The organism is Paraburkholderia graminis, assembly GCF_003330785.1.
In the GTDB taxonomy this organism is placed as follows: Bacteria; Pseudomonadota; Gammaproteobacteria; order Burkholderiales; family Burkholderiaceae; genus Paraburkholderia; species Paraburkholderia graminis.
The window spans coordinates 1,423,282-1,535,897 of the sequence record NZ_CP024935.1 but is presented as its reverse complement, the minus strand read 5'-3'; the positions used below and the strand labels follow the sequence as shown (position 1 = coordinate 1,535,897).

Here is a 112,616-nt window from a genome sequence, read left to right as displayed (position 1 = left end):
AGTAGCGAAAGCCCGCAACCTCGTCGGCCAGCGTCACGCTATTGCCCAGTTGATCCATCAGCAGGCGTTCGAATTCAAAGCAGAGATCCTCGCGCTCGGCCCGGATATGGAAGAAGAGATCGCCGGGCGTGGCCGGTGCCGTGTGCGTTGGACCCTCGATCGGCGTGAAGGGGCGCAGCTCCTTCGGGCGCTTGCCTGTCTGAAAACGGTCCCACAGCGCCGACCCCAAGGCCGTGATGCACGACAGCCGGCCGTTGAGATCGCGAAAGCCGACCGTCTTGATCAGATCGTCGAGACCGTCCAGGACGCCGGCGACGACCTGTAGCGCGTCGCGACCCTCGGCGACCGTCAAGGTGAGAAACACCGCCGCACGCGACAGTGGCGCATCGATGCTTTGCGAATCGATTGGGACTCGGTCCCAACTGCTGTCAGTCATTTGCATCTCCCAGATATCCGTTAGCGGGCAGTCGCGGCATGATCAAGGGGCGCCACTACGAGCACAAGATGAACCCTGGTTCGCCCGCCGACTTCCCTGAAGGATACACAGCGCCCCGCAATACCTGTGAGAGTGTAGGTCTTCATAAATGCCGCTAGCCATGTCGACACGACTGCTAGCGGCTAGGCGCGCGAGAAACTCGACTCCGGGTGGGCCGCGATAAAAACAGGCAGGTCGGTGGTCGGCGGTCTCGCGGGAACCTCGAAGAACATTTCGCAGACCCACCCGCGATGATACGAAGCGTGGTTCACGAGATGCATGAACATCGCGCCGCGCGACATCGTCGAACGCTCGCCCGAGATGAACGCGAACGTCAACTCTTCAGCCAGCGACGCATCGCTTTGTGCATCGGCCCAACGTTCGAACCATGCGTTCACGTCCTGTTGCGCGCGACGCAAGTCGTTCAGCTCGGCGTGCAGCACCACGCTGCGCGTCGTGAAGCCGTGCTCCTTGCGTTCGAGATGCGCCTTCCAGATCAGATCGACCACATAGTTATGATTCAGCGTGCCGATCATCGTTTTGAACAACGTCTGCCGCGTCTTGACGACTTCCTCCGGCGCGAGGGCACCGGTGGCGTCGAAAAGCACCGTGTCGGCCCAGCTCTTATAGCGGGAAAGAATGCGGGCGGTTTGCGTATTGATCATGACTCGTTTCCTCGATTATTCACTTGCGTCGTTTAACACGTCGAGCGCCGCGCGGCACGCGCCGGCCAACTGCTCGCGCATCAGGTCCTGCACGTTCGGCGAGCGGTTCACAATGGCGTCGCGAATCTTGACCGCCTGCCTGAACGACGCGAGCATGCGGCCGCCGCGCGCCATCGCAATGCGTCGCAAGCGCCGCACAGGTCCGATCAAAGCTGCGTGACTGTCCTGTAGCGTGCGGTTGTCGGCGATCGTCATCACGAGTGTGTAGAAGCGATCCAGCGCATCGACGTAACTCGCCGGATCGTCGGCATCGACGCTCGCTTGCATTGCTTCGATCACGTCGTCGAATTGCGCGGTGCCGAGCGCCGTGATGCGCTCCGACGCGAGTTGCACGGCAAGACATTCGAGCGCCGCGCGCACCGTGTAAATCTCCTCGACATCACGCAGCGTCACCGCGCGCACGTACGCGCCGACGCGCGGCAGGACCGTCACCAGTCCCTCGCGTTCCAGTTGCGCGAACGCCTCGCGCATCGGCGTGCGGCTTACGTTCAACTGCTTCGCAACCTGCACTTCCGAAAGGCGGCTGCCCGGCGCGAGCACGCCCTCGACGATCGCCTCGCGCAACGCGGGCACCACCACACCCTCGCTCAATGAGTCGCTCGATGCATGCACCGTGCGCAGGCGCGAGTGATATTTGATCGCGATCTTGTCTAGCGAATGCGCGCCTGCATGAGGCTCTTTCGCGCGCTTGCGCGCGGCGGCGCCGGCAGTCTTGACCACTGTTTTGCTGGAAGGCATTGACACCTCGTCATCATGTGAATACGCTGTATACAGATTATACAACAGGAGACGTTATGGATCGCAGTCCATTGCCGCAGCCGGTTTTGATCGAGCGAGCGGGCGACGTGCTGAGCTTTACGCTGAATCGCCCGGACGCGGGTAACGAGATTTCCGGCCCGATGTTCGACGCGATGACGGCGACGTTGCGCAGCGAAGCCGCCGAGCCGACCGCGCGCGTGCTGCGCATCCGTGCGAGCGGCGACGTTTTCTGCACGGGACGCGAGCGCGCCGCGCGCGATGCGGTGTCGATCCGTTCGGAAGTCGCGCGGCTGATCGAGCTGAAGCGGCTCGTGCGCGGCACGTCGATGATTGCGATCGCGGAAGTGCAGGGCGACGCGCACGGCTTCGGCTTCGGACTGGCGATTCTGTGCGACTTCACGCTGGTCTCGTCGCGCGCGACGCTCGCGTTTCCCGAGATGCGCAAGGGTTTGCCGCCTGCCGCGATCATGGCGTACGCGGGCCGCTACGCTTTGCCGAAGGCGCTGTTTCCGATGGTCCTGTTCGGCGACGCGTTGACGCCCGCGGCCGCGTTGCAGGCGGGGTTGATCACGAAGGTCTGCGAGCCAGCAATGCTGCGCAGCGACGCGGACGCGCTCACCGAGCGCATTCTCGCGCTCGACGATGCGGGCGTGCGCCAGTGCAAGGCATTCTTTTTGGCGGCGGAGGAATGCACGACCGAACAGAACTTCCGCAGCGCGACCGACATGCTGACCGTCGCGAGCCTGCGGCTGATGCAGGGGCGCTGAGCGCAGGTTCTTTCATCGAAGTTCATAGACGGCGAGCGCGAACTTTATCGCGGGACGGCTCGTGTTTGCGCAGAACGCCAGCGGCAAGCACCTTGCCTGGGACAGCGGTGCATGGGACGGGAGTAAGTGCTGAAGCACTAACTCCCGTCGACAGGAGACAGACAGACATGAACGTTAACGCAGGCCCGCGGCTCGACCGTTTGCCGATGTCGGGATTTCATCGGCGCATCATGTGGCTGATCGGCATCGGCATGTTCTTCGACGGCTTCGACATCTACGTCGCGTCGACGGTGCTCGGCGCCACGCTGAAAACCGGGTTCTCGACAATCGGCCAGAACGCGATTTTCGTGTCGCTGACTTTTCTCGGCATGATGCTCGGTTCGCTCGGCACCGGCTTTCTCGGCGACCGCTTCGGCCGCCGCTTCACGTATCAGGCGAATCTCGCGGTGTTCGGACTCGCCTCGCTCGGCGCAGCGCTCGCACCGAACATGAGCGTGCTGATTGCGTGCCGCTTCGTGATGGGCTTGGGCCTCGGCGCGGAAAACGTCGTCGGCTATTCGACATTGACCGAATTCGTGCCGCCGCAAAAGCGCGGCAAGCTGCAAGGACTGATGGCTGTGTTCGTCGTGTCCGGGTTGCCGGTCGCGGGGCTCATCGGCCTCGCGCTGATTCCGGCGTTCGGCTGGCGCGCGATGTTTGTTCTGGGCGGCTTCGGCGCGCTGGGCGTCTGGTATGCGCGCAAGTCGCTGCCCGAGTCGCCGCGCTGGCTCGACTCGGTCGGCCGTCACGCGGAGGCGGACGCGATCCTGCGACGCATCGAAGACGAAGTCGCGCACACGCACGGCGGCCAACCGCTGCCGCCGCCTGCCGTTGCGAAAACGCCGAGCCAGGCTGCGGCTGCGCTGTCGTTCGGCTCGCTGTTCAGCGGCGCGATGCTGCAACGGATGATCGTCGGCTGCGTGACGCTCGTCGTCATCAATACGCTGCTGTACGGCTTCGTTACCTGGCTGCCGACGTTCTTCGTGCATCAGGGTTTCAGCATCGCGAAGTCATTCGGCTTCGCGCTCGTCATGTCGCTCGGCGCGCCAATCGGCTCTGCAATCGGCGCATTGACGGCGGACTCGTGGGGCCGCAAGCCGACCATCATCGGCGCGTCGCTCGCGGCGATCGTGTTCGGCGCGATCTATCCGTTCGTCTCGAATCCGCTGCTGCTGCCCCTCGTCGGCCTGTTGCTGACCATTCCGATCTACGTGCTGGTCGCGCTGCTGTTCGCCATCTACATACCCGAACTCTTTCCGACCGAAGTCCGGCTGCGCGCATCGGGCATCTGCAACACGCTGGGCCGCGGCGCGACGATCGTGACGCCGTTTATCGTCATCGCGCTGTACGCGCGGCACGGCATTGTCGGCGTACTCGCACTGATGATCGGCCTGCTCGCGATTCAGATCGTCGTCGTCGCGTGGCTCGGCGTCGAGCCGACCGGCCAGCGTCTCGAAGACCTGCAACCCGCCGACTCACAGACACCCGATGCGCTGCGCACCGATGCGCATGCATCGCCTCTGAAGTGAACCACCTGGAATCGATCTCTATGGACACAGTGAACCAGACCCATCTCGATGCACAGCTTTTCATCGACGGCGCATGGACGGACGCCGACACCGGCCGCACGCTCGATATCGTCAATCCCGCGACCGGTGAAGTGATTGGCGCGCTCGCGGCCGCGTCGGAACAGGATGTGGACCGCGCGGTGCACGCGGGCCATCGCGCGTTCGAAAGCGGCGCGTGGCGCGACATGCCGATCCAGCAACGCGCGCGCGTGCTGAATCGTTTCGCCGATCTGTTCGAAGCGGACCTCGAACAGTTTTATCGGCTCGAAACGTTGAACAACGGCCGGCCGATCTCGGAGACACGCGCGCAGATTTCGCGTCTGCCGCAGTTCTACCGCTATTTCGCGGCGCTCGCGCTGACGCGCCGCAGCGACGTGATTCCGGTGGAAGGGCCGTACCTGTGCTACACGCAGCGCGTGCCGCTCGGCGTCGTCGCGTTGATGACGTCGTTCAATCATCCGCTGATGATTCTGTCGAAGAGTCTTGCGCCCGCGCTCGCGACCGGCAATAGCGTCGTCATCAAGGCGTCCGAGCAGACGCCGCTGACCACCGTGCGCCTCGTGCGTCTACTGGATGAAGCAGGCGTGCCGAAGGGCGTCGTGAACGTCGTGAACGGCGAAGGGCGCGAAGCGGGCGCGGCGCTTGCGCGGCATCCGCTGATCCGCAAGGTCGTTTTCACGGGCGGCACTGAAGTCGGCCGCTCGATTGGCGAAGCCGCGGCGCGCAGCTTCGCGTTGACGACGCTCGAACTCGGCGGCAAGGGCGCCGTGATCCTGTTCGACGATTTCGACATGGAGCGCGCGGTGAACGGCGCGGCGTTCGCGGCCTTCATCGGCGCGGGACAAACCTGCGTGTGCGGCGCGCGGATTCTGGTGCACAAGTCGATCCATGCGGAGTTTCTCGAACGCTTCCGCGCGAAAGCGGCGGCCATTCGCGTGGGCGATCCCGCCGATGTGAAGACGCAACTCGGGCCGGTGATTTCCGAGCGCTCGCGTCAGCGCATTCTGGCGATGCTGGAGCGTGCGAAGGCAGCGGGCGCGAAGGTGCTGACGGGCGGCGGCGTGCCGTCCAGCCTGAAGCAGGGCTTTTTTATCGAGCCGACTGTGCTGTATGACGTCGATCCGCGTTCGGAGATCGGTCAGGACGAGGTGTTCGGGCCGGTCACCGTCGTGATGCCGTTCGACGACGAGGCGGACGCGATCCGCATCGCCAACGACACCCAGTTCGGTCTCGCCGCTTCCGTGTGGACCCAGGACGTCGCGCGGGCGCATCGCGTGGCGAGCAAGCTCGAATTCGGCATGGTGTGGGTCAACGATCACCACCGGCTCGATCCGGCGTCGCCGTGGGGCGGTTTCAAGAACAGCGGCGTGGGGCGCGAGACGGGTGTCGAATCGTTCGATCAGTTCAGCGAGCCGCGCGCGGTGACGATCAATACGAGCGGCAAAACCATCGACTGGTATGCGGACGATGGCGAACCTAAGCGTCTTAACTGATTCTTCTGGAGTGACGCAAGGGGACTGACTTCGCTCACGGCTGTCGGGTTGGTCGGAGTGAGCTGCGTTTGGACATGCGTGGCATGAGGAAATGGATTGGCTTTGCCGCGCACGAAGGCGCGGCAAAGCAGCAACTTGCAATGGTGCGGCGCTAAGCGGAAAGATCCAACAGCGACCAGAGGCGCGACGCGAATCCGTGCAGGACGGCGGCGCTGCGTCCAACGCCGTTCATGATCGTTCAATCACCACTTCGAGGTATTCGCTCGGCAGCACGAGCGTCGCGTCGCCGGACCGGTTGCGGCTTTTTATCAATGTCATCAGATCGCCGAGAAGCGCCGCTTGCCGTTCGCCCTCGAGTGCGCCAAATGCCTTGTTCACCGGCCCATAAAACGTGCGGAAAACTTCCACGAAATGTTCGGGCGAGCGGTAACGGAACGTGAAGTGGCGGCTGTTTGCGACGATCTTCCGGGTTTTTCCTTCGAACAGTGTTTCCAGCCGCGCCTTCGTTCCCCACAGCGCCGGTGACGCCACGCCCGCAGGTGGCGGAATGTGCATGGCAATTGTCTTGAACACCTGGCCGATGAAGCTATCCGGCGTCCAGTTCGCGAGGCCGATGCGGCCGCCCGGCTTGCACACACGAGCCAGTTCAGCCGCTGCCTTCGCCTGGTCCGGAGTGAACATCACACCGAACGTCGACATCACGATATCAAACGAGGCGTCCGCGTAGGGCAGCGCTTCCGCGTCCGCTTCCTGAAACTCGACGGATAGACCTTCTGCTTGTGCGCGGGCGCGGCCGGCGTCCAGCAGTGAGGCGACGTAATCCGTGGAGGTGACATCGCACCAGCGGCGCGCGGCAGCCAACGTTGCATTGCCGTTGCCTGCTGCAACGTCGAGCACGCGCGAGCCGGCGCGCAGGTCAAGCGCTTCGCATAGAGCTTCTCCGACGATCTGCAGCGTCGTGCCGACGACAGCATAATTGCCGGTCGACCACGCGGCCTGTTGACGGATCTTGACGGCAGCGAAATCTGCGACGGGTAAAAAAGAAGAATCGACTGCGGACATAAACGACTCCTGAGAACCGGGGCAGCGATGAGTCAATACTCAGAGTTGCTGCCATTCAGATGACGCCGCGAACTTGCACTGTGAAAAAGCCCGCGCGACGATCGGGCGAATCAAACCAGAACCGCGAGATGCAATGGCTATTCGGCAACGCTGATGCCCGAGCCGCCCATTTCCCCCGGCAGATCTTTCTGCTTGGGCAGACCGTCTTTCATTCGAAGGCGCGACTCCGGGTAATGAACGTGCACACCGGGTTCATAGGGGAAGTCGGCGATGACTGCGGCGTAGACGTCGATCAGTTCGAGCCCGGGATGTTCGGTAAACAGATGGCCGCCGCATGACTTGCACCACTTGCGGTAGCTATGGGCTGTCTTGTTGTAAGTGCCAATATCATCGGCGCCGCGAGTAACGTGCAGCGCCTCGGGCTTCCACAGCGTGAACGCATTGACGGGCGCTCCCGACCAGCTTCGGCACGACTCACAATGGCAATAGCCCATACCCGCAGGCTCCCCGCTTACCGTGAATTGCACGGTGCCGCAAAAGCATTGACCGCGATAAGTCTCTGCGTTACTCATGTCGTTCTCCTGATGGTGGAAGGCGGCGCTCTACCGTTCGTTGTTGCGGATTCGCGTGAGTGCTAGTATCGGGACGCAAGCCATATCGGTGAATGACCGGTCGTCCAGATATTTTGCGCAGGACGCCGAAACTGATGGACGACGTCATGGATGCTCTTTCCGACGTACTTCGCCTCGTGCATCTGAGCGGAGCGGTGTATCTAAGCGCCGACTTCACTGCACCGTGGTGTGTTTTCGGCGAGGCGACGCGGGAGTTGTGCGTATCGTTTTTGCCGCGCGCAGAGCGCATCGTCTCCTATCACCTCATCACGGAAGGAAGCTGTCGCGCACGGCTCGTCGACGACCCGTCGTCCGCTATCTGCGTCGATGCCGGAGAACTTCTCGTCGTGCCGCAGGGCGAAGCGCATCTAATGGGCAGTTCGGTCGAACTCGAACCGGCGCCCTCTCACCAGATGCTGTCGCAGTATCTGGAAACCGCGCCGGGCGACGTCATCAGGTTGAGCTACGGCGGGGGCGGCGCGAAAACGCGGCTCATTTGCGGCTTCCTCGCCTGCGACGATACGCTGACCAATCCGGTGCTATCGGCATTGCCTCGTATGTTCAAGATCGACATGCGCAACGACGCGAGATCCGCGTGGCTGGAGTCGTCGTTGAAACTCGCGGCTCTCGAAGCAGCCGAATTGCGCGTAGGCAGTGCGATCGTACTCGGACGTTTGTCCGAACTGCTTTTCGTGGAGGCGGTACGGCGTTGTGTCGATTCGCTGCCTGCGGACCGCAAAGGATGGCTGGCCGGCGTCAGCGATCGTTTCGTGGGACGATCGCTCGCGTTAATGCACGCGCAACCGGCGCATGGTTGGACAGTCGATGAACTTGCCCGCAAAGCGGGCCTCTCCCGTTCGGCGCTGGCACAGCGCTTTACTCAATTGCTCGGCCAGCCACCGATGCAATATCTGGCGCGCTGGCGTCTGCAAATTGCGGCACAGGCGTTACGTGACGGAGCGCAGTCACTTACGGCTATTGCGGAGAGGGTGGGCTATGAGTCGGAGGCGGCGTTCAATCGCGCATTCAAGCGGGAATTCGGCTTGCCGCCCGCCAGTTGGCGACGCAGCCACTTGACGACGGACGGCCACGACTCGTTGTCCGACGCGCCCAACGCGCGTTTTCTCTCAGGCGAATGTTCGACCGAGGTCGGCTGCAAGACGGGTGTCAGTGGAATCTCGCCGCTATAAGCCGGTTACTGGCCACGCGGTTCATCATGCAGATCGGCAAGCTGTTCGCCGCCGTCAGAACTTATGCGTCATTCCGACGATAGCACCGCGCGCATAAGCGCCGGGCTCAACCGCGATGCCCGAATACTGCGTGCCGTCGAGCGTGTATTGCGCCTGATGGCGGTTCTGGATCAGCCCCGCAGCGGTGTACAGGATCGTCGACTTCGACAGATAGTATTCGTAGATCAGACCGACCTGCTGCGCGTTGTTGCCCTGGCCCGTGCGGTCGTGCGCATAACCGTACATCACTGAAAAGCGGTTGAACGGATTGAATAGATAGGTACCCGAAGCTTCGTAGATGTCGCGCTTCTCGCTGTGATCGCTCTGACGCTCCGTTTGATACGCCAGATAGAAGCGCGCGGCGCCGAGCCGATAAGACGCGGCCGCGCGGAAGATTTTTTGCACGGACGTTCCCGTCGCATTCGCCGACGACTCATAGCCGGCCCCCACATGAATCGGCCCGTGCACATAGCGCGCGACCACGTTATAGAAACGCAGCCCGTTGGACGGGCTCGTTGTCTGATCGCGCAGCGAGACCATGCCCTGGACCGTCAGCCCGCGGAAGTCCGGCAGAAAGTACGCGATTGCGTTGCTCGCGCGCACGGACGCGTCGGTAAAGTTGTTGATCGGCGATGCGAAGCTTTTGACCGCGGTCGGGTCTACTTCGCCGTTCAGGAACAGATATTCGGGTTTCTTCTGGCGCCCAAAGCGCAATTCGCCGAAACGCCCCGATACGCCGATCCACGCAAGCCGGTTGAACGACGCGGTCGGGTCGGTCGCCGCACCGGTCACGCCTGAAAAGCCCTGCTCGAGCTGGAAGTTGACGTGCACGCCGCCGCCAATGTCTTCGTGACCCATCAGCCCATACACGGTCGCGAAGAGTCCGCTCGATACCGCGCGTACCGCGCCTCCCGCACCGCCGTTCTGATATTCGATGCCGTTATCGACAACGCCATAAAGCGTCACCGACGACTGCGCATAAGCGCCGTTAAATGCACATGCCGATGCAACGGCCAATAGCGAATAGGCCAGCTTCTTCATTCTGTCTCCGGGACTGTTTCTTTTGGTGTGCCGCGAAAAGCGAGAACGCAGAATAGGGGATCGCCGCGCGTACGTCCCTGCACAAAATCCAGATTCACCGGCACTTTTCAAATGCCGATCGACGCTCACGCGCTGACAAAAAAAGTGCCATTGAAAGTGACTTTTGTGTAGGGACGCGAGCCTCTTCCTCAAATATGCTGGGTCCGTCGAAACGATGCGCCCGGCGCCGGTGTGTTCCGCCGGTGCCGGCGGCGAATACTCCCAAGGAGAGGAAGTTGACAAGGAAAGTCCCGCTCAAGATTGCAATTGCTGAGCACCCGCACACCTCGGCCATCCGTGACGGTTCCATTCCCATTGAAGGCGTGGACGCGGAATTCATCACGGTCAAGCCGCAGATCGGCGCGTTTCGCCGGATGGTCCGCGATGTCGAGTTCGATGTCTGCGAACTTGCGCCGACCACTTACATCATCGCCCGCGCTTATGGCGCGCCTTTTGTCGCGCTTCCGGTGTTCGTCGTGCGGCGCTTTCACCACGGCGGGCTGCTCGTGCGCCCGGACGCAGGCATCAAGACGCCTAAGGACCTCGAAGGCAAGAAGGTCGGCGTGCGCGCCTATTCGGTGACGACCGGCGTGTGGACGCGCCAGGTGCTGATCGACGAATTCGGGCTCGATTCGTCGAAAGTGACCTGGGTTGTCGACGACGAAGAGCACGTAACGCAACTGAAGTTGCCGCCGAACGTGATTCACGCGCCGGCCAACAGTTCGCTATCCGAAATGATGGAGAAGGGCGAACTGGCGGCGGGCTTTGCGGCTGCCGCGGGCATCGGCCGCACCGGCGCGCCGACGGGCGGCTGGCAGGAAGTCGAGGCCGACTATCCCGACCTGCTGCCGAACGCGGCCGAGCTCGAAACGGAGTACTACGCGCGCACCGGCGTCTATCCGATGCACGGCACGATCGTCGTCAAGGATTCGGTGCTGGCCGAGCACCCGTGGATCGCGCGCTCGCTATTCGATGCCTTCGCGCAGGCGAAGCAGGAATGGCTCGCGCGGCTCGATGCCGGCGAAGCCACGAGCGCGAGCGACAGGAAATACATCGAGTTGCGCAAGATCGTCGGACATGACCCGCTGCCTTACGGTCTCGCCGAAAACCTCAAGACGATTCAGGCGCTCGAAGCGACGGCGTTCAGGCAGGGCCTCACGCCGCGGCGCATGTCCATCGACGAGCTGTTCGTCGATCCGCTCGCACGCTGAGCGCACGCAAGTTAGAGAGAAAACATGATTATCGATTGCCACGGTCACTTCACGACCGTACCCGCATCATTTCGCAACTGGCGCGCAAAGCAGGTCGAATTCGCGAACGATCCCGCTAACGCGCCGTCGCGCGCCGACGCCTATGTCACCGACGACCAGATTCGCGAGGCCATCGGCAACGGGCAACTGAAACTGCAGCGCGAGCGCGGCAGCGACCTCACGCTGTTCTCGCCGATTGCCGGTCTGATGAGCCACCACCTGGGCAACGAGCGGACGAGCCTCGAATGGGCCGAAGTGTCGAACGAACTCGTGTATCGCGTGACGGAACTGTATCCCGACAATTTCGCGCCGGCGTGCCAGTTGCCGCAGTCGCCGGGCGCGGCGCCGGCCAACTCGGTTCCCGAGTTGCGCCGCTGCGTCGAGCAACTGGGCTTTGTTGGCTGCAATCTGAATCCCGATCCGAGCGGCGGCTACTGGACCGGCAAACCGATGAGCGACCGCGAATGGTATCCGCTCTATGAAGCGCTGGTCGATCTCGACGTGCCCGCGATGATCCACGTCGCCGCATCGTGCAATCCGTGTTTTCACGGCACGGGCGCGCATTACCTGAACGCGGATACGTCTGTCTTCATGCAACTGCTTCAGTCGGATCTGTTCAAGGACTTCCCGACGCTGCGCCTCGTGATTCCGCACGGCGGCGGCGCGGTGCCCTACCACTGGGGACGTTATCGCGGCATGTCGCTGGAAATGCGCGAGCGTCCGCTGGAAGGGCTGCTCGAGAACATCTTCTTCGATTCGTGCGTGTATCACCAGCCGGGCGTCGAATTGCTGACCAAGGTCGTGCCGGCCGACAACGTGCTGTTCGGCTCCGAAATGATTGGCGCGGTGCGCGGCAAGGACCCGTCCACCGGCCAGTACTTCGACGACACGAAGCGCTATATCGACGCCTGCCCGGCGCTCTCGGACGAAGACCGCTACAAGATCTTCGAAGGCAATGCGCGGCGCGTCTATCCGCGTCTCGACGCGCGCCTGAAGGCTCGCGGCAAGTGATGCCGGCGCGAGCCGCTGCAACTCAACACATCGCGCACCTGAGCATGCACATAAGCATGCACATAGACAGGCACACAGAAAAGCACAGAGACACTCATGACATTTTCAATCGTTGATATTCACCCGCACATCATTTCCGACGACGAAAGCCGCTACCCGCCGGCGCCGTTGTTCGGCAAGCGCTCGGACTGGTCGAAAGAGCGGCCCACGACGGTCGAGACGCTGATCGCGGCAATGGACGAAGCCGGCCTCGCGAGAGCCGCTGTGGTTCATTCGTCGACGACGTATGGCTTCGACAACAGCTACGTGGTGGACGGCTGCGCGAAATACGCGGAGCGTCTCGTGGCCGTCGGTTCCGTGGACGTATTGCAGGCCGATGCGCCGCAAGTCATTCGCGGCTGGGCAGAGCGCGGCCTCGCGGGCCTGCGCCTCTTCACGGGCGGCAGCACGAAGGAGTTCGACCCGAGCGAACTCGACGACCCGCGCTCGTTTCCCGCGTGGGAACTGTGCGGCGAACTCGGGCTGCCGATGTGCATCCAGACCGGGCCGATCGGTTTGCCGCAAGTCACGGCGCTCGCGCGGCGCTTTCCGAACGTGCGGATCGTGCTCGACCATCTGGCGCGTCCCGAAGTCGCCGACGGTGCGCCGTATGCAAAAGCGCAGAGCCTCTTCGATCTGGCGGAGCTGCCGAACATCTACCTGAAGCTCACGCCGCGCATTTTCGGCGATGTGAAAAAGGACCAGGCGAGCGCCGAAACTTTTTTCCCGCGTGTCGTCGACGCATTCGGCGCGCAGCGGCTCGCGTGGGGTTCGAACTATCCGACCTCGCCGGGCACGCTCGCCGACATTCTCGCGACCGCGCAAGCCGGCCTCGCCTGCCTGAGCGAAGCGGATCGCGCGTGGATCTTCGGCGACACCGCACGGCGGCTGTATCCCGCCTTGGCCTGAGCAAGCCTCACACAAACCAACGAGAAAACAGAAGATGGAGACAAGCAGATCTGAACGACAGGCAGGCGTGAGCCGGTGGGCCGTGCTCGCACTCCTTGCGCTCGGCGTGTTGATTTCGTTCGTCGACCGCACCAGCATTTCGTCGACGCTCGCCGACGCGAACTTCATCCGGCACTTCGCGCTCACCAATGTGGATCGCGGCTGGATCAACGCGGCGTTCTTCTGGTCGTACGGTGCGTTCCAGATTCCGATGGGCTGGGTCGCCGACCGCTACGGCGTGAAGTGGCCGTATGCGATCAGCTTCGCGTTGTGGTGCGTCGCCACCGCGATGATGGGCGCGGTCACGGCGCTCGCGAGCCTCGTCGTGATGCGTCTTGTCATCGGGATGGCCGAGGCGATTGTGATTCCGGCGAGCTACCGCTGGATTCGCAACAACTTCGACGAGAGCCAGAACGGTCTCGCGGTCGGGCTGCTGGCGATGGGCAACAAGTTCGGCCCGGCATTGGGCGCGCCGGTCGGCGCATGGTTCATCGTCCACTATTCGTGGCAGGTGATGTTCGTCGCCACGGGCCTCGTCGGGCTTATCTGGCTCGCGCCCTGGCTGCTGCTCGCGCGCAACGATCTGCCGGACAAGGCGCAACTCGCGGCGGCGAACCGGCGCGCGCGCATGGTGAGTCTCGGCAGCATCGTGTCGAGCCCGGTGGTGTGGGGCGGTTTGATCACCAACTTCTGCTACGGCTATTTCACGTTTTACTGCATGACGTGGATGCCCGCGTATCTGGTCGAGCAACGTCACCTGTCGCTGTCCAAGTCGGGGCTTTTCACTTTCTTCAGCTTTGCCGGCATCGCGATCGTCGCGGCGCTCGCGGGATGGGCGGCGGACCGGATCATCGCAAGAGGGCACAACGCGATTCTCGTGCGCAAGGTGTTCACCATCACCGGCTTTGTCGGCGGGTGCACGGTGCTGCTCGGCGCGTATGCGCAGACGCTCGACATGGCGCTCTTCTGGAATGTGCTGTCGCTCTCGCTGCTTGGCCTCGTGACGGCGAACAACCTGGTGCTGTCGCGGCTCTCCCTGATTCCGAAGCAGGCGATCGGACTCGTCACGGGCGTACAGCAGGTCGCGACGAGTCTCGCGGGCGGCGTGACGGCGAGCCTGTCCGGATGGCTGCTGCATGTGAGCGGAAGCTATGACCTGCCGATGATGGTGATCCTCGTCTTCCTCGCGATTGGAGCGCTCGCCACGGCGATTCTTTATCGCCCCGAATGGGCGCCGAAGGTCACGGAAATGCAGCCTGCGCTGCGCGAGGCGTAGCACGCACGCCGGCGCCGTCGAGACCAATGTTGAAACACTAATTCACTGAGAAACCTTACATGGCGAAGATTGTATTCGGGATGGCAGTGCCGCATAGCGGCATGCTGGGTCAGGCACCGGAGGACTGGCTAAAGAACGGTGAGCGCGACCGTAGCAATCCGGAGCTGTGGTATCGCAATCGGACCTGGACTTACGCGGAGCTGGAAGCGCATCGCGAAGCGGCGTTCGAGAAGTTCCTGACGCTCGAGGAGCGCACCGCGCGCGCCGCGCGCTGCCGCGCCGCGCTCGACGTCATGGCCGCCGCGTATCGCGACGCGAACATCGACGTCGCGATCATTCTCGGCAAGGACCAGAAAGAGATCTTTACGCACTGCTCGCCGTCCATCGCCATCTACAGCGGCGAGCAAGTGCATAGCGGCCCGCCGCAGCGCTCCGTTTATGCACCGGACCACCACGTTACGCACCAGTGTCATCCAAAGCTGGCGAGTTATCTGATCGGACACTTCCAGCGCGAAGGCTTCGATCTCACCGATCTGTTCGCGTGGCCCGACAACGTGTGGATGAAGCCATTGCCGGCGTATCCGGTCGTGCCGCATGCGTACAGCTTCGTCTATCACCAGATCATGGGCGACGAACCGCCGCCGCATGTGCCGATCATCATGAACTGCTTTTATCCGCCGACGCAGCCGTCCATGTCGCGCTGCATCGAGTTCGGAGCGGTACTGCGCGATGCGATCGACGCGTGGCCGGAGGATGTGCGAGTCGGCATCTTTGCATCCGGCGGTCTCTCGCATTTCGTCAACGACGAGGAATTCGACCGCCGCATCATGAAGATGCTCGCCGACTACGACTACGAAGGTCTCGCCGCGGTGGACAACCGTTCGTATCAGTCGGGCACTTCCGAAATCAAGCTTTACGTGAGCGTGATGAAGGCCGTGCAGGAAACGCGCGCCAGCATGACGCTCGTCGACTATGTGCCGTGCTGGCGTACGCCGGCCGGCACCGGCGAAGGCATGGGCTTCATGTACTGGAAGGCCGACGAATGAGCCGCGCCCAACTCAAGTTCATGCATCCACGCCTGCCCCTTTTCATCCTGAGATAAAGACCATGAGCGACCCGCGACTCAACAGCATCATCCGCGCATTCGAATCCGGCAAGCCCGCTTTTGCCGCGTTCTCGAAGCTCGACAAGCAGACCGCCATCGAGATGAGCGATGCGCCGTACGACGGTATCGTCTTCGAAATGGAGCACAACCCATACGACGTGACCGCGCTCGGCGACGCGTTGCAGTACATGCTCAGCCGCAAGCAGATCGCCGAGTCGGGCTCGGTAGCGCCGCGTGTGACGCCGATCGCGCGCATTCCCGCCAACGGCGCCGAAATGAATCAGGCGTTCGCGAAGCAGGTGCTCGACCGCGGCGCTTACGGCGTGATCTGGCCGCATGTGGCGACAGTCGAGCAGGCATACAACGCAGTCGCGTCGTGCCGGTATGCGCGGCCTAAAAGCGCGCCCTTGTATGAGCCGAAGGGCGTGCGCGGCGACGGCCCGGCCAACGCGGCGCGTTACTGGGGTTTGAGCATGGCCGACTACTACCGCAAGGCCGACGTGTGGCCGCTCGCGCCGCAAGGAGAAATTCTCGTCGGGCTGATGTGCGAGAGCACCGAGGCGATCGAAAACCTCGACGACATTCTGTCGAACGTGCCGGGCATCGGCTTCATTCTGATCGGCGAGGGCGACCTGAGCCAGGAGCTCGGTTATCCCCGCGACTATGAGCACCCGGTGGTCGTCGACGCAATGCGCAAGATTGTAGAAACGTGCCGCAAGCACAACGTGGTGGTCGGCAATCCGCACGTGAACGCGAAGAACCACAAACGCCTGCTCGAAGAGGGATATCGCTTTCTGATGTCGGCGCCGTTGCGCAGCTATGGCGTGGTGGGCATGGCGCGCGAGATGGCGGGGTATTGAACCGGATTCATTCAAGCACAGGAAAGAAGCGCAATGACAACGACGTTTACCGAGCGGTCCGCGGACGTGCCCACCTTACGCACGAATCTGGCCACTTATCCGGTCACGAAGGCGATGAAGGAAGGACGCGTCGCCTCGGACCTCGTCAAGCTCGACTACTGCGGACCCACGCCGGCGCACAACGGCTTCAAGGCGATGGTGCGCGAGAACGCGTTCGACGCCGGCGAACTCGCGATCGTCACGTTCCTGCAGGCCAAGGCTTACGGAAAGCCCTACGTGTTGTTGCCGACGCCGATTTCGGGGCGCTTCCAGCATCACTGCGCGGGCTACAACATCGAGTTCGGCCAGCTCGATCCGAAGGACATAGAAGGCAGGAAAGTCGGCGTTCGCACTTATACGCAGACAACGGCGCTGTGGATTCGCGGCATTTTGCGCCACGAATATGGCGTCGATCTCGACAAGGTCACGTGGATGACGCTCGGCGACGGCCATCTCGCCGAGTACCGCGATCCGAATAACTGCGAACGTTTGCCCGCCGGTTCGTCGATCCCGCAGATGATGCTGGACGGCGAACTCGCCGCCGCGCTGCTCGGCGAGGACATGCCCAAAGACCAACGCGTACGCACGCTGGTGCCTAACGCGCAGGCCGCGGCCAAAGACTGGTTCGCGCGCGAAGGCGTGGTGCCTATCAACCACATGTTCGTCGTGCACGAGGACATTTCGAAGAAGCGTCCGGACATTGTGCGCGAACTGTACCGGATGATCGTGGAGAGCCGCACGCAGACCGAAGGCGGTGTGCCCGCCGTGTTTCCGCCTATTGGACTCGAGGAGAACCGCAAGGGCATTCAGTTGGCAATCGACTGGGCGCTCGATCAGAAGATCATTCCGCATCGGCTTTCGGTGGATGAACTGTTCGACGACGTGACCGGCAGCCTCGGCTGAATCGTGCCCGGAAAGCAGGAGCGAACGGAGGTATCGAGGAAATAAAACCGCTTGATCATAAAACTCATGGAGGCATTCGCTGTGTATCTCACTTCGTCCTTAAAGAAGCTTCTCGCGTGCATCGCCATCGGGGCTGTCTCGGTTTCCGCTTCGGTTTCGCTTGCCGTTGCGGGCACCGCGGGCACGGCGCCGAAAGGAACCTTGTTCCTCAACCGGGTCGGCCCCGTCAGTTCAGAGTTGTACATATCGAATGCCGACGGTACTGGCGAACGCAAGCTGATTCCGAGTACTGGCTTCGACTATCACGCGTCCTTTTCGAAAGACGGCCAGTGGCTTGTGTTCACGTCCGAGCGCGACGGCGCTGGTCAATCGAATCTGTATCGCGTGAAAGTGGACGGCACCGGTCTCGAGCGGCTAACCGATCACATTGCCGTCGACGATGCGGCCGTCTTCTCGCCGACGGACCCGAACGTGATCGCGTTCGTCTCGTCGCGCCGCGGCAACGACGGCTTCGGCACGACCAACGTGTGGACGCTGAACCTATCGACGGGCGCATTGAACAACGTGACGGGCTCGCTCGGTTTCGATCCGACGCGCCCGCATGGTTACTTCAGGCCGTCATGGTCGCCGGACGGCAAATGGCTCGCGTTGTCTTCGGATACCGGCTCCGATTGGCGCGGCCACAATCTGCCGACGGGCTGGGAGCGCACGCAGGAAAGCAGCATCTATATTGTCCGGCCAGACGGTTCCGGCTGGAAGAAAATTGCCGGCGTTTCCGGCTATGACGAGGGTTCGCCGTCGTGGTCGCCAGATGGCAAGCGCGTGGTGTTCTATGAAACGCCGGTGGAATCGACATGGGGCGCGCACCGTCCCGAGTCGATCAACTCGGTGAGCTCGCAACTGGTGTCTGTGGATATAACGAGCCTTTCACGAACGACGCTCACCTCCACGGCGGGCTTCAAGGTCTTTCCGCAATATCTGAATGCGGCCACCGTCGCGTATCACGTCAAGGGCGGCTCGACCGAAGGGCTTTATACAACGGCAGGTACTTTCCACTCGACAGCCAATACGGGTATCCGCTCGCCGCGTTATTCGCCCGACGGCACGAAGCTGGTCTACGAAAAAGTCGCGTTTAGTCCCGCACGCGCCAATGGCACGCCGCTCTTCAGTTTCGACCCCGCATGGAAGTACACGTATCTGGATGTATTCCCGCAATTGTCGAGGGATCGCGCGAAGCTCGTTTATACGGAGAAGGCAATTAATTCGTCGATTGCCGTTGCGAATCCCAATCTGTCCGGTTACACGCGCATTTACGATCCGGCCACGAGCGGCCTCGACCCCGCTGCCATCGCGCAGGGTCTCGCCGGCGCATTTCAACCGGCCTGGTCGCCCGATCGGCAGTGGGTCGCTTTCGGCGTGGGCAACTGGTTTTTCACGCGCAGTACCGGCCCCGCGCAGATCATGCGTATCAAGGCCGACGGCAGCATGAACGGCCAGGCTGAAGCATTGACAGACGGCTCCATCAATTCGGGCTTTCCGAGCTACTCGCCGGACGGCAAGAAACTCGTGTACCGCGTGTGGAGCGACGCGGTTCAGGGGCTGCGCATTCTCGACCTGGCCACGCGCAGCACGACTGTGTTGACGAGCGGCGCCGACAATCTGCCGGGCTGGTCGCCGGACGGCAGCAGGATCGTGTTCACGCGCAAGCAGATCGACGCCACGAATCCAAACCGGTTCAACTACGACGTGTTCACGATCCGACCGGACGGCACGGGCCTCACACGGCTCACGACCGACGGCTCGAATCAGGGGCACGCCGTATGGACGTGGGACGGCCGCATCGCATATAGCTCGGGAACGTACGGCTTTCGCGACGAACTCGCGCTCTACGACAACAGCTTCCAGCCCGACGGCCAGAACTGGGTGATGAATGCGGACGGCAGCAATCAGCGGCCGATCACGGATACGCTGTGGGAAGAAGCGATGCCGCTATACATTCCGACGCTGTGAGCATGGAGACGAATCAGTTGACGCACAGACGCGCGGGCGCTGAAAACCCCTGGGGCATCCTCGTGCTTCTCGCGCTAGGTCTGCTGATTTCTTTTGTCGATCGCACGAGCCTTTCCGCTGCGCTCGCGGACAAAAGCTTTGTCCGGCATTTTGCGCTGACGAGCATCGAGCGCGGCTGGCTCAATTCCGCCGTCTTCTGGTCTTATGGCCTGTTTCAGATGCCGATGGGCTGGCTCGTCGATCGCTATGGCGTGAAGTGGCCGTATTCCGTGTGCTTCCTGCTGTGGTGTCTGGCAGCCGCGGCCACCGGCATGGTGACGACATTGTCGGCGCTGATCGTGATGCGTCTGCTTATCGGCGTTGCGGAAGCGGTGGTGGTGCCGGCCACCTATCGCTATCTCGCGAACAACTTCGCGGAAACGCAGAAAGGCACTGCATTAGGCATCTTTTCGATTGGCGGCAAGATGGGGCCCGCACTCGGTGCGCCTATCGCGGCGTGGATGATCGTCGGGTATTCGTGGCAACTGATGTTCATTGCAACAGGACTCGTCGGACTCGTCTGGTTGCTGCCCTGGCTGCTGATGGTGCGAAACGATTACCCGTCGCGCGATGAACTTGCGGCGGCCATGCATCGGGCCGCTTCGGTGCCGCTCCGTAATCTGCTGGCGAGCCCTGTCGTATGGGGCGGGCTCGTCAACAATTTCTGCTACAGCTACTTCGCGTTCTACTGCATGACATGGATGCCTGCCTATCTGGTGGAACAGCGCGGGCTTTCGCTGGAGAAGTCGGGCGTTTATACGTTTTTTAGCTTTGCGGGGATCGCGGTCGTGGCGGCGCTCGCGGGGTTCGCCGCAGACCGCATGATCGCGCGCGGACACGACGCCGTGTTCGTGCGCAAATGTTTTATCGTGGCGGGTTTTATCGGCGGCACGACGGTTCTGCTCGGCGCCTATGCGCGTACCGCGGACATGGCGCTCTTCTGGAACGTAGCTTCGCTGTCGCTGCTGGGGCTCGTCACAGCGAACAATCTCGCGCTGTGCAAACTGACGTTGATTCCAACTCAGGCCGTCGGCTTGAACACCGGGCTACAGCAGGTCGCGACCAGCCTGGCGGGAGGTGTATCGGCGAGTCTTTCGGGCTGGCTTCTGCACGTTGGCGGAAGCTACGAACTGCCGATGATGGCGATTTTTATCTTCCTGTTAATGGGCGCGGCGAGCACCGTCATTCTGCTTCGCCGCGAATGGGCGCCAAAAATCAACGAGGTCGACGAGGCGCTTTCGCTCGAGCCAGTACTACCCAAAAAATGCCAGTGAAACTGACTTTTGTGTAGGGACGCGCCACCGCTCATTCAATACGCTTGATAGCGCACAGCGACCGTAGCGACCGTAGCGACCGTAGCGGCCGTAGCGACCCTGGCGGCCGGGATCAGGCTCGCACAAACAAACTATAAACAGGAGACGAAATGAAAAAGACCATCATGGGTTTATCCGTGATTGCATCGGCATGCGCTTTCAATTCTGCATACGCGCAGTCGTCGGTCACGCTGTACGGGGTTATCGACAACGGCATCGAATACCGGAATTCCGCTGCGGGAACGGTTCTTCGCGCGGTGTCCGGCGGACTGTTCGCAAGCCGGTACGGCTTGAAGGGCAGTGAAGACATAGGTGGCGGTCTGCACGTCAATTTCCAGTTGGAGCAGGGCTTCTCCGGCGTGACAGGCGCGGCTTCAAATTCGGCCGCCGCTTTTAACCGGCAGGCGTGGGTCGGTCTATCCGGCGCATTCGGCGAGACGCGCTTTGGCCTGCAAAACACGCCTCAGTACATCTTTATCAACCCCGAGCTCGACCCTGTGGCGGTCATGAGCATTGGCTCGCCAATGAATAACTTCAACAGCCTGACCTTGCGCGTGAACAACGCGATTTCTTATTTCACGCCGACGGTGTACGGCCTGAGCGCGCAGTTCATGGTGGCAATGCGCGATTCCACCACGAAGCCGACGAACGGATTCCAGTTCTATAACGCGGCGCTTCGCTACGAGAACGGGCCTTTTCGCATCGCCGCAGGTTACGAACAGGCGGCGAACGCCGCGGGAACGTCCACACTCAAACTGTTCAACGCGGGGGCGTCTGTCGCTGTAGGGGCCGCGCGGTTCTATCTGGCGTACCACACCGAACACCAGACCGATAACAGTATCAAACGCGATGTGTATGAGGCATCCGGTTCTTATGCATTCAGTCCGGCCGCGCAGTTTTCAGTCATGTATGGCTATGCGCATGACCGGACCGGGCAGGGCAATAATGCGCAGCAGGTCGGTCTGACGTACGCCTATTCACTGTCGAAACGCACGACGCTGTACGGCTCCGCAGGCTTCATCCAGAACCGCAATCAGGCGCGCTTCACGCTCAACGGCACCGGTTATACGGGCCTTGCCGTCGCGCCGGGCGCCGACACGCGCGGCGCGATTATCGGCATGGTGCATCGATTCTGATCGCCGCCGCGCTGCGCGTTCGGGTAAATAGCAGGGCGCGTGCTGTTCGAAGATATGCAAAAATCTACGGCGCTCTCGTGGGTTTTTTCCGCTGTTAGCGCTGCTGCAAACTCGCGCATGCGCACCGCAATTCGTGCCGCGTCCATCTTCTCACGCACTTCGCGGTTCCACTCGCCATACGCCACGAGCAGCATGCGGTTATCCGCATCGCGCTGCCCGATGGCTCGCGAAACCGGAATGCTGATAGTGGGCGCGTGAATCCGTAGCGGCCAAGGAGACTTTATGACAAACAGTGCGTCGGCAAAGTATCAAACGCGGTCCGGTTCCAAGGCGAAGCTGACAACTGTTCCGAAGGTTCGTCTGTACGTTGAGCGCCCTGAAGAACGGGACTGGTTCGTGCACGTTGGACATGTCACCGAACGAGGCCGCTGGCGAACCGAGCCTCACGCACATCCGGCCTACGGGCAAGTGATATTCGTGCGCAATGGGCGCGGCGTGATGAATCTGGAAGGCAGCAGCGTGCCGTTCGAAGGGCCGTGCGCATTGCTGTTGCCGACCGAGTGCGTGCATGGTCTCGACTATGAAGTCGATGCCGACCGCTGGGTCGTCACGATCGAGGTCGCCTATCTGGCGCAGGTGAACGCCAGGCTTCACGAATTCATCGCACTGTGGGCTGCGCCGCGCGTGATTCCGCTTGCCCATTCCGCAGAAGCGGGAATGGAGTTCTGCAGCTTGATCCACAGCCTGAAGGAAGAAGTGGAATCGGATGCGACCGGCCATGTGGTCGGCACCGAAGCGCTGCTCACCATGCTTTTGCTCAAGCTGGTTCGCGAGGCGCGCCTCGATGCGGCGCACGAAAGCTCGACTCGCAACGACATTCGGCTCGTCGAACGTTTTCGCAAGCTGATCGATGAACACTTCCGCGAGAATCTGCCGCTGCAGGACTATGCATCGATGATGGCGGTGTCTCTCGTGCAACTGCGTGCAGCGTGCGCGTCGGCGACTGAGCAAAGCCCGACCAAGATGATCCACGCCCGCATCATTACGGAGGCGAAACGCAATCTGATCTTCGGCGACATGTCGGTGGAGCAGATTGCTTTTGGCCTCGGTTTCGCCGATGCCGCGTATTTCACGCGCTTCTTTCGCAGGGAAGTCGGTCAGGCACCCAGCCAGTTTCGCGTGGCCGCGCGGCAGCAGCCTCATCGCAAGGCTTCGTCACAGTAAGCGCCTGGACAACGCAGCGCGTGCAGCGAAAAATGCCGGCGAATCGTGCTTTTATGCAGGGACGTACCGCGGTGAATCGAATAGTCTGGAAACATCTCTAGTTCACTCAGGTCTCCAGATTCGTCGCCCATGACCCAGCCTTTAACGAGAATCAGGCGTACCCAATACGTTAAAACCGGCGCGTTCGCTGTACTGATGTCGCTCGCGGCGGCATTGAGTGCGTGCAGCAGTGCGGGCACATCGTCGCAAGACGCGCGCACGGAACTCGTGTACATCGGCACGCAGGACCGCCAGATTCACGCCATGCGCTTCGATACGTCCACGGGCCGCCTCACGACGATCGGCAAGGTTGCCGAGGGGCCGCGCTCCACATGGGTCGCCGCGCATCCGGCTTTGCCGGTGCTCTACGCGGTCGACGACGACAACACGAAAGAAGGGCGCGTGATCGCCTACGCGGTGAATCGCTCGAACGGCGCGCTCGCCAGAATCAACGAGGTTGCGACGAGAGGCAGCGGCACCACGAACCTGTACCTGGACATCCCGTCGATGACGTTGCTCGCTGCGAACTACGGCGGCGGTTCGGTATCGAGCATCGCGGTCAATGACGATGGAAGCCTGGGCGCGGTCGTCAGCACGGTTAAGGAGACCGGTTCGGGCCCGAACCGCAGGCAGGCAAGCGCGCATGCGCATAGCGCGGCAGTCGATCCCTCGGGGCGGTATGCACTTGTTCCCGACCTCGGCGCCGATCGCGTGTTCGTTTACGGCTTTGACCGCGCGGCGCACGCGCTCGTGGCCGACGACGCCACTCCTCCGCGATCGTTCGCTGCGCCGCCGGGCAGCGGGCCGCGTCATATCGCATTCGGCGCGAACGGTCAGTTTGTCTATGTGATCAGCGAATTGTCCGCGCAGGTGCTGGTGTTTCGTTGGGACGCACCGCAAGGGCGCTTGACGTTGCGGCAGTCGTTGCCGGTCAGCGGCGAAAACTTCAAGGGCACGCCGAGCGGAGCGGAAATCGCGGTCAGCGGCGACGGACGCTTCGTGTACGCCGAAAATCGCGCGGAGAATCTGCTCGCGGTCTATCGCGTCGATGCGGCCTCCGGCGAACTGTCGCTGGTTCAGCGCATTTCGTCGGGCGGTGAGAAGCCGTGGGCATTCGCGATCGATTCGTCCGGAAAGTGGATGCTGGTCGCGAATCAGCGCAGCGGCACAGTGAACGTGCTCGCTATCGACAATGCTTCTGGCATGCTGTCGCAGACCGGGCAATCGGCGAGCGTGCCGTCTCCTGTGAGCATAGCGTTTGTAACGCGGTGAACGGTACGACGCACTCGCGCAGTACGGCTAACTATTCCGGCTAACTACTCCGCGTCCATGAACTCAGACGATCTCGCCCTGTTCGCGCGCGTCGCGAAAACCGGCAGCATCTCGCGCACCGCGATGGAGCTGGGCGCGAATCAGTCGACCGTCAGCCGGCGTATCGGCATGCTCGAAGCGGAGCTCGGCGTGCGGCTCTTTCGCCGTAGCGGCCGCGGAGTCGGGCTCACCGCGCGTGGTGAACAACTCCTCGGTTACGCGCTCGCGATGGAAAAGACGCTCGACGAAGCTCGCGTCGCGATGCAGGACAGCGCCGCGCGCGGGCCGGCCACGCTCGCCGTTGCCGCGCAGCCCACCATCGCGCGCATGATGTTCGGCAGTCTCGGCCATCGTCTGAAGGCGCGCTATCCGGCCACGCGAGTGCGTTTCGTCGAAGGACTCGCGACTCATCTTCTCGGCTTGCTGAACGACGGCGAGATCGATCTCGCGATCATGTACGTGCCCGAGCATCCGGGCACAAGCCAGTTCGATGCGCTGCTGTCGGAGCAGGTGTGCCTCGTGACGCCCGCCGCATCGCCGGTGCCCGACGGGCCGTTTGCGGTCAGCGGGCTCGCCGGCGTTCCGTTGATTCTGCCGAGCACGCATCACGGACTGCGCGTGCTCGTGGAATCGCTTGCGGCGCGGCACGGCTTTGCGCCTATGATCGCCCTCGAATGCGATGGCTCGATATCCATCACGAAGCGCCTCGTGATCGAACGATGCGGCGCGACTGCGCTGCCCGCAGCCGCCGTCGTCGACGAAGTGGCATCGGGCACGGTGAAATGTTTTCCGTTGACGGACCCCGTCGTGCAGCGGGAAGTCGCCATCGCGTGGCCGCAAAACCGCGTGATGCCGGAAGGCGTATGGAACGTCGCGCAGATGATCCGCGATCTTGCCGCGGATCTCGTCAGCGACGGCACGTGGCCGAATACGACGTTGCACGCGGCCACGCTCATGCACTCAGACGGCTAACCGGCGTGATCTGCCGCGGATCGGTGCGCAGTTCGATCAGCGCCGCGACGCCGGCCTGTTGCGCGCGCTCGAACGCAGCGGGGAAATCCTCGGTACGTTCGACGCGCTCCGCGTGTGCGCCGAACGCTTTGGCTAGCGCGACGAAATCCGGATTCGCGAGCTGGGTCGCCGAGACGCGGCCCGGATACTCGCGTTCCTGGTGCATGCGAATCGTGCCGAGCATCCCGTTGTTGACGACGATGACGATAAGCGGCGCGCCGAACTGTACGGCGGTGGCGAGCTCCTGCGGGTACATCATGAAACAGCCGTCGCCGGCGAAGCAGACCACGCTGCGTTGCGGATCGCGCAGCTTGGCGGCAATGGCGGCGGGAAAGCCGTAGCCCATTGCGCCGTTCGTGGGAGCGAGCTCGGTCGCGGGCATCCTGTAGCGGTAGTAGCGGTGCACCCAGACCGTGTAGTTGCCCGCGCCGTTCGAAATGACGGCGTCGTCGGGCAGCACTTCGTTCAGGTGGCCGACCACATGCGCGAGATCCACACCCGCAATTTCCGGCGATGGCGCGGGCGGCGTCGAATGAGCCACGTAGTCGGCGCGCGCGTCCTTCGTCCATTGCGCCCACGCATGCGAGCTGACCGGCGCGACGCTATCCAGCGCGAGCGCGAACTCGCGCAGGCCGGCGTTGATCGGCAAGCGCGCCTGGTAGACGCGGCCGAGTTCCTCCGGATCGGGATGCACATGAATCATCATCTGCGCGGGCGTCGGGCTTTCGAACAACGTATAGCCCGACGACGTCGTCTCCGCGAGCCGCGAGCCGACCACGATCAACAGGTCGGCGGTGCGCGCGCGTTCGGCGAGCTTCGGCGATACGCCGAGGCCGAGCTGGCCGACATAGTGCGGATCGCGATTATCGAAGAGGTCCTGGCGGCGGAACGAGGCGGCGACGGGTAGATCGTTCGATACGACGAAGCGTCCGAACGCGGCGGTTGCGTCGGCATCCCAACCGGTGCCGCCGACGATCGCGAGCGGCCGCGACGCGCGTTCGAGTAGCGCGCGCAGTTCACTCAGCGCGTGCGCCGTGGGCGCCGCCTCGACGACACGTGCCGCGGGGGCATCGGCTACGGTTGCCGATCCGAACAGCACGTCTTCGGGCAGCGCGATCACCACTGGACCGCGGCGCCCCGACATCGCGATGCTGAATGCCTTCGCGAGAATCTCGGGAATGCGTTCGGTGCTGTCGATTTCCGTGACCCACTTGGCAATCCCGCCGAACATCTGGCGGTAGTCGACTTCCTGGAATGCGCCGCGGCCCATGAAGTCCCGTTCCACCTGGCCGATGAACAGGATCATCGGCGTGGAGTCTTCACTGGCCGTGTGCACGCCGTTGCTCGCGTGCGTGGCGCCGGGGCCGCGCGTGACGAAGCAGATGCCGGGGCGGCCGGTGATCTTGCCGTATGCATCGGCCATGTTCGACGCTGCGCCTTCATGGCGCGTCGTGATCACGCGGATGCCATGCGCGTCGTGCAGCGCGTCGAGCACCGGCAGATAGCTTTCGCCGGGAACGCAATAGACGGTATCGACGCCGTTGCGCGCGAGCGCATCGACGAGAATGCGTCCGCCATTGCGCGGTTGTGCAACGGCATTTGCATTTGCATTGTCAGACATGGATTGGGGTTCCTCGTTGCCGGTTCGCGGGACAAACGCGGCTTCAATGTGAGCGTTGCGTCACGGCATTATGCGGTTGCCGTTTGCGCTGCACATTGCGAGGGATGCATAGCAGTTATGAGTTTGGCGGCTGGTGAGTGCCTGGCCGATTAAGACTCCAGCGGCACGTCTTCAACCAGCCCGGCTTTTACAGCGCGAATCCTGCGATCGACGAAATAGCCGCCGCCTTCCGTGTAGTGCAGATAGAGACGTCCGCATAACTTGCATTCCCATACCGCGCAGCGGTTGTATGGAAAGTAGCGTGGTGCAATAGGCGCATCGACGGACCAGTAGGTCGTCTTGCCGGGGAGATACTCGCTGAAGGTCGGCTCTATATAGTCTTCAGTAGAAAGCGTACCGATTTCCCCGAACTGCGTTTCATCGAGTGACAGCGGTTGCGATTGCCAGCCGTCGAGCGGCGTCTTCATGCACGGGCAGGGCGCGCTTGCGCGTGCTTCCGCGGCGCGCGCGAGTTCAAGAAGCGTTGCAGCGTTCAGATATTGCGCCATGAGGCTCACATTCAGGTGTTCATCATCCTGTCGCGTTGCGGGGCCACCCACGAGCGGTCGAAATTGCCTTCCGCAATCGACTTCAAGGCGGCCGTTTCTTTCGCATGTTGCCGGCGCGCGCCTTCGATAACGGCGTCGACATCGGCGGGCGCGATTGCGAGCAGGCCGTCTTCATCGCCGACAATGATATCGCCTGGACGGACCACCATGCCGCCTACCGTGACAGGCACATTGATTTCGCCAGGGCCGTTCTTGTACGGACCACGATGCGTGACGCCGCGCGCATACACCGGAAAATCGCGCTGACGCAACGCGCCGACATCGCGGATTGCGCCGTCGATCACGAGTCCTTCGACGCCGAGGCTTTGCGCGAAGCTCGCCATGATCTCGCCCATCAGCGCCTGCGTAAGGTCGCCCGCGCCGTCGATCACCAGCACGTCGCCGGGCCGGCAAAAATCGAACGCGCGATGAATCGCGAGGTTATCGCCGGGCCGCGTATGCACGGTCACCGCCGTGCCCGCGAGAGGCTTCGGCCGATGATACGGCCGCAGTCCGATCATGCCGCTCGCTCGCGCCATGTTGTCGCTGAGCAGCGAGACCGCGAGCTCGCGCAATGCGTCGAGCGTCGCGGGCCGAGCCTGCGGTGCGGACTCAAATTCCCGCCATCCTATTGGGTTCATGCAATCGCTCCTTGCGCCGCGAATTGTCGATCGAGTTGACGCGAAAGCCGCGGGTACACCGCTCGCGCATTGTCTTCGTAGATACGTTGCCGGTCCGCGTCGCTGAGCCAACCGATTGCATCGATGTAGCGGCGCGTATCGTCGTAATAGTGGCCGGTTTCCGGATCAATGCCTTGCACCGCGCCTATCGTTTCCGACGCGAACAGAATGTTCTCTACCGGAATGACTTTCGCGAGCAATTCCGCGCCCGGCTGGTGATACACGCACGTATCGAAGAACACGTTGTTCAGCAGATAGTCGCGCAGCAGCGGACGCTTCATGTCCTGCGCGAGACCGCGGTAACGTCCCCAGTGATAGGGCACTGCTCCGCCGCCGTGCGGAATGACGAAGCGCAAGGTGGGAAAGTCGGCGAACAGATCGCCGGTGAGCAACTGCATGAACACGGACGTGTCGCCGTTGATGTAATGCGCGCCCGTCGCGTGTAAATTCGGATTGCACGATGACGACACGTGGATCATCGCGGGCACGTCCAGTTCCACCATCGCTTCATAAAGCGGATACCACGAACGATCCGTGAGCGGCAGTCCGGACCAGTGTCCGCCGGATGGATCGGGATTCAGATTGCAGCCGATAAAGCCGAGTTCTTCGACACAGCGCCGCAATTCGTCGATACAGTTCGCGGGCGGCACGCCCGGCGCTTGCGGCAACTGGCATACGCCGACGAAATTGCGCGGAAACAGCGAACACACGCGATGCACGAGGTCGTTGCATTCGCGCGACCAGTGCGCGTTCGCTTCGGCGGTGGCCAGATGGTGACCCATGCCTGCGGCGCGTGGCGAAAAAATCGTGAGGTCCGTTCCGCGCTCGCGTTGAATGCGCAGTTGGCCCGTTTCGATGCTTTCGCGGATTTCGTCGTCGCTAATGTTGGGGCGTGCCGGTGGCATGTGACCGTCCTTTAGCGCGGCGATCTGCTGTATGCGCCATGCTTCATGCTGCGGCGGCGAGGTCGTGTAATGCCCGTGACAATCGATGATCATGTCTGCAAGTACCTTCGTTCTGGTTGTCGCAAGGGTTATTCGTCAAGCACGCGGCGCGGCATCGCCGGCGGTGAGCGAGGCGGTTTCGTCGTCCGATGCCGTGACTCGCATCACGAGCGCGATGATCGTCGATACAAGAAGGAACGCGGCAATGGTCAGCAGCGCAAGCTTGAAGTTGCCGGTCGCGCTGCGCACGAGTCCGATGCTCCACGGCCCTACGAGCCCGCCGAATTGCGCGATGGTGTTGATGAGCGCGATCGTCGCGGCGCCCGCGGCTCCCGTTCTGAACGATGACGCCAGGCTCCAGAACAGCGGATTGCCCGCGTAGATGAACAGGCCCGTGATGCACAACAGCACATAGGCGATGACGGGGTTAGGCGCATACGCGCTGCCGGCAATGGCAAGTGCACTCATGCCATAGACGAAAGCGAGGTGTTTCTTGCGATCGCCGGTACGATCGGAACTGCGGCTAATCAGGAAAGTCCCGAGTACGCCGAGCAACGGCGGCGCGGCGGACAGAAAACCGACTTCGAGATTAGTTAGATATCCAAGGCTTTTGACGATCTGCGGCAGCCACAGGAACAATCCATAAATGCCGACCAGCGCGCAGCCGAACAGGCATGCAAGACTCCACACGCGGATGTCGGCCGCCACGCGCAGCAGCGGAAAATGCGTGTTGCCTCCCAAGGCCTCGCGCTCGGCGGCGAGCGTCGATTCGAGCCAGCGTTTTTCATCGGCGGAAAGCCAGGCGGCGTCGGCGGGGCGCTCGGTCATGATGCGCAGTGTGAGAAGGCCGAGCAGCATCGCCGGCACGCCTTCCAGAATGAACATCCACTGCCAGCCGTGCAGGCCGAGAACGCCGTCCGCGTAAGTCATCAGCGCGGTGGAAATGGGACCGCCCAGCACCGCCGAAAAAGAACCGGCAATGATGTAGCCGCCCACGGCGCGCGCCCGGTAACGTACAGGAAACCATTTCGTCAGATAGACCGCGACGCCCGGCAGGAAGCCCGCTTCCATCACGCCGAGCAGAAAACGCAGCACGTAGAAGCTCGTGTCGTTGAAGACGAACGCGGTGACCGCGGCCACAGCGCCCCATGTCAGAAGAATGCGCGCGATCCAGCGGCGTGCGCCGACGCGATGTAACAGCAGGTTGCTCGGCACTTCGAGCAGCATGTAGCCGACAAAGAAAATGCTGCCTGCAAATCCGAACACAGCGGGGCTGAAGCCGAGCTGCTTGTTCATATCCAGCGCGGCGAATCCGATGTTGATCCGGTCCAGATAGTTGAAAAACATCATGGCGAAAAGCAGGGGCATCAGGCGCCCATAGACCTTTCGCATGGTGGCGGCTTCGTCGATCGGATTCATCCTGTCTCCTACCTTGCGGCGACGGCGAAGTTGCCGTCCCTGCGTTCTTGTCATGTGTGGAATCAATGATAAGAACGCGGCGGTGATGAGTCCAAGACGGGTTGCTTATGCTTCTATAGGTTTTTGCTTATAGTGCTGCGTCCGCAATTGGCGGCGGCAGACAGGCGAGGAATGCACGCAAATGGGGTGAAGCGTCGTCTGTACGAAAAGTTGCGGCGAGCGTCGAGCGATGCGTTGAACCGGGCCCGGTCAGATGGCGATACACGACGTCGCTGCGGCCGAGCCGCGCGACGGATTCGCCGATGAAGGTGACGCCGAGTCCGGCCGCCACGAGCGCGATTGCAGTCTGGATTTCATACGCCTGATGAGCGACGAGCGGCGTCAGACCGGCGTCCCGATACAACGATAGAACCGAGCGCTTGAACTGCGCATTCTGATGCTTCGGATAAAGGATCAACGGCGTATCCGCGAGATCGGCGATTTTGACTTTCTTCTGCGCGGCGAGCGGATGACCGGGCTCCAGTGCGACCATGACCCGTTCGCGCAGCAGCGGATATGACGTGCAACCGTCGATGGCCAGCGGCTGCCGGCCGATGCCGATATGAATGCGCATGTCGCGCAACGCATCGGTCTGTTCTTCGGTGAGCATCTCGAAGAGCTTCAATTCCACTTGCGGATACGCGTGATGAAATGCCTTGAGCGCGGGCGGCAAGATGCTGTACATCGCCGAGCGCGTGAAGCCGACGCTGAGCCAGCCGCGCCGGCCCACGCCGATTTCCTGCGTCGCGAGGCCGGCCTGCTCCAATGCGCCGAGTATCTGGCGAGCCTCTGTGCAAAGATAGTGGCCGGCTTCCGTGAGCGCGAGCGGACGCCTCGCGCGATCGACAAGCTGCGTGCCGAGCCGGTCTTCGAGTGAACGGATCTGCTGGCTGAGCGCGGGCTGCGCGATATGCAAGCGCTCCGCGGCGCGGCTGAAATTGAGCTCCTCTGCAAGAATCACGAAGCACTGTAGAGCCCTAAGGTTCATGGCGATGGTGTCTGTCGTCGGTATGCGCAGCATAACCTACACCGTCGTAGGCGCCGCAGTTGGCAGAAAACGCCGTCTGGTTGGCTGTGTTCCAGGCATCGATCGAATTGAAAGTTGCTTGCCGCACTCCGATACTTTGGGTGCGGGCTTTCCTTCTCAACGTAGCTATCTCAAGCCGCCCGGAATGCGCGGCAACTACGCACACATTGGAGCAACGAACATGACGACGATTGCAGGAATCAAGATTCCCGACAGCGCAATGGCACGCGCAGCCACTCAACTGGTTCGCGATACAGAGTCGGACCTGCTTTTCCATCACTCCACTCGCGTATTTCTTTTCGGCGCCCTCGCCGGCGAGCGCAAGCGGTTGAAGTATGACCCCGAGCTTCTGTATATAGGCGCAATGTTCCATGACATGGGTCTTAGCGAACAGTTTCGCGGATCGCAGAACCGCTTCGAGGTCGACAGCGCAAATGCGGCGCGCAGCTTCCTTCAGGGGCATGGCATTCCCGAAGGCGAGGTCGACCTCGTGTGGGACGCGATCGCGCTGCATACCACGCCGGGTATTCCGCCGTTCAAGAAGCCAGTGGTTCAACTGGTAACGGCAGGCGTCGAGATGGACGTGCTGGGCTTCGCGTATGACGAGTTCACCGAGGAACAGCGCAAGGTGGTGGTGGCGGCTCACCCTCGCGGGGAGAACTTCAAGGAGCAGATTATTGACGCCTTTAACGAGGGCATGAAGCACCGGCCGGACTCGACATTCGGCACGGTCAACGACGACGTGCTTGCGTTGAAGGACCCCGGTTTCCGTCGCAAGAACTTTTGCAGCATCATTCTTGGAAACGCTTGGAACGACTCGAATTACGCGTGCATCTGCAATGATCCGGGGCATCGGCACGGCTGAACTGGATTGATGACGGGGAGTGCGGACGGCGGGAGAGAGCACGCCACTTACCGTAGCGACCGGAAAGCCGCCCTCAGTTCCTGAGCAAATATCGTCGGCTGCTCCCACGCTGCAAAATGGCCTCCTTTCTCGGCCTGATGGTAATAGATGAGGTGAGGGTAGGCCTTCTCGGTCCAGCTACGCGGCGCCTGATATTGCTCGCCGGGGAATACGCTGACGGCGACTGGAACCTTGACGCCTTTTGCGTTGAAGAATCCACCCTTATATTCCCAATAGAGACGCGACGCAGACACGCCCGTATTAGTCAGCCAATACAGCGTGATGTTGTCGAGAACTTCGTCACGCGTCAGTTCGCCTGTTGCGCTCGCACTCCGGTTCAGCGCTGCAGCGACTGCCGCGGCGGGCTGAGCATTGGCGTCGTTGTGATCGAGTAGCCAGGCCGCCAGGCCGACGGGTGAATCGTCAATGCCGTAGAGCGTCTGCGGGCGGGAGCCCATCAAGCGGGCGTAGTCCACTTGCTTGAACGTTTGGGCGAGCTGCCCGTAGGCGCGTTTCTCATCCGCTGACATACCGGCTGGCGCCGGGGCGCCGATTCTTAGCGCCTCGTCGATGTCCGCAGGAACTGTCGCGGGCATGTTGGTGTGGATGCCGAGCAGCCCCGGAGGTGCCTGCAAGCCCATTTGATCGACGACGAACGCACCCCAGTCCCCGCCTTGAGCGACGTAATGCTGATAGCCGAGACGGCGCATCAACTCGGCCCACGCGCGCGCCATGTGTTCGGGACCCCAGCCGGTCGTCGTCGGCTTGCCGGAGAAACCGTAGCCGGGCATCGACGGGATGACGACGTCAAACGAATCGTCGGCTTTTCCGCCATACGCGACGGGGTCGGTCAGTGGCCCGATGAGCTTGACCTGTTCCAGCACCGAGCCGGGCCAGCCATGATTGATGATCAATGGAAGCGCATTCGGGTTCTTCGATCGAACATGGATGAAATGGATGTCCACGCCGTCAATGGTCGTCACGAATTGCGGTAACGCATTGAGCGCCCCTTCCGCTTTACGCCAGTCATAATCCGTTGCCCAATAGCGCGCGAGTTTCTGCATCGTCTCAAGCTGCACGCCCTGTGACGAATCCGCTACGGTCTCCTTTTCCGGCCATTGAGTGGCGGCGATACGCCTGCGAAGGTCGTCGATCGCGACCTGCGGCACATGAACCGGTGCAAACGGACGGATCGACTCGTCCTGGACGCTTGCATGCTGTGTTGCCGGAAGTACATCCGGTGCTGGAACCGCGTACGCAGAGCTGAAAGCCGTCGCTAGCGTAAGGCCCAAAGAGGCTGCGACAAACGCAGCAAGCTTGCGCCGCGCGGGCGTTGATGATGCTGCAAAATACATGGTGACTCTCCTGCAATGAGTGCTCCAACGCATGCGGGTCGGAGCGTTTCGCGCTTTACGCACGCAATGGCCTTAACCCCGCTCGCACTTCATTCGCGAAGATGATCGGTTCTTCCCATGCCGCGAAGTGTCCGCCGGTTTCGGGTTTGTTGAAGTACATCAGGTTGTGATAGGCCTTTTCGGTCCAGCTCTTCGGCGCCTGGTAGTTTTCTCCCGGAAAAGCGCTCACTGCGGCAGGCACGTTGACGTCGGCCGCAAGGAAGAAATTCGCGTGCGACTCCCAGTAGAAACGCGAAGCCGACACACCTGTATTGGTTATCCAGTAAAGCGTGATGTCGTCGAGAATGTCGTCCCGCGTCAGCGCGCCTGCCGAATGTCCATTGACGGGATGCCCGAGCACGGCCGCGCTCAGCGCCGCTGCGGGCTGGCCGTAGCCATCGCCGTGATCCAGCAGCCAGGACGCCAGCGCAACGGGCGAGTCGGCAAGTCCATAGAGCGTCTGTGGCCGCGTGCCCATTTCGACCGCGTAGCCCCGCTTCTTCTTGAAGTTCGCGCTCAACTGGTCATAAGCGTGCTTCTCCTCGTCCGATAAGCCTTGAGGCATCGGATCGCCGGCCGCCAGCGATTTGAGGATCTCAGCCGGAACGGCCGCCGGGAAATTCACATGAATGCCGATCAGTTCGGGCGGCGCCTGTTTCGCCATGATGTTGGTGACGATGCCGCCAAGATCGCCGCCCTGCGATGCAAAGCGCTCGTAGCCGAGCCTTTTCATCAACGTGACCCACGCACGGGCGGTGCGCTCCGGACCCCAGCCGGTCGTTGTGGGCCGTGCCGAAAAGCCGTAGCCGGGCAACGACGGAATCACGAGGTGGAATGCATCCGAAGCCGGTGCGCCGTACGCAGTCGGATTGACGAGCGGGTCGATGATCTTGAACTGTTCGATGACCGAGCCGGGCCAGCCGTGCGTCACGATCAGCGGCATTGCGTTCTCGTGCTTCGAGCGGATATGAAGGAAGTGGATGTCGAGCCCGTCGATCTCCGTAATGAACTGCGGATACGAATTCAGCCGTGCTTCGCATTTGCGCCAGTCGTAGCCGGTCGACCAGTATTGCGCTAGCGTCTGAATCATGGCGAGCTGGATGCCTTGTGACTCGTCGGGCACGGTCTCGCGATCAGGCCAGCGGGTCGCCTTGATACGGCGGCGCATGTCGACGAGTTGTGCCTCGGGCACTTGAACGCGAAACGGGCGAATTGCGGACTTGTCGCCGTTCGCGGGTTCGGTGATCCTGCCGATTGCCGGGCTGGTGTCCGCGAAAGCAAGCCGGCTGAGCGAACCGGCAGCCAGGGCTGCGGCGGCCGCACTGACGAAGTGGCGGCGGGATGAGGATTGGGGCGTGTCTTGTGACATGAGATTGTCTCCTGCTTGATCAGCGTGTTGTGTTGCGGGTGAAGTCGGCGGCGTGCGGCCTCACGAATACACACATCATTTGAAATTTGCGAACCAGCATCCTCTGGTCAGCGCGAACCTGCAACAGCGGCCGCCTGCGTGCGCACATCGTCGTCAGCCTTGTCACTGACAGGCAACGAGTGCGGAGCGCGTTCGTGAACATGCGCGGTGGGCGTGCGGTCAATCATCAGACTGAGTAGTTCGGGGCGGTTGTAGTGGCCGGCCGCGTCCATCAGCATCTTGCGGAGGTCGATTTGCGCGAAGTCGAGATCGACGATCACGTCGCCTTCTCCCGAGCGGAGCGGTTCGGCCATCAACATGCCGTCAGGCGAAACGATGGTGGTGAAGCAGCCACCCGAGATCGGACCGATTCCACAACCGGTGTCCTTCATGATCTGCGCCTGCTGGTCGGCGTCGAGCCATGCCGTCGCGTTGACGACGAATGCGCCGGACTCGAGCGCATGCTGGCGGATATTGATTTCCATGCGCTGCGCAAACCCCTCGCCAAAGGCAGAGCCGGGGTACATCGCCGAATGGATCTGCTCGCCGTCGGCGATCATTGCGTAGCGGGCGAGCGGGTTGTTGTGTTCGAAGCATGCGAGCTGACCGATGCGGCCGACGGCGCTGTCGACTGCACGCAAGCCCGAGCCATCTCCCTGGCCCCAGATCATGCGTTCGAAATGCGTCGGCGTGATCTTGCGGCGGCGCTGGATCAGCGTACCGTCAGCATCGAAGAGCAATTGTGTGTTGTATAGCGTGCCGCCATCGCGCTCATTCACGCCAATCGACACGACCATGCCTGCCTCTCGCGCGGCCTTGCCGATCGCGTCGGTAGCAGCGGACGGCACAGTCACAGCCTGCTCGAGCAGACGCAAATGTTCGGATCCCGAAAGAAGTTCGATGCCGGTCTGGACTGCCGCAAAGTAAGGGTAATAAGGCACGACCGTTTCGGGAAAAGTGGCGAACTGCACGCCCTTCAGGCCCAGTTCGTGGATCTTCTGCACCACTTTCGCGACGGTGGCTTCACGGCTATAAAGCACCGGGCTGAACTGGACGGCGGCGGCTTTGACAACTTTCATGACGAACTCCTTGATGCGGGGAAGGGGGCGAGGCGTTGGTCGATCTTGCACATGCAACATCGACCGAAAAACTTCAAACGATGCGCGGCGGCAATTGCTGCGCGATATTCATGAGGCCATGTGCGCCGCCCTCGCCGAGGACGCGCGTCGCGTGGCTCTGTGCCGCCGCCCACGCGTTAGCGGCATTCGTGAGCAGCGCGTTGCCTTCGTGCGTGAGCGAAAGAGGGCGGCTGCGACCATCGCTGCCTGGCGCGCCTTCGGCAACCCAGCCCTGGGCGATCAGCGGTTGCAGGTTCCGTGTCAGCGTCGAGCGCTCGTGATAATTGCGTCGGCCCAGATCGGAGCGGCTCATCGGCCCGAACTCCGCGATCATTACGAGCAATGAGAACTGCGAAGCGACGATGCCGAACGGGCGCAACGCGTCGTCGTAGATCGAAGTGAGGAAACGCGAGATCTGCCGGGCGCGCGTCAGCAAACAACTGCGCGCGATCTGTCTGCTCGGCGCTTCACGCGCGGTGCAGTCCTGTTCAACGGGTCCGTTCGACTTATGCTGCATATGCACCACCTTCAGTTTGCGGAGCGGTGTTTGCTCGCGATGGGCGTATTTGAGCGGACGGACGTATCTCGCTTGTGTCCGGAAGTCGGTTGTTTGTAAGCGTGCGTATCGCTGTCGGACGTGGATACGTTGAGATACATAAAGGCGCGGCGGGGGAAGCAGCAGGGTCGAAGGAGCAGTCGCCGGGGAATTTAAATCGGCTTATCCGCGGCCCCCGTATAATCCGGCATGACTCAATTCATCCCCACAGCAGTAAGCTTGCGCGCAGCGGCACCGGCTGCGCGTTTCATCGGCCCGGTCCATTCACCCTCCACTCGTGCGGAATCCACGTTCGTCGAGCTGCAGTCGGCGGTCGCATGAAAATACCTAAACGGCTTGCCCCGCTTCTCGAAGAAGGGCTCATCGACGAAGTCATCGGCCAGTTGATGAGCGGCAAGGAGGCAACGGTCTACGTCGTGCGCAGCGGCGAATCGACGCGTTGCGCAAAGGTCTACAAGGACGCGAAGCAGCGAAGCTTTCGGCAAGCCGCGTCGTATCGGGACGGCCGCAAGGTCAAGAACAGCCGGCAGGCGCGGGCGATGGAAAAAGGCACGCGCTACGGCCGTCAGATGCAGGAAGCGTCATGGCAGAACGCTGAAGTCGACGCACTGTTCCGGCTCGCCGCGGCAGGCGTGCGCGTGCCGCAACCCTATATTTGCACCGACGGCGTGTTGCTGATGGAGCTGGTGATCGACGAGATGGGCGACGTCGCGCCGCGGCTTAACGACGTCGATATGACCGAAGCCCGCGCCCTCGAACTGCACGCGCTGCTGCTGAACCAGGTTGTCCGCATGCTCTGCGCAGGCATGATTCACGGCGATCTGTCGGAATACAACATCCTGCTCGCAGCGGACGGCCCGGTGATCATCGATCTGCCGCAGGCCGTCGACGCCGCCGGCAACAACGAAGCCGCCTCGATGCTCAAGCGGGACGTCGACAACCTGGCCGCATACTTCGGACGGTTTGCGCCGCAAATTCTCACCGCGAGTTATGGCGCGGAGATCTGGACGCTGTTCGAATCGGGGCAGCTGCATGTCGATATCGAACTGACCGGCCGCATCGAAGTCGACACGCGACCGGTGGATCTCGATGGCGTGCTTCAGGAACTCGAAGAGACGCGTCTTGAGGAAGATGCGCGATTGCGGCGGCAGCAGGAACTGAGCGCGGGTTGATAGCCGCGCTCGGTTTCGGGTGAACGCCGCGACGCCGTCAGCGAGGAGCCGGCTCGTTCAGATAGACGCCCGCGGACAGCGCGGCTTTCACCTCTCGCGTGAACTCGTCGGTGGACACTTCCTCCGCGCCGGCCTCGATCGCGTCGAATGCCTGACGCACGACGTCGGCCGGTGTCGCCTTCGGCACTTCAAGCCCGCGCGTCAGATCGGTGTCGATGAAGCCGGCATGCAGCCCGACAACCTGTGTGCGCTGCTCGCGCAGCGAATGACGCAGGCCGTTGGTCACCGCCCACGCGGCCGACTTCGACACGCCGTAGCCGGAAAGGATCGGCCGGTTGATCCAGCTCGCGACCGACAGCACGTTCAGAATCGCGCCGCCGCCGTTGCCGGCGAGGTGGCCCGCGAACGCGCGCGACATCGCGAGCATCCCGAAGACGTTGGTTTCGAAGTGATCGCGCAACACGTCGAGCGCGCCGTCGTCGGTCAGGCTGCTGAACCGCGCAATGCCCGCGTTGTTGATCAGCAGCGTGACGTCGCGCGCGGCTTCCGCGGCAGCGGCCACAGCCGCCGGATCAGTCACGTCCAGCTTGAGAGGCACGACGCCCGGCAGCGTCACGCTGGCCGGATCGCGCGCGCCCGCATAGACCTTGCGCGCGCCTCGTTCGAGCGCCTGTCTCGCGAACTCGAGGCCAAGCCCGCGGTTCGCGCCCGTCACCAAAACAACAGAACCTTCGATTTTCATGACGCATCCTTTCCTGGGGTTGATCGCCGGCGCGCGGGCTCGCCGGGCGCAAGAAATCGGGTGAAAACAATCGGATGAAACATCGGCATCAAAGACGGCATGACCCACATTGCCGTTTGCACCTTGTCCCGCGTCGCTTCGCGTCATGGGCCAAAGTCGGCTAAACTTATCTCAATGTCGATCGCCATCGTCTTAAGACGCATTGTGTCGACGCAACACGGGCGTGTCAATGGTGATCGACATTGTGTTTATTAATCGATGCGATCGCCTGAACAAAGGAGGAATCGATGGGTGTGTCACGACAGCAGGCCGCCGAGAACCGCAGCGCGATCGTCGCGGCCGCCGAGCGGCTGTTCCGCGCGCGCGGGGTCGACGCTGTGGGGCTCGCGGAGTTGATGAAGGAAGCCGGTTTTACACAGGGCGGCTTCTACAACCATTTCAAGTCGAAAGACGCGCTGGTCGCCGCGGTGATGGAAAAGGCGATGGAAGACTATGCAGATTCGCCGAACGCCGGGAGCCTGGCAAAGCAGGCGGCGCGCTACCTGTCGACGCGGCACCGCGGCAACATCGAGGCCGGCTGTCCACTGTCCGGGTTCGCGGGCGACGTGCCCCGTATGAGCGACGCGGCGCGCGCGTCCTACACGCGCGGGCTGGCGGCGTATCTCCGCCGGCTTGAAGCCATGATTTCCGCGGAAGGCGCAACGGCGAAGCAGAGCCGTCACGATGCCATTGCGGCGTTCAGTCAGATGGTCGGCGCACTCGTGTTGTCGCGTGCGGTCGTGAGCGCCGATCCCGCCTTCGCCGACGAGATCCTGGAGGTGGGGCGTCGCACGCTTGTCGATAGGACGCCATCTACGACCCCATGAGCGCTGGCTCCGAATTCACGGCGGGCGAGCACGTCGCGAGTTGCCGGACCTTCAGCTTTAAAGATCGCAGGCCCGCGCCAGTGCAAGTGTGTCGATGTACTCGCGGATGTTCGTCACCTTGCCATTTCGAACGGTAATGGCGAAGACCCAATCGTCGTCGAACGTCCTGTTCGTCGCTTTGACTCTGCCCGTGGCGAAGCCGACGACCAGAACCCGGTCGCCCTGCGCGACGAATTCGAAAGGGGCTGGGTATGACGTTTCAACCGTGTCGGAAGCCTTCTGAAGCAAATCCGCCAATCCCGCGTGTCCGCGATGAGTGCCGGCCAGTGGCCACTCGCCCGGAATGATCCACTCGATGTCTTCGGCGGAAATCGCGAGCAGGCCCTGCTTATCGCCGCGGCCCATTGCTGCAAAAAAATCCTTCACAATCTGGGCATTGTCTTGCGTGCTCATTGAAATTCTCCGTTTCTGTTTCATGTGGCCGAAAAGCCGCCGGAGGACGTCGCGCCGGTGATTCAGCCGATCTGGACGTTCAACGCGATATCCCATGTGCCGGCGCCGTTTTTCGCGAGGCCGATCATCATCAGACCGAGCGCCTCGAGCGTCGCGGCCATGTGCAGGCCACCCACATCCAACGGACGCAGTCCGATACTCTCGATCAAGGTCGAGACGCGCGCCTTGGCCTGTGCATCGTCGGCTGCGATGAACGCGTCGAGGCGTCCGTTTTTGGCCAGTACGTGGCCGAAGACGGTGTTGAACGCCTTTACGACGTGCGCGGTGGCGGGAAGACCCTTGGCGATCTCCTGCGCGCCGGAACTGCCGTGCGGGGTGACGAGGCCGGAAAGGTCCGGGGCGACCGGATTGGTGATGTCGATGATCACCTTGCCTTCGAGCGCGTTTCCGTAATCGGCGACGACCGCCGCCGCACTGCCGTACGGCACGGCGAGGATGACGATATCGCCTGTCGGCGCGGCGGCGTAAGTCCCCGTGGTTGCTCCCGCTGAGAGCTTATCGGCCAGCGCCCGCGCTTTGGCTGGGTCGCGGTTCAGGACCTCGACGGTATGTCCTGCCTTGGCGATACGGCCGGCGACGGCCGTGGCCATGGTTCCTGCGCCAATGATGCTAATCGTGCTCATGTCAAATATCCTTCTGAGTTGGGGTATGCCCGTGATCTGTACGAGGCTTCGCCCATGATGTTTTCCGTGTGCGCCGAGCCACTTGCGTCACCTTCCTGCTACTCCGTGACGGGCTCGGCGCGATGGGGGAGTTCTTGCCGTCCGCTCAACTCAGCCGGCAGGGAAGTAGTGACCATTGTCCATATCGGCGAACAGGCCGGGCTGCGTTGGTGTCCAGCCGAGCGTCTCGCGCGTGATCGCATTCGACGCCGGGGTATCCAGCGTGACCAGATTTGCAAGGAATCCGAAGTACCCAGGCAGCATCAGCACGTCCGCGGGAATGGGTACGGCGGGCAGATTCAAGCGACTGCCGATGGCCTCGGCGATCTCGCGGTACGCAATGCTCCCCTCTGCAACCGCGTGCCAGCTTCTGCCGGCGGCGCCTTTCTCAAGCGCCAGGCGGAACACGGTGGCGACGTCGCGGGCGTGCACGGCGGCCCACCTGTTCGCACCGTCTCCGGGGTAACCGACGACACCCTTTTCCTTCGCCAGGCCGATCAGCAGCGGAAGGAAGCCGGCATTATCGGTCGCGCTGTGCATGATTTCAGGAATCCGAACGACTGAAGACCGCACGCCTTTTTCCGCGAGTCCGATTACGGTAGTTTCCACGATGTTACGAACCCGCAAGGTGTTCTTGTACGGATCGCCGCCGGGAAGAGGCGGATCCTCCTCGGTGGCCGGCCGGCCCAGGTTGTCCCAGCCGGGCGAGCCGATGCTTCCCGATGAGACCAGCGGCTTTCCGGTTCCGGCCAGCGCCTCGCCATATGCGAGCATGATCTGAAGCTCCGCATCGGCCACGGCGTTGATCCCGCCGACCGGAATCAGGTCTTGCCGGTGCGCGACATGGATGACTCCGTCGGAGGCGGCGGCCGCTTCTTTAAGACCGTCGAGATCCTCGAGGCTACCGAGACGCGGCTTCGCACCGAGTGCGGACACCGCAGCCGCCGCCTTGTCAGAACGAGCGAGGGCGGTGACCTGATGGCCTGCGGCGATGAGGTCGGAGATGATGTACGGGCCGGAATGGCCGGTCCCGCCGGTGACGAAAACCTGCATGTGAATGTTCCTTATGAGTAATGTGATGCGGGAAGCGGTGGTCCCGGTGCATTCAGCCGGGAAGGCTGACGCCGATTGAGAAGTTCGTGTGCTTGACCGAGTGGGCGAGGAGGCCCAGCGACAGCAGGCACGCGTGCTCCAGTGACCTCGCCATTGGCAACGGCCCGGTATCCACTGGCCGCAGTCCGAGGCTCTCGATGAACGCCGAGACGCGTGCCTTCGCGTGCGCGTCGTCTCCGGCGATAAACACATCCAATGCGTGGCCCGGGACGGGACCGGCCGCCAGGACGTGGGAGAACTGGGTGTTGAACGCCTTGACGACTTCCGCATCGGCAGGGGCGGCCTTAGTGATCTCCTTCGCGCCGAAACTGTCTCCAGGGGTCACGAAGCTCGTGTGGTCGGAGGCGACCGGATTCGTGATGTCGACAAGAACCTTGCCTGCCAGCCCTTCGCCGTACTGCTTCACCACGTCGAGAACGGCGGAGTAGGGAACCGCCAGGATGACAATGTCCCCGGCCGGGGCGGCGCCGAACGCGCCTGTCGTCGCGCCGGCTCCGATCTGCGCGGCGAGCGTCCGCGCCTTGACGGCGTCGCGACTCGTCACCTCGACGGTGTGTCCCGCCTTCGCGGCGAGGCCGCCGATCGCTGCGGCCATGCCGCCTGTGCCGATGATGCTGATAGTGCTCATATGCAGCCTCCTGGTTTGTTGGGTGCTGCTCGTACTCCCGAACAACCATGCTAAACATATTGCTTGCAAAAAACAAGTAAACGGCGCAAATTACTTGCGTTATGCAAGCGATGTTAATATCGAGCGATGAAGACGACATCCATGAAGACGACATCTAAAGAAGACATTCGGTCCCATTGCGCAGTGAACTACGGCGTGGAGGTTTTCGGCGACCGGTGGTCGCTCCTGATCATTCGCGACATCGTCTTTGCCGGCAAGAAGACGTATGGCGAGTTCCTGAGATCGGAGGAGGGAATCGCGACCAATGTCCTTGCTTCGCGCCTTGCGTTTCTTGAGGAGCAAGGAATTCTCTCGAGGGCACCCAGTGCCGACGACAGGCGGAAGGACTTCTACACGCTGACCGAGAAGGGCCTGGACCTCATTCCCGTCGTGCTTAACATAGTCGTTTGGAGCGCGAAGCACGATTCGAAGTCGTACGTGCGGCGCTGCAAGGAGTTCGTTGCCCGATTAAATCGAAACCCCGTGCAGGTGAGCGAAGAGGTGAAGGCGCTGATCCGCAATGGCGGATGTATGTTTCCTGAGAGCAAGGAATAAGCAAGACGGCAAGCGCGCCGTGTTACGTCGCACGAACGATATGCGCACACCACCGGGTGCGTCGCGAATTACCAAAACCCCGCTGCTGTTTTCGCAACGCAGACAGTCCTCAAAAACCTGTTTGCTACGGCACGACACCTTTCTCCCCCTCGCGTGCCGAAAGCGCTTGAAAAGCCCGCTGGTAAATTTTTAATTCCCCTTTGTTTTCAGCGGCTTGGACGGCTATTTCCGCTTTGCGCGATTAAGCCTGGCATACCCTGTGCAAATACCCCTGTGAGCGCAACGAATAGTGCTCTTCCTTCCAGACTGAAGACCCTCACAGGAGATTTACCATGAGCTCGCTGATCATCAAAGACATCGCCCATTCCGAAGACCTGTCCGCCAAGGCTCTGTCCGCTGTACGCGGCGGCAGCAACTACAACGTCGGCAACGTCAATGCCGCTTATGGCGGCGGCTTCGCCAGCCCAGGCGTCGTCGTGGCACCGGTCACGCAGACTGACACGCATACGAAGGTCGAGATCCCGACGATCATGAACTTCGGCGGCCTGCAGTTCGCCAAGGCGTGAGTTAAGCGCCGGGGAGAGCGGCGCTCTCCCCCTTGCTCGCCGAACGTACTTCCAACCCGAAACAAAGAAACAGCTCCAGGAGACTTACCATGACCTCGCTCACCATCAAAGACATCGCCCACACCGAAGACCTGTCCGCCAAGGCTCTGTCCGCTGTACGCGGCGGCAGCAACTACAACCTCGGCAACCTCAATGCTGCTTACGGCGGCGGCTTCGCCAGCCCCGGCGTCGTCGTGGCACCGGTCACGCAGACCGACACGCAGACGAAGGTCGAGATCCCGACGATCATGAACTTCGGCGGCCTGCAGTTCGCCAAGGCGTGAGTTAAGCGCCGGGGAGAGCGGCGCTCTCCCTGACGGCACGCCGACTGTACCTTCCAAACCCGAAACAGAGACATCTCAGGAGACTTACCATGACCTCGCTCACCATCAAAGACATCGCCCATACCGAAGACCTGTCCGCCAAGGCTCTGTCCGCTGTACGCGGCGGCAGCAACTACAACCTCGGCAACCTCAATGCTGCTTATGGCGGCGGCTTCGCCAGCCCGGGCGTCGTCGTCGCACCGGTCACGCAGACTGACACATACACGAAGGTCGAGATCCCGACGATCCAGAACTTCGGCGGCTTCCAGTTCGCGAAGGCGTGAGTTAAGCGCCGGGGAGAGCGGCGCTCTCCCCCTTGCTCGCCAAACGTACTTCCAACCTGAAACAAAGAAACAGCTCCAGGAGACTTACCATGACCTCGCTCACCATCAAAGACATCGCCCACACCGAAGACCTGTCCGCCAAGGCTCTGTCCGCTGTACGCGGCGGCAGCAACTACAACGCCGGCAACCTCAATGCTGCTTATGGCGGCGGCTTCGCCAGCCCGGGCGTCGTCGTGGCACCGGTCACGCAGACCGACACGTACACGAAGGTCGAGATCCCGACGATCCAGAACTTCGGCGGCTTCCAGTTCGCGAAGGCGTGAGTTAAGCGCCGGGGAGAGCCGCGCTCTCCCCGGCGGCACGCCGACCGTACTTCCAAACCGAAACAGACAAACAGCTCCAGGAGACCTACCATGACCTCGCTCACCATCAAAGACATCGCCCATACCGAACACCTCTCCGCCAAGGCCCTGTGCGCTGTACGCGGCGGCAGCAACTTCAACTTTGGCAACTTCAATGCTGCCTATGGCGGCGGCTTCGCCAGCCCTGCTATCGTCGTCGCACCGGTCACGCAGATCGACACGTACACGAAGGTCGAGATTCCGACGATCCAGAATTTCGGCGGCCTGCAGTTCGCCAGGGCATGAGTGCGAGGCATTGAGCGTTGCGCCCAGGGATCGGAGCCCGATCGCGTGACGCGGGCTTTCCGCAGCGTCGGGGGTGGCAAGCTTCGTCGACAGGACAGCGCGCGCTGTCTCGTTGACCGTTTCATAACAAGGGGAGCGTAGTGGCAGGACCAAGCGGTTGATCCAGTCACCCTAGTTCGTTATCCTTCCGAACCCTCCGGACTTGTCACCGAGGTTTGGATCTAAGGGCTCGCCGGCCACTCCACCCGGCGGGTTTTTTTCGCGCGCTTTTTAGTCCTGGTTTCGGCTGCGGCGCAGCCTGGTTCGGTGAATGGTTGTGAGCGACCCTACGTGCCTTAAATGTGTGGGCCGGTTTCTCCAAACGCCGCGGTGATGGATGTGGTATTGGCCGTAGAGCGCCTCCAGAAAAGCGCTGCATTACCCGCAGGGCGATGCCCGCATCAAGCCGCCAACGCCCGCCGTCCGACCGACCAGCGGTTCATCGTCAGAAACACGATCAGCGTCGCGCCGAAGATGCACTGACGTCCGGCCTCGCCGATCTGCAGCGCGGTCAGCAAACTGGTCAGCGCGGTGATGAACAGCGCGGCAATCGCCACCGCGATGTAATCGCCGCGTCCGCCGCCCAGCGACACGCCGCCGATCACCGCCACCACGACACTCGTCAGCACATAGCCGCTGCCGAGTCCGAGAAACGCCTGGCCGACGTAGCCCACCAGCAGCACGCCGGTCAGCGCGGCAATCATCGCGCTCGCCGTATAAGCCGCGATGCGCACCGCTCGCACGCGAGTGCCGGTGAGCAGGGCGGCGGTGGGATTCGCGCCGGTCGCCATCAGGCGGCGTCCCCATGCGGAGCGATCCAGAAACCACCAGACCGCGGTTCCCGCGACGAGCCACAACACGGCGATCGTCGGTACGCCGGCCACGCTGCGTCCGGCGAGCGCAACGAGCGTCGTACTGGCCGCGGTATTCACATGCATGAGCGACGACCACACGATCAAACCGCCGTCGACCAGACTCGCCATTGCGAGCGTCATCACCAGCGGCGGCACTTTGAACACTGTGATCCCGCAACCGTTGACCACTCCGACCACCGCGCCGCACAACGCCGCCGCAAAAAACGCGAGCGGCAAGCCAACCGGCAAACCCGCGGGCGCCACGTTGATCACCGCTGCGCCGATGATCCCGCCCAACGTCGCGACGGCGCCGACCGACAGGTCGAGCCCCTGGCCGCCGGCCATCATCGCGAGCGTCTGAGAGATGCCGAAGAGGCCGAGGAAAGTGGCAATCTTCAACTGGTTGCCCAACTGGTCCGCGTTCGTAAAGCCGGGCACCGCCCACTGTCCGCCGACCATCACGAGAACGACGAGCACCAGCAGCAACATGCGCCGGGAAGTCAGCGTCGCGCTCATGCCGGTTTCCTCGCGCCGATGAAAGTGCAACCGAGCGCGAGCAGAATCACCGCGCCCTTGAACACTTCCTGATAGTTGCTCGGAATGCCCGCGAAGTAGACGACGTTGCCGATCAGCACGAGCACCAGCGCGCCGCAGATCGCGCCGAGCATCGAGCCGCGTCCGCCCGCGAGCGAAATCCCGCCGATCACGACCGCTGCCACCGAATTCAACGTGTACGGCAAGCCGAGGCGCGCATCGCCCGACGAGGTCTGCGCGGAGATGCAAAGCGCCGCGCCGAACACGAACAGCCACGCGAGCACATAGCCGAGCAGCTTGACGAGCCGCGTATCGACGCCGGACTTGAACACGGCATCCGCCGAGCTGCCGGTCGCGATCAATCGGCGTCCGAAGCGATGACGTTGCAGCAGTGCCCACAACGCGCACGCCGCGAGCACCGGAATGGCCGCAAGCGGAAACACGCCGACGCGCATCGCAAACCACTCGCCGAGTATTTCCGGCACTGCGCCGCCGGGCTGCGGCATCAGCAGCAGGGCGCCGCCGAACCAGATCGCGCCGGTGGCGAACGTCGCGATCAGCGCGCTTTGCCGCAGGTAGCCGACCAGCAAGCCGTTGCAGACACCCGCCGCAACCGCGATGACAAGCGCCGCGACGCAGGTCGCCGCCGTGCCCCAGCCGGTGAGCGACGGCACTGCGGCGAGCACGCAATTGATCAGCGAGATCCCGGACCCCACTGAAAGATCCAGCTCGCCGAGCAGCACGATCACCGCCTGCGCCATGCAGACGAGAATCACGGGCGCCGCGTTTTGCAGGTTGCTCGACAGCGAATCGGCGCTGAAGAAATCGGGCTGAAGAAACGCATTGCAGGCCAGCACGATCAGCAGCATCGCGACGCCCGGCAACGCACTGCTGTTGCGTGACGTGATCGCGTGAATGCATTGACGCAAACCGTGGACGGGCTGCTCGCGCGCAGGCTGAAGTCGTTCGGTCAGGCCGGCTTTCATGCGGCGCTCCTGCCGAACAGCGCGCTCGTGACGCGGGCTTCGTTCATGTCGGGTCCTTCGAGTTGCGCGACCACGCGGCCTTCGTACATCACGATCAGGCGGTCGCAAACGGCGAGCAGTTCATCGGTGTCGGATGCGTAGACGATCGCGGCGGCGCCCGCTTCGGTCAGCGCGCCGATCGCTTCGTAGATCTCCTTGCGCGCGATCACATCGACGCCCTTGGTCGGATCGCTCAGCAGCAGCACCTTGATTCGGCGATCGAGCCAGCGGCCTATCACGACCTTTTGCTGATTGCCGCCCGACAGCGCGCGCACGGGTTGTCGCGCGTCGGACGTCTTGATCCGCAGACGCTTCACGGCAAAATCGACCAACTGGCGAATGGAAGCACTTCGCAAACGCCAAGGCTCGCGCTGAAAATTGGCCGCCACTTGCGCGAGATTGAACTCGACCGAATGATCGAGCCACAGTCCCTGCCGATGCCGATCGTTCGGCACCAGACACACGCCCGCGTCGATCATCTGACGCGGCGAGCGGACAGCGATCGGTGCGCCGTCGAGCGTTATCTCGCCATCATCGAGCTTGCGATATCCGGCGAGCGCATCGAGCAATTCTTCCTGCCCGTGTCCTTGCAGTCCGGCCACGCCGAGTATTTCGCCTTGCCGCAATTCGAACTCCACGCCGCGCAGGCGGGCGCCGGCGCGCAGTCCACGCGCGCTCAACGCGATAGGGCTGATGTCGTTGGACGCGCTAGCTGTAATCACGGCACTCATGCGCGGACTGTGTTGCGAATGCCGGCGAGCGGCCGCACTTTCATCGTGCATATCCGCAGCAGTTGCGCCGCCCATCCACGCAAGCACGCGCGCTTCGTCGAGCTTGCCTTGCACCGGAATTTCGCCGGCATGCCTTCCGTTGCACAACACCATCACGCGATCGCACAGCGCCTGAATTTCCGCCATTCGATGCGAGATGAACACGATCGCTGTGCCGCGCGCGGCCAGTGCGCGGATCACGCGCATCAGGCTCTCGACTTCGGCGGCGGCGAGCGCAGCCGTCGGTTCGTCGAAGATCAGCACGCGCGGTTCGAGCGCCAGCGCCTTGGCTATTTCAACGAGCTGCTGATCCGCGACAGAGAGTTGCCCCGCGGGAAGGTCCAGGTTCCAGCCGGCACGCAGGCTCGAGAGCAACTGCGCCGCGCGCCGCCTTGCCGCCGTGCGATTGAGAAAGCGCCCACGCCGGCACATTTCCGCGCCGAGAAACACGTTCTCCCAGACCGGCAGATCGGGTGCGAGCCCCGGATGCTGATGCGCGATCGCAATGCCCGCCGCGCGAGCCGCACGCGGCTCGCCGGGCGGCAGACGATGCGAGTCGAGCGAAAGCGTGCCCGCGTCGGGCCGATTGTCGCCGGCAAGAATGCTCGACAGCGTCGACTTGCCGGAGCCGTTCGCGCCGAGCAAACCGAGCACTTCACCGGCATTCACTTCGATGCTGACGTTATCGAGCGCGACCACGCCGCCATAGCGCCGCGTGATTCCTGTGGCAGTCAGTAAAGGCATGCGCGTTCCGTCAGGGCGTGAAGAGCGCGTCGAGCTCCGGCTCGCTCAGCCATTGCCCCAGAAAATAGCTATCGGGCTTGCCGTTCATCGACGCAAGCGTGGCGTCGAGCGTGTCGGCGGTGACCGTCTTCGTGATCGGGAAGTAGTAGGTGTTGTCCGGCAGCGGCTTGAGCTTGTGGCCCTGCGCGAGCCGCACTGCGATGCCGAGCGCGGTCCGGCTGATGTCGGGCGGATTCACCTGCACGAACACCTTCATCGGATTGCCCGCGTCGCGCTGCTTCTTCCATTCCTGGAGGAAGCCTTTCTGCGCTTCGCCGGTCATCACCGCGACGCGCCGGTTCGCGTTCTCGAACGCACGCAGCACGCCGAGCGCCATCGCGTCTTCGGTAAAGACCGCGTCGATTTTCGGTTGCGCGGCGATCACCGTTGCCATCACCGCCTGCGCCTTCGCTTCGTCCCATTCGCCATAACCGGACCACACGACCTTGATGCCGGGATACTTCGCGAAGGTGTCGAGCGCCGCTTTCTTGCGCGCTTCGGCTGCCGGATGACCGGGAATGCCGTCGAGGACCACGACGTTACCCTTGCCGTTCAATTGCTGCACGATCCACTCGGCGTAGCGCTGCCCCCACTTGTAGTGATCGACGGTGACGTTCACCGCGTATTTGTTCGACACGGCCTGATCGAACGAAACAACAGGAATCTTGCTACGCTGCGCTTCGGAAATCACGCCGTTTAGCGCGGTGGCCGAATTCGCGTCGACCATGATCGCGCCGGTTTTCTGGCGGATCATGTTGCGCATGTCCTGGATCTGCTGGCCCGTATTCGTCCCCGATTGCTGGATCACGAGATTGCCCGCGAGACCCTTGGACTTGTAGGTCTGAAACTGTTCCTTCGCGCCGTCGACCATCTGGTTGCGCCATTCGGTTCCGAAATAACCGTTCGATAAACCGATATCCGGCGCGGCGGCCCAGGCCGACGCGCACACGAAGCTCGCCGCGCAAGCGGCGAGCAGAGCAAGCGATTTCATGCTGTCTCCCGTCCCGTGAACAGGGGTTGCTGTTTTGATGGGCCCGCCGCCGCGCCGAAGTCCGCGCCGCTCAGTGAACCGGCGCGTGAGTCGTCTGCGCGACGCCGGCATCGGCCGGCAACGGCGCGCCCGCATGCAGTTCGCCGCGCGGCGGTACGACGTCGTGCGAGGTCTTGAAGATCTCGCCGTCCTTCATCACGAGCGTGATTTTTTGCGGGTCCTGCAGCACGGCCAGGTCCTTCAGCGGATCGCCATTGACGAGCAGGATGTCAGCCAGATATCCCTCGCGAATCTGGCCGAGTTCATGCGGCCGCATCATCAGTTCACCGCCATATCGGGTGGCCGCCAACAGCACTTCCATCGGCGTCATGCCGATGTACTTCACGAAGTATTCGAGGTCCCGCGCATTCGTGCCGTGCGGCATCCATGCGAAGCCGTAGTCGCCGCCGGGCAGGATGCGGATGCCGCGCTTGTGCATCTTCTGCAGCGTGATCGCCGCGGTTTCGAGCTCGCGTTTATAGCCCATTTGCGTGGCGGCCGCTTCGCTGATGCCCCACGGTTCCGCGTGATACAGCGTGCTGATCAGCCAGCCGATTCCCGGCGCGACGAAGTGCTTGTCCTTGTTCGCTTCGAGCATGTCGAGCGCTTCTTCGTCCGCGAAGCTTGCGTGGAAGATCAGTTCCAGTCCGTGACGCACGCATTGCTTGACCGACTCGCTCGAACGCGCATGCGCGGCGACGCGCTTGCCTGCGCGTTTGGCCTCGGCGGCGAGCATGGCGATTTCTTCTTCCGAGAATGGCGACGATTCCGCCGAAATCCCGGCAATGTACTCGCCGGACAGATTGATCTTCAGATGATCGACCCCGTACTTGACGAACATGCGCGTGGTGGCGCGCATCTCTTCGGGACCGCTTACCACCGCGCCGAAGTTCAGTTCCTTGAACGGCATGTGCGGCAGGGTGTTGTCGGCGAGGCCGCCGAGTATCGTGATCTCCTGGCTGCCGGCCAGATAACGCGGGCCGGGGAATTCGCCTGCGTTGACCGCGTTGCGTAGCACGACATCGAGCCGCGGCTTCGCGGCCGCCGCGCCGAGCGCCGAAGTCCAGCCCATCTCCAGATAGCGTTTGGCGACGCGCACGCACCACAGCATGTGTTCTTCCGGCGGCATGAACTGAATCGCCGACAACGAAGGCTGATCGTTCCATGAGAAATGCGTGTGCGCCTCCGTCATGCCGGGCATCAGGAACGCGCCCTTGCCGTCGATGCGCTGCGCGTGCGGCGCGCTGACCGGCTCGCCTTCGCGTCCTACCTTGGCGATGCGTTGACCTTCGACGAGCACTTCGCCTTTGAAGGGTTGCGCGCCGCTGCCATCGAAAACCGTTACGTTCGTGAATACGATCGAGCTCATGTGTCTCCTCCAGGCGGGCGGACTGCGACTGGCGCGCATCTCGCCCTAAGGGTTATGTTTCGCTAAAGACGTATCACCCGCTTGGGCCTTGTCGGTCACTTCTTTATCAGCGGGCGGCGCTGTAGAACGCCTGCAATTGAGCCTGCGATTCCGCGGGCTTTTCGAACGTCGTCCAGTGTCCGCAGCCGCTCAGCACGACAACCTTCGCGCCGGCGATGCGCTCGCCCATCGCCTGCACGGCTTCGGGCTTGCCCACGCCGTCCTGATCGCCGGTGACGAGCAACGTGGGCACCTTGATCTGTTCGACCGGCGCGGCCTGTGCGCCAGCCAACGCTTCGCAGCTTTGCGCGTAGCCTTCCGGCGACTGGCGCATCACGCTCTCGCGCACCAGCGCGAGCGTGACGGGGCGCTGAGCCTTGGTCTCGTCGCTCGTCGCGCCTTTGACGATCGCATCGGCGATCTCCTGCAAGCCCGCGACGCCCTTGTCGCGTGCGAGCGCCGCGCGCTGACGCATGCCCTCGCGGCCGGCATCGGGCGGCGCGAGCAGCGGCCCGAACAGCGCGAGGCTCTTCACCAGTTGCGGATGTCGGATCGCAAGATGCTGCGCGACGATGGTGCCCATTGAATGCGCGACCACGTCCGCCTGTTCGATCTTCATCTCGCGCAGCGCGGCGGCGATCACGTCCACGTAGCCGTCGATCGACAGCTTCTGCGCCGGCAGTTCCGAGCGCGCGCTGCCAGGAAGGTCGATGCGAATTACCCGCTTGCCTTCGAATGCGCCGAGCACCGGCGTCCAGTTATTCGACGAGCCGCCGAGACCGTGAATGCACACGACGGGCGCGCCGTCGCCTTGCGTTTCGATGTAAAGACCCTGGACCAGAGTTGTTGCCATTTATGCCACCTCGTTTTCAAGGACGCCGACGCGCGGAATTTCCATTCGCACGACGTCGCCGGATTGCAGGAAGCGCGGCGGATTGAAACCGATGCCGACGCCCGCCGGCGTGCCGGTTGCAATCACGTCGCCCGGTTGCAGTTCGATGCCGGCCGAAATGGTTTCGATCAGCGTGGGGATGTCGAAAATCAGATGCCGCGAGTTCGACGATTGACGCAGCTCGCCGTTGACCCAGCAGCGCACGTCGATGTCGTTGGCGTCGAGTTCGTCGGCGGTGACGAGATACGGGCCCATCGGGCAAAAGCCGTCGAGCGATTTGCCGAGGAACCATTGGCGATGCAGCTTTTGCAGATCGCGCGCGGTCATGTCGTTGATCAGCGTGTAGCCGAACACGTGCGCGAGTGCATCCTGCTTGCGAATACCGCGGCCCGCTTTGCCGATCACCACGCCGATCTCAACCTCGTAGTCGAGTTGCTGCGTGACTGCGGCGTGACGCGGAATCTTGTCGCCTGGGCCGATCACCGTCGTCGCGGGTTTGGTGAAGACGACCGGTGCTTCGGGAATGTGTTCGCCGGCCTGGGCGCTTTTGTCGAAGCCGGATTTGCTGAACTCTTCCGCATGGTCGTGATAGTTCTTGCCCACGCAGAAGATGTTGCGACGCGGCTGGTCGATCGGCGCCAGAACCGTGACGCCGCTCAAGGGTCGGCCGTCGTGCTTCGGCACCAGCGCGCTCCTGATCGACGAATAGTCATGTACCAATTGGATCATATCGCCGCGAAAGCCGTTGCTCAATTCCGCTACGGGCCAATACTGTTGCCGTTCGGGATCCACCACAGCAACGGTTTTCGCGCCGTTCACCAGCAAATTTGCCAATTTCATGTCGAGCCCTTAATCTAGGTCCAGTTGGTGAGAATTTGTGTCACTGTAGGACCAAATGCGACCACAACCAACCAGGGTTAACCAAAAATAAGTACCAATTGGTTCTATGCAAGAGGCTTCACCGGCAAGGAAGAAAGTCATGGGCGACGTTGAGACCGGCAAGATTTCTGTGAGAGCGGAGGGCGCGCGTGCGCTTGCGAGCTATCTGGAAGAGGCCATCCGCACCGGGCGTTTGCGAGAGGGCGTCAAGCTTCCCGCCGAGCGCGAATTGAGCGAGGAATTCGGCGCGTCACGCGGGGCGGTGCGGCGCGTGCTGGCCGATCTGAAGGGGCGCGGGTTCATCACGCAGGTGGTGGGAAGCGGCACTTTCGTGCTGCCGCAGAAGGACGTCGCCGCAGCGGCGGTGCGTGTGGAAGCGCAGAACGCGCAGGCCGCGCATGGCGCACAAGAGGTCGTGCAGACCAGTCCCGCAGAGCTGATGGAAGCGCGTTTGCTGATCGAACCGCTGATGCCCGGCTTGATCGTGCGTTATGCGACGGCCGCGGACTTCGCGCGGATGGTCGAATGCATCGAGCGTTCCGAAGCCGCGCAGAGCATCGAAGAGTTCGAGAAGTGGGACGGCGAATTGCATAAGACATTCGCGCTGGCCACGCACAACAGCTTCTTTCTGCGCGTGCTCGAACTGACCAACGAGGTGCGCGAGCAGGGCGAGTGGGGCCGGCTCAAACGCAAGTCGCTGACGGCCGAGCGGCGCGCAGAATATGAGGCGCAGCATCGCGCGATCGTCGATGCGCTGCGCGACCGCGACGCCGATCTCGCGTGCGAATTGCTGACCGGACATTTGAAGCAGATCCGGCACAACCTGTTTGGCGGGTGAGTCCGAGAGTGGGCGCGTCGCGCCGTCACATCCTTCGTGGAAGTATTAGCCCGGTCCGTCGCTCGCGGCCGCGAGGAGCGGCACGACCAGATCGCTGATCGGTGTGGCGATACCGTGAGACCGGGCACGTCGCTGCACGACGCCGTTGCGGCTGTCCCATTCGAGCGGGCGGCCAGCCTCCCGGTCGGCGAGGATCGAAGTGCCCAGGTCGGCCGGATAACCACGAAATGCATCGACGATTTCTTGCGGGACTTCGTCGCCGAGTGTCGCGCCTTCCGCACGGGCAACCTCGAGACATTCCTGCAAGTAGGCGAGAGCCAGGCCGGCGATATCGGCTCGTGAGTACATGCCGGCACGGCGGCCCGCCAGAACCATTAAACCTGCGACAGCATTTTGCAAAAGCTTGCGCCACGCGACGGATGTGAAATCGGCTGCTACGTCGACCGAACACCGTGTGCCACTCAATGCCGCAAGGACAAGGCTGGTTTCCGGCGTGTCCGGCAACGTAATGCGAGCTTTGCCGCGTAGCCAGACCGAGGCGTCCGGTTCGCGTTGAGCAGGAAACCAAACCACCGAGGGTAAGACTGGACTGCCGGGCACATGCGGCGCGACAAGCGCTTTCTGTTCGACGCCGTTTTGCAGCACGCAGACCACGGTGTTCTTGTTGCACAACGCGGAGAGCCACGGCGCTGTTGCGTCGATTTGCGTTGACTTCACCGCGACAAAAACCAGGTCGAACGTGTTGTCGACTTCGGACGGATTGGTGCGCACAGGTCCCGGCACCGCGATGCGGCCGCCGTCGAAGCGCAGTTCCAGCTGTTCGTGCGCCGAGCGGCCGAAAATGGCCGGCGTGCGTCCGACTTCATGAAGCGCCGCCGCTACGGTCGTGCCGATTGCTCCCGGCCCAACCAGGGCGATCGTTGGATTTTCTGACATCGTCATCATCGTCCCGTTTCAATAGTCAGTGTAGTTAGTGCGGGTTTGGCAGCATGCCGCGCCGGCAGTTTGAGCAGTAGTTCGTTGAGCGACCACGCAGGTTTTAGCACATCGGCGAACTCGCTGCAGGCAGGCAAATCGCCGAGGTCGATTTCTCGATTTGCTGCGGGCCGTCGAGCGCGTCGTACATGTTTGCGGCCAGATGCGAAGTCTAAACTTTTGCCGCTCCGATCGCTTGATCCAGTGCGGCGATGGCCGGTTTGCGCAGGGCTGAAGGCTCAAATATGCGGATGTAGATCGCGCACCGGGCTGACCGATTCGAGTAGTGACGCAACGTGAAGAATGGTTGACTCAGCCTGCCAACTCCCGACAATCTGCACGTTGATCGGCAGGCTTTCCTTGCTCGTGCCGAATCGCATCGAGATGCCAGGCAAGCCCGTGACGTTCAACGGCACAGTTGCGCCCTGCAGATAGGTGGCATCCACTGTGTGGCCGTTGATCGAGAACGTCTCCACGCCGTGCTTGTGAGCCGGGATCGGAAGCACATGCGTAATCAGCGCGTCGTAATTCCGGAAGTATTCGGCGTATCCGTCTCGCAGACGCTCGGCCGCCTGTTCAGCGTCGATGTAGTCCCTCATCGAAGTGTCGGGCAGGGCCAGCATCGTTTTGGCCATCTTGTAGAGTTCGTCCTCAGCGCGACCTGCTGTCACTTCCGCAAAGGCCGGCTTCATTTCCATGACGTGCAGGCGGTTGAAGACGTCGAGAGCGAAGTCACGCTCGAGGGCAGGAATGCGTACAGGCTCCACCACTAGCCCCAAACTTTTGAGCGCTTCCGCCGCCGCCTGCACCGTTGCCGCGACTTGCGGATCGACGGGCCCGAAGCCCGGCTCAACCATCCAGCCCACTCGCAGCGGACGGTCTGGTGAGCGGCCCACGCCGGCATCGAACGGGACGGTACTGCTTGCAAAAGCGTCGTGCCCATCGGGACCGGACAGCTGCGAGAACGCGAGCGCCAGGTCGCGGATGCTGCGAGCCATCGGACCCACGTGCCAGAAGCGGCGTGGGGCGCGCGGCCAGATCCCTGTCATGGGCACGCGTCCGTGAGTCGCCTTTAGCGACACGATGCCTGTCTGCGCAGCGGGTCCGCGCACAGAGATCGCCAGATCGGTGCCGAGCCCCAGCGGCGACATACCCGCTGCGATGGCCGCCGATTCGCCGCCGCTGGAGCCGCCCGGAGTGCGCTCCAGATCCCACGGATTATTCGATCGGCCACTGAGCAGATTGTCGCTTTCGATCCAGTACGAGAATTCGGGCAAGTTCGTTTTTGCGAGAAGGATGCCGCCTGCATTTTTCAGCCGGGCCACGCTAGTTGCGTCGGCGTCAGGAACGCGTCCTTTAAAGATGGGCGAGCCACGTTGCGTAGCCACGCCCGCCGTGTCGATCGAATCTTTTGCAGTGAAGGGCACTCCGTGCAGGGGCCCCAACGCCTTGCCCGACAGCACTGCCGTTTCGGCAGCCCTGGCGGCTTCCAGCGCATCGTCCGCGACCGTCACGATCGCATTGACTTTCGGATCGACCGCGTCGATGCGATCAAGGTGTGCCTTCACGACCTCGACGGGCGAGACTTCGCGTGTGCGGATCAGTTCGGCCAGTCGGGTGGCATCGAGGTAAAGGAGTTCGGAGGTCATGGTTTTTCCTTGGCGGTTGTGGGACGGATTGAGTCAAAATGGATGAGACTACCTAACAGTAGTTAGACAGCCATTATCAAAAAAATGCCGCTCTTGCGATGCGACATGCGGGTTGTCTACCTAACGTTTGTTAGGGGCAACTTTAGGCGGTACAATGCGTCAGGTCAACAACTTTTTGAGGAGACCGTCGTGACCATTGCAGCCGTCACCGGCTCAGGGGACCGCATCCTTGCTGCTGCGACAAGAATGGCGCAGGCGCACGGCTATACCGGGCTCAATATTCGGGACCTGGCGCAGGATGTCGGCATTAAAGCTGCCAGCATTTACCATCACTTCGCGAGCAAGGCGGACCTCGCGGCGGCAGTCGCGCGACGCTACTACGAGGACGCGGCCGCTGCGCTGGAAGAACTCTCGGCGGCATCAGGCGATCCGCTCGTCAGTTTGCGTCGATACCCGGAGACGTTTCGCCGGTCTTTGGAGTGCGACAACCGCATGTGCCTGAGCAGCTTCATGGCCGCGGAATACGACGATCTGCCTGAAGCGGTCAAAAAGGAAGTGCAGGCCTTCGCTGACGTCAACGTGGCCTGGCTCCGTCGGTCGCTGGAGGCGTCTGGCGTCGTCACCGGCGAGGGGAGCCGCGAACGCGCGTGCGCGATTTACGCCGCAGTCGCGGGCGCTCAGTTGATGGCGCGCGGGCGGGCGGACATTGCCTTGTTCGACACCTTGATCGGCACTTACAGGGCAGTCGGCTTGTTGCCAGGGTAAGAGGTCGGACCAACATCGGCCTAATCCGCGAGATCGTCGAAAGCGGACATGTTATTTTTGAGCGCGCGTTGCGCGTTCAAAAATTCTTCGCGGCTTTCGTCGATTCTTCTGCACGTCATTCGTCGGTATGTGTGGTGGCGGCAATCCTGCCGCGGCTAGATCTCAAAGGAAAAATGATGACCAAGATGATCTTCGTTAACCTGCCGGTGACGGACCTGGAGCGGTCGAAAGCCTTCTACGCGGCAGTTGGCGCGGTCAATAATCCCGCATTCAGTGACGATACCGCCGCGTGCATGGTGCTCTCCGATACCATTTTCGCGATGCTTCTCACACACGACAAGTGGCGCCAGTTCACCAGCAAGCGGATTGTCGATGCGCACACCGACGCGCAGGTGCTGCTCTGTCTGTCGGCGGATGATCGCGAGCAGGTATCCAGCCTTGTCGAAAAGGCGAGTAATGCCGGCGGCAAGGCAGACCCTACGCCTGTGCAGGATTTCGGCTTCATGTATGGCCGCAGTTTCGAGGATCCGGACGGTCATATCTGGGAAGTGATGTGGATGGATCCCGAGGCGGTTCCCCCACACGGCTGACGAGTACTTCGCCGGGCAGGAGCCTTCGCGACGAGTCGCGAAGGCCGCGACAGTCCGGCTTCGACAGGAACGGGCACAGACGATCCGGCAAGCGGCATTTATCTCCCGGCATGCCGGACCGTCGCTGCCCAGAATGCGAGTGCAGTCATGCTGACGACGAAACCTAGTGCGCAAACGCCTGGCCACCCTGCACGCGAATAAATCACCGTCGACGATATCGCGCCCAAGCCGCTTCCTGCGGAATAAAAAAGCATGTAGCAGCCGACCAACCGTGCGTGCGCCTCGGGACGCGTGCTGAATATCATGCTCTGGTTGACGACGTGTATTGCTTGCCCGCCTATGTCAAGAAGTATGACGCCAACAATCAATAGGATCACTGACTTATCGATAAGCGAGATCGGTAGCCATGACGCGCAGAGAAGAACCAGCGCGACGCACGTTGTGGTCTGACCGTGGCCCCGGTCGGTCAAGCTGCCGGCACGTGCCGCCGCCATTGCGCCGAGTGCCCCGACCAGACCGAATGCACCTATGTCCGTATGTGACATTGCATGAGGCGGCGCACTTAGCGGTAGAACAAGTGCACTCCAGAAAATGCTGAATGCTGCGAACATGAGAAGACCAAGGAAACCTCGTACCTGCAGTACGCGCTCACGCAGCAGGAGTTCGATCATCGAGCGCAGCAGGCCGGCGTAGCTCAATTGCACTCGGGACGGCCGCGGAGTCGGTAGAAAGAGAAGAAGCACAATCAGCATGCCGACAGCGGAAATTGCAGACACGAGGTAGACGGCTCGCCAGCCAGCCACATCTGCCACGACGCCGGCGAGTGATCGAGCCATCAGCAAGCCAATGACAACACCGCCCTGTGCCGTACCGACTACTCTGCCGCGCTCGCTTTCGTTGGCAAGTGCGGCGGCGCACGCGATCAGAACCTGCGTCATTGCCGTGCCGAGCAATCCGACGCCAATCATTCCAGCGAGCAACGCATGCTGCGATCCTGATAGAGCCACGGCTACGCACGCGATGGCGAGCAAAACCAGCTGGCAGACGATAAGCCGCTTGCGGTTGATCAGGTCGCCGAGCGGCACGACAAACATCAGCGAAATCGCGCAGCCCACTTGAGTCGCTGTTATGACGCCACCCACATCGGAATGAGAAATATGGAAGTCGTGGGAGATGGCGTCGAGCAACGGCTGGGCGTAGTAGACGTTGGCAACGCTCACCGCACAACACACCGACATCAGGGCGACGAGGCCCCTGGGCATTTCTTTGCGCTCTATCGAGTCAGTGGGCGGATCATGCTGCACTTCGGGGGTACAGGACGTGCTCATGGAAAAGTCGGTTTGTGTAGTTTCAAATTGCAACTACGAAGAGTGTAGGGACAGTTGTTTTAAAATGCAACTTACGATTGAGCTTACGTGCGACCGTCGGTAATGTCGGTCGGGCTCGGACGTTCGCATTGGGATCGAGGAGCGCCAGATGGCCAGACAGAGAAGTCTTGTTGATTTATCGTGCCCCGTTGGCCGGGCGATTGACATCGTGGGAGACAGGTGGGCACTGCTGATAGTTAGAGACGCCTTCGACGGCGTGAGCCGGTTCGGTGAGTTCGTTTCCAGCCTGGGCATCGCCCGCAATATTCTGGCCGACCGCCTCAAGATGCTCGTTGAAGGCGGGGTGTTCGAGGTTGTGCCGGCGTCGGATGGTTCCGGACACCAGGAATACGTCCTGACGAAGAAAGGCGAAGCGCTTTTCCCTGTCATTGTGATGTTGCGTCAATGGGGCGAGGCCAATCTGTTTGCTCCGGGAGAGAAGCACTCGGTACTGGTGGACCGCAAGACGGGACGCGTAATCAAGAAGCAGACATTGAGGCACGACGATGGCCGCTTGCTGAATGCAGCGACCAGCGCGGTCCGAAAGGTGGCGCAGCCATAACGTTTCTGGCCGCTATTCTCGAAGCGCGAATTTAGCCGCGCCGTCCCAATGTACGCGAAACGCGTATCGCTCGATTCATAAACGACTGGCCGATTACGGCGGCAACGGCACGTCTTCGATCAGCTCGGCTTTTTACAGCGTGCATCCTGCAATCGACGAAACAGCCGCCGCCTTCCGCGTAGTGCAGATGGAGCAGTCTGCATAACCTGTTCCCATTCTGCGAAGCGATTGTACGAAAAGTAGCGCCGTGCGAATAAGCGCATCTACGGACGACTAAATACGATTATTTCGTACGACGATATTATCGACGATTCAGCGATTCGCGACATTACTACTCGACTTTAGGCCGCGCCGACTGCACTGATTATATGAACGCATAACTTGAATATCGCCAGGCACTCTGTTGCTGCGCGAGGGCAGGGTGCGCGAATCCGGTTCGGGCGAAGTAACGCAACCTACCGTCCGGGCCGGCGGCTGATTCAACGAAAAAGCGTACCCGTGAGCGGCTTCGCAAAACGGATGTGTTCAGGATGTATTCATCCAGGCGGGCTGGAGGTAGTCGATGAGAGTTCGATACAGCGAATGTCCAGCGAACCATTCCGAGCTGTTCTTCTCGGTCGTGATCGCCAACTACAACTACGGTCGCTTTCTCCGGCAAGCGGTGGAAAGCGCGCTGACGCAGGATTGGCCGCACGTCGAAGTCATCGTCGTCGACGACGGCTCGACCGATAACTCCGCGGAAGTCATTGACTCGTTTGGCGAAGCGATTACGGCCATCTTCAAGGAGAACGGTGGTCAGCGTGAAGCGAACAACATGGGCTTCGCGAAGAGTTCGGGCGACGTCGTTATCTTCCTCGATGCGGACGACGTTCTGGTGCCCGGCGCACTGCGCTCGATCGCCTCGGTGTGGCGCACCGGCCTCACCAAAGTGCAGGTATTGATGGAGCGAGTCGACGCACACGGGCGTCCCATACACAACGACAACGCCATTCCGAAGATTCGAAACGTGATTCCAAAGGTCCCGCCGGGACTCTCGCCGGAGGCGATCCGTCAGTGGGCATACAGGACGTCGGAGTATCCCACGCCGCCCGGTTCGGGAAATGCGTGGGCGCGCAGCTTCCTCAGAAAGATCTTTCCACTGGACGCGAGTTGCGATTCGTTCACGGATTCGACATGCATCGCGATGGCTCCCTATATGGGCGACGTCGAGACGATTCCCGCGCCTTTGGTGCTCTATCGCATGCATGGCGAGAACGATAGCGCGATGAGCGCGAACACGAATAACTTCGGCCGCGAGATTGCGCGGGCGCTCAAGCGACACCATGCCGCGTGCAAAGCCTGCGCCATGACCGGCAGGCCGCCACCGCCGATTAGCACCCTGTTCTGCGCACCGCATTTGCTTCAATTGCGAGTTGCTTCTTTGCGGCTGACGCCGGAAAAGCATCCGCTGCCCGGCGACAGCCGATTGCGCGCCCTGCGCGACGCATTGTCCATTCCCTTTCGCCCGAACTTCGAGCGAGCCGCGTTTCGTTGCCTGATTGCGGGATGGAGCATCGTCACGTTGCTCGCCCCCATGAACATTGCAAGATCACTCATCCGGCGCCGATTCGTTTGAACGTATCCGGTCGGTCAGATCGCCTTGAGCTCTTGCCGGGAAGTCACCATGAAAGAAATGAACGTTGTGATCTGCAACTACAACTATGAAGAGTATCTGGCACAGGCAATAGATTCCGCGCTCGCGCAGGACTACATGAATACACACGTCATCGTCATCGACGACGGATCGACGGATGGATCGCGCGCCATCATGCAAGCCTACGCCACGCGCATAACGACTATTTTCAAGGACAACGGCGGGCAGGTCTCTGCCTACAACCTGGCGCTTCAGCGGCTCAAGACGGGCTATGTTCTGTTTCTCGATTCGGACGACGTACTCTATCCCGGCGCAGTGACCGAAGTGATGCAGAGCTTCGAGAGAGAAAACGTGGCAAAGGTGCAGTTCCGGCTGGATGTGATCGACTGCACCAGCAAATGTACGGGAGTTTATGTACCTCACTCGTTAGCCGACGGCGACTGTTTGAAACCTCTGCTCGACGGATGGCTGTACCCGTCACCGCCTGCATCCGGCAACGCGTATAGCGTCAGTGCGCTGCGAAAAATCTTCCCCGTACCAGAGACGGCCAAGAGCCGGTATGGCGCGGATTTCTACGCGATTTACGGGGCGGCTCTGGTTGGAACAGTATTGAGCATTCCAAAGTCGCTCGGTGGCTACCGCGTGTATTGCGGGGCGCGAGGCGCTACGTTTGCTAATTCGGAGCAGACCGACAGGGCGCCTAAAGCATTCACGTCGCGGTGGGCGACTCTGCGCGAAATAGCATCGCGCCGCCTGGGCATGCAGTTGCCACGCGACTTTCACGATTTCGCGCTTGAAAGGGCGTATTTCTGCGCGAGCGTCTACAACGCGCCGCTGACGGCCCGCTGGCGCTGGATGTTAAAACATTCGCATGCTTATCTCCATGCGATCGTGGCAAATCCGTTCTGGAGCCTGAAGAAAAAGCTCGGGACGCTCGCGCTTTCCAGTCTTTGTCTCGTTCCATATTCGCCTATTGCTGATTACGCAGTCCGTTATATTTGCAACCCGTTAGCTCGCAATCACACCGCTAAAAAAGGAGTTCGTGTTGTTAGCGAAGCACGAGCGACGCACTTATAGGAGCGAGGCGCGTCACAGAACCCGGCCGTGCTTTACACCGTGAACACCTCAAGGCTTTGAGGATCGCTATGAAAGACGAATTACTGACGAAAGACGTGGCGCGCAGCTTTCATGACGCGGAGCTACTGTCCGTGACACATGATCGCGCCAGGTCCGAATTACGCACGACGTTCGCGCTGAGGGGCGACAACGTGCGAGCAATAACCTGCGAAGGAATACATGCGCTGAGGGCGGCAGACATCATTCGTCACAACGTGGTGTCGAGGGTATTGCTATCTTCGTGGCATCGATTCGCGGAGGGTGAACTGGCGGCGAAAGTCAACTGGGCCAATTCACTCGATGGCACCGAGGTCCGCCTTGGTTCGCCCTCCATGACGAGGTACGAGACGAGCATCGCCAGTGGGGATTGGAATCTGCTGGTGATCGAGCCGTCATATGGCGCGGAGATCGTCGTGATCTGCGACCGGGTAGCTTTAACCGCTTGCGTTGACGATGAGTCATGGTTGATGAGTCATGGCTGACGGCGCGCGTTTTTTAGATCGTTAGTGTTGAACCGGCGTGCGGAAGACCCATGCCGGGCGAGCGAGCAGACAAGCTCGGCGCGGTCGAAAGTAGTCCCTCTCTTTTAAGGCGGAAGGCACCGATGAATGCGACGAACCTCCTTCTCGAACGCGTCATCAACCAACGATTTGTATCAGCTGGCATCCAGCAACTTTTTGCGGGGATGAATCCACTACACGACCTGGATGCACAGCGAATCTGGACCGGCGATGGCCTCGTCTCTTTCGATGCGTTCGACACTTTAATAACAAGGCCCTTGCGGCGGCCCTCCGATCTGTTCCTCGTGGCGGGATATCGGCTGCAACGCGAATTTGGTTCTGTCGTCGAGCCGGGCGAATGGATGGCGATCAGGCAATCGGCGGAGTGGAGGGCACGCAAGGCCCGTGTCGAGCGTGAAGTGACGCTCGACAACATTTATGCGGAGATCGCAGAGTCGGTGGATTTGCCACGCGAATTCCTGTGTGCGGCGCAGGGCATCGAAGTCGCGCTCGAAAAGCGCTTGTTACGTCCCATAACCGGCATGGTCGAGATATTCAATCGCTTGTCGGCATTGGGAAGAACGGCAATTATTTCGGATATCTACTTTTCGCGATCGGATCTGGAAAGCATGCTCAGCGGTTGCGGCGTGCGCGTGCAGCCGGGGCAGTTGTTCATTTCATGCGAGAACCGTCGTACCAAGAGGAGTGGGACTCTCTTTTCGGATGCGAAAGGCAGTGGAGTCAAACACCTGCACGTCGGAGACAACGTATTCTCCGATGTATTCCAGGTATGGCGCGTAGGCGGTCGTGCCGCGCCGTTCTTCAAGACTGCGCCCGGGCGGCTCGAACGCGAACTGGACAAGGCGGCGATCGAGCCGCCGCTGCTTGGGTCTGCTCTGTCGGGAAGCGCGCGCACGGCGCGGCTGCGCGTCAAGCCCGTCAGCGACCACGACGAGACGCTCGCAGAGGTATCGGCTGGCTTCGTGGGTCCGTTGCTGCTCGCGTTTGTCGTGTGGATTCTCACAGAGGCGAGACGCAGGAAAGTCGATCGATTGTTCTTCCTCGCGCGTGACGGCCAGATACTTTTATCGATTGCGAAAAAGATAGTAAGCGCATACGACTTGCCGATCGATTTGCGGTATCTGCACGTGTCGCGGCAATCGCTTCACTTGCCTGCTGTTCTGGACATATCGGAAGGCGACCTGAGTCATTTCGGTTTCAAGGCAGGCAATTCGCTCGCGGACGTGTTCAGAAAATTCGATCTGGATATCAATCACACGGCCATCGCCGGTTTGCAGGAACGTCTTGGTATTCGCTCCCCGCATGCCGCGATGAGTCGCGCTGAAGTAGAGCAGTTGATCCGGTACATCCAGACAGACGATCAGGTTCGCGATCTGATCAACGCGTCCGCTTCTTCTGCGCGACGGCTACTGCTCGACTATCTGGAGCAGCACGCATTCTTCGCGGACGGTAACGTCGGTGTCGTCGATATTGGATGGCGCGCAAATTTGCAGCGCTCGCTGGCAAAGGTTGCGTGCAGTCGGGAAGCAGGCTTCGACCGACGCCTCTCGGGCTTTTACTTTGGCCTCTATCATCGTCCGGAAAACTGCGGCAGCCTCGATGACTATCTCAGCGAGTCCGTGGGAGAGCCTATAAGACCGCTGATTCGCGCGCCCATATTCGAAGCCTTGTGTGCGGCGGATCATGGCACGACGACCGGATACACGCGGGCAGACGACGGCTCTGTCTTTCCAAAGCTTCTCACTCGCGACAATCCGCAGGCGCTGGAATGGGGTTTGAAAATCCAACAGGATGTCATCAACGCTTATGTCGACGATGTGCTGGCTGTGCTGACGGCGGCTGAAATCGACATACTGGATTGTATGGACGGCTTGGCGCGCGGGGCGGCCGTCGTGACGAGCCAGGTGATAGGCTCGCCGTCACGTAAAGAGGCCATCGCGCTAGGCTCGTTTCCGCATGCGAGCGATCAGTTGCATAACGTGTTTGGGCAAGTCGCGCCTCCGTTGCCGCTCAGCGCGCGCAAGTGGATCTCGAGACTGGTAGCGCGTGATGGCGAGCCGATGATTTCCGAATGGCCTGAGGCAAGCGTGGTTCGCGCAGCGCCGCCGCTTACGGCTGGGATGATGCTGGGCGGTCTCAGCGTGGCGAGATGGTTACGCAGGCGTCTGTAGCCCGCCGGCTTCTGAAGAGGAGAAAACGACTAACAATATTGGATGCTTTGCTATGGCGGCGCAGTGCTAAACACGTCGTTATGTTTTCAAAGTACGTAACATCGCATGGGAGGGTGACGCAATACGGACGGAATTCGTCGTTATAACGGCATGCCGGTGCACATTGCATACGCAGCGCATATCGTTAGAAGGATTGATTCGTTGGAGAACAGCAAAGTTTTTACTTAGGCTGCGGGATGTATCTCCACACTCCTTCCCGATGACTCATGACGTCTCCCGCCGCATGGCCGACCTGACTTCCCTCCGCAACAGCTATGTCGCCGCGCAACCGTCTCGCGTAGGCGTTTCTCAAGCGACGCTGTACATCTGGCTCTCGTGGATAATTCCCGCGGTCGTCGTGCTGCTGTGGGAAACCGCGGCACGCGTCGGATTCATTGCGCCGCAAGTGCTGCCTGCTCCGAGCAGCGTGCTTGAAACCGCCGTGAACCTGGCACGTAACGGCGATCTTTTCGTTCATCTCGGTGTCTCGCTGCTGCGCGCCGCGGGCGGGTTTGTGATCGGCGGAACGCTCGGTCTCGCGCTTGGTGTCATCGTCGGCTTTTCGCCGCTTGCACAGGCGCTTCTCGACCGCTCCGTTCAGATGGTGCGTGCGGTTCCGTTCCTCGCCATGCTGCCGCTCGTGATCGTCTGGTTCGGCGTCGGCGAAGTCGCGAAGATTTTCCTGGTGGCGCTCGCGGTGCTCTTTCCGATTTACATCAACACGATGCTCGGCATTCGCCAGATCGATCCGAAGCTCATGGAGCTTGGCCGCGTGGTCGGACTCGAGCGGGCCGCGATCGTGCGGCGGATCATTCTTCCGGGCGCGATGCCGTCCATTCTCACGGGCGTGCGCTACGCGCTCGCGCATGCGTGGCTCGCGCTGGTCATCGCCGAAACGCTCGCAACGACGAAGGGCATTGGCTTTCTCGCGATGGATGCACGCGAATTCCTCAATACGAACGTCATCATCCTCACGATGATCATTTACGCGATCATCGGCGTCGTCGCGGACGCGCTGGTGCGTCTGCTCGAAGGCCGCTTCCTCTCGTGGCACGCGAATTACACGAAAGGAGCGCGCAAGTGAATCAGCCTACCGCTCCATCTCGCGATCGCGCTGCGGCAGCGCCTTCACGCGAACGCGAACGCATCGGTACTCAAGCATTGGCCGTTTCAGTGCGTGGACTAAAGCGACGCTATGGCCGCCGCGTCGTGATCGACTCGCTCGACCTCGACATCCAGAAGGGCGAATTCGTCGCGCTGCTGGGTGAGAGCGGTTGCGGCAAGACGACGCTGCTGCGCGCGTTGGCCGGACTCGATCAGCCGGACGCGGGGACGATTCGCGCGCCGGAACGTCCATCCGTCGTGTTCCAGGAACCTCGCCTTTTGCCGTGGGCGCCGCTGTGGGAGAACGTCGCGCTCGGTCACGAAAGGACGATTGGCCGCGACGGCGCCGCGCGCGCGCTCGCCGAAGTCGGACTCGCCGGCCGTGAGAACGACTGGCCGCGCAACCTCTCGGGCGGGCAGGCTCAGCGCGTGGCGCTGGCACGCGCGCTTGTTCCCGATCCCGCGCTGCTGCTGCTCGACGAACCGTTCGCAGCGCTCGACGCGCTGACCCGCATCAAGATGCACGGACTCGTCAAAGAGCTTGTCGCGCTCCACCAGCCAGGCGTGCTGATCGTCACTCACGATGTCGACGAAGCGCTGACCCTTGCAGACAGGATCATCGTCATGCGCGCAGGCCGCATCGCGGCCTCGTTCCGCCCCAAAGACCACGCCGGCACGCTGCGGTCCATTCTGCTCGAAGAGCTGGGCGTTCAGTCTCATTGACCCGTTTCCCGTCAAACCGAAGGATCTCAAAGGATGAATGATTCATTGCTGAGCCGCCGCCAGTTGCTGCGCGCGGCGGGCGGCCTGCTGGCCGGCGCTGCCGTGGGCGGCCTCGTTCCGGCGCAGGCAGCCGAACCGCGCAAGCTCACACGTAATACGGACACCGTACGAATCGGCTGGGGCTACGGCAGCCTGCCCGACATCGCCAAACAGCGCGGCGTGTTCGAAAAGACGCTCGCGGCCAAAGGCATCAAGGTCGAATGGATCGGGCCGTTCCCGAACCACGCGCCGTCGATTCAGGCCGTGGTCGGCGGCAGCGCGGACTTCGGCTTCTGGGGATCGACGACGCCCGCGCTCGCCGCAATGCTGGCCGGCTCGCCGATCGTCTTCAATGCGTTCGATATCTATTCGCCGCGCTCCACTTCCATCATCGCGAAGAAGTCGAGCGGCATCAACTCGATTGCGGATCTTGCGGGCCGCAAGGTCGCCGTCAACCGCTCCGGACTCGGCGAATTCCTGCTTATCGCCGCGCTGGAGAAACATCGCATCGACCGGGACAAGGTGCAGTTCGTCTATCTGAATCCGCCCGACGCCGCACCGGCTTTCGCGCAAGGCCGGGTCGACGCCTGGTCGATGTGGTCGCCGGGCGTGGACATCGCGCGTTTCTCGAACGACGCGAAGGACATATTTAACGAAGGCCGCGACCTGGATTTCCTGATCGACTATAGCTCGCTGGTCACGCGCCGCAAGTTCACCGAAGAGAACTCCGAACTGATCCGCGCGGTCATCGATGCGTATTACGTTGAAGGGACATGGCAGTCGTCGCACTCCGTCGAAGCGGAGCAGCTCGTGCAGCGCGAGGGCAAGTATCCGGATCAGGTGCGCGACTATCTCGCCGGCCTCAAGCGCGTGAACCAGTTCCACGAGGCAGACGACGCCGCCTTCATCGCGCAGTTTCAGCGCGCCGCCGACTGGCTCGCGGAGCGCAAGATCATCAACTCGCGCATCAAGGTCGCGGACTACAGCATTAGAGTTTGAACACGGGCGAGCGCATGACTGACACCAGCAGCATCAACGAAGCGAGGCCCACGCAGTGGATTTCGCCGCTGAGCGTGAAGCTCGGCTTCGCGGAGATTATTGCCGACATCGCCGCGACTGCCGCGGCGCGCGAACGGGAGCATCGTCTGCCGCACGACGAGATCGCGCGACTCAAAGCGATCGGCTTCGGCGCGTTGCGTCTGCCGTCCGATAGAGGAGGGCATGGCGTGTCGCTCAGCGAATTGTTGGTCGTTGCCCGCGACGTGGCCGCCGCAGATTCGAACATCGCGCATGCATTCCGCAATCATCTGTGGCAAGTGGAAACGGCGCTCAGGAAGCGGGATCATCCGTTCCATGCACACGTCCTCGCATTGAGCGCGCAGAAAAAGACCGTCGGTCTGAGCTTTACCGAAAGCGATGTGAAGGCGGCCGGCGCGCGCCCGACTCAAGTGTTGAGCCGGCTCGAATGGGATGCTTCGCGCGACCTGTACGTGGGCTCGGGAGAGAAGGTGTACGCGACGGGCAATCTGTATAACGACGCGTTCGTCGGCCTCGCGGTGGAGAGCCGCGCGGGGCGAACCGTGCAATATGTGCTTGAGCGAAGCGCAGGCGTCAGCAACGACGACGACTGGCAAGGTTTCGGTCAGCGGCTGACCGGCTCGGGCACGGCCCGCTTTCGCGACGTCACCGTGCCGGCGACGCATCTTTATCCGCTCGACCCGCCGGCGTCCGAACACGCCGCGCCGTGGGGATTCACGTTCCATCAGGTCTATCTGACCAACTGCATTGCGGGCATTGTGCGCCGCGTCGCGGTGGACGCCGTCGACGTGCTGCGCACGCGCGGCCGCAACTTCTATCACGGCGAAGCCGAGCATCCCGCCGACGAACCCGTGCTTCAGTCGCAACTCGGTCGAATCCGTGCGTATACGGCGAGCGTCGAAGCAACCGCCGATCGCGCTGTCGCTGCGTTGCAGCGCGCCTGGGACGCTTACGGCACGGACGGCGAGTACGAGGCCACGCTCGCTGCCACCTTTGCAGCGTCCGAAGCCAAGGTCGTGATCGACGACCTCGCGCCGCAGATCGCAAGCTGGCTGATCGATCTCGGCTCGGGCTCGGTCGTCTCGCGTGTCGGCGCGCTCGACCGGCACTGGCGCAATATCAAGGTCATCGCCTCGCACAATCCGCGGCTCTATAAGGAGCGTTTGCTTGGACAGAATTTGCTGACCGGTCAGTTGCCGCCTACCGGTGCGTTTTTCTAGGCGTGCATGAAAGCGCCCGCGCGCGTGCCACGATGTGACATGACGGGCGGGCGTTTGACTTTCGGCGGTGGCGTTCTGTTCAGTCCAGCAGGCGGCGAACGCGCGGCATGACTTCCTCGGCGAAACGGGCCATGTCGGCTTCGAAAGGCTGGAACTGCAGCATGAACAGTTCGATGCCCGCGCGATGGAACTCCGCAATGCGCCGCGCGACCGTATCGTAATCGCCGACAAGGCCCGCAGCCGTGCCGCCGTTCGATCCGACGCGCGCCGAGCGCGCGAACGTCTGATGCATCACCGCGTTGGGATCGATGTTGGCTTTTTGCCGTTCCCGTAGCGGCTTGTCGAGTTCGGCCAGCGCGAACAGGTGCTCGAGATGAGCGTCGGCCCCGGACTGCGTCTCGCGTGCAATCACGAACGCCGACAGGCCGAAGCGCAACGCATCGTGGCCGGCCGGACGGGGGCGCGCGGAGACATCGGCGATAAGAGCCGCCACGTCGTCATGCGGCTGTCCGTTGATGAACCACACATCGCCGTGCGCGGCCACCAGCGAACGCGCAGGCTCCGACTCTCCGCCGACATAGATGCGCGGCCGCGCGCGGAACGGATCGGCCGGACGCAACTGATAGTCGTCGATACGGAAGTTGTCGCCGCGATGCGTGAGCGCTTCACCGCGCAGCAACGCATCGACGACGGTGATCCATTCGCGGCCGTACGCGTAGCGTTCGTCGTGTTCCGCAAAGCCGATGCCGGCGCGCTCAAGCTCGGGGCGATTCCATGCGTTCACGAGATTGATTGCGAAGCGCCCGCCGCTGATGTGCTCGATCTGCTGCGCCATCTTCGCGAGCACGGCCGGATGGTACAGATACGGCTTGATCGCGGCGATGATCTCGATGCGCGACGTCAGTGCCGCCAATGCAGCCGATGCCGTCCACGCCTCGAGCTGATCGAGCGAAGGATCGTGCGGATTGATGGTGTGCTGCGCGACGAGCACGGAATCGTAGCCGAGGCGCTCGGCTTCCAGCACGAGCGCCTTGTTGCGCGCCCATGAAGCGTCGTAGGGTTCCGCGGGGTCCTGCAGCGCCGCACGGCTGCCATGTACGAGCGCCCAGACGCCGAAGCGGAGAGGTTGGGACATTGCGCGAGTAACCCCGAGGACGGAACAGGAAGGATGCCTATGTTAAAGGCCGCACGCGTGCGCCGTTCCAATTTCTATCGATATGCAATTGCCGTATTGGCATTTGCAGCGTCAACCCATCCACGTACCTCTAAGAAGCTTGCGACGAATCTCACATTCCCTTCTTCACATCCTTGCTCGACCGGTTCGTCAGCATCGCGCCCGCGATAAAGTCGAAGAGATAATCGGCGCGTGGCGCGAACGACGGCTGGTCGACGACCCAGCCGAGTGCCGACATCAGCGCGAACAGGTCGACACCGTTCATATCGGCGCGCGCGGTTCCTTCGGCCTGAGCGCGGAGCAATAGTCGCTCGCCCGCCGAGTGCACCGCTGCGCATGACGCGTAAAGCGCGGACTCAGGGTCCGCGTGGGCGCTCGCCATCAACGCGACAACGCCGTTATAGCTATGGACGAATGCGACGCCTTCGCGAAACCAGGACACGAGCGCTTCGTCAGGTGGACTCGACGCTTCGAGTTCGGCCGCCTTTTGCGTCAGCGCGTCCAGATGCTCGCGCAGCAACGCCTCGAACAACGCTTCTCGCGTCGGGAAATGGCGCAGCACGGTTGCCAGCCCGACGTCGGCGCGGCGCGCGATATCTCGCATGGACGCATCGGCACCATGTTCGCTGATGACGTCGCGCGCGACTTCAAGTAGATGGCTGTAGTTCTTTCTGGCGTCGGCTCGCATGATTTTCTTGACAAGTGGATCAGTGATCCATATATTTGACTCAGGATGTGGATCAGTGATCCATAAGATACAGCGCTTTTGTTCAAATGGGAATAGCGGCGCTGCCCGACACCACGAAAGGAGAAGTCATGGGAAAGCTAGACGGTAAGGTTGCAGTCATCACGGGCGGATCGAGCGGCATGGCGCTGGCGAGCGCGAAGCGGTTCGTTGAAGAAGGCGCGTATGTGTTCATCACGGGCCGCAGGCAGGAGGCGCTCGACGAGGCCGTCAAGCAGATTGGCCGCAACGTGACCGGCGTGCGCGGCGACGCGGCCAATCTCGACGACCTCGACCGCCTGTTCGATACAGTCAAGCGGGAGAAGGGCAAGATCGACATCCTGTACGCAAGCGCCGGCACGGGCGAAGCGCTGCCGCTGGGTCAGATTACCGAGCAGCACTTCGATGCGGCCTTCGACCTGAATGCGCGCGGCACGCTGTTCACGGTTCAAAAGGCGTTGCCGCTCTTCAACGATGGCGGATCGATCTTCATGACCGGATCGATTGCGTCGATCAAAGGTTTCCCTGGTTTCAGCGTGTATGCGGCGAGCAAGGCGGCGCTGCTCGCGTTCGCACGCGGCTGGCTCAACGAACTGAAGGGCAGGAATATCCGCGTGAACGTGCTGAGCCCGGGGCAGATCGCCACGCCGATTCAGGAACAAGTCTTCGACGAAGAGACGAAGCGGCAGTTCGAATCGCTGGTGCCGCGCGGGAAGATGGGTCGTCCCGAGGAAATCGCGACGGTTGCGCTGTTTCTCGCTTCAGACGATTCGAGCTTCGTGAATGGCGTGGAGTTGTATGTCGACGGCGGCACGTCGGCTATCTGAGATCGCGCCGATAAGCGTGTAGAAGTAGCTATCGACTTGATGAAGGTGGTCCAAGTACTTCCATAAATCCGGATTCCTTATCATATTGAATGGAGTATTCGCATGAGCTATTCGATTATTGGCTTTGGCGCGGTAGGCCAGGCGCTCGCCCGAGCGTTTGCAAGAAAGAACATCGAAGTGACCGTCGCCAGCCGGCGCTCGCCCGAGAGCCTGACGCAGCAGGCAAGAGCGATCGGCCCCACCGTTGTCCCGAAGACGCTGCAAGACGCCATCGCGTCCGACATCATCTTCCTGGCCATTCCGTTCTGGGAACATCGCGAAGTCGCGAAGCTGATCCCGAACTGGCAGGGCAAGACGATCATCGACGCGACCAATGCTTTCGGTGTTCCCGTTGAGGAACTGGACGGTCAGCCGTCGTCCGCGGTTATCGCCAAAGCGTTCACCGGCGCCCGGTTCGTAAAGGGCTTTAACCATCTGCCCGCTGGGGTTCTTGCGTCTGATCCGAACGTGAACGGCGGCAGCCGCGTCGTGTTTCTGTCGAGCGATGACGACAAGGCGGTGGCGCCCGTCGCGGCTCTGGCCGAACAACTCGGCTTCGCGCCGATCGCGCTCGGACCGCTCAAGAATGGCGGCTCGCTCGTCCAGGCCAAGGGCAATACGTGGGCTGAACTGATCTTCAAGGATCTCGTCAAGTTCAAATAGCGGCGCGTCGCGGGAAAGTCGCAGCGGCCACGCGCATTGCATTGCTAAACGCGTGGCCGTGATCCGCACAGCTCCTATCTCAGCGCTTGCCCGACACCACAGCCGCTCCCACGTTTCCCCTACCGCGTTGCCTCAGCCAAGCGCGACAACAGCAATTTCGACCAGCAGCTCCGGCGCGGCAAGTTTGGCCTGCACCGTCGCACGGGTCGGCGCGCAGCCTTGCGGAACCCACGCGTCCCAGACCTCGTTCATGCCGGCGAAGTCGCGCGAAATATCCGCGAGCCAGACTTGCGCGGAAACGAGCCGCGTCTTGTCGATGCCGGCCTTCTCCAGGAAGCCGTCGATTTTCTCCAGCACTTTGGCGGTCTGAATCTTCACGTCGGGCGCATGATCGGCGGAAGTCTGGCCGCCGATAAACACGAGGCCGGCAGCCTTCACGACGCGGCTCATACGTTGATTGGTTTCGATACGAACAATATCGGTCATGACAATTTCTCAGGTTGAGGTCGAACGAAGCCGCCGCGCGTGCTCGCGAAGCGCGCACGACGGAACAAAAAACAGAACCGCTTAATGCGTCGCGAGTTGCGCGGCGCCGGCGTGAGAGGGCGCCGCGTCGCGCTCGAAACGATCGATCGCGAACGCGTCGAGCGAAAGGCTCGGCGTGCCGTCGAGCATCAGTTCGGACACGAGCTTGCCGCAACCCGGTCCCAACTGAAAACCGCTGCCGCAATAGCCGAACGAGTAATACAGATTCGACGCCTCGCGGCTCGCGGAAATGACCGGCAGCTCATCTTCGGTGAATGCTTCGACGCCGGCCCATGCGCGGTTCACGCCCAGATCACGCAGATGCGGAAAGAGGTCGGTCACGGTCCGGGCACTGCGCACGAGCCGCACGAAATCGACCTCGCCGTGACGATTCGCCAGATCGGCAATGCCGATCAGTTTTCCGCCGATCACGACCGTCCCGTTGTCGAACTGCTTGAACGACAGCGGCCTGCCGGTTGCGCCGAGCGTCGCACGGCAAAAGGGCGCGACGCGATGCGTGACCATCAGCATCAGACCTTCGGGATGCACGGGCACGGGCTCGCCCACCTGCTTCGCCAGTTCGCCGGACCACGCGCCTGCGGTGACGAGCAGTTTCTCCGCTCTGAACGTGCCGCGCGGCGTGTGCGCGAGCCAGCGCGTGCCGCGTTGTTCGATGCGGCGCACGGCGGTGCCTTCGAGAAAACGCGCGCCAAGGCGCTGTGCGGCGAGCCGGAAAGCCGTCGTGGTCCGATACGGCAACGCGTAGCCGTCGCGCTCCACCCAGATACCGCCGGTCACATGCCGCGCAAGCGCCGGTTCGAGTTCGAGCACGGTCTCGCGGTCAATGACTTTTTCATGCGTGAAGCCCCGCGATTCGAGTAGCGCGACTCGCTCGCGGCATGTCTGAAGTTCGTCGTCGGTTTCGGCGATCTTCAACTGGCCGGACGCGACAAACCCACCGTCTTCGCCGAGCAGATCGGTCATGTCGTGCCAGATTTCACGCGACATCAGCGCAAGCGGAATCTCCGGCAGCGGACGGCCTAACGTCCGCACGCCGCCCGCGTTGACCCCCGAAGAATGACGCGCGACATAATCGGCTTCCAGCACGATCACCTTCGCGCCGCGGCGCGCCAGATGAAACGCGCTGCTCGTGCCGTGCAGCCCGCCGCCGACCACGAGCACATCGGCTTCATGCGTGACGGTCGTGTCATTCACCGGCGAGTTCTCCGAGCGTGAGCGGCTTGATCGGCGGACGGATGCGGTAATAGCCGACTTCGGCCGGCGAGACGCGGCGCGCATCGGCGATTACTTCGGTCACCGTAAGACCGCACATGCGTCCCTGGCACGGTCCCATGCCGCAGCGTCCGAACGACTTCGCCTGATTCGGTCCGACGCAGCCGAGTTCGACGAACTGGCGCAATTCCCCCGCGGTCACTTCCTCGCAGCGGCACACGACGGTCTCGTCGCGCGGAATGCGGTTGATGTCGCGCGGACGGTACAGGCTGTCGAGAAACGGCCGAATGCGCATCACACCGGCAAGCGCGCGGCGATGTTCGACGGCTTCGGCGTCGCGCGTGGCGGCAGTTAGCGCGCCGAGTTGCGCGGCCACCGCGAGGCCCGCGAGCGTGCCCTGCAATGCGGCCGCCTGCGCGCCGCCGATGCCCGCGCCATCGCCCGCGATGAAGATGCCCGGCACGTCCAGCTCGCCCCATGCGTCGACCTTCGGCGTGAAGCACAGTTGAGCGTTGTCCCAGCGATGCGCCGCGCGCAGCGCCTGCGTGAACTGCGTGTTCGGCACCACGCCCTGATGCAGCAGGATCACATCGGCTTCGATACGATGCGCTTTACCGTGGCTCGTGAAGTGCAGCGCGGCGGCACGCTCCACGTTATCTTCACCGATGCGCCCCTCGACGCGCAGATCGTCCGCTGCCTCGAAGATCGGCACGCCCGCGTCGCGCAACGTGCGAATCAATTGCAGGCCCTTGCTGAGAAACGGCCATGCGCGCAGCGCGGCGAACATGTGACGTTTCGCGCGCCAACGGTCTTCATGACGCGTGGTATCGACGAGCGCGCGGATCGGCACGCCCGCACGCACATACTGCCAGCCGAGCAGATACAGCAGCGGTCCGCAGCCGGCCAACACCGGCGGCGCGGCAGGCACTTCGCCCGCGCTCTTCAACAGAATCTGCGCCGCGCCCGCCGTCAGCACGCCGGGCAGCGTCCAGCCGGGAATCGGGAAGGGCCGTTCCAATGCGCCGCTCGCGAGAATCACGCGCTGCGCGTCGAAGCTGCCGATCTTGCCGTCCTTCAGATAATTGACGCCGCGCTCGCGCGTGACCTGCCACACGGTCGCATTGGTCAGATGACGCGCGCCGGAGGCGGCGAAGGCCTCGGCAAGCGCCGCGCCCGCTGCGTAGTCGGGGCCGAGAATCTCCTTGCGGCGCGCATCGGCGCGGCCGATCGCGCGATAAATCTGGCCGCCTACGGCGTCCTGCTCGTCGATCAACACAGTCTTGAGCCCGGCGCGCGCCGCGCGCGTGGCCGCGCTCATGCCGGCAGGACCGGCGCCGACCACGACGACGTCGACGGCTTCGGAAGCGAACTCGGAAGCGAACTCGGAAGCGAAATCAGCGGCCATGTGCGTTCTCCATCGGTGCGTCGGCGAAGCTCACGGGCGGCAGATCGCGCGCGCCTTCCTGCGAGCGGATACGCATGCCCGCCTTGACTTCGACCATGCAGGCCTGGCGGCTCGGCACGCCGTCGATCTCGACAAGACAATCGAAGCACGCGCCCATCATGCAGAACGGCGCGCGCGGTGCGCCGGAAACCGGCGTCGCGCGAAAACGCGATACGCCTGCCGCGAGCAGGGCCGCGGCCACTGAACGACCACCGGGCACGGTAAGCGGCTGATCGTTGAACCAGATGGCGACGTTGGTGACGGCCGCGCCTTCAGCGCCGGGCAGCACCTTGAAGAGCGTGTGAGCCGGTGTGTGAGTCGATTGAGTAGTCATGTCGGATTCAGTGTGCGGAAATCAGTTCTCTCGCGTGCTCGAAGCGTTGCGCGGAGAAGGTGGGCAACTCGTCGGGCATGGCCGCGCCCATGATCCACGGCGCGACGCGCAGCGCATGCGCGGCCGCGAGCGTCACGCCGCTATGGCACGTAACGACGAACGCGCCCGGATGCGCTTCGGACTGGTCGTAGATCGGAAAGCCGTCAGGGCTATAGACGCGCAGCGCGGCCCACATGCGCACGAGCCGCACGTGTTGCAGCATCGGAAAAGCGCGCACGCCGCGCCGGGCAATGTCGGCGAGCACATGCGTGGTGGTGAAATCGTCGAAGCCGACTTCTTCCATCGAATCGCCGAACTGCACGCTGCCTTCGTCGGTCTGGCGCACGTTGAGCGTCGGATAGTGGAGGAAGGGCGCGACCCGCTCGCTCACCAGCACTTGCCCGCGATTCGGCGCAACCGGTGCATGAAGTCCCACGAACGGCGCGAGCGTGCGATTGCCGAGTCCTGCGGCGAGCACGACCTTTGCAGCGCGATACGTGCCGCGTTTTCCATGCACGACAAAGCCGTGTCCTTGAGCTTCGATGCGCGCCGCGCGCTCGCCCGAGACGAGCTTCACGCCGCGTGCCTGCATCGCCGTGTGCAGCGCGCGCAGCAGCTTGAGCGGGTTCACGTGGCCGTCCATCGGCGTGTAGCTCGCGCCGATCACCGCGGGCCCGACTTGCGGAATGCGCGCGCGAACTTCGGCGGCATCGAGCATCTGATACGGGTAATCGCCCAGTTCGGCTCGCAGCGTCGACAGACGTTTTTCGCGCTCGGCGAGTTCGTCGTCGTTAAAGCAGAAGTGGAAGCCGCCTGGCTGCTTCAACGCGACGTCGATGCCGCTCTCCTGTTGCAGCGCTTGCGCGAGTTGCGGCCAGCGCGTCGCTGAGCTTCGCGACCAGCGTGCGTAGGGCGACAGGCCGTAGCCCTTGCCCTGAATCCAGACGAGGCCGAAATTGCCGCGCGAGGCGCGAAAGCCGCCGTCGTCCTCGTCGAGCACGGTGACGCGCGCGCCTTCGCGGGCGAGCCCGTAAGCGACGGCCGAACCGACGAGGCCGCCGCCTACGACTACCACGTCCGCGAGCTTATCGGCACTCGCGGCGGTGCTTGTCAATGTCATCGAGCTTCTCCGATCAGAATGCGGTCGAGTCCGACCATGCGGTCAAGCAGGACCATCAGCAGGACCGTGCCGACAATCAGCACCGCCGACACCGAAGCGACGAGCGGATCGATCGTCTGCGCGATCTGGTTGTACATGGCGACGGGCAGCGTGGTCGTGCCGGGCGTCGCGACGAAGATGGTCATCGTCAGTTCGTCGAAGCTTTGGATGAACGAGAGCACCCAGCCGCCCGCGACGCCCGTGCGGATCATCGGCAGCACGACGCGGCGAAACGCGGTGAAGCGGCTCGCGCCACACGACAGCGCGGCGCGTTGCGCATCGCGATCGAGCCCGACCGCCGACGACAGCGCGAGACGCAGCGCATACGGCAGCACGATGACCACGTGCGCACAAACGAGAGACCAGAACGAGCCCGACAGATGCAGCAGCGACAGAAAACGCAGGAACGCGATGCCGAGTACGACGGCCGGAATCATCATCGGCGAAAGGAAGAAGCTGGTCAGCGCGGCGCGGCCCGGAAAGCGATAACGCGCGATGGCGAGCGCCGCGGGCACCGCGAGCAGCACGCCGATGGTCGCCGCGGCAAACGCGAGCCGCACCGACAGCCAGAACGCCGAGACGATGTCGCCGTTCTCGATGATCGCGCGGAACCAGCGCAGCGACGCGCCATCGAAGGGCATCGAAATAAAGCCCTTGTCGGTGAACGCCACGAGCATCACGACGACGAGCGGCGCGAGAACGAAGGTGAGGAAGAACGCGTTATAGACGAGCCCGAGAATGCCGTTCTGTTTCATGATCGCTCTCCTTCGCTCAGTCGAAGATATGCCGGAAGCGGCGTTCGGCGAGGCGGCTGCAGCCCATCACGATCGCCACGTTGGCGATCAGCAGCAACACGGCGATGCTTGCGCCGAGCGGCCAGTTCAGCGTGCCGAGGAACTCGTCGTAGGCGGCGGTCGCGACCACTTTGAGGCGCCGCCCGCCGATCAGCGCGGGCGTGGCGAACGCCGACGCCGACAGCGCGAACACGATGATCGAACCCGACAGCACGCCCGGCATGATCTGCGGCAGCACCACGCGGCGAAACACCGCGAACGGCGAGCCGCCGAGCGAACGTCCGGCCCATTCGATTTGCGGGTCGAGCTTTTGCATCGTCGCCCACACGGACATCACCATGAACGGCACCAGCACATGCGTGAGCGCGATGATCATGCCGGTCATCGTGAAGACGAGGCGGACGGGTTCGTCGGTGATATGCAGCGACTGCAACGCGTTGTTGAGCACACCGTTGTTGCCAAGCAGAATCTGCCAGCCGAGCGTGCGCACGACCACCGAAATAAGCAGAGGCCCGAGCACGACGAGCAGACACAGCGATTGCCACGGACGCTTCATCCGCGCGAGCACGATGGTTTCCGGCACGCCGAGCACGATCGAAAGAAGCGTGACGGCGAAGGCGAGACCGGCGGTGCGCAGGAAGATCGTGCCGTAGTACGGATCGCTGACGACCTCCCAGTAATTCGTGAGCGTATAGGCGGAGGTGACGCCGGCCGTGTCGCTGAATACGCGGAACGACAACATCAGCGTGAGCAGCAGCGGCACCAGTAAGAGACCGATGAAGAGCAGCAGCGCCGGCCCCGACAGCAGCCACGGCGCGGCGCCTGGGCGGTCGTCGTCAAGCGTGGCCATGAGCGCCCTCCGGCCGGTCTTGCGTCAGTACGCGCAGGTCGTCGTCGGTCCATGCGAGGCCGACTTCGTCGCCTTCGTCGGGCGGCGGCGCGCCGTGATTCGGTTGCGCGACGCGCAGCTTGCCGAGCTCCGTCTCGACTTCGAGCAGCCATTGATTGCCGACGAAAACGCGCGTCGCGATACGGCCGCGCACGCGCGCATCGCCGTTGGCGAGATGGACTTTTTCGGGGCGGATATAGACATGCACGGCGCCGTCGACGTGTCGGCCTTCGTGCGGAACATGCAGCGTCGTGCCCGCGACATCCACTTCGGCGCAACGCGGATTGCGCCGCAACACTTCGCCGGCCAATGCGTTGGTGCGGCCGAGAAACGTCGATGTGAACGGCGTAGCGGGGCGCTCATAAGCGTCGTACGGCGTGCTCAATTGCGCGATCACGCCGCGATGCATCATCGCGATGCGATCGCTCATCGTCATCGCCTCGACCTGATCGTGCGTGACGAGAATCGTCGTGATGCCGAGACGCTTCTGGATCGCGCGCAGTTCGATGTGCATCTCCTCGCGCAGCTTGGCGTCGAGGTTCGACATCGGCTCGTCGAGCAGCAGCAGTTCGGGTTCCATTGCGATGGCGCGCGCAATGGCGACGCGCTGACGCTGGCCGCCCGACAGCTCCTTCGGATAGCGATGCCCGAGGCCTTTCAGCCGCACGAGAGACAGCGCTTCCGCAACGCGCTCTTCGCGCTCCTTGCGCCTGACCTTGCGCATCTCGAGCCCGAAGCCGACGTTGCCCGCCACCGTCATGTGCGGAAACAGCGCATAGCTTTGAAACACTACGCCGATGCCGCGCTTCTCGGGGCGCTCGTTCGTGATGTCGCGGCCATCGAGCAGAATGCGGCCGGTGGTCGGCGAGACGAAACCCGCGACCATCTGCAGCGTCGTCGTCTTGCCGCAGCCGGACGGGCCGAGCAGCGCAAGCAGCTCGCCGCGTTCGACGTCCAGATCGATGTGCTCGATCGCCGTGAAATCGCCGTAGCGTTTCGAAATGCCTTGCAGAGTCAGAAAGGCCATGCGCCTCGCTCCTTCATCAGATCGCGCGCCGCGCGAGGAATCTGCCAGTGCCGAAGATGTTCAGCGCTCGACCGAACGGTTCCAGCGCTCCGTCCATTCCGTGCGATGCTGGTTGATCGTGGTCCAGTCCATCGCGGTCAGCTTCGAGATCTGATCGGGACCGTAGGGCACGCGTGCAGCAATCTCGGGCGTCAGCTTCACGGTCTTGTTGACCGGACCGAGTCCGATGCCTTGCGCCTGCAACACCTGCACTTCCGGCGTCAACAGGTACTGCACGAATTGCTGCGACAACTGCGGCTGCGCGTTTTCAGCGACCACGCACGCGGCCACCTGCAACGCGACCGCGCCTTCTTTCGGGTAGATGAATTTCAGCGGAAAGCCGGTGTTCTGCAACGCGACCGCGCGGCCGCTGCCGTACGGCGCGAGGATCACGTCGCCGGATTGCATCTGGCCGTCCATCTCGCCAGGCGTCGGCGCCCAGGACAGCACGTTGGGCGCGACCTGCTTCGTCATCGCGGTGAAGCCGGGGTCGATATTTTTCTCGCCGCCGCCCGAGAGGCGCGCGAGCATCACGAGCGTGTGCAGGCCGTACGTGTTGGTGATCGGCGGCACGCCGAGCTTGCCCTTGATGTGGCTGTCGGTAAGCGACTTCCACGAGTCGGGCGGCGGCAAGCCGGCTTTCTTGAAGGCTTCCTCGTTATAGCCGATGCCCGTCGCCACCATGCCGACGCCGATCGCCGACGGCCCCAGCTTCGCGAGCGGGTAGACGTCCTTCATCACGGGCGCGTCGTCGAGCTTCGCGCACAGGTTGAGCTGCATCGCCTGGTACATCGGGCCGTCGTCCATCACCGCGACGTTGATCTGCTGATGACCCTTCTGCGCCTGGAGCTTCGCGAGCGTGTCGCTGGAATTGCCCGCGACGTACACGATCTTCACGTTGTGCGCCTTCTCGAACGGCGGAATGATTTTCTGCCGATAGAGCTGTTCGTTCGACCCGCCGACGTTGGCGACATACAGCGTGGTCTCGGCCTGCGCGATGAGCGGCGCGGCGAGGCTGACGGCGAGCGAAACGGCCGCAAGGGCGGGGGCGGACAGACGGCGATGCAACGCTCTTTTCATGACGACGATCTCCAGTTCCGGTATGTGTGGGGCGGGCTTCGCTGCCCGTCGCTGAAATGCAGTGTCGCGCCGGCTGGCTATGTCGTCCAATACGAATAAAATACCTATCCATACATGGATGATATGGATAGGCAGACCGTCTCCTAGGGAAAATACGCATGAATCTCAAGCACATCGAGGCGTTTCGCGCGGTGATGGTGTCGGGGTCGATGACCGCCGCAGCCAAGGCGCTCTTCACGTCGCAACCGAACGTGAGCCGTCTGATTGCGCAACTGGAGCGCGATACGGGCCTGCAGCTATTTCAGCGCAGCGGCGTGCGCCTGATTCCCACTAGCGAGGGCGAGGCTTTTTTCCGCGAGGTCGAACGCGCTTTCGTGGGCTTGCAGGGATTGGCGAATGCGGCCGCGCAGATTCGCAATCTCGGCAGCGGGCGCTTGCGGATCGCGGCGATGCCGTCGGCGGGCATGACGCTCGTGCCGCATGCGATCAAACGTTTCGTCGAGCTGTTTCCCGATGTGACGGTGTCGCTGCACGTCAATACGTCGGCGACGGTCAATCATTGGACGGCATCGCAGTTCTGCGATCTCGGCGTGGCGGTCTATGTGAGCGAGGCGTCGGACTGCGAGGTCGAGCAGCTATCGGACGTGGCGGCTGTCTGCGTGATGCCGGCGGCGCATCGGCTCGCTGCAAAGCGCAGCATCAAGCCGGAGGACCTGGAGGGCGAGTCGTTCATATCGCTGTGCCACGGCGACGGCACGCGAGCCTTGATGGACGAGGTATTCCTGCGCGCGGGCGTGCAGCGCGTGCTCGCCATCGAGGCGCAGTACACCGCGATGTGCTGCGAGATGGTCCGTCACGGCATGGGCGTGACGCTCGCGCATCCTATCGTCGCGCGGGACTATGCCGGACCTGATATTGCAATCCGGCCGTTTGTGCCGGCTACGCGTTTTCAGACCTATTTGCTGTTTCCGCCGCATCGGCCGCGGGAGCGGCTCGCGTCGGCGTTCGTCGAGGTGTTGCGCGGCTTGCACGACGAATTGCTGGCGGAAGTCGTGCCGCCGTCGCGCAATGCCGCGCCGCGCGGGCGGGCGAGGTTGCGAGCGGGCGCGTGATGCGTTGCGCTCATGCTCCCGGGTTCCTTATAGCGCGCGAGCCACCGCTCCGCAGGCTTTCTTGATTCAAACCAGTCGGGCGCCGCCATCCAGATTCAGCGTGACGCCGTTCATGAAGCCATTGGTCATCAGGAACACCACGCCCGCACCCGCCTCGGCGGCAGTGCCCAAGCGGTGCAGCGGCAGAGTCTGCTTGAGTCCTTCCACAAAGCCGTCGCGGGCCTCGCCCAGCGCCTTGTGAAAGATGGGTGTGTCGATCGGTCCCGGTGACAGCGCATTGACGCGAACCGGCGCCAACTCGAGGGCAAGACCGCGAGCGAGCGCCTCCATTGCCGCCGACGCCGCGCCGAGTACCGCGGTCCCATAAGCGTTCGGACGATCCGCGAGGCTGCCGGAGATCAGCGTGATCGAGCCGTCCTTGCTCAGGCGATCGCCCAATGCGCGGATCACATGGACGGCGGCCCAGATACGCTCCTCGAACGCCTGACGCAGATAGGCCACCTCGGCGTCGCGCACCTTGCCCGCGACGAATGTGCCGGCCAGCAGCACCAGATGGTCGACGCGAGGTATGTCCTTCACGGCGCGTTGGAGCGAATCGGCGTCGGTGACATCTGCAGCGCGCCATCCCGCGAAACCGTGGTCTTTCGCCGCCTGTTCGGCGGCAACCGCGTTGCGGCCCACAACGATGACCTGCGCGCCTGCCTGCTTGGCCTGAATCGCGGCCTCGAGCCCGATGCCCGAAGTGCCGCCGAAAACCAGAACGGTCTTGTCCGCGAGTTGCGCCGCGTTGCCTGCCTGCACTGCGTTAGTCATTTTCTTCTCCAGGGATGAACGCCCGTTGGCGTCGTTGGAAAGCAGATTAATTGACGACGTGCAGCTTGATAATTGGGCCGGACATCGCTTTAATAGTGCCACCATGGAACAAATCGAACGACTCACCGGGCTCATGGCGTTCGCGCGCGCCGCGTCGCTCGGCAGCTATACGGCTGCCGCACGTTCGCTCGCGGTTTCGCCGTCCGCGATCAGCAAAAGCGTGCAACGGCTCGAGCAGCACTTCGGGCTCAAGCTGTTCAGCCGGACAACGCGCTCGTTGACGCTGACGCCTGAAGGCCGCGATCTGCTCGAAAGGACGCAACGCCTGCTGCGCGAAGCGGAAGACATCGAGCAGGCTGTGGCCGCGGCTCGCGCCGAGCCGGCCGGCACGCTCAAGGTGGCCACCTCGCTTCCCGTTGGCGTGCACATTCTTGCTGCCGCGTTGCCGCAATTTCGCAAGCGCTTTCCGAAGGTGAACGTCGACGTTCGACTGAGCGACCGGATTGTCGATCTGATCGAGGAGGGGATCGATGTTGCGGTTCGCGTCGGCGATCCGGGCGACACGAGACTGATCGCACGCCGGCTCGCGCCGCATCGGATATGCGCGTTTGCGTCGCCGGATTATTTGAAGGCGCGCGGCACGCCCCGGCACCCGAGCGACCTGCAGAGCCACGATTGTGTGAACTTCCGCTATCAATCGACGGGGCAGCCAGCCGTCTGGCCGTTCTGGATGGGAGACAAGCTATTGGAGTTGTCGCCGCCGTCAGGGCTGACGATGGACTTGAGCGATGCCATCGCCACGGCGCTCGCAGCCGGTGCCGGCATCGGCATTTCGGCCACCTATATCGCGGCCCCGTACGTCAAACGTGGCGAACTGGTTCCCGTGCTGTTCGAGTACGCTTACGACCGGTTTCAGCTTCACGCGATATGGCCCGAGAGTCGCCGGAGCAATCCTGCGGTGAAGGCGTTTATCGCTTTCTTGCAAGAAGTTTTTCCGTCGCCGGCGCCGTGGGACGTGGACGTCGAGCGACACGCGCGTGCTGCGGCAAAATCACTCAAAGGACGCGTGGGACGCCCGTCGAGATAGCATCAAATCAAGTGTGATCCTCTCGCGCCCGACGCGGTTCGCAAGCGGTTGATTCCATCTGTCACGCTGCTGCTGGTAGCATGGGACATTGAGTCGAACTACCTCGGGCGGCATTATGACCACGTATCAGTCGGAGACCCCATCATCGAGCCCTGAGGCGCTCGCGGCGCTTGGCGAATACCTCGAACTCGCGCTGAGCAAGGGCGTCAGCTTCATCGTCGTGCGACGGGGCTCCGACTCGAGCGCCTTATACATCGGCGACGCGAGCGTGCCCGCCGACGAATGGACCCGTTCCGGCTCGATCAGCAACGCCGCGGTGAGCTCGATACTGGAAGCGACGCAGTCTGGCCGGAACGACCTGCTGATTGGCGGGCAACCTTATCGCTTCCTGCGCACCTTCACGCAGGTCGAGAACGATGGCGCGATCGTCTTCACTCCGGTCTGAGATAGATGTGACCCAGATGTGACTCCCGATCGCGCCAGCGACGATTCGCTCATGCGTCTTGAACCGGGTCCTTGTTCAGCATGCTCTTCGGAATCGACAAAATAAGCACGCAACTGACAAGCAGGCATGCGCCAAGCGCGTACGTACCATTGTTGATATTGCCGGTCAGGTCTTTAGCGATGCTCGTAATCATCGAGCCCGTGAAGCCGGACAGGTTGCCGACGGAGTTGATGAGCGCAATGCCCGCAGCAGCGGCGGTGCCCGAAAGAATCTGTCCTGGGAAGGTCCAGTAAATCGGCATCAGGCCGAGAATCGCGCAGGTCGAAATCGTCAGAAACACAATCGACACCGGAACATTGTTCGCGAACAGCGCACTCAAAATCAGGCCGACGCCACCGATGAACGCAGGAATAGCCGCATGCAATCTGCGCTCCCCGGTCTTGCGCGAGTGCGATGCATTCCAAAGCATTGCCACGACGGCGCTAAGGTAGGGAATGGCGGTCAGCAGGCCAATGTTCAAAGTACTCTTTACACCGGAAGCCTTGATGATAGAAGGCAGCCAGAAGGCCAACCCGTAAAAGCCGGTATTGAACGTGAGAAGAATGAACGTCAGCAACCAGACGCGCGGGCTTCTCAGCGCAGCGCCAACGCTGTGGGTCTTTTTAGCACTTTCCTGTTCGAGATTTCTTTGAAGCAAAGCCTTCTCGGACTGTGTCAGCCAGGTCGCCGATTGAATTCCGTCGCCCATACGGAAAAGCACGACGAACGCGACGAGAATAGAAGGAATGCCTTCGAGCAGGAGCATCCATTGCCAGCCTCCCATGCCGAGCAGACCGTGCGTGTTTTCCATCAACCAGCCGGAGACGATGCCGCCGAGCGTCAGGCTGACCGGAATGGCAATCAGGAACCCAGACATCGCCACGCTTTGGCGCCTGGCCGGAAACCAGTAATTCATATACAGGATGATGCCGGGAAAGAACCCAGCCTCGCATACTCCGAGCAGAAACCGGAGCGTGTAAAACATCGTCGAAGTCTCGACATGAAAAAAGTGCGAAAGCGGGGAAATGAAGGCGAGTGACGAGGAGACGATGCCCCATGTCACCATGATCCGTGCAATCCAGAAACGCGCGCCGTAGCGATGCAGAAGAAGATTGCTGGGCATTTCAAAGAAGAAGTAGCCCCAGAAGAAAATGCTGGCGCCCACGGCATAGACGCCGTCGCTGAAGCCGAGCGAGTCGAGCATCTGCAGCTTCGCGAATCCGACATTGACGCGGTCGAGATACGCGACGACATAGCATAGAAGCAGCAACGGCAGGATGCGCTTCAAGACCTTGCGATACAACTGTTCTTCGACCTCGTTGGCTACCGCCGGCGCGGCTGCCGCCTGAGTGAGGGTTGGCATGGGACTGTCTCCTTTTTGGTGTGTCTCGAACGGTCCCGTTAAAGCGGAGACCGCTTTTAGCATCTCGTTGTCATGCACCGGTACGTCGTGCCGCTCATACATGCTCGCCGTGCGCTGCTATTTATGTTACCGATAACATATCGGGACGAAACGTTGCTGGCGGCGAAAATGTTATCGGTAACGAAGGTAGCACGACGCGGCCCAAAACGGCAAGCCAGGGGAATCTACTTAGGCGCCCCGTACCGAGTGTCGTATCATGCTCAGTCGCTGCCAGCCGGTGCTGCCGTATTCCGCCGACTCGCGCATTCAGGCAACATTCGAACAACATTCAGGCAACCCAACCCCGAGACCGATGGGCACTACCCGCATCAACGACCGTGTCGTCAGCGACCCGCAAGCGAGCCCGCCTCGCATGTCCGACGTTGCGCGCATCGCGGGCGTTTCGAAGATGACGGTGTCGCGCGTACTCGCCGGGCACAGCGTCGCGCCGGCAACCCGCGAGCGCGTGCAGCAGGCAATCGACAAACTCGGCTACGTGGCCGACGCCGCGGCAGGCGCACTCTCGTCCGGCAGGTCGGAGTTTGTCGCGGTACTGGTGCCGTCTCTGGCGAGTTCCAACTTCTCGGATACGGTGCGCGGACTATCGGCCACACTCGAACCACACGGCTTGCAACTCCTGATAGGCGACACCGACTACGACCTCGTTCGCGAAGAACGGCTGGTTCGCTCAATGCTCCGATACCAGCCTCGCTGCATCGCGCTGACGGGTTCGCAGCACACTGAAGGGACACGGCAACTGCTCCAGCGCTCGCGCATACCCGTCGTGGAAATGTGGGACTTGCCGGCGAATCCGATCGATATGGCAGTGGGCTTTTCGAACGCCCGCGCAGCGCGCGAGATGGTCCGATATCTGAAGGAGCGTGGTTACCGGAAGATAGGTTTTCTGGCCGGCGCCAGCGACCTCGATCGACGCGGTCTCGAGCGCCTGAAGGGCTATCAGCAGGAGATGAAAGCGCAAGGGCTCGGCGAGCCTCGCGTGATCCGCTTCGGCGAGTCGCCTATCACGATGAGCCACGGCGCTCCGGCGCTCGACGCGCTTCTCGAACAGTGGCCCGACACCGACGCCGTCATGTGCGTGAGCGACATGTCGGCGTTCGGCGCCATCATGCAATGCCACCGCCGCGGGCTCAGCGTTCCCGCGGACATCGCAGTGGCGGGCTTCGGCAATTTCGAAGTTGCCGTTTGCTGTCATCCGACCATTACCACGGTCTCCGTCGACGCGTATGGCATCGGCTCACGCACCGGCAAGCTACTGCTGTCGTCGCTCGGTTCGGTCAGCGCACAAGCGGTGCCGCAGCGCCGCAAATTAACCATCGATTACACCGTCATTGCACGCGAAAGCGCGTAGCCTTTTCTGCTGCACGATGCCCGCGCAGCGTGATAACATCCAAAAATGTTACCGATAACAACGCCTGCAAAAAATGTCGCGACGAAGCTAGAGGCAAGCGGCAATCACGGCGATAGTGGCTACCATATCGTCAAGACATCGAACGAGGAGTACAAGCGATGACTCAACTCAATTCAAGGCGGTTGCGCAGCCAGGAATGGTTCGACGACCCCGCCAATGCGGACATGACCGCGCTTTACGTTGAGCGCTTCATGAACTATGGCCTCACGCGCGAGGAATTGCAGTCGGGCCGGCCGATCATCGGTATTGCGCAGACAGGCAGCGATCTCGCGCCGTGCAACCGTCACCACATCGAACTCGCGGCGCGCACGAAGGCGGGCATTCGGGACGCCGGCGGCATTCCGATGGAGTTTCCGGTTCACCCGCTCGCGGAACAGAGCCGCCGTCCCACGGCGGCGCTCGACCGCAATCTCGCGTACCTCGGTCTGGTGGAAATCCTGCACGGCTTCCCGCTGGATGGCGTCGTGCTGACGACGGGCTGCGACAAGACCACGCCGGCTTGCCTGATGGCGGCCGCAACGGTCGATATGCCGGCCATCGTGTTGTCGGGCGGCCCGATGCTCGACGGCTGGCATCACGGCAAACGGGTCGGGTCGGGAACGGTCATCTGGCACGCGCGCAATCTGCTCGCGGCGGGCGAGATCGACTACGAAGGCTTCATGGAACTGACCACCGCCTCGTCGCCGTCCATTGGTCATTGCAATACGATGGGCACGGCGTTGTCGATGAACAGTCTCGCCGAGGCGCTCGGCATGTCGCTGCCTGGCTGCGCGAGCATCCCGGCAGCGTACAGGGAGCGAGGGCAGATGGCGTATGCGACCGGCAAGCGTATCGTCGACCTCGTGCGGGACGACGTACGGCCGTCGAAGATCATGACGAAGGCCGCATTCGAGAACGCGATTGTCGTGGCGTCGGCGCTGGGCGCGTCGAGTAATTGTCCGCCGCACCTGATCGCGATTGCCCGTCATATGGGTATCGAACTGAGTCTGGATGACTGGCAGCGCGTCGGCGAAAACGTGCCGCTTATCGTCAATTGCATGCCCGCCGGCGAGTATCTCGGCGAGAGCTTCCATCGCGCGGGCGGCGTTCCCGCAGTACTACGCGAGTTGGACCGCGCTGGCCTCGTGCATCGTGAGTGCTTGACCGTGTCGGGCGAGTTCGTTGGTGCTATCGCCGATCGTGCAGCCGAACCGGACCGTGAAGTCATCAAGACCACCGACGAGCCGCTCAAGCATGGCGCTGGTTTTATCGTGCTGTCGGGCAACTTCTTCGACAGCGCGATCATGAAGATGTCGGTCGTCGGCGATGCTTTCCGCAATACCTATCTGAGCGAGCCCGGTGCGGAAAACGCCTTCGAAGCAAGGGCAATCGTGTTCGAGGGACCCGAGGATTATCACGCGCGCATCAACGACCCGTCGCTCGAGATCGACCAGCACTGCATTCTCGTTATCCGCGGCGCGGGCACCGTGGGTTATCCGGGCAGCGCCGAGGTCGTCAACATGGCGCCTCCCGCCGCGCTCGTGCGCCAGGGCATAACGTCTCTTCCGACGATGGGCGACGGCCGGCAAAGCGGAACCTCGGCGAGTCCTTCGATCCTCAACATGTCGCCCGAGGCGGCCGTGGGCGGCGGACTCTCTCTGCTGCAAACGGGCGACCGCGTGCGTGTCGACCTGAACGCGCGTTCGGTGAACGTGCTGGTCGATGACGAAGAGCTTGCACGCCGCCGCGAGACAGTCAGCATCTCGATTCCGCCGGCACAGACCCCGTGGCAAGAGCTATATCGGCAAACCGTCGGCCAGTTGTCCACGGGCGGATGCCTCGAGCCCGCGACGCTCTATCTGAAAGTGATCGAGGAGCGCGGCAACCCGCGGCATTCCCACTAAACTATCGACACTGACTTCAATCGGCGATACGTTGCGCCGACATGATCTGCCAACATACACGGAGACAATCGCTACCATGACTTCACGATTCGCTACCAACTATCTGCCGCACGATGTCGAGCGGGCGCTGCTTGTCGGCCGCGTCTGGCGCAAAACCGCCGCGTATGAAGGGCCGTCGGTCGTCGTGGTCCGCAACGGCGAAGTGCTGGATATAACCGCGAGCGCGCCCACCACGGCCGATCTGTTCGATCGTGAAGACGTCGTTCAGTTTGCGCGGACGGTTGCGGGCGAAGCGCTCGGCTCTGTTCAGACACTGGTGGAAGCGAACCTGGGCGCTGTGCAGGAACACGCACCGCGACTGCTTGCGCCCAATGACGTGCAGGCGATCAAGGCATGCGGCGTCACGTTCGCGGTGAGCCTCATCGAGCGCGTGATTGAAGAGCAGGCGGGCGGAGACGCCAGCAAAGCGCAAGAAGTGCGGCAAACCATCGCCGCGACTATCGGAACCGACTTGTCCAAAATCAAGCCGGGTTCGGAAGCAGCGATGAAGCTCAAGGCGGAACTCGAACGACGCGGCGCATGGTCGCAGTACATGGAAGTCGGAATTGGTCCGGATGCCGAAGTATTTTCGAAATCGCAGCCGATGTCCGCAGTAGGTTTCGGCGCAGACGTCGGATTGCTGGCTGCGTCGAACTGGAACAACCCGGAGCCGGAGATCGTTCTTGCGGTCAACAGCCGCGGAGAAATTGTCGGCGCGACTTTAGGGAACGACGTCAATCTGCGCGACATAGAAGGGCGCTCGGCGCTGCTGCTGGGCAAATGCAAGGACAACAACGCGTCCTGTTCGATCGGTCCTTTCGTGCGTCTGTTCGACGAATCGTTCCATCTCGACTCGATCCGCGCGACAAGCGTTGCGCTGCGCGTGGAAGGGTCGGACGATGGCTTTGTCCTCGAGGGCGTGAGCCACATGAGCGAGATCAGTCGCGACCCCGAGGATCTCGTCGCGCAGACGTGGGGGCGCCATCACCAGTATCCCGATGGTTTCATGCTGTTCCTCGGCACGATGTTTTCGCCTATCAAGGACCGCGACACGAAGGGCGGCGGCTTCACGCATCACCTTGGCGACAAGGTGACCATCTCGACGCCGGAACTCGGTGCGCTAATCAACACGGTGCGCCTGAGTACCGAGGTCGCCCCGTGGACTTTCGGGGTGCGCGCGCTGTATCGCAACCTGGCGTCGCGGGGCGTGCTTTAAGCGCATTATTTGCGCTCGCTGGCGAGCCACGCTCGCCAGCCGCCGAACTCGCTGATGTCGACCCCGGACTCCACGCCATACGGCTCGCACACAAAGCCTGTCACCCATGTGCCGTTCGCCAGTTCGACTTTGCCGAGCCCAAGCGGAGACGGGATGGTTGCGATGAACGAGCCCAGTTCCAGGCTCGGCATCTCCCATACTTCGACGGCGATCGCGGCGCCTCCATCGGGCACTCGCCACATGCCGGGCCGCCTCGTGCCGTCCGGCGTGGCGGCCAGTGCAGATAAGCGGTAGTGCGGAGCGGTTTGCGTCGCTTCCACCAGGCGCGCGCCACGACGAAGCAGATCGCGATTGAGCGGCAGGCCCTGCATGTGAGCGCCGCATACCGCGACGCGTATGCGGTCGTTGGCTGCTGCTCGCCCGTTGCTCGCATCAGGCGCATTGCCTCCCACGCATTCGACTCCGCTCATTCGCTGTAACGTGTCCGCCACGCTCAACAGATACTGATCCGTGAACGCGCGACCGAACACGGTCACGCCCCACGGCAAGCCATTTTTCATGAATGCGGTCGGCGTCGCCACCGCTGCATAGTCGAGCAGATTCATGAAGTTCGTGTAGTAGCCGAGCAGCGAGTTCGGTCCGATCGGGTCGCGCTCCAGTTCCGCTAACGTAACGGGACGCGGATAGGTCGGCGTGAGAACGAAGTCCACGGATTCAAGCGCGGCGTCGCACGTGACCTTCAGCGCTTGCAGACGATATTGCGCGCGAAAAAGCTCGACCGCGGTGGCACCGGGCGCTTTCGCGAGTACGTCGCGAATCACCGGTAACACAGCGTCTTGATTAGCCTCGATCAACTCTCCCGCGACGGTGTAGCGCTCCGCGACCCACGGCCCTTGATAAAGCAGATTCGCTGCTTCGACGAACGGCGCGAAGTCGATTTCGACGGCTTCGCCACCCGCGGCTTCGAGCATCGCGCGGGCCTTCGCGAACAACGCCGGGCTTTCGGCGCAGCCCGCGAATTCGAGCTTCGACGGCACGCCGAAGCGGAACGTGGTCAGCTTGCCGAACGCGCGCGCGTCGTTCCATTGCGGATTTCTGCGGCTGTATGCGTCGCGAGGATCGGCGTGCGCGGTGAGCGCGAGCAGTTCGCTGGCTTCGCGCGGGGTCGCCGTGAAATAGGTCACGCAATCGAGCGTGCGGCAAGCCGGCACGACGCCGGCTGTCGATAGCAGACCCTTGGTCGCCTTGAGCCCGACGAGATTGTTCAGGCCCGCCGGCACGCGGCCCGAGCCGGCTGTGTCGGTGCCAAGCGCGAAGCTCGCGACACCGAGCGCGACGGCCAGCGACGAGCCCGCGCTCGATCCACCCGACGGATACTCGGGATGCACGCTGTTGCGGCACTTGCCGTATGGCGAACGCGTGCCGTTCAGGCCGGTAGCGAACTGGTCGAGATTGGTCTTGCCGAGCGGCACGGCGCCGAGCGCGATCAACTGCGCAACGAGCGTCGCCGACCCGGCGGGCGTATAGGCGAAAGCAGGGCACGCTGCGGTAGTCGGAATACCGGCCAGGTCGATGTTGTCCTTGATCGCGAACGGAATGCCGTAGAGAGGCAATGATTCGACATCCTGAGTGTCGAGCCATTCCAGATACGGCGCAATTTCCGCCTCGCTCAGAAGGTGGATGAACAAATGAAACTCGGGATTCAGTGCAGCCGCTTTCGCCAGCAGTTCGCCGATCAGCTTGCGCGGCGTCATCGTCCCGTTAAGGTAAGCGGCGCGCAGCGTGGAGAGGCGCAAATCGAATGAAGACATGGATAATTTTCCAGGAAGGTTTAAAGGCGTTCGATTACCGCGACGCGTTGCCCCGCCCGCACCGCGGAGCCGGGCGCCACATAAATCTCGCCGACAGTCCCCGCGCACGGCGCGCACACGGAGATCTCCATCTTCATCGACTCGATGACGAGCAGCACGTCGCCGGCCTCAACCGTATCGCCGGAATTCACGCGCACTTGCCAGAGGCTGCCCGCGATCTCGCTGTCCACGGCGATGTCGCCGTCTTTGAGCGGCGCGAGTTCCGCATCGTCAGCGACAGGCGGCTCGAAACTTTCCTCCGCCGATCCCGCTTCGCGCCATCGTTCGCGCTCGGCCTGAAACGCCGCTTGCTGACGCACGCGGAATTGCTCGATGCCGGCCGCTTCGCGCGTGAGAAACGTTTGATAATCCGCCAGCGACAGTTCAGTCTCTTCGATCTTCAGCGGATAACGCCCCAGCGGAAAGTCCGCGCGGATGCGCTGCAACTCGTCGGCAGTGACTTCGTAGAAACGGATCTGATCGAAAAAGCGCAGCAGGTACGGGCGCCCCGCGAACTCGGCAACGTCGCGATAGCGATTCCACATCTGCAACGTGCGGCCGACGAACTGATAGCCGCCAGGCCCTTCCATGCCATACACGCAGAGATACGCGCCGCCGATGCCCACCGAGTTCTCGGCCGTCCACGTACGCGCCGGGTTGTACTTGGTCGTCACCAGCCGATGACGCGGATCGAGCGGCGTCGCGACCGGCGCGCCGAGATAGACATCGCCGAGTCCCATCACAAGATAACTCGCATCGAAGACGATCTGCTTCACGGCGTCGATCGAATCGAGGTCGTTGATGCGGCGGATAAACTCCAGATTGCTCGGACACCACGGCGCGTCCTTGCGCACCGTCGTCATGTATTTGTCGATGGCGAGCCGGCACGCGGGATCGTCCCAGGACAGCGGAAGATGCACGATGCGTGACGGCGCGCGCAAGTCCTTCTGCAACAGAACATGCTGCCATGCACGCTCGACGATCGCGAGCAACTGCTGCAACGGCAAGCGTTCAGGTTGATAGTGAATCTGCAGCGAGCGGATGCCGGGCGTCAGATCGATCACGCCGGGCAATGCCATCGCTTCGAGTGACTGCATCAACGCGTGACCGCGAAAACGCAATACGAGGTCGAGTTCTGCGGGACCGATTTCGAGCAGCAGATGCGTGTCGCCGGATACTCGCGCGACGAGCCGTTCGCGATCCGCGCCGGTATCGAGCACGACCGGCGATACGAGCGGTGCTGCGTTCGCGATAGGAACCGGCTTCGCATCGAATTCGAGCGTCTGCAATTCGCGCAGACGTTGTTGTGCCGCCTCGCGCGCTTCATCGATTCGAACGGGTACGAAGCGCACTTTGTCACCGGCTTTCAACTGGCCGATTTGCCACAAGTCCGCCTCGATAATCGTCACCGGACAAACGAAGCCGCCAAGACTCGGACCATCGGGACCGAGAATCACGGGCATGTCGCCGGTGAAATCGACGGCGCCCACCGCATACGGATTATCGTGAATGTTCGACGGATGCAGCCCGGCCTCGCCGCCGTCCTCGCGCGCCCACTCGGGCTTCGGTCCGATCAGACGCACGCCGGTACGGCTCGAATTGAAATGAATTTCCCATTCGGTGTCGAAGAACCGTTCTATATAACGCGGCGTGAAATACTCCGGCGCGCCATGCGGACCATAAATCACGCGCAGCGTCCGCACGGTTTCCAGCTTCGGAACATTGGCAAGCGCAACGCCCGCACTGTCGTCGCAGAGTGCGTGAAGATGCAGCACGTCGCCCGCCCGCAACGCTCGCCCGCCATGTCCGCCGAACTGGCCGAGCGTGAACGTGCTGCGGCTGCCGAGATACATCGCGACATCGAAGCCGCCACGCACGCACAGATACGCACGCGCGCCGGCGCCGCGGATCGTGCCGAGCGCGAGCGTCGAACCGGCGCGAACAAACAGCGTCGTGTTCAACGGCTGCTCGATGTCGTCGAGCGATACGGACAGATGCGCGCCCGTCACCGCCACGACGGCGTCCGTGTTGAAACGCAACGTCGGGCCGCTCATGGTGATTTCGAGCGCGGCTGCGTCTGCCGCATTGCCGAGGAGCCGGTTGCCGAGCCGCAGCGCGCGGTCATCCATCGGACCCGAAGGCGGAATGCCGACTGCCCAATAGCCAAGACGTCCCGGATGATCCTGCACGGTCGTCTGCGTGCCGCCGCTCACCACTTCGACGGTGGTCGCGCGATAGTGAAGGCCTTCGAGGCAGCGCGTCCACGGTTCGCCCGACGCAAACGGCTGGTCGTCGAGAATCTGCCGGAGATAGTCGCGATTCGTTTCGACGCCATAGATGCGCGTGTTCTGCAATGCCTGACCGAGTGAACGGCGTGCCTCGTCGCGCGTCGGCGACCACGCGATCACCTTCGCCAGCATCGGATCGAAGTAGGGCGGTACTTCGCAACCCGCTTCGATCCATGTATCGATGCGCAGCGCGCGACCGTCGGCGGTTGGAAACGCGACGTCGGTCAATAGGCCGGGGCTCGGCTTGAAATCGCGGCCTGGGTCCTCCGCATAAAGACGCGCCTGAATAGCGTGTCCTTGCGGCTTCAATCCCGCTGCGAGTTCTTGCAGCGGCGCAAGCGTGCCCGCAGCGAGTTCGATCATCCAGCGTACGAGATCGACGCCCCAGACCTGTTCGGTCACACCATGCTCGACTTGCAGGCGCGTGTTCACTTCGAGAAAGTAGAAGCGCTGCGCGGCGCTGTCGTAGACGAATTCCACGGTGCCGGCCGAGCGATAACTCACCGCTTTGGCGAGCTTCACCGCGGCGTCGCACAATGCGGCCGGCATGCCGTCCGGCAAACACGGCGCCGGCGTTTCCTCGAGTACTTTCTGGTTGCGCCGCTGCACCGAGCAATCGCGCACGCCGAGCGCAATCGCATCGCCGCGCCCGTCGCCGAACACCTGCACTTCGAGATGCCGCGCCCGCTCGATATACTTTTCGAGGAACACGCCGGCGTCGCTGAAATTGTTCTGGCCGAGCCGTTTGACCACGTCGAAATGCGCGGTCAGTTCGTCGACGTTCCAGCACACCCGCATGCCGATACCACCGCCGCCCGCCGTGCTTTTCAGCATCACCGGATAGCCGATCGATGCCGCTGCATCGAGCGCCGCCGCAAGATCGTCGAGCAGGCCCGTGCCTTCGAGCATCGGCACGCCTTGTTCCGCCGCGATCGCGCGAGCCGTGTGCTTGAGGCCGAATGCCCGCAATTGCGCGGGCGTCGGTCCGATAAACGCGATGCCTGCCGCTTCGCACGCTTCGCCGAAGCTCGCGTTCTCCGACAGGAAACCATAGCCCGGATGAATCGCCTGAACGTTCTCGCGGCGAGCGATCTCGAGAATCTTTTGCACATCGAGGTAGGTCGCCGCTGCTGGTCCGTCGCCGAGACCATGCGCAACAGGCGCCTCGCTCACATGACGGCTCGCGCGATCCGCTTCGGCATAAACCGCGACACCCGTTACTTGAAGTTCGCGCAGCGTTCTAAGGATGCGGCACGCAATCGCGCCGCGATTCGCGATCAGGATTTTCTCGAACATGAAGGGAGCTTGATTCGTGGGCGGGCCGTCCCGCCACGTGGGAATGCATGCCGCGGTCGTCCGCGGCAGAGACCGGCTTCAAAGAGGCTTTATCGATCCGCTCGAGTCAGTTGCTCGCGCGTGCAGCGACAGCATCGTCCCGAGCGAACCAGCATGACATAGTAAAGCCAGTGGCGAACACGCGTCAGTTCCATATCAGCAGCTCCGCGGGAGTCGGGTTGTAGGCGTTGCACGGATTGTTCAACTGCGGGCAGTTGGAGATCAGCACGATCACGTCCATTTCCGCGCGCAATTCGACGTACTTGCCTGGCGCCGAAATGCCGTCCTCGAATGTGAGGCCGCCTTCGGACGTCACCGGAACGTTCATGAAGAAGTTGATGTTCGCGCCGATGTCCTGCTTCGATAAGCGTCCGTCGTGCGCGCACGCGCGCAGGTAGTTATCGCGGCAGCTATGCATGTAGCGCTTTTCGAGCGCGTAACGCACGGTGTTGCTTTCCTGCGCGCACGCTCCGCCGAGTGTGTCGTGACGGCCGCACGTATCGGCGACGATCGTCAGCAGCGGATTGCCGAGGTTCGAATACAGCACGGTGCCGGTCGTCAGATAAAGGCTTTTCTGACGACGCAGCGTGCGTTGCGGATCGAAGCGCTCGCGCGGATCGGCGAGGCTGTAGAACAGCGTATCGACAGCCTGATTGCCTTCCAGATCGAGAATGCGCAGCGTCTGCCCGGCTTTGAGTTCGTGAAGCCACGGCTCGCCGGCCGCGAGTGTCTCGCGAAAGACCGCGTGTTCGGGGCGTTTATCGCTGACGGTCAGCGTCGTTGTCATGGTGTCGCGCTCCGCTCAAAGAAAGAAACGATCGGTATTAATGAAGCCGCGCACGTTTTCCTCGCAGGCGGTTCGGCAGATTTCGGCGACGCCTGGCTCGGCGCGGCTCAACTCGAGCTTGACCGGCTTCGGCGCGTATTCCGGATTCGGGTCGAGCGGATGCTGGATCGCGGTGAGCACGACGAGCGTGTTCATCGGCGCGTAAAGATCGACGTAGTCGCCGGCCTTCGAATTGCCCGCTACGAAGTCGAGCGCGCCCGCATCCGTCACGTCGACGCGGCTGAACAGATTGAGCGTCATCAGCAGGTCCTGAATGCCGAGTCCCCACTTGCCCATTTCGACGAGCAGGTTGTCGGCGCCGTTTCGATAGAACGCATTGCGTCGTTCCTGATAGCGGCCCACACCGTAGCGTTCCTGCACTTCGTCCGCATTCGATACGCCGCCGATGCTGTCATGCCAGCCGCACGTATCCGCCACGATGGCGGCGAGCACGCGGCCCATGTCGGAGTACAGGCAATGGCCGGCCGTGAGCTTCGCCGTGTGCTGGCACTTGAGCGTATCGGGCAGGTTGAGCCGTTCGCTTTTCTCCGTTGCATTGAACAGCAGCACGCTGACGTTCGCGCCGCCGCGCAGATCGGTCACGCGCAACGACTGGCCGCGCTTGACGATCAGCGATGCATGCCCGCCGCCGGGGACGGTTTCTTCGAGTAGCAGATCCATGATGTTGAGATTCCTGTCAGGCTGAGACCGCTTCGACACGCGATGCACCTTCCACCACGGCCTGAGCCATATGGAGGGACGAGGCCGAATCGCGGCTGTGGTCGAGCGGAATGTTGTAGGTGATGCGCGCGCCGTAGGCACCGGGCGCCTGCGGATCGACGCGAACCTTGTCGAATACCAGCACGCGGCTGCCGAGCGTGAAGCCTTCCTTCAGATCGTGCGTGACCATGAAGACGGTGAGCTTCGATTCGCGCCACAGGCTCAGCAGCAAGTCATGCATGTCCTTGCGGATGCCGGGATCGAGCGCGCCGAACGGTTCATCGAGCAGCAACACGCGCGGCTTCATCATCAGCGCCTGCGCGATCGCGAGGCGCTGCTGCATGCCGCCCGACAGTTGCTGCGGATACTTGTCCAACGCCGCGCCGAGGCCGACGCGGTCGAGCATCGCCGCGGCCTCGTCACGCGCGGCACGCCGTTGCGCGCCGAACAGCCGGCCGGTGAATGTCGCGCGCGGCAGCTCGAGCCCAAGCATCACGTTGCGAAGCACCGTGAGGTGATCGAATACCGAATAGCGCTGAAACACCACGCCGCGATGCGCGTCGGGCTCTGCGGGCAACGGTTGACCGTCGAGCAGAATGTCGCCGCGCGTCGCGCGCTCCTGGCCGAGCAGAAGCCGCAGGAACGTCGACTTGCCGCAACCCGACGCGCCGACCAGCGAACAGAACTCGCCCGCTTCGATACGCAGGTTCAATCGTTCGAGCACGACCTGATCGCCGTATTCCTTCCACACGTTGCGGACTTCGATCATCGTGCGCCTCCGAACCAGGGAAACGACCACTGCGTCACGCGGCGCAGGCACTCGTCGATCAGCCACGCGAGCAGCGTGATCCACGCGACGTAAGGCAGGATCAGGTCCATCGCGAGGTAGCGGCGCACGAGGAAAATGCGGTAGCCGAGGCCATCGGTCGACGCGATCGCTTCCGCCGCGATCAGAAAGAGCCACGCGGCGCCGAGCGACAGACGGATCGCCACCAGCAGACGCGGCAGCAACTGCGGCAGCACGAGACGCAGAATCAACGTCCAGCTATTGGCGCCGAGCGTTTGCGCCTTGACCCACAATTCGGCCGGAATTTCGCGGGCGCGCGAATGCAGATCGCGAATGATCATCGGCGTAATGCCGATCACGATCAGCACCACCTTCGACAACTCGTCGAGCCCGAACACGATGAACAGAATCGGCAGCACGGCGAGCGGCGGGATCATCGAAACGACCGTGATGAACGGCGAAAACGTCGCGCTGACGAGCGGAAACGAGCCGGTCGCAATGGCCGCTGCCAGCGCAATCGCGGCACTCACCAGGAGGCCGATACCGAGCCGCCGCAAGCTCGAAACCGTGTCGGCCCACAGCAGGTATTCGCCCGTGCGTTTGTCTTCGGTGAAAGCGGCTTGCTTGATGGCTTCGCTCATCTGCGTCGCGGCGGGCAGCAGCTTGTCGTCGGGATTGACTGCAAGCCGCATCGACGACCCCGTGAAATACACCGCAATCAGCACGATGAACGGCATCACCAGCAGCATGAGGCCGCCGCTTCGGCTGGGATGTCGATTGATGAGTCGCATGAATGGCCGCCTTGTCGAATGCGTGAATGTCTCGCTTACAGCTTGCCGGCCGCGGCCATTTCGACGTAGGTCGGATCGAAGCGCAGCTTCACGTTGCTCTTGTTGCCGATCACGACGCCTTTGTCGAACGCCATGCCGACCACGTCCGCGCTTTTCGCATCCTGGCCGAGCAGGCCATGATCGAACGAAAATCTGGCGACGCGCGTCATGATCTTCGGCATCTCGGGGCTGGTGACAAAATCGAGTGCGGCTTTCGGCGTGTAGAAGAGGGCGGTGGTGGACAGTTGGCCCTTGAAGCCCGCGAGGTCGGTGCCCGAAGCCTTGGCCATTGCGGTGAGCGCGGCGCTGCTGTCGGCGTTGTTCGCGTGCATCAGCGCGACCATTTCAAACCATGCGCCTGTCAGCGCTTTGCCGAGTGCGGGGTTGTCGTGCAGCGTCTTCGTGTTGACGACCATCATGTCCATGATTTCGCCGGGGATCTTGCTCGAGTCGAAGACTTCGGTGACGTTCGGCTGCGCCTTCAGGTCCGCGAGCATCGGGTTCCACGTCACCGTGTTCTGCACGGCAGGCGTTGCGAATGCGCCGGAGATGTCGGCGTCGGACGTGTTCACCACCTTGAGGTCGCGCTCGCTCATATGCGCGCTTTCGAGCGCGCGTGCCAGCAGGTAGTGCGAGACGGAGAACTGCACGAGGTTGATCTGCTTGCCCTTCAGGTCGGCGATCTGCTTGCCCTTGCCCTTGATGAGCACGCCATCGTTGCCGTTCGAGTAGTCGCTGACGATCAGCGCCGTCGAGTCCACGCCGCCCGAGGCCGGAATGGTCAGCGCATCCATGTTGGTCATCGCGCAGCCGTCGAACTTGCCGGCGGTGTACTGGTTGATGGATTCGACGTAGTCGTTCAGTTGCACGACATCGACATTGATGCCGTACTTCTTGGCCCACTTGGAGACGATGCCCTGAGTCTTCGCCTGGCCCCACGGCATCCAGCCGGCGTAGATGGTCCAGCAAACCTTGAAGTCGGTGCGGCCCGCGGCGGATGCGGAGGTGGAAGCGAAAGCCGCGAGGGAGACGGCGGCGATGCCGAGAAAGCGTACGAGCTTGCGCATGAGGTTGACCTCGGAAGGGACGGTTAGCGACGGCAGGGAGCAGCGCAAAACATCGCGTTCTCTCCCGGGCTTTTGTCCCGCCGTGTAACCTCGCCTGAGGTCGACAGCTCTCGGACCAGCGCCTGCGTGAAGCAGGCCGGAACCCTAGCCGTCCATTTCCAGATTGTGTTGAACCGGATGAGGCGCCGGCTCCTTGCGCTCCTTTTAGAGCGAGAAGCGTGCCACGCGGAAATCGCCGTATCTGGCGATGTCACAGTGCGTTTGCGCCCCGTTCCGGTGATTGCGCGCACCGGCGCATGCCGGAATCGCACCGCATGCGTGCACTGATGGTGTGGGCTTGATGATGAGTTTCAATTGCCGAGCGGGGCGCTCGCCGGCATGACGGACGTGACGGGCATGCTGTATCGTAGACGCCTTTCATTGCCCAGAGACCCCGATCTCCGTAACGATGCCCTGGATGACCCCACTCCACCGCGATCCCGCTTTCTACCAGCTTCTCAGCGATAGTTACACCCGCTTGCTCGGCGTCCCGCTGGTGCCGCAGCCCATGTCTGCCGCCGACGCCGCCGAATGGCTTTACGAGCACGCGCCGTTCGCCGTGCTTGCGCACAACACCGATCCCGATCCGGTCTTTATCTATGGCAACAAGGCGGCGCAGCGCCGCTTCGAATATAGCTGGGACGAAATCACCAGGCTGCCGTCCCGGCTCTCGGCAGAAGCCCCGAATCGCGAGGAGCGGCAGCAGTTCCTTGCACGCGTGGAGCGGCTCGGTTATGAAGCGGGCTACAAGGGCGTGCGCGTGACGCAGTCAGGCCGGCGCTTCATGATCGAGGAAGCCACGCTGTGGCAGCTTCTCGATGAGCAAGGCAAACTGCATGGCCAGGCGGTCGTGATTCCGCGCACGCGCGACCTCTGAGCGCATCGTCTTTCCTCGCGTCGCCTCGGCTCGGCATCGCACTCAGTTCAACGCGACCGCGGCCGCAGCGCTCACCGGCGAGCCTTCAATCGCCACCGAAGGCGTACCGTCCGGCCCGACCGGCACATCGCCGACCAGCGTCGTGCGATACAACTGCCGGTCGAACTCGAGATCGAAAATATCGGTGGGCGCGAGGTGAGCCGTCGCGCGGTTGTCCCAGAAGGCGACGCTGCCTGCTTCCCATTTGAAGCGCATGGTGAACTCCGGCCGCGTCACATGTTCCCAGAGCAGTTCGAGCAGCGCCTGGCTTTCGCGCGGCGTCACGCCGACGATCGACTTCAGGAAGCTCGGGCTCACATAGAGCGCGCGCTCGCCGGTTTCCGGATGCACTCTCACGAGCGGATGCTCGGTCACGAGAATGCGTTGCTCGACGGCTTTGACGAATGCTTCCGTTCCGCTTGCGCCGGCGGGCGGCGCAAAGCGGTGAAGGCCGCGCAGACCGTCGACGAACGCGCGCAACGGCGCGGAGAGCTTCTGATACGCAGCCACGAGGTTGGTCCACTGCGTGTCGCCGCCATACGGCGGAATCGTCACGCCGCGCAGGATCGACGCCCAAGGCGGATTGACGGCGGCCGTCACGTCGGTGTGCCAGCCGGTCCACGGACGCAGCAGCGTTTGCCCTTCGAAACGCGTTGCCTGGCGATACTTCGAGATCGAGTAGATTTCCGCATGACCGTCGACGTGGCCGAACACGGGATGCCCCACCGTCAGCTCGCCGAACTGCGCCGAGAAAGCGATGTGCTGCTCGTGCGTCAGAAACTGCTCGCGAAAGAACACGACGCGCCATCTAAGAAGCGCCGCGCGAATTTCCGCGACTTGCCGCGCATCGAGTTTTTGCGTGAGATCGACACCATGAATTTCCGCGCCGATGTGCGCGGAAAGCGGGTTCACCTGAATCGACTGCGTGTCCTGCAATGCGGCTGCGCTCATGCGAGGCTCCTGGAAAGAGAACAGGGTTGCGTCAATATCCCGCGACCGCGGGCACCTGTTTTGTGACGTTGGTATAGCGGTTTGCAGGCCGCGGCAGTCCGAGGTTCTCGCGCAGCGTGCGCCCCTCGTATTCGGTGCGGAAAAGTCCACGCCGTTGCAGTTCCGGCACGACGTGTTCGGCGAACTCCGTTAGCCCGCCCGGTAACCACGGCGACATGATGTTGAAGCCGTCGGCGCCTTCTTCCTCGAACCACTGCTGCAACTGATCGGCGATGCTTTGCGGCGTGCCGACCACCTGCTGGTGTCCGCGTGCGCCGGCAATGCGCAGATAGAGATCGCGAATCGTCAGATTCTCGCGCCGCGCGAGATCGAACAGCAGTCGTTGACGGCTCTTGCCGCCGTTCGTTTCGGGCAGCTCGGGCAGGGGGCCGTCGACGGGATACTGCGACAGGTCCACGCCGCCCGACATGTTCGACAACAGCGATAGCCCGACGGTCGGATGAATCAGGTCCTGCAGCGCGGCAAATTTCGCGTCGGCCTCTTCCTGCGTGCGGCCGACGATCGGAAAAATGCCAGGCATGATCTTCAGATGATCCGGCGCACGGCCATACTTCGCGAGGCGGCCTTTGATGTCGCGATAGAACGACTGCGCTTCCTCGAGCGTCTGATGCGCGACGAAGATCACCTCGGCGGTTTGCGCGGCGAGCTCGCGCCCGGCTTCCGATGCGCCGGCCTGCACGACGACCGGCCATCCTTGCGGCGAACGCGCGACGTTCAACGGTCCACGCACCTTGAAGTGCTTGCCCGCGTGACCGAGCACGTGCAGTTTGTCGGGGTCGAAATAGACGCCGCTGTCCTTGTCGCGGACAAACGCGTCGTCTTCCCAGCTATCCCACAGGCCGGCGACCACGTCGTAGAACTCGCGCGCGCGCTCATAGCGGACGGCGTGATCCGGATGGCGCTCGAAACTGAAATTGAGCGCCTCCGATTCGGTGCTCGATGTGACGAGGTTCCAGCCCGAGCGCCCGCCGCTCAGATGATCGAGCGACGCGAATTTGCGGGCGACGTTATACGGCTCGTTAAACGTGGTGGAGACCGTGGCGATCAGGCCGATGTTTTTCGTCATGACCGAAAGCGCGGAGAGCAACGTCAACGGTTCGAAATGATCGGCGCGCGCGGTGCGCGATAGCGAGGGCAGATTCGTGTCGCGCACGCTCACGCTGTCGGCGAAAAACACCGCGTCGAATTTCGCGCGCTCGGCGATCCGTGCGAGTTCCGCATAGTGCGCGAAGTCGAGGCCGCCGCTCGCGTGCGCATCCGGATGCCGCCATGCGGCGATATGGTGGCCCGTCTCCATCAGGAACGCGCCGAGTTTGATTTGCCGCTTGTGGCGATTTTCACCGCTCATCGTGATCTCCGAGAATGATCCAGGTGTGGGAATGCCGCGGGTGTCACCACGCGAGCCGCCATTCGGTGATCGGCGGATTGGCTACGGGAATGCACGTGCCGCCGTGCGGCGTATCGTCCTCGTGCCCGGCGAAATCGGCCAGCACTTCCTCGCGCAAACGAATGAAGCGGGGATCGTTGCGGTCGCGCGGACGAGGCAGCGCGACATCCACGATCCGTTTGATCCGGCCCGGCCGCGGCGCCATCGTGACGACCCGATCGCCGAGATAAAGCGCTTCGTCCACGTCGTGCGTGACAAGAATCATCGTGATGCCTTCGTGTTCCCAGATGCGTTGCAACTCGTCTTGCAAACGGCCGCGCGTGAGCGCGTCGAGCGCACTGAACGGCTCATCGAGCAGAAGCACGCGTGGCCGGTTCACGAGTCCGCGCGCGATCGCCACACGCTGCGCCATGCCGCCCGACAACTGATGCGGATACGCATGCTCGAAACCGTTCAGGCCGACGAGCGCGATGTGCTGCGCGACCGCATCGCGCTTCTGTTTCGCCGATAGCGGCGCATTGCGCAACGCGGCCAGGACGTTTTGCGACGCCGTGAGCCACGGAAACAGTCGATGATCCTGAAACACGATGCCGCGCTCGAGCGACGTGTCGCGCACCTTGTCTCCGGCGACGACAATCTCGCCGTTGTAATCGGTGTCGAGTCCCGCGATCAACCGCAGCAACGTCGATTTACCGCAACCGCTCGATCCGAGCACGCTGACGAATTCGCCGGGGCGTACCCGCAGGCTGATGTCGTCGAGAACCGCGAGCGGCGTACCGTCTTGCCGCGCATAGCGCTTGCTGACGTGAAGAATGTCGATGCTGTCGGACAGCGTGGAAGACGTCATGTGCGGACCTCGGTGTGCAATGCAATGTGTGGCGTGTTCATCGGGCGGCCGCCTCCGAACGGCGCGCAAACATCGCCCGTTCGACCGCGCGCGCCAATGCGTTCAGCGCCCAGCCGGTCACGCCGACCACGACCACGCCGAACAGCACCAGATCCATGCGGAACTGCTCGCTGCCGTCGATCAGCGTATTGCCGATTCCGCTGCCTGCCACGAGCAGATATTCCGCGCCCAGCGTCGCGAGCCACGAATAGATCAGCGCGAGATAGAGGCCCGTGAAAATCGACGGCAGCGCGGCCGGCAGAATGACTGCGCGGATCAGTTGCCAGCGCGAATAGCGAAAAGCGCGCGCGACTTCGATGTACGCGCGCGGCACCGCATGAATGCCGTCACACGTATGCGCGGCGACGGGCAGCAACGCTGCGAGCGAGAGGAACACGACCTTCGCTGCATCGCCGAGACCGAACCACACGGAAATCAACGGAATCCACGCGAACAGCGAAATCTGTTTGAACGTGTCGAAGCTCGGGCCGATCATGCGCGTGGCGAGCCGCGAGAAGCCGAGCGCGCTGCCGAGCAGCAGGCCGCCTAGCGTGCCGATCACGAAGCCGCTTGCTTCACGCGCGAGCGACGCGGAAAGCGCCTTGAACAGCGCGCCGCTGACGATTTGCTGCCAGGCGGTGGCCAGCACCTGCGCGGGGCTGACGAGCAAGCCGCTCTTGACGACGTGCGCTTCGGAGATCGCCCACCAGATTGCAATGGCCGCAATCGGCAAGACGGCGCCGCGCCAGTCGACGCGTGCGATCAGTGGCTTGCGTGGTCGCGCGGCGCGTGCGAAGGCGGCGGGCACGTTGTTGCCGCAGTCGCACGACAACGTGTTGGTCGACTGCTTCGATGCTTCGGCGGACCGTTTAAAGACAGCAAGACTCATCGTGAATACCTCATGGGCGATGCGACGCGATGCGGCCCGGCAATGGGTCGTCGCTACTCGTCATTACTCGCGAAACGCCGACGGTTGACCGCGCCGCAAGCGCGCTTCGAGTGCGTCGAGCGAACGATTCATTGCGTAACCGATAGCGCCGACTACGACGACCGACGCCATCACCAGATCGAGTTGAAACAGTTGCCGCCCGTAGACGATCAGATAGCCGAGCCCTTCCGAAGACGCGACCAGTTCGACCACCACCAGTGCGAGCCAGGCCTTGGTGAACGCGAGCCGTACGCCTGTCGCGAGCGTGGGCACGGCGGCGGGCACGACCAGATAGACGATCCGTTGCCAGCGCTTGTACGCAAAGACACGCGCGACTTCATCGAGCGATGCGGGCGTCTGGCGAAACCCTTGCAGCGTGCTCAACGTCACCGGAACGAGCGCGGCATGCGCGATCAGAATGTATTTGAGTGGCTCGCCGACGCCGACGAGCAGCAACAGAAACGGCAGCCAGCCGAGCACCGGAATCTGCACGAGCGCATTGAAGCTCGGCAGCACATACGCTTCGAAAGTGCGGGACAGGCCGAGCGCCGCGCCGAGCGCGAAGCCGAGCAGCGTGCCCGCAGCGAAGCCGACCAGCACACGTTGCAGACTGATCAACGTATTGCTTGCGAGATCGCCGCTTCTCGCCAGTTCGACGAAGGTGTCGAACACGCGCTCGGGCGGCGGCAAGATCTGCGGTGCGATCCAGCCGCGCTCGCAACCCGTCGCCCATAAGGCGAGCAGCACGGCGGGCAACACCCAGGGCGCGAGGCGCCAGGCAAGCGCGCGCAGCCGCGCATTGCGACGTGGCGACGCCGCGGGCAACTCGCGCGCCGCTGCGTCGTGGCCGAACCGTTCGTTGCCGGCATCAAGTGCGGTTTCGCTCATCGTGATCGCTCCCGTGTTAGCCGAGCGGCTTGCCGGCGGCGTCGTAGCGCGTCCAGTAATGGTCGAGTTTCTGCGTGCGCAATGCGTTGTCGAGATACTTGGTCTCGAACCAGTTATCGACTTCGACGGGCTGACGGATCAGCTTGAGTTTCAGCGCATCGGCCGCGACGGCCTTGTAGCGCGCGACGATGAACGGGTCGATCAACGGCGAGTTGCGGTCTTTGAGTGTTTGATTCGCGAACTCCGCCTGCCATGACGCATACGGCACGCCGCTCTTGGACCACAGCTTGAAGAGCGCATCGCGGTTCGCTTCATCGGACGACCATTGCGCGCCTTTGACGAGCACGTTGACGACCCGTTGCACGACATCGGGATGCGCGCGATCGAAGTCGTCGAGCACGAGCAGATGCGCCTGACGCGTGAATTGCGGTCCATCGTTCTGCGATTCGTAGACGATCTTCGCGAGGCCTTGATCGCGCAGCTTGTACAGGTGGTAATCGTTGACCGACGCGTCGATCCCCTTGGATGCCAGCGCCGCCAGCGAACTCGCGGAATCGAGATTGATCACGCGAAGATCGCGCTCATCGAGCTGATTGGCGGCGAGCGCATTGTCCGCGACGAGCTGCAGATTGGTGCCGCGAAAGATCGACACGCGCCGGCCTTTCAGGTCTTTAATCGAACGAATGTCCGAATCCGTCGGCACAGCGATCTTGATGCCGACGCGGACGCCCGAGGCGAGCAGCAGGCGCGTCTTCAAACCGTTGGCGCGGCCGAGTACCGAGGGCAAATCGCCCTGATAGGCGAAGTCGAGCGCGTTGTTGGCGATCGCTTCGTTGACGGCGGGGCCGGCTCCCTTGAAGAACAGCCATTCGACCTTGATGCCGTCGGCGGCAAATTCTTTTTCGAGCGACTGCTGCAATTGCACGGTGGCTGCGGGCGATCCACCAAACGTAGGCGGATCGCCATTACCCTGTTGCGCGACGCCGATGCGAATTACCGCCGGCTTGTCGGCATAGGCGTGAACCGCGGCGAGCGACAACGTCGCCACGGCGAAGAAAGATTTCAGCAGACGGAAATAGCGCATGCGGCAATACCGGTCGATGGAAGGGAAAAGAAGTACGAATGCTCTGGCGGGCAGAGACCTGGCACTACACGTTAGATTCGCGTGCCGTCGAATCCAACCAATCATTGCTGATAAGAAAATCTGCAGTAGTTCGAATCGCCTGACTGAATGCCGTCATGCCGCACGCGCGGCATGCAAGTACGCAATTCCCGATTTGCATAGTTAAATTCGTCGTTTTGCCCGCATGGATTGCATGGCTACCATGCGACGCTTCAGCCATTCATGCGAACGCGAGATCATGTCCACTGTTGCTTTTCCCTCCGCCGAAGCCGATCCGCAAACGTCTGCCGGCAACGCGGCGCGTCCCACCGTCATTCGCAATGCGCAGGACGTGTCACGCATCGTCAGCGCAGGCGCCGCGAAAGGCAGTAATGCGCGGATCGTGATTGCGATTGCATTGGGTGGTGTCTTTCTCGATGCTTACGATCTGACGTCGCTCGCTTACGGGATCAAGGACATCGCGCGCCAGTTTTCGTTGTCGCCGGTTCAGGTGGGATTCGTCTCGTCGGCCATCACCTTCGGCGCGATTCTCGGCGCGCTGTTCGGCGGGTATCTGACCGATCGCATCGGCCGTTATCGCGTGTTCATGGCCGACATGCTGTTCTTCGTGGTCGCGGCGATCGCGGCCGGCCTCGCGCCGAATGCGTGGGTGCTCGGCGGCGCGCGCTTTTTGATGGGCTTCGGCGTGGGGCTCGATTTGCCGGTGGCGATGGCGTTTCTCGCCGAGTTCTCGCGGGTGGCGGGCAAGGGCAACAAGGCGGCTAGCGTCGCTGCGTGGTGCCCCGCATGGTACGCGGCCACGAGCACCTGCTATCTGCTGATTCTTGGGTTGTACGCGATTCTGCCCGAGCATCAACTGGGCTGGCTATGGCGTTTGACGCTCGCATTCGGCGCGGTGCCGGCCATCGCGATCATTCTCGTTCGTAGCCGTTATATCAGCGAGTCGCCTGTTTGGGCCGCGAATCAGGGCGATCTCGAGGAGGCCGCGCGCATCCTGAAGCGCTCTTACGGCATCGACACAGTAGTCGAACGAAGCGCGACGCCGCAGAAGGCGCCGCGCGCGGCATCGTGGCGCAATTACGGGTTTCTGTTCAACGCCACTTACCGTCGCCGGACGATTCTCGCCGCGGTGATCGGCAGTGCTTCGTCATTCGGCTACAACGCCATCATCTTCGGCTTGCCGGTGATCATCACGAGTTTCTTCCAGCAGGGGCCGCTCACGACGATCGTCGCGGCGCTCGCGCTGAATCTCGCATTTGCATTCGTCGGTGGGCTGATCGGCGTGCGCACCGCGCCGACCGTCGGCGCGTGGAAAATGACTGTGCTCGGGCACGCGCTGCAATTCGCGTCGCTGATCGGACTCGCGCTGATCGGCAAACCGGGCAGCGGTGCGCTCGTGGTGGTCGCGATTCTGCTGCTTGGCGGCTATCTGTTCGGACAAGGTTTCGGACCCGGCTCGCATTCGATGACTTATGCGTCGCTGAGCTATCCGACCTCGCTGCGGGGAATCGGCGTCGGTTTTAACCAGACGCTGGTGCGTTCGGCGTCGACGGTCTCGCTGTTTCTTTTTCCGGTGCTCGCTGCCGCATTCGGTACGAAGGTCTTCTGGTTGATCGCCATCGCGCCGCTGACTTCGTTGCTCGTGCTGCTCGCAATCCGCTGGGAGCCGTCGGGCTACGACATCGATGCCGAAGACTACGCGGAACCGGGCGGCGTCACTGCCGCGCGTTAGGTCATGGGCTGACGATGTCGCGTGACAGCGCAGTCTGCAGGTCCACCAACGGCATGGCAGTCACGGTGACGGCGACCGATTCCGATTCCGGCAGCATGCCTGTAAGTGCCGCAAGTCCGGTTACGCAGATTGCGATGACCGCGCATGCGCCGATCACGACGATTCCGTTTTTATAGGCCGCGTTCGCTCGGAATGAGTTTGCAAAGAGCCGCATCATGACTGTCTCCTGGTGATGCGGCTAACATTTGCAACTACTGTGCCGACAACGATGCGCTTATGCTCACCGCCCGCCGAGCCAGAGTGGGCGGGCATTCCATGGGAAGGGCGGGAGCGTAACGGCAAATCGATGTTGGGTCTGCCCAGACAGCTCGCATCGTTTTACTCGTCCGATACCAACACTCATCAGGTCCAGCTTTCCATTCCGGCGCCACGTCGCGGCGCGCGTCGGTTGCGCTAGACTGGCGCGAATAAACGGAAGGGGACCTGGATGATACGCAAGACGCTCAATGCCTCGCAGCTTCAGCAGGAGGTCAGCCGGCGAATCCATCGGTTGCAGGAAATCGTCGAGGACGGCGTGAAGATTCGCGTGCCGCGGCCGCAATTGCAGGAAGTCGACAAGACAGGCTGCAACTGGAACATGACTCACTTCGGCAATGTGGTCGGGTTCGAGCGCGACGTGGAAGCGGTCCTCAAGGCGGTGCGTGCGGAATACAATCTCAGTACTGAGGCGAAAAGCAGCGGCAATCCGTTTGAGGACTAAGCGCTTGCCTCGAACAGAAAAAGTACCGACGACCGACACATGGACCTTTGGATTCAACCTTGCGCGCAATGCGCGGAACTGTATGGCAAACCGGCGGCTGAGCCTCCGCACTCGGACCTGACGCTCAACGGCGTCGGTTCAGTGGAAGAGACGCGCCGCGAAGAGCACTACACGTGCAGCCGATGTCGCGCGGTCTTTGCGCGAATTCTTGCGGGGCCAGAGGCCCGGCAAATCTGGATGGTGCTGAACGCGGGTCAGCACTGAACGGCGCTTGGCTCGATCTTGCGCGCGCGGTACTTTTGCGGCCGCAGTCCGGCGCGAGCGGCAGGAACGCGCGTTGCGGCGCTGCATGCTTTCTTTATCCTGATCCGCTTTGCGTGCGGAGAAGACGAGGAGCCGCATGCCGCCATCGACGATTGCACATAAAAAGCCTGCTCACCGGATTGCACTTGCATTGCAAGGCGGCGGCGCATTTGGCGCGTTCCAGGCCGGCGTGCTCGAAGCGTTGCACGACGCGGGTGTCGAAATCGACGCCTGCAGCGGGTCGTCGATTGGCGCCATCAATGCGGCGCTGTATTTCGGCAACGAGCCGTCGCGCAGGATAGAGCGGCTCAAAACCTTCTGGAATAGCGTGTCGGTGCCCGGCTCCGCGCTGCGCGAGCACGCGTTGCAACTATGGCCGCCGCGCGGCGCGCTCGAACATCGAACGGTGAGACGCATGCTCGCCGAAACCGACCAAACGTACGCGCTGCAATTCGGGTTGCCGGGGTTCTTCGTGCGGCGCGTGGATATTCCGTGGGTCGCAGGCACAGGCAATCCGGGCGATGCGAGCGTATTCGACACACAACCACTCGTCCGCACGCTGTCGAACCTATGCGACTTCGAACTGCTCAATCGCAGCCCCGTCCAGGTCAGTGTGGTGGCTGCGAACGTGGCGACGGGCGCGGCGCGCTACTTCGTCAATCACGACGACGGACTCAATGGCGCCATGATCATGGCGTCGGGCGCGCTGCCGCCGTGGTTTCCAGCCGTCGAAATAGACGGCGCCTGGTACTGGGATGGTTCGCTCGTGACCGGCGCGCCCGTGCGCCATCTGCTGGCGAGCGCATCGCCTGGTGTGAGCACCACCATTTTGCGCGCCGACTTATGGAGTTGCGATGGCCCGCTTGCGGACAATCTCGTCGACGTGGACATTCGCCTCAAGAACATTCAGCACGCAAGCAGAGCGGCGTTCTTCAACGAAACGCGTGAGGAATCGCAACGTTTGAAGTCTTTGCTTGCGTACGCGCTCGAGTGCATCGACGGCGAAAAGCGGCAGAGCGACCCGCAACTGATCAATGCAGCGGCGCTTGCGCAGCCGGACAATGTACGCATCGTGCCGGTGGATTACGAGCGCTCGCAATGCGAGGCGCACTTCAAGGACTCGCAGTTCGGCAAGACCGCCATCGACGAGCACTGGAACAATGGGCGACGAGTGGCCGAAGCGGCGCTCTCGCAGATGGAAAGTGCCTGAATTGCCTTGCGCGGTCTTCAGGCATGCGCCATGCGCTACGTGTCCCACCAGGCCACTGCTGCGCATACCGTCGTGGAAAACCATCCCTTCAGCCTTACGGATTGGCACCGCTTTCTTTTCGGGAACACGTCATCGCTGTTCCTGCTTGAAGTACTGCTGCGAACCGGCGTGACCTATGTACTGCTCGTCATCGCAATGCGTCTGCTCGGGCGCCGCGTGGCGGCTCAATACACATTGTTCGAGATTTCAATTGTGGTCACACTCGCGGCGGCCATCGGCGTGCCGTTGCAGGCGTCGAACCGGGGGATGCTGCCGCCGCTGGTGATTGCACTCGTCGCAATCGTATTGCAGCGTCTCATTGCCCGGCTCGGCACCACACACCGGCGGCTGGAAACACTTATTTCAACCGACGTCACGCTGCTCGTCAGCGAAGGCCGGCTCGAAATGGACGAGTTGGCGCGTGCCGCGATGCCGCGCGAAAAAGTATTCGAAGCAATGCGGATCAAGGGCTGGCAACACCTCGGACAGATTAGCCGGCTCTAT

Annotated in this window: 109 protein-coding genes and 1 riboswitch (2 of these 110 only partly in view); of the genes, 51 read left to right on the top strand and 58 right to left on the bottom strand. The window is 62.3% G+C overall.

Annotated elements, in window-relative coordinates; all coding sequences use genetic code 11:
• The 3 genes from CUJ91_RS25065 to CUJ91_RS25055 all read right to left on the bottom strand — a co-directional run.
• Nucleotides 1-436: the beginning of a Dyp-type peroxidase gene (locus CUJ91_RS25065; protein WP_114158054.1), read on the bottom strand. The gene continues 527 nt to the left of window position 1, outside the view; only the first 436 of its 963 coding nucleotides appear in the window; its start codon is at nt 434-436; the stop codon falls past the left edge of the window.
• 182 nt (nt 437-618) lie between these two features.
• A complete protein-coding gene (locus tag CUJ91_RS25060) occupies nt 619-1,140 on the bottom strand; it encodes a DinB family protein (protein WP_114157428.1) in 522 nt (173 codons plus the stop codon).
• A 15-nt stretch (nt 1,141-1,155) separates the two neighbouring features.
• Nucleotides 1,156-1,938: a GntR family transcriptional regulator gene (locus CUJ91_RS25055; RefSeq protein WP_053860498.1), complete on the bottom strand. Its 783-nt coding sequence runs from the start codon at nt 1,936-1,938 to the stop codon at nt 1,156-1,158.
• Between the two features lie 56 nt (nt 1,939-1,994).
• On the opposite strand from CUJ91_RS25055, the gene CUJ91_RS25050 reads away from it, so the two are divergent.
• The 3 genes from CUJ91_RS25050 to CUJ91_RS25040 all read left to right on the top strand — a co-directional run bounded on the left by CUJ91_RS25050 (nt 1,995) and on the right by CUJ91_RS25040 (nt 5,826).
• The gene (locus CUJ91_RS25050) at nt 1,995-2,726 is read left to right on the top strand and encodes an enoyl-CoA hydratase/isomerase family protein (RefSeq protein ID WP_006050442.1); all 732 of its coding nucleotides are present in this window, start codon (nt 1,995-1,997) and stop codon (nt 2,724-2,726) included.
• 167 nt (nt 2,727-2,893) lie between these two features.
• A complete protein-coding gene (locus CUJ91_RS25045; protein WP_006050441.1) occupies nt 2,894-4,294 on the top strand; it encodes an MFS transporter in 1,401 nt (466 codons plus the stop codon).
• A 20-nt stretch (nt 4,295-4,314) separates the two neighbouring features.
• Nucleotides 4,315-5,826 carry an aldehyde dehydrogenase gene (locus CUJ91_RS25040; protein ID WP_006050440.1) on the top strand — a complete coding sequence of 504 codons (1,512 nt, stop codon included), beginning with the start codon at nt 4,315-4,317 and terminating at the stop codon, nt 5,824-5,826.
• 228 nt (nt 5,827-6,054) lie between these two features.
• Here the strand turns inward: CUJ91_RS25040 and CUJ91_RS25035 are convergent, their stop codons facing one another.
• Both CUJ91_RS25035 and CUJ91_RS25030 read right to left on the bottom strand, forming a co-directional pair.
• Entirely contained in the window at nt 6,055-6,888 is an 834-nt protein-coding gene (locus CUJ91_RS25035; protein ID WP_006050439.1) for a class I SAM-dependent methyltransferase, read from the bottom strand.
• A gap of 137 nt (nt 6,889-7,025) precedes the next feature.
• Nucleotides 7,026-7,460, bottom strand: coding sequence for a GFA family protein (locus tag CUJ91_RS25030; RefSeq protein ID WP_006050438.1), 435 nt, complete (start codon nt 7,458-7,460; stop codon nt 7,026-7,028).
• A 146-nt stretch (nt 7,461-7,606) separates the two neighbouring features.
• Between CUJ91_RS25030 and CUJ91_RS25025 the strand changes: the two genes are divergently transcribed.
• Nucleotides 7,607-8,689, top strand: a complete 1,083-nt coding sequence (locus tag CUJ91_RS25025) for an AraC family transcriptional regulator (RefSeq protein ID WP_044021396.1) — start codon at nt 7,607-7,609, stop codon at nt 8,687-8,689.
• 54 nt (nt 8,690-8,743) lie between these two features.
• Here CUJ91_RS25025 and CUJ91_RS25020 read toward each other — a convergent pair whose 3' ends face one another.
• On the bottom strand, nt 8,744-9,769 hold the full coding sequence (locus CUJ91_RS25020; protein WP_006050436.1) for a porin: 1,026 nt from the start codon (nt 9,767-9,769) through the stop codon (nt 8,744-8,746).
• A gap of 275 nt (nt 9,770-10,044) precedes the next feature.
• Here CUJ91_RS25020 and CUJ91_RS25015 point away from each other — a divergent pair, with 275 nt between their 5' ends.
• The 13 genes from CUJ91_RS25015 (at nt 10,045) to CUJ91_RS24955 (ending at nt 25,283) form a co-directional block, all read left to right on the top strand.
• A complete protein-coding gene (locus tag CUJ91_RS25015) occupies nt 10,045-11,019 on the top strand; it encodes an ABC transporter substrate-binding protein (protein ID WP_006050435.1) in 975 nt (324 codons plus the stop codon).
• 24 nt (nt 11,020-11,043) lie between these two features.
• A complete protein-coding gene (locus CUJ91_RS25010; protein ID WP_006050434.1) occupies nt 11,044-12,069 on the top strand; it encodes an amidohydrolase family protein in 1,026 nt (341 codons plus the stop codon).
• Nucleotides 12,070-12,165: 96 nt separating this feature from the next.
• Nucleotides 12,166-13,017, top strand: a complete 852-nt coding sequence (locus CUJ91_RS25005; protein ID WP_114157427.1) for an amidohydrolase family protein — start codon at nt 12,166-12,168, stop codon at nt 13,015-13,017.
• Between the two features lie 34 nt (nt 13,018-13,051).
• Entirely contained in the window at nt 13,052-14,332 is a 1,281-nt protein-coding gene (locus CUJ91_RS25000) for an MFS transporter (protein WP_006050432.1), read from the top strand.
• A gap of 59 nt (nt 14,333-14,391) precedes the next feature.
• On the top strand, nt 14,392-15,378 hold the full coding sequence (locus CUJ91_RS24995; protein ID WP_114157426.1) for a DODA-type extradiol aromatic ring-opening family dioxygenase: 987 nt from the start codon (nt 14,392-14,394) through the stop codon (nt 15,376-15,378).
• A gap of 61 nt (nt 15,379-15,439) precedes the next feature.
• Nucleotides 15,440-16,297: an HpcH/HpaI aldolase family protein gene (locus tag CUJ91_RS24990; protein ID WP_114157425.1), complete on the top strand. Its 858-nt coding sequence runs from the start codon at nt 15,440-15,442 to the stop codon at nt 16,295-16,297.
• A 33-nt stretch (nt 16,298-16,330) separates the two neighbouring features.
• A complete protein-coding gene (locus tag CUJ91_RS24985) occupies nt 16,331-17,239 on the top strand; it encodes a type 2 periplasmic-binding domain-containing protein (RefSeq protein ID WP_114157424.1) in 909 nt (302 codons plus the stop codon).
• A gap of 81 nt (nt 17,240-17,320) precedes the next feature.
• On the top strand, nt 17,321-19,249 hold the full coding sequence (locus CUJ91_RS24980) for a hypothetical protein (protein ID WP_244231021.1): 1,929 nt from the start codon (nt 17,321-17,323) through the stop codon (nt 19,247-19,249).
• A 2-nt stretch (nt 19,250-19,251) separates the two neighbouring features.
• Nucleotides 19,252-20,562: an MFS transporter gene (locus CUJ91_RS24975; RefSeq protein WP_114157422.1), complete on the top strand. Its 1,311-nt coding sequence runs from the start codon at nt 19,252-19,254 to the stop codon at nt 20,560-20,562.
• Between the two features lie 149 nt (nt 20,563-20,711).
• Nucleotides 20,712-21,737 carry a porin gene (locus tag CUJ91_RS24970; RefSeq protein ID WP_114157421.1) on the top strand — a complete coding sequence of 342 codons (1,026 nt, stop codon included), beginning with the start codon at nt 20,712-20,714 and terminating at the stop codon, nt 21,735-21,737.
• Between the two features lie 282 nt (nt 21,738-22,019).
• Nucleotides 22,020-22,961, top strand: a complete 942-nt coding sequence (locus CUJ91_RS24965) for a helix-turn-helix domain-containing protein (protein ID WP_029968888.1) — start codon at nt 22,020-22,022, stop codon at nt 22,959-22,961.
• A gap of 129 nt (nt 22,962-23,090) precedes the next feature.
• Nucleotides 23,091-24,272: a lactonase family protein gene (locus tag CUJ91_RS24960; RefSeq protein WP_244231019.1), complete on the top strand. Its 1,182-nt coding sequence runs from the start codon at nt 23,091-23,093 to the stop codon at nt 24,270-24,272.
• 57 nt (nt 24,273-24,329) lie between these two features.
• Nucleotides 24,330-25,283 carry a LysR family transcriptional regulator gene (locus tag CUJ91_RS24955; protein WP_006050422.1) on the top strand — a complete coding sequence of 318 codons (954 nt, stop codon included), beginning with the start codon at nt 24,330-24,332 and terminating at the stop codon, nt 25,281-25,283.
• Here the strand turns inward: CUJ91_RS24955 and CUJ91_RS24950 are convergent.
• The 6 genes from CUJ91_RS24950 to CUJ91_RS24925 all read right to left on the bottom strand — a co-directional run bounded on the left by CUJ91_RS24950 (nt 25,264) and on the right by CUJ91_RS24925 (nt 31,600).
• Nucleotides 25,264-26,943: a thiamine pyrophosphate-binding protein gene (locus CUJ91_RS24950; RefSeq protein WP_006050421.1), complete on the bottom strand. Its 1,680-nt coding sequence runs from the start codon at nt 26,941-26,943 to the stop codon at nt 25,264-25,266. The two genes, CUJ91_RS24955 and CUJ91_RS24950, sit on opposite strands and share 20 nt — an antisense overlap.
• A gap of 149 nt (nt 26,944-27,092) precedes the next feature.
• Nucleotides 27,093-27,491 carry a hypothetical protein gene (locus tag CUJ91_RS24945; RefSeq protein WP_006050420.1) on the bottom strand — a complete coding sequence of 133 codons (399 nt, stop codon included), beginning with the start codon at nt 27,489-27,491 and terminating at the stop codon, nt 27,093-27,095.
• An 11-nt stretch (nt 27,492-27,502) separates the two neighbouring features.
• Nucleotides 27,503-28,171, bottom strand: a complete 669-nt coding sequence (locus CUJ91_RS24940) for an RraA family protein (protein WP_006050419.1) — start codon at nt 28,169-28,171, stop codon at nt 27,503-27,505.
• Nucleotides 28,168-29,208: an amidohydrolase family protein gene (locus CUJ91_RS24935; RefSeq protein WP_114157419.1), complete on the bottom strand. Its 1,041-nt coding sequence runs from the start codon at nt 29,206-29,208 to the stop codon at nt 28,168-28,170. Before CUJ91_RS24935 ends, CUJ91_RS24940 begins: the two co-directional genes overlap by 4 nt.
• Nucleotides 29,209-29,250: 42 nt before the next feature.
• Complete coding sequence (locus CUJ91_RS24930) at nt 29,251-30,573, bottom strand: MFS transporter (protein ID WP_114157418.1); 1,323 nt, start codon at nt 30,571-30,573, stop codon at nt 29,251-29,253.
• Between the two features lie 127 nt (nt 30,574-30,700).
• Entirely contained in the window at nt 30,701-31,600 is a 900-nt protein-coding gene (locus CUJ91_RS24925) for a LysR family transcriptional regulator (protein WP_006050416.1), read from the bottom strand.
• 220 nt (nt 31,601-31,820) lie between these two features.
• Between CUJ91_RS24925 and CUJ91_RS24920 the strand changes: the two genes are divergently transcribed.
• A complete protein-coding gene (locus CUJ91_RS24920) occupies nt 31,821-32,504 on the top strand; it encodes an HD domain-containing protein (RefSeq protein WP_114157417.1) in 684 nt (227 codons plus the stop codon).
• Between the two features lie 47 nt (nt 32,505-32,551).
• Here the strand turns inward: CUJ91_RS24920 and CUJ91_RS24915 are convergent, their stop codons facing one another.
• The 4 genes from CUJ91_RS24915 to CUJ91_RS24900 all read right to left on the bottom strand — a co-directional run bounded on the left by CUJ91_RS24915 (nt 32,552) and on the right by CUJ91_RS24900 (nt 36,980).
• Complete coding sequence (locus tag CUJ91_RS24915) at nt 32,552-33,898, bottom strand: epoxide hydrolase (RefSeq protein ID WP_114157416.1); 1,347 nt, start codon at nt 33,896-33,898, stop codon at nt 32,552-32,554.
• A gap of 55 nt (nt 33,899-33,953) precedes the next feature.
• Nucleotides 33,954-35,306 carry an epoxide hydrolase family protein gene (locus CUJ91_RS24910; RefSeq protein ID WP_114157415.1) on the bottom strand — a complete coding sequence of 451 codons (1,353 nt, stop codon included), beginning with the start codon at nt 35,304-35,306 and terminating at the stop codon, nt 33,954-33,956.
• 107 nt (nt 35,307-35,413) lie between these two features.
• Nucleotides 35,414-36,424 (bottom strand): carbon-nitrogen hydrolase family protein, encoded by a 1,011-nt coding sequence (locus tag CUJ91_RS24905; protein ID WP_114157414.1) that lies wholly within the window; start codon nt 36,422-36,424, stop codon nt 35,414-35,416.
• 73 nt (nt 36,425-36,497) lie between these two features.
• Nucleotides 36,498-36,980: a MarR family winged helix-turn-helix transcriptional regulator gene (locus CUJ91_RS24900; RefSeq protein WP_114157413.1), complete on the bottom strand. Its 483-nt coding sequence runs from the start codon at nt 36,978-36,980 to the stop codon at nt 36,498-36,500.
• 356 nt (nt 36,981-37,336) lie between these two features.
• Here CUJ91_RS24900 and CUJ91_RS24895 point away from each other — a divergent pair, with 356 nt between their 5' ends.
• The gene (locus CUJ91_RS24895) at nt 37,337-38,191 is read left to right on the top strand and encodes a PA4780 family RIO1-like protein kinase (protein WP_006050410.1); all 855 of its coding nucleotides are present in this window, start codon (nt 37,337-37,339) and stop codon (nt 38,189-38,191) included.
• A 37-nt stretch (nt 38,192-38,228) separates the two neighbouring features.
• On the opposite strand, the gene CUJ91_RS24890 is transcribed toward CUJ91_RS24895, so the two are convergent.
• Complete coding sequence (locus CUJ91_RS24890; RefSeq protein ID WP_006050409.1) at nt 38,229-38,933, bottom strand: SDR family oxidoreductase; 705 nt, start codon at nt 38,931-38,933, stop codon at nt 38,229-38,231.
• Nucleotides 38,934-39,220: 287 nt separating this feature from the next.
• Here CUJ91_RS24890 and CUJ91_RS24885 point away from each other — a divergent pair, with 287 nt between their 5' ends.
• A complete protein-coding gene (locus CUJ91_RS24885; RefSeq protein WP_114157412.1) occupies nt 39,221-39,799 on the top strand; it encodes a TetR/AcrR family transcriptional regulator in 579 nt (192 codons plus the stop codon).
• 57 nt (nt 39,800-39,856) lie between these two features.
• Here CUJ91_RS24885 and CUJ91_RS24880 read toward each other — a convergent pair whose 3' ends face one another.
• From CUJ91_RS24880 to CUJ91_RS24865, 4 genes are all read right to left on the bottom strand, one after another.
• The gene (locus CUJ91_RS24880; RefSeq protein ID WP_114157411.1) at nt 39,857-40,252 is read right to left on the bottom strand and encodes a nuclear transport factor 2 family protein; all 396 of its coding nucleotides are present in this window, start codon (nt 40,250-40,252) and stop codon (nt 39,857-39,859) included.
• Between the two features lie 62 nt (nt 40,253-40,314).
• Nucleotides 40,315-40,935 (bottom strand): NADPH-dependent F420 reductase, encoded by a 621-nt coding sequence (locus CUJ91_RS24875; protein ID WP_114157410.1) that lies wholly within the window; start codon nt 40,933-40,935, stop codon nt 40,315-40,317.
• A 150-nt stretch (nt 40,936-41,085) separates the two neighbouring features.
• Nucleotides 41,086-42,027: an SDR family oxidoreductase gene (locus CUJ91_RS24870; protein WP_114157409.1), complete on the bottom strand. Its 942-nt coding sequence runs from the start codon at nt 42,025-42,027 to the stop codon at nt 41,086-41,088.
• Nucleotides 42,028-42,079: 52 nt separating this feature from the next.
• Nucleotides 42,080-42,715, bottom strand: a complete 636-nt coding sequence (locus tag CUJ91_RS24865; protein WP_114157408.1) for an NADPH-dependent F420 reductase — start codon at nt 42,713-42,715, stop codon at nt 42,080-42,082.
• A gap of 141 nt (nt 42,716-42,856) precedes the next feature.
• On the opposite strand from CUJ91_RS24865, the gene CUJ91_RS24860 reads away from it, so the two are divergent.
• The 6 genes from CUJ91_RS24860 (at nt 42,857) to CUJ91_RS24835 (ending at nt 45,168) form a co-directional block, all read left to right on the top strand.
• Nucleotides 42,857-43,309 (top strand): winged helix-turn-helix transcriptional regulator, encoded by a 453-nt coding sequence (locus tag CUJ91_RS24860; protein WP_114158053.1) that lies wholly within the window; start codon nt 42,857-42,859, stop codon nt 43,307-43,309.
• A 332-nt stretch (nt 43,310-43,641) separates the two neighbouring features.
• On the top strand, nt 43,642-43,875 hold the full coding sequence (locus CUJ91_RS24855; RefSeq protein ID WP_114157407.1) for a hypothetical protein: 234 nt from the start codon (nt 43,642-43,644) through the stop codon (nt 43,873-43,875).
• 89 nt (nt 43,876-43,964) lie between these two features.
• Nucleotides 43,965-44,198, top strand: a complete 234-nt coding sequence (locus CUJ91_RS24850) for a hypothetical protein (RefSeq protein ID WP_114157406.1) — start codon at nt 43,965-43,967, stop codon at nt 44,196-44,198.
• Nucleotides 44,199-44,287: 89 nt separating this feature from the next.
• Nucleotides 44,288-44,521 (top strand): hypothetical protein, encoded by a 234-nt coding sequence (locus tag CUJ91_RS24845; RefSeq protein WP_053860527.1) that lies wholly within the window; start codon nt 44,288-44,290, stop codon nt 44,519-44,521.
• A gap of 89 nt (nt 44,522-44,610) precedes the next feature.
• The gene (locus CUJ91_RS24840; RefSeq protein WP_029968917.1) at nt 44,611-44,844 is read left to right on the top strand and encodes a hypothetical protein; all 234 of its coding nucleotides are present in this window, start codon (nt 44,611-44,613) and stop codon (nt 44,842-44,844) included.
• A 90-nt stretch (nt 44,845-44,934) separates the two neighbouring features.
• On the top strand, nt 44,935-45,168 hold the full coding sequence (locus CUJ91_RS24835; protein WP_029968918.1) for a hypothetical protein: 234 nt from the start codon (nt 44,935-44,937) through the stop codon (nt 45,166-45,168).
• A gap of 440 nt (nt 45,169-45,608) precedes the next feature.
• Here CUJ91_RS24835 and CUJ91_RS24830 read toward each other — a convergent pair whose 3' ends face one another.
• The 7 genes from CUJ91_RS24830 to CUJ91_RS24800 all read right to left on the bottom strand — a co-directional run bounded on the left by CUJ91_RS24830 (nt 45,609) and on the right by CUJ91_RS24800 (nt 53,343).
• Nucleotides 45,609-46,577 (bottom strand): ABC transporter permease, encoded by a 969-nt coding sequence (locus CUJ91_RS24830; protein ID WP_114157405.1) that lies wholly within the window; start codon nt 46,575-46,577, stop codon nt 45,609-45,611.
• Entirely contained in the window at nt 46,574-47,581 is a 1,008-nt protein-coding gene (locus tag CUJ91_RS24825; RefSeq protein WP_029968922.1) for an ABC transporter permease, read from the bottom strand. The genes CUJ91_RS24830 and CUJ91_RS24825 overlap by 4 nt, the downstream gene beginning before the upstream one ends.
• Entirely contained in the window at nt 47,578-49,134 is a 1,557-nt protein-coding gene (locus tag CUJ91_RS24820) for a sugar ABC transporter ATP-binding protein (protein WP_114157404.1), read from the bottom strand. The genes CUJ91_RS24825 and CUJ91_RS24820 overlap by 4 nt, the downstream gene beginning before the upstream one ends.
• Before the next feature lie 10 nt (nt 49,135-49,144).
• Complete coding sequence (locus CUJ91_RS24815) at nt 49,145-50,164, bottom strand: ABC transporter substrate-binding protein (RefSeq protein ID WP_006050394.1); 1,020 nt, start codon at nt 50,162-50,164, stop codon at nt 49,145-49,147.
• A gap of 70 nt (nt 50,165-50,234) precedes the next feature.
• Nucleotides 50,235-51,572 carry a metal-dependent hydrolase family protein gene (locus CUJ91_RS24810; RefSeq protein WP_006050393.1) on the bottom strand — a complete coding sequence of 446 codons (1,338 nt, stop codon included), beginning with the start codon at nt 51,570-51,572 and terminating at the stop codon, nt 50,235-50,237.
• Nucleotides 51,573-51,678: 106 nt separating this feature from the next.
• Nucleotides 51,679-52,464, bottom strand: a complete 786-nt coding sequence (locus CUJ91_RS24805; RefSeq protein WP_006050392.1) for an alpha/beta fold hydrolase — start codon at nt 52,462-52,464, stop codon at nt 51,679-51,681.
• Nucleotides 52,465-53,343 carry a fumarylacetoacetate hydrolase family protein gene (locus tag CUJ91_RS24800; RefSeq protein ID WP_114157403.1) on the bottom strand — a complete coding sequence of 293 codons (879 nt, stop codon included), beginning with the start codon at nt 53,341-53,343 and terminating at the stop codon, nt 52,465-52,467.
• Between the two features lie 139 nt (nt 53,344-53,482).
• On the opposite strand from CUJ91_RS24800, the gene CUJ91_RS24795 reads away from it, so the two are divergent.
• Nucleotides 53,483-54,220, top strand: a complete 738-nt coding sequence (locus tag CUJ91_RS24795; RefSeq protein WP_107707898.1) for a FadR/GntR family transcriptional regulator — start codon at nt 53,483-53,485, stop codon at nt 54,218-54,220.
• A 45-nt stretch (nt 54,221-54,265) separates the two neighbouring features.
• On the opposite strand, the gene CUJ91_RS24790 is transcribed toward CUJ91_RS24795, so the two are convergent.
• Both CUJ91_RS24790 and CUJ91_RS24785 read right to left on the bottom strand, forming a co-directional pair.
• Nucleotides 54,266-55,162, bottom strand: a complete 897-nt coding sequence (locus CUJ91_RS24790; RefSeq protein WP_114158052.1) for an oxidoreductase — start codon at nt 55,160-55,162, stop codon at nt 54,266-54,268.
• Between the two features lie 272 nt (nt 55,163-55,434).
• Nucleotides 55,435-56,844 carry an amidase gene (locus CUJ91_RS24785; RefSeq protein WP_114157402.1) on the bottom strand — a complete coding sequence of 470 codons (1,410 nt, stop codon included), beginning with the start codon at nt 56,842-56,844 and terminating at the stop codon, nt 55,435-55,437.
• 189 nt (nt 56,845-57,033) lie between these two features.
• Here CUJ91_RS24785 and CUJ91_RS24780 point away from each other — a divergent pair, with 189 nt between their 5' ends.
• Nucleotides 57,034-57,609 carry a TetR/AcrR family transcriptional regulator gene (locus CUJ91_RS24780; protein WP_006050387.1) on the top strand — a complete coding sequence of 192 codons (576 nt, stop codon included), beginning with the start codon at nt 57,034-57,036 and terminating at the stop codon, nt 57,607-57,609.
• A 176-nt stretch (nt 57,610-57,785) separates the two neighbouring features.
• Complete coding sequence (locus tag CUJ91_RS24775; RefSeq protein ID WP_053860889.1) at nt 57,786-58,199, top strand: VOC family protein; 414 nt, start codon at nt 57,786-57,788, stop codon at nt 58,197-58,199.
• Nucleotides 58,200-58,297: 98 nt separating this feature from the next.
• On the opposite strand, the gene CUJ91_RS24770 is transcribed toward CUJ91_RS24775, so the two are convergent.
• On the bottom strand, nt 58,298-59,527 hold the full coding sequence (locus tag CUJ91_RS24770) for an MFS transporter (RefSeq protein WP_208716200.1): 1,230 nt from the start codon (nt 59,525-59,527) through the stop codon (nt 58,298-58,300).
• Nucleotides 59,528-59,675: 148 nt separating this feature from the next.
• On the opposite strand from CUJ91_RS24770, the gene CUJ91_RS24765 reads away from it, so the two are divergent.
• The 9 genes from CUJ91_RS24765 to CUJ91_RS24725 all read left to right on the top strand — a co-directional run bounded on the left by CUJ91_RS24765 (nt 59,676) and on the right by CUJ91_RS24725 (nt 69,732).
• A complete protein-coding gene (locus CUJ91_RS24765) occupies nt 59,676-60,128 on the top strand; it encodes a winged helix-turn-helix transcriptional regulator (protein ID WP_006050384.1) in 453 nt (150 codons plus the stop codon).
• Nucleotides 60,129-60,747: 619 nt separating this feature from the next.
• Nucleotides 60,748-61,743, top strand: a complete 996-nt coding sequence (locus CUJ91_RS24760; protein WP_244231082.1) for a glycosyltransferase family 2 protein — start codon at nt 60,748-60,750, stop codon at nt 61,741-61,743.
• A 48-nt stretch (nt 61,744-61,791) separates the two neighbouring features.
• A complete protein-coding gene (locus CUJ91_RS24755) occupies nt 61,792-62,838 on the top strand; it encodes a glycosyltransferase family A protein (RefSeq protein WP_006050382.1) in 1,047 nt (348 codons plus the stop codon).
• Nucleotides 62,839-62,906: 68 nt separating this feature from the next.
• The gene (locus tag CUJ91_RS24750; RefSeq protein WP_006050381.1) at nt 62,907-63,359 is read left to right on the top strand and encodes a hypothetical protein; all 453 of its coding nucleotides are present in this window, start codon (nt 62,907-62,909) and stop codon (nt 63,357-63,359) included.
• A 122-nt stretch (nt 63,360-63,481) separates the two neighbouring features.
• Nucleotides 63,482-65,569 carry a haloacid dehalogenase gene (locus tag CUJ91_RS24745; RefSeq protein ID WP_029968943.1) on the top strand — a complete coding sequence of 696 codons (2,088 nt, stop codon included), beginning with the start codon at nt 63,482-63,484 and terminating at the stop codon, nt 65,567-65,569.
• 283 nt (nt 65,570-65,852) lie between these two features.
• Entirely contained in the window at nt 65,853-66,692 is an 840-nt protein-coding gene (locus CUJ91_RS24740; RefSeq protein WP_114157400.1) for an ABC transporter permease subunit, read from the top strand.
• A 62-nt stretch (nt 66,693-66,754) separates the two neighbouring features.
• Nucleotides 66,755-67,435 carry an ABC transporter ATP-binding protein gene (locus CUJ91_RS24735; protein WP_244231091.1) on the top strand — a complete coding sequence of 227 codons (681 nt, stop codon included), beginning with the start codon at nt 66,755-66,757 and terminating at the stop codon, nt 67,433-67,435.
• 33 nt (nt 67,436-67,468) lie between these two features.
• Nucleotides 67,469-68,473 (top strand): NrtA/SsuA/CpmA family ABC transporter substrate-binding protein, encoded by a 1,005-nt coding sequence (locus tag CUJ91_RS24730; RefSeq protein ID WP_006050377.1) that lies wholly within the window; start codon nt 67,469-67,471, stop codon nt 68,471-68,473.
• Nucleotides 68,474-68,487: 14 nt separating this feature from the next.
• Nucleotides 68,488-69,732 carry an acyl-CoA dehydrogenase family protein gene (locus CUJ91_RS24725; protein ID WP_114158051.1) on the top strand — a complete coding sequence of 415 codons (1,245 nt, stop codon included), beginning with the start codon at nt 68,488-68,490 and terminating at the stop codon, nt 69,730-69,732.
• A gap of 79 nt (nt 69,733-69,811) precedes the next feature.
• On the opposite strand, the gene CUJ91_RS24720 is transcribed toward CUJ91_RS24725, so the two are convergent.
• Both CUJ91_RS24720 and CUJ91_RS24715 read right to left on the bottom strand, forming a co-directional pair.
• Nucleotides 69,812-70,867, bottom strand: a complete 1,056-nt coding sequence (locus tag CUJ91_RS24720; protein WP_053860540.1) for an LLM class flavin-dependent oxidoreductase — start codon at nt 70,865-70,867, stop codon at nt 69,812-69,814.
• 151 nt (nt 70,868-71,018) lie between these two features.
• The gene (locus tag CUJ91_RS24715) at nt 71,019-71,594 is read right to left on the bottom strand and encodes a TetR/AcrR family transcriptional regulator (RefSeq protein WP_053860541.1); all 576 of its coding nucleotides are present in this window, start codon (nt 71,592-71,594) and stop codon (nt 71,019-71,021) included.
• Nucleotides 71,595-71,722: 128 nt separating this feature from the next.
• On the opposite strand from CUJ91_RS24715, the gene CUJ91_RS24710 reads away from it, so the two are divergent.
• Together CUJ91_RS24710 and CUJ91_RS24705 are read left to right on the top strand one after the other, a co-directional pair.
• On the top strand, nt 71,723-72,457 hold the full coding sequence (locus CUJ91_RS24710) for an SDR family NAD(P)-dependent oxidoreductase (protein WP_006050373.1): 735 nt from the start codon (nt 71,723-71,725) through the stop codon (nt 72,455-72,457).
• A gap of 102 nt (nt 72,458-72,559) precedes the next feature.
• Nucleotides 72,560-73,159 carry an NADPH-dependent F420 reductase gene (locus tag CUJ91_RS24705; protein WP_114157398.1) on the top strand — a complete coding sequence of 200 codons (600 nt, stop codon included), beginning with the start codon at nt 72,560-72,562 and terminating at the stop codon, nt 73,157-73,159.
• Nucleotides 73,160-73,291: 132 nt separating this feature from the next.
• On the opposite strand, the gene CUJ91_RS24700 is transcribed toward CUJ91_RS24705, so the two are convergent.
• The 9 genes from CUJ91_RS24700 to CUJ91_RS24660 all read right to left on the bottom strand — a co-directional run bounded on the left by CUJ91_RS24700 (nt 73,292) and on the right by CUJ91_RS24660 (nt 81,722).
• Nucleotides 73,292-73,645 (bottom strand): RidA family protein, encoded by a 354-nt coding sequence (locus CUJ91_RS24700; RefSeq protein ID WP_006050371.1) that lies wholly within the window; start codon nt 73,643-73,645, stop codon nt 73,292-73,294.
• An 81-nt stretch (nt 73,646-73,726) separates the two neighbouring features.
• A complete protein-coding gene (locus tag CUJ91_RS24695) occupies nt 73,727-74,899 on the bottom strand; it encodes an NAD(P)/FAD-dependent oxidoreductase (protein ID WP_114157397.1) in 1,173 nt (390 codons plus the stop codon).
• Nucleotides 74,892-76,322 (bottom strand): FAD/NAD(P)-dependent oxidoreductase, encoded by a 1,431-nt coding sequence (locus tag CUJ91_RS24690; protein WP_006050369.1) that lies wholly within the window; start codon nt 76,320-76,322, stop codon nt 74,892-74,894. Before CUJ91_RS24690 ends, CUJ91_RS24695 begins: the two co-directional genes overlap by 8 nt.
• Entirely contained in the window at nt 76,312-76,695 is a 384-nt protein-coding gene (locus CUJ91_RS24685) for a (2Fe-2S)-binding protein (RefSeq protein ID WP_006050368.1), read from the bottom strand. Before CUJ91_RS24685 ends, CUJ91_RS24690 begins: the two co-directional genes overlap by 11 nt.
• Before the next feature lie 7 nt (nt 76,696-76,702).
• On the bottom strand, nt 76,703-77,854 hold the full coding sequence (locus CUJ91_RS24680; protein ID WP_006050367.1) for an NAD(P)/FAD-dependent oxidoreductase: 1,152 nt from the start codon (nt 77,852-77,854) through the stop codon (nt 76,703-76,705).
• On the bottom strand, nt 77,851-78,648 hold the full coding sequence (locus tag CUJ91_RS24675) for an ABC transporter permease (protein ID WP_114157396.1): 798 nt from the start codon (nt 78,646-78,648) through the stop codon (nt 77,851-77,853). The genes CUJ91_RS24680 and CUJ91_RS24675 overlap by 4 nt, the downstream gene beginning before the upstream one ends.
• A gap of 16 nt (nt 78,649-78,664) precedes the next feature.
• A complete protein-coding gene (locus CUJ91_RS24670) occupies nt 78,665-79,537 on the bottom strand; it encodes an ABC transporter permease (protein WP_006050365.1) in 873 nt (290 codons plus the stop codon).
• Complete coding sequence (locus CUJ91_RS24665; RefSeq protein WP_114157395.1) at nt 79,524-80,603, bottom strand: ABC transporter ATP-binding protein; 1,080 nt, start codon at nt 80,601-80,603, stop codon at nt 79,524-79,526. The genes CUJ91_RS24670 and CUJ91_RS24665 overlap by 14 nt, the downstream gene beginning before the upstream one ends.
• A 60-nt stretch (nt 80,604-80,663) precedes the next feature.
• The gene (locus CUJ91_RS24660; RefSeq protein ID WP_029968964.1) at nt 80,664-81,722 is read right to left on the bottom strand and encodes an ABC transporter substrate-binding protein; all 1,059 of its coding nucleotides are present in this window, start codon (nt 81,720-81,722) and stop codon (nt 80,664-80,666) included.
• Between the two features lie 158 nt (nt 81,723-81,880).
• Here CUJ91_RS24660 and CUJ91_RS24655 point away from each other — a divergent pair, with 158 nt between their 5' ends.
• Nucleotides 81,881-82,834: a LysR substrate-binding domain-containing protein gene (locus CUJ91_RS24655; RefSeq protein WP_107707885.1), complete on the top strand. Its 954-nt coding sequence runs from the start codon at nt 81,881-81,883 to the stop codon at nt 82,832-82,834.
• 66 nt (nt 82,835-82,900) lie between these two features.
• On the opposite strand, the gene CUJ91_RS24650 is transcribed toward CUJ91_RS24655, so the two are convergent.
• Nucleotides 82,901-83,647 (bottom strand): SDR family oxidoreductase, encoded by a 747-nt coding sequence (locus CUJ91_RS24650; protein ID WP_107707884.1) that lies wholly within the window; start codon nt 83,645-83,647, stop codon nt 82,901-82,903.
• A gap of 103 nt (nt 83,648-83,750) precedes the next feature.
• Between CUJ91_RS24650 and CUJ91_RS24645 the strand changes: the two genes are divergently transcribed.
• On the top strand, nt 83,751-84,734 hold the full coding sequence (locus tag CUJ91_RS24645) for a LysR family transcriptional regulator (RefSeq protein ID WP_029968967.1): 984 nt from the start codon (nt 83,751-83,753) through the stop codon (nt 84,732-84,734).
• An 88-nt stretch (nt 84,735-84,822) separates the two neighbouring features.
• Entirely contained in the window at nt 84,823-85,179 is a 357-nt protein-coding gene (locus CUJ91_RS24640) for a hypothetical protein (RefSeq protein WP_244231081.1), read from the top strand.
• A 49-nt stretch (nt 85,180-85,228) separates the two neighbouring features.
• Here CUJ91_RS24640 and CUJ91_RS24635 read toward each other — a convergent pair whose 3' ends face one another.
• Nucleotides 85,229-86,581, bottom strand: coding sequence for an MFS transporter (locus CUJ91_RS24635; protein WP_114157393.1), 1,353 nt, complete (start codon nt 86,579-86,581; stop codon nt 85,229-85,231).
• Nucleotides 86,582-86,933: 352 nt separating this feature from the next.
• Here CUJ91_RS24635 and CUJ91_RS24630 point away from each other — a divergent pair, with 352 nt between their 5' ends.
• The 3 genes from CUJ91_RS24630 to CUJ91_RS24620 all read left to right on the top strand — a co-directional run bounded on the left by CUJ91_RS24630 (nt 86,934) and on the right by CUJ91_RS24620 (nt 91,187).
• Nucleotides 86,934-87,989 carry a LacI family DNA-binding transcriptional regulator gene (locus CUJ91_RS24630; RefSeq protein WP_175130893.1) on the top strand — a complete coding sequence of 352 codons (1,056 nt, stop codon included), beginning with the start codon at nt 86,934-86,936 and terminating at the stop codon, nt 87,987-87,989.
• 158 nt (nt 87,990-88,147) lie between these two features.
• Entirely contained in the window at nt 88,148-89,932 is a 1,785-nt protein-coding gene (locus tag CUJ91_RS24625; protein WP_006050357.1) for an IlvD/Edd family dehydratase, read from the top strand.
• A gap of 76 nt (nt 89,933-90,008) precedes the next feature.
• Nucleotides 90,009-91,187: a fumarylacetoacetate hydrolase family protein gene (locus CUJ91_RS24620; RefSeq protein ID WP_114157392.1), complete on the top strand. Its 1,179-nt coding sequence runs from the start codon at nt 90,009-90,011 to the stop codon at nt 91,185-91,187.
• Between the two features lie 5 nt (nt 91,188-91,192).
• Here CUJ91_RS24620 and atzF read toward each other — a convergent pair whose 3' ends face one another.
• The 7 genes from atzF to CUJ91_RS24585 all read right to left on the bottom strand — a co-directional run bounded on the left by atzF (nt 91,193) and on the right by CUJ91_RS24585 (nt 100,890).
• On the bottom strand, nt 91,193-92,998 hold the full coding sequence (gene atzF / locus CUJ91_RS24615; RefSeq protein WP_114157391.1) for an allophanate hydrolase: 1,806 nt from the start codon (nt 92,996-92,998) through the stop codon (nt 91,193-91,195).
• Between the two features lie 20 nt (nt 92,999-93,018).
• A complete protein-coding gene (uca, locus tag CUJ91_RS24610; protein ID WP_114157390.1) occupies nt 93,019-96,621 on the bottom strand; it encodes an urea carboxylase in 3,603 nt (1,200 codons plus the stop codon).
• Nucleotides 96,622-96,805: 184 nt separating this feature from the next.
• Nucleotides 96,806-97,447, bottom strand: a complete 642-nt coding sequence (locus CUJ91_RS24605) for an urea amidolyase associated protein UAAP2 (RefSeq protein ID WP_006050353.1) — start codon at nt 97,445-97,447, stop codon at nt 96,806-96,808.
• 15 nt (nt 97,448-97,462) lie between these two features.
• On the bottom strand, nt 97,463-98,167 hold the full coding sequence (locus CUJ91_RS24600) for an urea amidolyase associated protein UAAP1 (RefSeq protein WP_006050352.1): 705 nt from the start codon (nt 98,165-98,167) through the stop codon (nt 97,463-97,465).
• A 16-nt stretch (nt 98,168-98,183) separates the two neighbouring features.
• Nucleotides 98,184-98,975 (bottom strand): ABC transporter ATP-binding protein, encoded by a 792-nt coding sequence (locus tag CUJ91_RS24595; protein ID WP_006050351.1) that lies wholly within the window; start codon nt 98,973-98,975, stop codon nt 98,184-98,186.
• A complete protein-coding gene (locus CUJ91_RS24590) occupies nt 98,972-99,784 on the bottom strand; it encodes an ABC transporter permease (RefSeq protein ID WP_107707875.1) in 813 nt (270 codons plus the stop codon). The genes CUJ91_RS24595 and CUJ91_RS24590 overlap by 4 nt, the downstream gene beginning before the upstream one ends.
• Nucleotides 99,785-99,819: 35 nt before the next feature.
• Entirely contained in the window at nt 99,820-100,890 is a 1,071-nt protein-coding gene (locus CUJ91_RS24585) for a putative urea ABC transporter substrate-binding protein (RefSeq protein ID WP_006050349.1), read from the bottom strand.
• Nucleotides 100,891-100,949: 59 nt separating this feature from the next.
• Nucleotides 100,950-101,049, bottom strand: a riboswitch (guanidine-I (ykkC/yxkD leader).
• A gap of 298 nt (nt 101,050-101,347) precedes the next feature.
• Between CUJ91_RS24585 and CUJ91_RS24580 the strand changes: the two genes are divergently transcribed.
• The gene (locus tag CUJ91_RS24580) at nt 101,348-101,806 is read left to right on the top strand and encodes an MEKHLA domain-containing protein (RefSeq protein ID WP_044021358.1); all 459 of its coding nucleotides are present in this window, start codon (nt 101,348-101,350) and stop codon (nt 101,804-101,806) included.
• A 42-nt stretch (nt 101,807-101,848) separates the two neighbouring features.
• On the opposite strand, the gene CUJ91_RS24575 is transcribed toward CUJ91_RS24580, so the two are convergent.
• The 6 genes from CUJ91_RS24575 to CUJ91_RS24550 all read right to left on the bottom strand — a co-directional run bounded on the left by CUJ91_RS24575 (nt 101,849) and on the right by CUJ91_RS24550 (nt 108,029).
• Entirely contained in the window at nt 101,849-102,796 is a 948-nt protein-coding gene (locus CUJ91_RS24575; RefSeq protein ID WP_114157389.1) for a TauD/TfdA dioxygenase family protein, read from the bottom strand.
• A gap of 31 nt (nt 102,797-102,827) precedes the next feature.
• Nucleotides 102,828-104,204, bottom strand: coding sequence for an LLM class flavin-dependent oxidoreductase (locus CUJ91_RS24570; protein ID WP_114157388.1), 1,377 nt, complete (start codon nt 104,202-104,204; stop codon nt 102,828-102,830).
• A 43-nt stretch (nt 104,205-104,247) separates the two neighbouring features.
• Entirely contained in the window at nt 104,248-105,090 is an 843-nt protein-coding gene (locus CUJ91_RS24565) for an ABC transporter ATP-binding protein (protein WP_114157387.1), read from the bottom strand.
• A 37-nt stretch (nt 105,091-105,127) separates the two neighbouring features.
• On the bottom strand, nt 105,128-106,018 hold the full coding sequence (locus CUJ91_RS24560) for an ABC transporter permease (RefSeq protein WP_114157386.1): 891 nt from the start codon (nt 106,016-106,018) through the stop codon (nt 105,128-105,130).
• A 63-nt stretch (nt 106,019-106,081) separates the two neighbouring features.
• The gene (locus CUJ91_RS24555; RefSeq protein WP_006050343.1) at nt 106,082-106,945 is read right to left on the bottom strand and encodes an ABC transporter permease; all 864 of its coding nucleotides are present in this window, start codon (nt 106,943-106,945) and stop codon (nt 106,082-106,084) included.
• A gap of 16 nt (nt 106,946-106,961) precedes the next feature.
• Complete coding sequence (locus CUJ91_RS24550; RefSeq protein WP_029968996.1) at nt 106,962-108,029, bottom strand: ABC transporter substrate-binding protein; 1,068 nt, start codon at nt 108,027-108,029, stop codon at nt 106,962-106,964.
• A gap of 277 nt (nt 108,030-108,306) precedes the next feature.
• Here CUJ91_RS24550 and CUJ91_RS24545 point away from each other — a divergent pair, with 277 nt between their 5' ends.
• Nucleotides 108,307-109,800 carry an MFS transporter gene (locus tag CUJ91_RS24545; RefSeq protein ID WP_114158050.1) on the top strand — a complete coding sequence of 498 codons (1,494 nt, stop codon included), beginning with the start codon at nt 108,307-108,309 and terminating at the stop codon, nt 109,798-109,800.
• 1 nt (nt 109,801) lies between these two features.
• Here CUJ91_RS24545 and CUJ91_RS24540 read toward each other — a convergent pair whose 3' ends face one another.
• On the bottom strand, nt 109,802-110,017 hold the full coding sequence (locus CUJ91_RS24540; RefSeq protein ID WP_006050340.1) for a hypothetical protein: 216 nt from the start codon (nt 110,015-110,017) through the stop codon (nt 109,802-109,804).
• 270 nt (nt 110,018-110,287) lie between these two features.
• Here CUJ91_RS24540 and CUJ91_RS24535 point away from each other — a divergent pair, with 270 nt between their 5' ends.
• From CUJ91_RS24535 to CUJ91_RS24520, 3 genes are all read left to right on the top strand, one after another.
• The gene (locus CUJ91_RS24535; RefSeq protein WP_006050339.1) at nt 110,288-110,560 is read left to right on the top strand and encodes a hypothetical protein; all 273 of its coding nucleotides are present in this window, start codon (nt 110,288-110,290) and stop codon (nt 110,558-110,560) included.
• 400 nt (nt 110,561-110,960) lie between these two features.
• Complete coding sequence (locus CUJ91_RS24525; protein WP_114157385.1) at nt 110,961-112,073, top strand: patatin-like phospholipase family protein; 1,113 nt, start codon at nt 110,961-110,963, stop codon at nt 112,071-112,073.
• Between the two features lie 30 nt (nt 112,074-112,103).
• On the top strand, nt 112,104-112,616 hold the 5' portion of the coding sequence (locus CUJ91_RS24520) for a DUF421 domain-containing protein (protein ID WP_006050337.1). Its footprint extends 228 nt past the window's final position; 513 of the gene's 741 nt are visible here — the first part of the coding sequence; it begins with the start codon at nt 112,104-112,106; its stop codon lies off the right edge, out of view.

Bases quoted from the DNA above. Each gene is read 5' to 3' on its own strand.
- CUJ91_RS24785 (WP_114157402.1), bottom strand. From the start codon at position 56,844: ATGACCTCCGAACTCCTTTACCTCGATGCCACCCGACTGGCCGAACTG.
- CUJ91_RS24985 (WP_114157424.1), top strand. From the start codon at position 16,331: ATGACAACGACGTTTACCGAGCGGTCCGCGGACGTGCCCACCTTACGC.
- CUJ91_RS24905 (WP_114157414.1), bottom strand. From the start codon at position 36,424: ATGAAAGTTGTCAAAGCCGCCGCCGTCCAGTTCAGCCCGGTGCTTTAT.
- atzF (WP_114157391.1), bottom strand. From the start codon at position 92,998: ATGTCTTCATTCGATTTGCGCCTCTCCACGCTGCGCGCCGCTTACCTT.
- CUJ91_RS25025 (WP_044021396.1), top strand. From the start codon at position 7,607: ATGGATGCTCTTTCCGACGTACTTCGCCTCGTGCATCTGAGCGGAGCG.
- CUJ91_RS24930 (WP_114157418.1), bottom strand. From the start codon at position 30,573: ATGAATCCGATCGACGAAGCCGCCACCATGCGAAAGGTCTATGGGCGC.
- CUJ91_RS24565 (WP_114157387.1), bottom strand. From the start codon at position 105,090: ATGACGTCTTCCACGCTGTCCGACAGCATCGACATTCTTCACGTCAGC.
- CUJ91_RS25010 (WP_006050434.1), top strand. From the start codon at position 11,044: ATGATTATCGATTGCCACGGTCACTTCACGACCGTACCCGCATCATTT.
- CUJ91_RS25045 (WP_006050441.1), top strand. From the start codon at position 2,894: ATGAACGTTAACGCAGGCCCGCGGCTCGACCGTTTGCCGATGTCGGGA.
- CUJ91_RS24625 (WP_006050357.1), top strand. From the start codon at position 88,148: ATGACTCAACTCAATTCAAGGCGGTTGCGCAGCCAGGAATGGTTCGAC.
- CUJ91_RS24865 (WP_114157408.1), bottom strand. From the start codon at position 42,715: ATGAGCACTATCAGCATCATCGGCACAGGCGGCATGGCCGCAGCGATC.
- CUJ91_RS24830 (WP_114157405.1), bottom strand. From the start codon at position 46,577: ATGAGCGCGACGCTGACTTCCCGGCGCATGTTGCTGCTGGTGCTCGTC.
- CUJ91_RS24925 (WP_006050416.1), bottom strand. From the start codon at position 31,600: ATGAACCTTAGGGCTCTACAGTGCTTCGTGATTCTTGCAGAGGAGCTC.
- CUJ91_RS24995 (WP_114157426.1), top strand. From the start codon at position 14,392: ATGGCGAAGATTGTATTCGGGATGGCAGTGCCGCATAGCGGCATGCTG.
- CUJ91_RS25005 (WP_114157427.1), top strand. From the start codon at position 12,166: ATGACATTTTCAATCGTTGATATTCACCCGCACATCATTTCCGACGAC.
- CUJ91_RS24990 (WP_114157425.1), top strand. From the start codon at position 15,440: ATGAGCGACCCGCGACTCAACAGCATCATCCGCGCATTCGAATCCGGC.
- CUJ91_RS24795 (WP_107707898.1), top strand. From the start codon at position 53,483: ATGGGCGACGTTGAGACCGGCAAGATTTCTGTGAGAGCGGAGGGCGCG.
- CUJ91_RS24700 (WP_006050371.1), bottom strand. From the start codon at position 73,645: ATGACCGATATTGTTCGTATCGAAACCAATCAACGTATGAGCCGCGTC.
- CUJ91_RS24730 (WP_006050377.1), top strand. From the start codon at position 67,469: ATGAATGATTCATTGCTGAGCCGCCGCCAGTTGCTGCGCGCGGCGGGC.
- CUJ91_RS24545 (WP_114158050.1), top strand. From the start codon at position 108,307: ATGTCCACTGTTGCTTTTCCCTCCGCCGAAGCCGATCCGCAAACGTCT.
- CUJ91_RS24790 (WP_114158052.1), bottom strand. From the start codon at position 55,162: ATGACGATGTCAGAAAATCCAACGATCGCCCTGGTTGGGCCGGGAGCA.
- CUJ91_RS25030 (WP_006050438.1), bottom strand. From the start codon at position 7,460: ATGAGTAACGCAGAGACTTATCGCGGTCAATGCTTTTGCGGCACCGTG.
- CUJ91_RS24570 (WP_114157388.1), bottom strand. From the start codon at position 104,204: ATGAGCGGTGAAAATCGCCACAAGCGGCAAATCAAACTCGGCGCGTTC.
- CUJ91_RS24555 (WP_006050343.1), bottom strand. From the start codon at position 106,945: ATGAGCGAAACCGCACTTGATGCCGGCAACGAACGGTTCGGCCACGAC.
- CUJ91_RS24650 (WP_107707884.1), bottom strand. From the start codon at position 83,647: ATGACTAACGCAGTGCAGGCAGGCAACGCGGCGCAACTCGCGGACAAG.
- CUJ91_RS25060 (WP_114157428.1), bottom strand. From the start codon at position 1,140: ATGATCAATACGCAAACCGCCCGCATTCTTTCCCGCTATAAGAGCTGG.
- CUJ91_RS24595 (WP_006050351.1), bottom strand. From the start codon at position 98,975: ATGATCGAAGTCCGCAACGTGTGGAAGGAATACGGCGATCAGGTCGTG.
- CUJ91_RS24970 (WP_114157421.1), top strand. From the start codon at position 20,712: ATGAAAAAGACCATCATGGGTTTATCCGTGATTGCATCGGCATGCGCT.
- CUJ91_RS24820 (WP_114157404.1), bottom strand. From the start codon at position 49,134: ATGCCTTTACTGACTGCCACAGGAATCACGCGGCGCTATGGCGGCGTG.
- CUJ91_RS24915 (WP_114157416.1), bottom strand. From the start codon at position 33,898: ATGTATTTTGCAGCATCATCAACGCCCGCGCGGCGCAAGCTTGCTGCG.
- CUJ91_RS25050 (WP_006050442.1), top strand. From the start codon at position 1,995: ATGGATCGCAGTCCATTGCCGCAGCCGGTTTTGATCGAGCGAGCGGGC.
- CUJ91_RS24880 (WP_114157411.1), bottom strand. From the start codon at position 40,252: ATGAGCACGCAAGACAATGCCCAGATTGTGAAGGATTTTTTTGCAGCA.
- CUJ91_RS24630 (WP_175130893.1), top strand. From the start codon at position 86,934: ATGGGCACTACCCGCATCAACGACCGTGTCGTCAGCGACCCGCAAGCG.
- CUJ91_RS24685 (WP_006050368.1), bottom strand. From the start codon at position 76,695: ATGACTACTCAATCGACTCACACACCGGCTCACACGCTCTTCAAGGTG.
- CUJ91_RS24720 (WP_053860540.1), bottom strand. From the start codon at position 70,867: ATGTCCCAACCTCTCCGCTTCGGCGTCTGGGCGCTCGTACATGGCAGC.
- CUJ91_RS24525 (WP_114157385.1), top strand. From the start codon at position 110,961: ATGCCGCCATCGACGATTGCACATAAAAAGCCTGCTCACCGGATTGCA.
- CUJ91_RS24680 (WP_006050367.1), bottom strand. From the start codon at position 77,854: ATGACATTGACAAGCACCGCCGCGAGTGCCGATAAGCTCGCGGACGTG.
- CUJ91_RS25000 (WP_006050432.1), top strand. From the start codon at position 13,052: ATGGAGACAAGCAGATCTGAACGACAGGCAGGCGTGAGCCGGTGGGCC.
- CUJ91_RS24590 (WP_107707875.1), bottom strand. From the start codon at position 99,784: ATGCGACTCATCAATCGACATCCCAGCCGAAGCGGCGGCCTCATGCTG.
- CUJ91_RS24845 (WP_053860527.1), top strand. From the start codon at position 44,288: ATGACCTCGCTCACCATCAAAGACATCGCCCATACCGAAGACCTGTCC.
- CUJ91_RS24550 (WP_029968996.1), bottom strand. From the start codon at position 108,029: ATGCGCTATTTCCGTCTGCTGAAATCTTTCTTCGCCGTGGCGACGTTG.
- CUJ91_RS24710 (WP_006050373.1), top strand. From the start codon at position 71,723: ATGGGAAAGCTAGACGGTAAGGTTGCAGTCATCACGGGCGGATCGAGC.
- CUJ91_RS24575 (WP_114157389.1), bottom strand. From the start codon at position 102,796: ATGAGCGCAGCCGCATTGCAGGACACGCAGTCGATTCAGGTGAACCCG.
- CUJ91_RS24955 (WP_006050422.1), top strand. From the start codon at position 24,330: ATGAACTCAGACGATCTCGCCCTGTTCGCGCGCGTCGCGAAAACCGGC.
- CUJ91_RS24585 (WP_006050349.1), bottom strand. From the start codon at position 100,890: ATGCGCAAGCTCGTACGCTTTCTCGGCATCGCCGCCGTCTCCCTCGCG.
- CUJ91_RS24690 (WP_006050369.1), bottom strand. From the start codon at position 76,322: ATGGCCGCTGATTTCGCTTCCGAGTTCGCTTCCGAGTTCGCTTCCGAA.
- CUJ91_RS24860 (WP_114158053.1), top strand. From the start codon at position 42,857: ATGAAGACGACATCTAAAGAAGACATTCGGTCCCATTGCGCAGTGAAC.
- CUJ91_RS24825 (WP_029968922.1), bottom strand. From the start codon at position 47,581: ATGAAAGCCGGCCTGACCGAACGACTTCAGCCTGCGCGCGAGCAGCCC.
- CUJ91_RS24920 (WP_114157417.1), top strand. From the start codon at position 31,821: ATGACGACGATTGCAGGAATCAAGATTCCCGACAGCGCAATGGCACGC.
- CUJ91_RS24750 (WP_006050381.1), top strand. From the start codon at position 62,907: ATGAAAGACGAATTACTGACGAAAGACGTGGCGCGCAGCTTTCATGAC.
- CUJ91_RS24755 (WP_006050382.1), top strand. From the start codon at position 61,792: ATGAAAGAAATGAACGTTGTGATCTGCAACTACAACTATGAAGAGTAT.
- CUJ91_RS24660 (WP_029968964.1), bottom strand. From the start codon at position 81,722: ATGAAAAGAGCGTTGCATCGCCGTCTGTCCGCCCCCGCCCTTGCGGCC.
- CUJ91_RS24850 (WP_114157406.1), top strand. From the start codon at position 43,965: ATGACCTCGCTCACCATCAAAGACATCGCCCACACCGAAGACCTGTCC.
- CUJ91_RS25020 (WP_006050436.1), bottom strand. From the start codon at position 9,769: ATGAAGAAGCTGGCCTATTCGCTATTGGCCGTTGCATCGGCATGTGCA.
- CUJ91_RS24885 (WP_114157412.1), top strand. From the start codon at position 39,221: ATGGGTGTGTCACGACAGCAGGCCGCCGAGAACCGCAGCGCGATCGTC.
- CUJ91_RS24800 (WP_114157403.1), bottom strand. From the start codon at position 53,343: ATGAAATTGGCAAATTTGCTGGTGAACGGCGCGAAAACCGTTGCTGTG.
- CUJ91_RS24770 (WP_208716200.1), bottom strand. From the start codon at position 59,527: ATGAGCACGTCCTGTACCCCCGAAGTGCAGCATGATCCGCCCACTGAC.
- CUJ91_RS24815 (WP_006050394.1), bottom strand. From the start codon at position 50,164: ATGAAATCGCTTGCTCTGCTCGCCGCTTGCGCGGCGAGCTTCGTGTGC.
- CUJ91_RS24960 (WP_244231019.1), top strand. From the start codon at position 23,091: ATGACCCAGCCTTTAACGAGAATCAGGCGTACCCAATACGTTAAAACC.
- CUJ91_RS24605 (WP_006050353.1), bottom strand. From the start codon at position 97,447: ATGACAACGACGCTGACCGTCAGCGATAAACGCCCCGAACACGCGGTC.
- CUJ91_RS24940 (WP_006050419.1), bottom strand. From the start codon at position 28,171: ATGAACCCAATAGGATGGCGGGAATTTGAGTCCGCACCGCAGGCTCGG.
- CUJ91_RS24835 (WP_029968918.1), top strand. From the start codon at position 44,935: ATGACCTCGCTCACCATCAAAGACATCGCCCATACCGAACACCTCTCC.
- CUJ91_RS24975 (WP_114157422.1), top strand. From the start codon at position 19,252: ATGGAGACGAATCAGTTGACGCACAGACGCGCGGGCGCTGAAAACCCC.
- uca (WP_114157390.1), bottom strand. From the start codon at position 96,621: ATGTTCGAGAAAATCCTGATCGCGAATCGCGGCGCGATTGCGTGCCGC.
- CUJ91_RS24705 (WP_114157398.1), top strand. From the start codon at position 72,560: ATGAGCTATTCGATTATTGGCTTTGGCGCGGTAGGCCAGGCGCTCGCC.
- CUJ91_RS24620 (WP_114157392.1), top strand. From the start codon at position 90,009: ATGACTTCACGATTCGCTACCAACTATCTGCCGCACGATGTCGAGCGG.
- CUJ91_RS24745 (WP_029968943.1), top strand. From the start codon at position 63,482: ATGAATGCGACGAACCTCCTTCTCGAACGCGTCATCAACCAACGATTT.
- CUJ91_RS24810 (WP_006050393.1), bottom strand. From the start codon at position 51,572: ATGAGCTCGATCGTATTCACGAACGTAACGGTTTTCGATGGCAGCGGC.
- CUJ91_RS25055 (WP_053860498.1), bottom strand. From the start codon at position 1,938: ATGCCTTCCAGCAAAACAGTGGTCAAGACTGCCGGCGCCGCCGCGCGC.
- CUJ91_RS24935 (WP_114157419.1), bottom strand. From the start codon at position 29,208: ATGATCATCGATTGTCACGGGCATTACACGACCTCGCCGCCGCAGCAT.
- CUJ91_RS24600 (WP_006050352.1), bottom strand. From the start codon at position 98,167: ATGGATCTGCTACTCGAAGAAACCGTCCCCGGCGGCGGGCATGCATCG.
- CUJ91_RS24655 (WP_107707885.1), top strand. From the start codon at position 81,881: ATGAATCTCAAGCACATCGAGGCGTTTCGCGCGGTGATGGTGTCGGGG.
- CUJ91_RS24765 (WP_006050384.1), top strand. From the start codon at position 59,676: ATGGCCAGACAGAGAAGTCTTGTTGATTTATCGTGCCCCGTTGGCCGG.
- CUJ91_RS24855 (WP_114157407.1), top strand. From the start codon at position 43,642: ATGAGCTCGCTGATCATCAAAGACATCGCCCATTCCGAAGACCTGTCC.
- CUJ91_RS24670 (WP_006050365.1), bottom strand. From the start codon at position 79,537: ATGGCCACGCTTGACGACGACCGCCCAGGCGCCGCGCCGTGGCTGCTG.
- CUJ91_RS24580 (WP_044021358.1), top strand. From the start codon at position 101,348: ATGACCCCACTCCACCGCGATCCCGCTTTCTACCAGCTTCTCAGCGAT.
- CUJ91_RS24805 (WP_006050392.1), bottom strand. From the start codon at position 52,464: ATGGCAACAACTCTGGTCCAGGGTCTTTACATCGAAACGCAAGGCGAC.
- CUJ91_RS24535 (WP_006050339.1), top strand. From the start codon at position 110,288: ATGATACGCAAGACGCTCAATGCCTCGCAGCTTCAGCAGGAGGTCAGC.
- CUJ91_RS24645 (WP_029968967.1), top strand. From the start codon at position 83,751: ATGGAACAAATCGAACGACTCACCGGGCTCATGGCGTTCGCGCGCGCC.
- CUJ91_RS24725 (WP_114158051.1), top strand. From the start codon at position 68,488: ATGACTGACACCAGCAGCATCAACGAAGCGAGGCCCACGCAGTGGATT.
- CUJ91_RS24560 (WP_114157386.1), bottom strand. From the start codon at position 106,018: ATGAGTCTTGCTGTCTTTAAACGGTCCGCCGAAGCATCGAAGCAGTCG.
- CUJ91_RS25035 (WP_006050439.1), bottom strand. From the start codon at position 6,888: ATGTCCGCAGTCGATTCTTCTTTTTTACCCGTCGCAGATTTCGCTGCC.
- CUJ91_RS24875 (WP_114157410.1), bottom strand. From the start codon at position 40,935: ATGAGCACGATTAGCATCATTGGCGCAGGAACCATGGCCACGGCCGTC.
- CUJ91_RS24740 (WP_114157400.1), top strand. From the start codon at position 65,853: ATGGCCGACCTGACTTCCCTCCGCAACAGCTATGTCGCCGCGCAACCG.
- CUJ91_RS25040 (WP_006050440.1), top strand. From the start codon at position 4,315: ATGGACACAGTGAACCAGACCCATCTCGATGCACAGCTTTTCATCGAC.
- CUJ91_RS24840 (WP_029968917.1), top strand. From the start codon at position 44,611: ATGACCTCGCTCACCATCAAAGACATCGCCCACACCGAAGACCTGTCC.
- CUJ91_RS24635 (WP_114157393.1), bottom strand. From the start codon at position 86,581: ATGCCAACCCTCACTCAGGCGGCAGCCGCGCCGGCGGTAGCCAACGAG.
- CUJ91_RS24950 (WP_006050421.1), bottom strand. From the start codon at position 26,943: ATGTCTGACAATGCAAATGCAAATGCCGTTGCACAACCGCGCAATGGC.
- CUJ91_RS24965 (WP_029968888.1), top strand. From the start codon at position 22,020: ATGACAAACAGTGCGTCGGCAAAGTATCAAACGCGGTCCGGTTCCAAG.
- CUJ91_RS24715 (WP_053860541.1), bottom strand. From the start codon at position 71,594: ATGCGAGCCGACGCCAGAAAGAACTACAGCCATCTACTTGAAGTCGCG.
- CUJ91_RS24665 (WP_114157395.1), bottom strand. From the start codon at position 80,603: ATGGCCTTTCTGACTCTGCAAGGCATTTCGAAACGCTACGGCGATTTC.
- CUJ91_RS24910 (WP_114157415.1), bottom strand. From the start codon at position 35,306: ATGTCACAAGACACGCCCCAATCCTCATCCCGCCGCCACTTCGTCAGT.
- CUJ91_RS24900 (WP_114157413.1), bottom strand. From the start codon at position 36,980: ATGCAGCATAAGTCGAACGGACCCGTTGAACAGGACTGCACCGCGCGT.
- CUJ91_RS24775 (WP_053860889.1), top strand. From the start codon at position 57,786: ATGACCAAGATGATCTTCGTTAACCTGCCGGTGACGGACCTGGAGCGG.
- CUJ91_RS24890 (WP_006050409.1), bottom strand. From the start codon at position 38,933: ATGAAAATCGAAGGTTCTGTTGTTTTGGTGACGGGCGCGAACCGCGGG.
- CUJ91_RS24945 (WP_006050420.1), bottom strand. From the start codon at position 27,491: ATGGCGCAATATCTGAACGCTGCAACGCTTCTTGAACTCGCGCGCGCC.
- CUJ91_RS24895 (WP_006050410.1), top strand. From the start codon at position 37,337: ATGAAAATACCTAAACGGCTTGCCCCGCTTCTCGAAGAAGGGCTCATC.
- CUJ91_RS24675 (WP_114157396.1), bottom strand. From the start codon at position 78,648: ATGAAACAGAACGGCATTCTCGGGCTCGTCTATAACGCGTTCTTCCTC.
- CUJ91_RS24540 (WP_006050340.1), bottom strand. From the start codon at position 110,017: ATGATGCGGCTCTTTGCAAACTCATTCCGAGCGAACGCGGCCTATAAA.
- CUJ91_RS24870 (WP_114157409.1), bottom strand. From the start codon at position 42,027: ATGCAGGTTTTCGTCACCGGCGGGACCGGCCATTCCGGCCCGTACATC.